Genomic DNA, 112,204 nt, shown 5'->3' on the forward strand with positions numbered 1-112,204 from the left:
TTCCGAGCGGTTTGTGGCGGACATGGTCAAGGCCTTGCAGCTGAATGCGATCAACGAGTTCAAGCGCTTCTACCGTTCGGTGGATGCGTTGTTGATCGATGACATTCAGTTCTTTGCCCGCAAAGAGCGTTCCCAGGAAGAGTTTTTCCACACTTTCAACGCCCTGCTTGAAGGTGGCCAGCAGGTCATTCTTACCAGTGACCGCTACCCAAAAGAAATCGAGGGCCTCGAAGAGCGACTCAAATCCCGTTTCGGTTGGGGCCTGACGGTCGCCGTCGAGCCGCCGGAGCTGGAAACCCGCGTGGCGATCCTGATGAAAAAGGCCGATCAGGCCAAAGTCGATCTGCCCCATGACGCGGCGTTCTTCATCGCCCAGCGTATCCGTTCCAACGTCCGTGAGCTGGAAGGCGCGCTCAAACGCGTGATCGCCCACTCGCACTTCATGGGCCGCGATATCACCATCGAGCTGATTCGTGAATCCCTGAAAGATCTGTTGGCACTGCAAGACAAACTGGTCTCTGTGGATAACATTCAGCGCACGGTCGCTGAGTACTACAAGATCAAGATCTCCGATTTGCTGTCTAAACGTCGTTCGCGCTCGGTAGCTCGTCCGCGTCAGGTCGCCATGGCTTTGTCCAAAGAACTGACCAACCACAGCCTGCCGGAAATCGGCGACGTGTTTGGCGGCCGAGACCACACGACTGTTTTACACGCGTGCCGCAAGATCAACGAACTTAAGGAATCCGACGCGGACATCCGCGAGGACTACAAGAACCTGCTGCGTACACTGACCACTTGATGAACACCAGCGCAGCTTATTAAGGCAAGGGACTAGACCATGCATTTCACCATTCAACGCGAAGCCCTGTTGAAACCCCTGCAACTGGTCGCAGGCGTCGTCGAGCGCCGACAGACCTTGCCGGTGCTCTCCAACGTGCTGCTGGTTGTCGAAGGCCAGCAACTGTCGCTGACCGGTACCGACCTGGAAGTCGAGCTGGTCGGTCGTGTGCAGCTCGAAGAGCCTGCGGATCCAGGTTCCATCACGGTGCCTGCGCGCAAGCTGATGGACATCTGCAAGAGCTTGCCGAACGATGCGCTGATCGACATCAAGGTAGACGAGCAGAAGCTCGTGGTGAAGGCCGGCCGTAGCCGCTTCACCCTGTCGACACTGCCGGCCAATGACTTCCCGACTGTGGAAGAAGGCCCAGGTTCGCTGACGTGCAGCCTTGAGCAAAGCAAACTGCGTCGTCTGATCGAACGCACCAGCTTCGCGATGGCCCAGCAGGATGTGCGTTACTACCTCAACGGCATGCTGCTGGAAGTCTCGGCTGGCATCATCCGCGCCGTGGCCACTGACGGTCACCGCCTGGCCATGTGCTCAATGCAGGCCGATATCGGTCAGCCGGATCGTCATCAGGTCATCGTTCCACGCAAAGGTATTCTCGAGCTGGCGCGCCTGCTGACCGAACCGGACGGCCTTGTCAGCATCGTGTTGGGTCAACACCACATCCGCGCCACCACTGGCGAATTCACCTTCACCTCGAAACTGGTCGACGGCAAATTCCCTGACTACGAGCGCGTCCTGCCTAAGGGCGGCGACAAACTGGTACTCGGTGATCGCCAGGCTCTGCGTGAAGCCTTCAGCCGTACTGCGATTCTGTCCAACGAGAAGTACCGCGGCATCCGTCTGCAACTGGCTAACGGCCAGCTGAAAATTCAGGCGAACAACCCGGAGCAGGAAGAAGCGGAAGAAGAAGTGGGCGTTGAATACAACGGCGGCAATCTGGAAATCGGCTTCAACGTGAGTTATCTGCTCGACGTGCTGGGCGTGATGACCACCGAGCAGGTTCGTCTGATCCTGTCCGACTCCAACAGCAGTGCGCTGGTGCAAGAGTCCGACAACGACGACTCGGCTTACGTTGTCATGCCGATGCGTCTGTAATCATGCTCAGCAGAAGCTAGATGTCCTTAAGTCGCGTCTCGGTCACCGCGGTGCGCAATCTGCACCCGGTGACCTTCTCCCCCTCCCCCCGAATCAACATTCTTTACGGCGCCAACGGCAGCGGCAAAACCAGTGTTCTGGAAGCCATTCACCTGCTGGGGCTTGCCCGTTCGTTTCGTAGCAGCCGTCTTCTGCCGGTCATTCAGTACGAGCAATTGGCGTGCACGGTGTTTGGCCAGGTTGAATTGGCCGAGGGCGGGCACAGCGCCTTGGGGATCTCCCGCGACCGCCAAGGGGAGTTTCAGATCCGCATCGACGGGCAGAACGCACGCAGCGCGGCGCAACTGGCGGAAATCCTGCCACTGCAGTTGATCAACCCTGATAGCTTCCGATTGCTGGAAGGCGCGCCGAAGATTCGTCGGCAGTTTCTCGACTGGGGCGTGTTCCACGTGGAACCACGATTCATGTCTACCTGGCAGCGCTTGCAGAAGGCCCTGCGCCAGAGAAACTCTTGGCTGCGGCATGGTACACTTGACGCCGTTTCGCAAGCGGTTTGGGACAGGGAACTGTGCCAGGCCAGCGCTGAAATTGATGAATACCGCCGCGCTTATATCAAAGCCTTGAAACCAGTCTTTGAACAGACCTTGAGCGAACTGGTTGAGCTCGAGGGCTTAACGCTCAGCTATTACCGAGGTTGGGACAAAGACCGCGAACTGAGTGCAGTGCTCAGTGGGTCCCTTCAGCGCGATCAGCAAATGGGTCATACCCAGGCAGGACCACAGCGTGCTGATTTGCGTCTTAGATTGGGCGCACACAATGCCGCGGACATCTTGTCCCGCGGTCAGCAGAAGCTGGTGGTCTGTGCTTTGCGGATTGCCCAAGGGCACTTGGTCAGCCAGGCCCGACGCGGCCAGTGTATTTATCTGGTGGATGACCTGCCGTCCGAACTGGACGAGCACCACCGTCGAGCGCTTTGCCGCTTGCTGGAAGACTTACGCTGCCAGGTGTTTATCACCTGTGTAGATCACGAATTATTGAGGGAAGGCTGGCAGACGGAAACGCCAGTCGCTTTGTTCCACGTGGAACAGGGCCGTATCACCCAGACCCACGACCATCGGGAGTGAAGGCATTGAGCGAAGAAAATACGTACGACTCAACGAGCATTAAAGTGCTGAAAGGCCTGGATGCCGTACGCAAACGTCCCGGTATGTACATTGGTGACACCGACGATGGCAGCGGTCTGCACCACATGGTGTTCGAAGTGGTCGATAACTCGATCGACGAAGCTCTCGCCGGCCACTGCGATGACATCAGCATCATCATCCACCCGGACGAATCCATCACCGTTCGCGACAACGGTCGTGGCATCCCGGTAGACGTGCACAAAGAGGAAGGCGTTTCGGCAGCCGAGGTCATCATGACCGTGCTGCACGCCGGCGGTAAGTTCGATGACAACTCCTACAAAGTATCCGGCGGCCTGCACGGTGTAGGTGTGTCGGTGGTGAACGCGCTCTCCGAAGAGCTTGTTCTCACGGTGCGCCGCAGCGGCAAGATCTGGGAACAGACCTACATTCACGGTGTTCCACAAGAACCGATGAAAATCGTCGGTGAGAGCGAAACCACCGGCACCCAGATTCACTTCAAACCGTCCGATCTGACCTTTAAGAACATCCACTTTAGCTGGGACATCCTGGCCAAACGGATTCGTGAACTGTCCTTCCTCAACTCCGGTGTTGGCATCGTCCTCAAGGACGAGCGTAGCGGTAAGGAAGAGCTGTTCAAGTACGAAGGCGGTCTGCGTGCGTTCGTTGAATACCTGAACACCAACAAGACGCCGGTCAACCAGGTGTTCCACTTCAACGTCCAGCGTGAAGACGGCATCGCCGTGGAAATCGCCCTGCAGTGGAACGACAGCTTCAACGAGAATCTGTTGTGCTTCACCAACAACATTCCGCAGCGCGATGGCGGTACTCACCTGGTGGGTTTCCGTTCCGCACTGACGCGTAACCTGAACACCTACATCGAAGCTGAAGGTCTGGCGAAGAAACACAAAGTCGCGACCACCGGTGACGATGCCCGTGAAGGCCTGACCGCGATCATCTCGGTAAAAGTACCGGATCCGAAGTTCAGCTCCCAGACCAAAGACAAGCTGGTTTCTTCCGAAGTGAAAACCGCGGTCGAACAGGAAATGGGCAAGTATTTCTCCGACTTCCTGTTGGAAAACCCGAACGAAGCCAAGCTGGTCGTCGGCAAGATGATCGATGCGGCTCGCGCTCGCGAAGCGGCGCGTAAAGCCCGTGAGATGACTCGTCGCAAAGGCGCGCTGGATATCGCCGGCCTGCCGGGCAAACTGGCTGACTGCCAGGAAAAAGACCCTGCCCTTTCCGAACTGTACCTCGTGGAAGGTGACTCTGCTGGCGGCTCCGCCAAGCAGGGACGTAACCGTAAAACCCAGGCCATCCTGCCGCTGAAAGGCAAGATCCTGAACGTCGAGAAGGCACGTTTCGACAAGATGATCTCTTCGCAAGAAGTGGGTACCTTGATCACCGCGCTTGGCTGCGGTATTGGCCGCGACGAGTACAACATCGCGAAGCTGCGTTACCACAACATCATCATCATGACCGATGCTGACGTCGACGGTTCGCACATCCGTACCCTGCTGCTGACCTTCTTCTTCCGTCAGTTGCCGGAGCTGATCGAGCGAGGCTACATCTACATCGCTCAGCCACCGCTGTACAAGGTCAAGAAGGGCAAGCAAGAGCAATACATCAAAGACGACGACGCCATGGAAGAGTACATGACGCAGTCGGCCCTGGAAGACGCGAGCCTGCACTTGAACGAGGAAGCACCGGGAATTTCCGGAGCAGCCCTTGAGCGTTTGGTGAATGACTTCCGTCTGGTGATGAAGACCCTCAAGCGTCTGTCGCGCCTGTACCCACAGGAACTGACCGAGCACTTCATCTACCTGCCGGCAGTGAGCATGGAACAACTGTCCGATCACGCAGCGATGCAGGATTGGCTGGCCCAGTACGAAGTTCGCCTGCGCACCGTCGAGAAGTCTGGCCTGATTTACAAAGCCAGCCTGCGTGAAGACCGTGAACGTAACGTCTGGTTGCCTGAGGTCGAACTGATCTCCCACGGCTTGTCGAACTACGTCACGTTCAACCGCGATTTCTTCGGCAGCAACGATTACAAGACTGTGGTTTCTCTGGGCGCTCAACTGAGCACCTTGCTAGACGACGGCGCGTACATCCAGCGTGGCGAGCGCAAGAAGCCGGTCACCGAGTTCAAGGAAGCCCTTGAATGGCTGATGACCGAAAGCACCAAGCGTCACACCATCCAGCGATACAAAGGTCTCGGTGAAATGAACCCGGATCAGCTGTGGGAAACCACCATGGACCCAAGCCAGCGCCGGATGCTCAAAGTGACCATCGAAGACGCCATTGGCGCAGACCAGATCTTCAACACCCTGATGGGTGATGCGGTCGAGCCTCGTCGTGACTTCATCGAAAGCAACGCCCTGGCGGTTTCTAACCTGGACTTCTGATTCAGCTTTAGGATCACAAAAAAGCTGCCAAATTTATCAATATGCTGCTTTTCGCCACGTTTGAAAAAAGGCCAACCCATGGGGGTTGGCCTTTTTTTTTGGGGAATCTAGCGGGAGCCGTCCTCGTCCAAAGTGCAGGGCGGGAAGGCTGTTCGTGTGTCCAAAATGCGGCGGGTCACTCATCTGCATCCTCCTCCAAGTACCCGTTGCCCTTTGGATTCGAGTAGTTGGTGCAGACTTATATTTTCGCGTATAGGCAACCTCACCTTCATTCCCAACGGACTCATTCAGGTCGTCACAGATGAAGTGATCGGGATGGGAAATCGAGAAGACGTTTCGGCTTCGAAGGACTACTTCAGAAAGCTACACAATCTCTTTGGGCATGGCGCGGACTCAGACCGATCCATATATTGGCTGCCGGCAGCACTGCGACTTTATGAAAACACTCGCTCACCCGGCTGCGCAACCGAAGTCGTTCGACATCCGGCGTTCGGCGCTTTAGGCGGTGGGCGTAGTAACTTGAGCGGTTGATTTCAAATACGTTGCATAGCCAGTCAACCGGCTCATGGACGCTCAGCTGATTGATCAGCGCGTACGCTCGTGATCTTCCGACATCAAGAGCGCGGTAGCCTTCTTTAATATCGATTTTTCCCGTTCAAGCCGGGTGATCCGGGCTTCCAGCTCCTGGATTTTCTGCTGTTCCGGTGTCAGCGCTTTGTCTGCGGGGTAACGCCTTTGCGCTCCTGCTGAACTTGGTCGACCCTACGGCGTAGTGCCGACTCGCCGACGCCGAGTGAACGGCTGGCTTCGATGTAGCTGTAGTTCTGCTTGAGCACGAGTTCGGCAGCCTCGCGTTTGAATTCAGCAGAAAAGGAACGGCGTTGGTTGGTCATCTGACACCTCGATCTGGCGAGCATTCTCGCCTAAATGGGTGTCCGGTTTCATTAGACCACTACAAAAGTCCTCCCCTTCACGATTTCTAAAAATAGAACACCCTTCAACTGTCATGGTCGCGGCACCAGACAGTTTGCTGCTCCCTGCCATCGCCGTACCGGTACACCGCCCGTGATGTTTTCTAATCTATGTGTTCATTAGGCACCGACGCTTCTGCTCTCGGTTATCCATAAAAAAAATAAAAGGCGCTTCAATTGAATCATGACGCAACGGTCGTCGTAACTGGGGTGACATCGGGCATTGGGCTGGCGTGTGCCAACAGGTTGATTGCGCAGGGATTCAAGGTCATTGGCATCGGACGGCGTACCGAACGATTGTCTGCCATGGCCGATGAATTCCGCGGACGCTTTTACTCGTTGAGCATTGACGTTCGTGACAACGCGTTGCTCAAGACTCGCCTTAAAGATCTTCCTGCTGACTTTGCACAGATCAGCAAACTCATCAACTGTGCTGGTTTAATCCAGGGCCAAGGCGCGCTGTTGGATGTTTCTGATGACGATGTGTCAACCATGCTGGATACCAATATTAAGGGCTTGATCAATGTCACGAGAGCGCTATTACCAACCCTTATAAAAAGCGGCTGTGGGCATGTGATCAACCTCACTTCCATTGGCGCTCATTATCACTATAAGGGCGGCCATGTTTATGCGGCATCCAAGGCATTTGTCGATCACTTTGGACGGTGTCTGCGCACGGAGTTGGTAGGCACTAAAGTACGGCTGACCAACATTGCGCCCGGCAAGACCCGCTCGGAGTTTGCGCTCGTTCAGTGTGCCGGTGACGCGGCCATGGCCGAGCGGGCGTATAGCACTCTGACGCCGCTTGAGCCAATGGATGTTGCAGAGTCGATCCTTTGGGCGCTGCAACAGCCGCCACACGTCAATATCAATCTTATTGAACTGATGCCTGCTGACCAGGAACTTTCGTACCGGTGACTCCATGAGCCAATCTCTCGCACGCTATTACGTTAGAAATAAACTTACCCACAAACTCATCAGCAAGCGCGTATTGTCACCCATATCGCTTTCCCAACTGCCGCCCTCTGATCTGGTCAAGGCACTTTGCATTGAAGAAGAAGTTGTAAAACTGTCGGCGGTATATGCCCGGTTTCGAAATTCGGACGATGAAGCCACCGGACTTCCGCGCTACATGCCGTTTTATCGTTTTATCCAGTCAAAGTTTCCCGGCTTTCAATGGGAAGTTCGGACCCATCAAAACAAGAAAACGCTAATTCTGGAAAAGCCGTATATCAATCAAAGCCGCCCGTCGCTGTTGAACTTGCTGCTGTGCGCGGTCAATGACAACACGGCGACGACGCCGGCTTTGAAAGTGCGTTACCCGGCGATGCGAGCGCTGCCGGACGAACTGGTGGTGGACCTGGAACAGGCTTTTGAACGTCTGTCATTCGCCCAGTCGGCGCCTCACTTTGTCGCGCGTTTCGCTGAGACCTTGGCCAAGGGACTTGCCGGAGAAACCGTCACGCTGGTTTCCCCAGTCTGTCCTGATTATGGCTACGAGAAAAAGAATGGCCGACTCCGCTACACCTTCGACTATTTGGGCGAAGGTATCGGGTTGGTCGCCGGACGTGTCGTCAAGACGCTGCCCGACTTACAGGCCGTGCTGCAAAAACACGGCATTGATGCACGGATCGCCATCGCCGCCGGGGATTTTGAAGGGTTCGACGCCCGTACGTTGAGCCGTCTCAAGGAAACACGTGAGGGCTTCGCCCACAAACTGCGAATCAGCCAGCAGAAGATCCTCGATGTCCTCGGGCACGATACTGAAACGATCATGATCGCTGAGGCGGCCGGCGGTGAGGACAGCTGGAATGCGTTGACCGTTGAGGCCCAGCAGCGCCTGGCAAACCGCGATAACGGCTGCATCGTCGACAACGATCTGGACTACGCCGCGATCTTGAACGCGAGGCTTGCGCTTTATCAGGCCTGGCATCAGCAGCGCAGCAATGATGAATTGATGCAGGTGCTGTATGCCCAGGGGGCGGAATACGCGGCGATTGGCAAAGTGTTTGCCAAGCAGTGGAAAAATCCCATTGTCATCGGCGCTGATCACAACCGCATGCAGCCATTCTATTGGCTGTACAGCACCATCCCCGTCCTTTACCTGACCAGGGTCTACTGATGAGTCCGGGTAACAGTGCACGTCACTGCACTCACTACTGTCAGTACGGGCCACGGGGCGATGTTCGGGCCGCCTATGCCCACCTGCCATTTCAGACGTTCTGGACGTGGCTGACGGGAAAGGGGCAGGCACTGAGCACCGAGGCATTGCAGCGTGAAATGAACAGAACCGGGGAACCCTACCTGGTGGCTCATCTGTGCTTTACATGGGTCGTGATGATCGCCCTGGTCATGCTCGGCCAGGTCGTTTTGGAGGGTGCTTTCGATACCGGTACCGCAGTCCTGCTAGTGCTAATGGCCTGGGGCTTGATGGTCAATCGCCTGCGCAGCATGCAAGCCACTTTTCACTACCTTACGCACGGCGCCGTACTCAAGGACAAGACACGCGCGCAGCGCTACGCCAGGTTTTTTCTGACCTCGCCGCTGCTGTACCAGGACTGGGAGCGCTATAACCAGAGCCATGTGCGCGAGCACCACAATATACGTGTGCTGTGTTCTGACGAAGACCCCGACCAACGCTTTATCCAGGCACAAGGGTTCTACCCGGGAATGTCCGAACTGGCGTACTGGTCGCGAGTCTGCTGCACACCGTTTCGTCCTGCGTACCTGCTGAGTCAATGGCGGGAGACATGGCTTGACTGCTTCGTCCGTCTTGACCGCCGTGAAACGCTGTTTCGCGGGTGCTTCTGGGGGTTGATGCTGGCGCTCTTGTGGGCTGCGGGCTGGCTCCCGGCGTTCGCCTTGATGTACGTGATCCCTCGCGCTGTGCTGTTTGAGCACTCCATGTGGCTGCAATTGTTTACCGAGCACCTCTGGTTTTATCAGCGCGACGCCGGGCGCAGCGAAAAAGACCGCTACGGGCGCCTGACATGGGGTCGCTTCCAGGGCCGCAAACCACCGGAGCGCGGCATCATCGCCCGTGTGATCTGGGGCTTGAAGTGTGTGTGCCTGGACTTGCCGGTACGTTTGTATGTGTACCCGCAAGACTTGCCCAACCACGACGCGCATCACCGTCGCCCCAACGTGCATTTCCGGCACATTGCCAACTACCGCGCCAGTATCGAGCAACAACCCTCGCCCTATGGCCCGTTCCTGGAAGTCTGGGGGTTTATGGCGGGGCTGTACCTGATTCGCGACCACTTGTGCCGCGGGGTGCATGAGCCTTTCGGACCTCTCGAAACCACGGTCTCTGACACTTTTAACTGCCCGTATCCCACGTCCACCTCTCAAGGAGCCTGACCATGCAAGACACGATTCAAGCGGCGAACCAACAGCTGCACAGCAGTGCCTACGCCTCTCTCAAAGCGTCACAACTGTTCTCCAATGAGGATATGGATTACATGGAGGCCGCCTGCCAGGTCATCCCGAAAACCATCATAGAAATCGGCGATGTGGGCGAAGAGAATTTTCTGGCGGTGGGACGCTTTATGGAAGATCAAAAAGGCCAGTTGCCCGTGTATCGAAATGCGCCGTATGGCGAACGGGTGGTGGAAATCCTCTCGTCAGGCAAGAGTCGTGAGTTTTTCAACGGCATCATGGAGGGCGAGTGTTTTATCCGTCGCTGCCAATCCAACTTGCTGGAGGCTGGCAACTACATCGGCAAGCACATTGATACCTACAGCAACCTAGAATATCGCTACTCCGTGGTCATTCAGTTCGGCAGGCAATACGAGGGCGGCGAGTTCTTCATCGAGCATGAAGGTAAGGAGTCGCAGTTTAAAACCGGCTATGCCGATGTGCTGATCAATCGCTGCGAAATCCCCCATGGGGTACGCAAGGTGGAAAGTGGCACACGTTCATCGTTGGTATTTTTCCTGAGCACCAGCCCACTGGACAAACCCAACCTCAATAACAAACAGATCTGACCGGCGTGTGCATCCGCCCGCACGGACGGATGCACCCCCGGCGAACCAAAGGAAACGTCCCATGACGCAAACCAATGTCGCCAGCTTTCAAGAATCAAAGAACCAGGATATGCAAGCCTACTTTCTGGGTCTCATTTCGGTCGCGGCTTTTGCGATGACCCTACCGGCTGCCAAGATTCTGGCGGGCGACCTAAGCGCCTTGCAGGTCGGTTTTTTCCGCTCGGTGCTGGCAGCGTTTGCGGCAATTCCCTTTTTGATTCTCGGCCGCGCCACGCTGCCTAATCGATCGCAAATCAAACGAATGCTGCTGACATCCACCGGCATCGTTTATGGGTTTCCGATCCTTACCGCACTGGGCATGCAATACGTCCCGGTCAGCCACGGCGGCGTGGTGCTCGCGGCACTGCCTCTGTCTACGGCAATCTTCGGCACGCTGATCACAGGGACCCGACCCTCCAAAACGTTCTGGCTGGTGTCGAGCCTGGGTTTCCTGGTGGTCATGACCTATACCGTGATCAACTCGAACGTCGAGGATATCTACATCGGTGACTTGGCGCTGCTGGGCGCCGTACTGCTGGCAGGCTTTGGCTACGCCCAGGGTGGCGCGCTGTCCAAGGAACTGCCGGGCTGGCAGGTTATGTGCTGGACTCTGGTCATCAGCCTGCCCGTACTGCTTCCGGTCAGCCTCTGGCTGTATGACGGCGAAACTATTGCCAACCTGTCTGTCCAAGGGGTCGCGGCCCTGCTCTTCCTGGCGCTGGTCAACTCGCTGCTGGGCTTCTTTTCATGGAACCGTGCCCTGGCCTTGGGGGGGATCCAACGCATCAGCCAGTTGCAGTTACTTCAGCCGTTCTTCACTTTTGCCTTTTCGATCTGGCTGATGGGAGAGCTCTGGAACTGGCTGACCCCGGCGGCATGTGTCGTGGTGATCGTGCTGGTCTGGTTGTCCAAACGCATCTGAACAGGGCCGTGCGCCGGGCAACCGGCGCGCGTTTTTTTCACTTCGCCGTACGTGATGCCTTTGGGGGGCTGTAGCCCGCCAGTAGCATCACCTCCCCCTGACGGAGATCATCCCATGACCGCCTCAAGCTTTTTTCGGCCCTTCTCCGCGTCGCAGGAAAGGGACGCCTTACCTTATGAAATCAACACCTGCTCGCAGATTCACCGGGCCAATGGCGCGGTCGAGCTGCTGGCAATCAAAGCTGGCGAGCGGGTGCTGGACATCGGCTGTGGTGATGGTTATTTGAGCCAACAACTCGTATGCCAAGGCGCCGAGGTGGTGGGTTTCGACTCCAGCCCCGAGAAGGTGAAAGCCGCACGTTCGCGCAGCCTTGAAGTGAAGTTGGGCAATGCCGAAGAACTCTATTTCCACCAGGAATTTGATGCGGTATTCAGCCATGTCGCCCTGCATTGGATGCGCCATGCCGATCACGTAGCCCATGGCGCTTTCATGGCACTCAAACCCGGCGGGCGTTTTGTCGGCGAATTTTCCGGTGCGAAGAATGCCATGTCGATCCGTCAAGCCATCCATGACGCGCTGGAGCGCAGATCAGTCGATGCGCGGGAGATTGACCCCTGGTATTTGCCCACAGCCCACGAGTACCAACAGGTGTTGGAGCTCGCGGGCTTCCACGTCACGTTCATCAGTTGGTTCGAGCGTCCAATGGTGCTGGATTACCCGGTCAGCGAATGGATAAAAAACTATGGCAGCCCCTACCTGGCCGCATTGCCGGTGGATGCCCGAGCGCAGTTTCTGGAGGAAGTCACGGAGGAACTGGTCAGCCACCGCCTGGACTCCAGCGGACATTGGCAGGTGGACTACACACGGCTGCGTTTCAGGGCTGAAAAAAGGTCTGACCCACGCGGTTTGACATGAAGAATACGGCTGATCTCATCCATCAGCAGGCATCCAGGACACTCTCTGCAGTCGAGACGGGGTTAACGATATGCCCATGAAAATCAATGGATTGGCCCTGAAGTCGTTTTACGCCGACGCTCAGGTATGGTCGGGCCAGGACGGAAAACCGTTGTACTGGATCGATGACATCAGCCTGGTGGTCAACGGGTTGGAAATCGTTGAGGATTCATCGATTCAACTGCTCCACGACGACGATGACGTGCAGATCCTCACGGGCAACATCTACTCCTATGAGGATCTGGGAGAGGTGGCAACCCTGGCGGATTACTTCAAGCGTTGGCAACAGAAACTCGAACCGGCGCAACGCACGCCTCATGATACCGGGCACTAACCAAGTCTTGAGAGTCAAGCGCCCTGTTCAATCTGGGTTGGGAGCGGCGTTTCGCAGTCCAGTTGAGCGTCGATGAAGCGCTTGAAGCGGATATCGTTGCAATGACTGACGTTGAGGCGAATGTACTGATCGTAATCGCGCGTGTTGCTGAACAAAGATCCCGGTGCCAAGAAAATCCGAGCATCGTGCGCCTGCTCGACCAGGCGGCGTAGGTCCACATGCCGGGGAAACCGCCCCCACAAGAACACCCCTTCCGCACCGGCATCATCAAACACCACGCCCTTCTTGCCCAGCCACTCCCGCGCACGGACACGCTCCTGCATCACCCGCTGGCGCAACGCATCCAGATGGTGTCGATAGCGGCCGGACTCCAAGGTGTAGGTCACTATCGTCTCGTCCAATGATGAACCACACAGCAAGTTGTACATTTTTTGCTCGATCAGGCGTTCGACAAACTTTGGCGGTGCCACCACATAGCCAAGGCGCAACGCGGGGCTAAGCACCTTGCTGAACCCGCTGATATAGAAGGTGCGATTCCATTCATCCAGACTGCTCAAGCGCAGTGTTTGCCTTTCACATAACGAACCGAAGATATCGTCCTCGACAATATGAAAGTCATACTTCTGCGCCAGCGAAAGAATCTTGAACCCTTTGGCCGGCGAGGTATTGCCGCCTGTAGGATTGTGGATCAAGGTCTGGGTAAGAAACAGCTTTGGCCGATACTTGATCAACATGGCCTCCATGGCATCCAGGTCCGGACCATCTGCCATGCGGGGGACTGTGATGATATTGAAATCCCGGTCTTTGATCAGCCGCAACTGGAGCAGCAAGTAGCTTGGGTCCTCGACCAACAGGTAATCGCCAGGCTCAAGCATGACACAGCGAATCAGCGAGAATGCATGGGTGGCCCCCACGGTAACCACAATCTGGCTACTGGAAGCGTTGATCTGTATTTCCCGCAGCTTCTGCGCAATTACCGATCGCAACTCCTGCCTTCCCGCAGCGGGAGCCGGGGTACTGCAAGACAGTGTGCTTCGAATCAGTCGTCCGGTCACTGATACTGGTACTGCATCCGCCAACCAAGCAGGTGGGAAATAACCTGAACTGACAGGAATATCGTATTGGCACGGGTCCAGCGCCCGGTAAAGAAACCCGGCGTGCAAACTGGACGGCGCGCTGATCTTATCCAAGTCTTTGGAAGCGCCCGAAAGAGCGGTCGCGAGAATGTAGTAGCCCGCACCAGGTCGGGACTCGATGACCTGTTGTGCAACTAGATCCTCGTAGGCACTGCTCACCGTGAAAATACTAACGCCTAATTGTTTGGAAAGCGCCCTGATTGACGGCAATCGGCTGCCCTGAATCCATTGAAAAGATTCAATCCGGCCGATGATTTCGCTTTGGATCTGGTCCACCAATAACATTTTGCTGTTGCGATCTATCTCGAACATCTCAATCCTTTACTGAAATAATCGCCATCAGTAGAAACTGGTCAACCTGAAGATGGTGATCGACTGTCTTCCTGAAAGCACTCGACGGTCCAGCAAAACTTAGGGTCTTTTAAGCGGAGTTTCCACCGTATGCCGCAGAGCTGGCAAAAGTTTTGGCCTGTTCTCGTATCGCTCGGCGCAGCGCCCGCCTTTTTTGAAATCGTGAATGAACGCCGTTTTAATCATATATTTTTCCGACTGCGGGTACTGAGTCGCACTGCGTATCACTGAAAGTAAACGGTAAATCTCGCTTGGACAGCTGGGCGACGTTGTTAGCGGCGCAGGCTCACTCCCCAGAATAGCTGCATACGCGCTCATGAGCTTCGACCTTCTTCCGAGGAAATCGATTTTCTGCAGCAGAAGAATTTAGATGCTGTCATCTGCAGTCTTAGCCTGACTCACCTCAAAAGACCTCTCTAGCCTTCTGTAGTGGTCAACTAATCCCAGCCGGCGGACTCACAAAAAAGATGATTTCTGCCAACGTTTGCTGAGCTACCGAATCATCTATTTTGTGAACCTACATCAGCGGACCTACCAGACGAAAAAGGCCAACACCTCGTGTTGGCCTTTTTTATCTCTTCAAAAAATGGTCGCAGAAGCGAAAACATCGCAAATCGCGCGCAAAAAAAACCGGCTATATCAGCCGGTTTTTTTGCGCCCTAAAAAACTTATGCACCATTTACCGAGTTTTAAAATATAAATAAATATGTATATAAATCATAAGGATATGATAAAAAAACGTTAGTTTTCGGTAAAACGGTACACAGGTTATCCACAGAATCTCAGACAGCCACTTGATCGGTAGCAGCCGGCGCTTGTGGGGCGGGTGGCAGCGAACCCATTTCACGCTGCATTTGCTCGTTCCAGGCCTGGACCCGATCATTCAACTCGGCAATGGCTCGCGGCCCGCTGCCCTTGACGTACATTGGCGCGCCGATGATTACGGTGATGACGCCCTGCTTCTTTGCCCAACCGGTTTTCGGCCAGAACTTGCCAGCATTGTGCGCAATCGGCAGCACCGGAAGCGCGGCGTTGACCGCCAAAGCGGTACCACCCCGAGAGAATTTTCCGATCGTCCCGTAAGGAATACGTGTCCCCTCTGGAAAGATCAGGACCCAGACGCCGTCTTTCAGCAGTTCATCACCCTTCTTCGCCACATGCTTGAGCGCCGCTTTCGGGTTGTCGCGGTCGATGGCGATTGGTCGCAGCATGGCCATCGCCCACCCAAAGAACGGAACGTAGAGCAATTCGCGCTTGAGCACCTGGCTCAACGGTTCGAAGTACGCCGAGAGAAAGAACGTCTCCCACGTGCTCTGGTGGTTCGACTGAATCACGCAGGGCTGGTCTGGCACGTTCTCCGCGCCCTTCACTTCGTAGCTGATACCGAGAAAGACTTTACTCAGCCACAGGGCGCAGCGGCACCAATACACGTTAATGAAGCGATATCGCGCCTTGAACGGCAGAAAAGGCGCGATAAAAAAGCTCAGGCTGCACCAAAGCAAAGAGCTGGTGCCCAGCAGCAGGTAAAAGAGGAAGGATCTGATGGCCTGCAATATCGACATGGCGACGTTTACCGTGCGGGCTCTGCCCGTCTATATAAAGCGCACTCCCGATCAATCCTTGGTCAGGAATCTCGAAAACGCTCTAATTGTGGATAAGTTCTGCGGCAATCGCCGCTAGATCGTCAAAAATCAAGGTGCCCGCCGGTAGGGTTTTGCCCAACGTCTTTTCGCCTTTCCCGGTCTTAACTAAAACTGGCTGAGAATCGACGGCTTTGGCGGCTTCCAGGTCACCGAGACTGTCGCCGACGAACCATAGATTCGTCAGCGATACGTTGTAATGAGCGGCGATGGTTTTCAACATCCCGGGATTTGGCTTGCGGCAATCGCAGCCTTCATCCGGCCCGTGCGGGCAATAGACGATCAGCCCGACCTCACCGCCCTGATCCGCCACCAACGAGCGCAAGCGCTCGTGCATGGCGTGCAGGGTGGCGATGTCGTAATAGCCGCGAGCGATGCCCGACTGGTTGGTGGCCACTGCTACCGTCCAGCCGGCCTTGCTCAACTGCGCGATGGCTTCGATCGCACCGGGGAGCGGAATCCACTCCTCCACCGACTTGATGTAAGCGTCGGAGTCATAATTGATCACCCCGTCCCGATCGAGAATCAGCAGTTTCAACAGCAACCCCTCAGCCCAGCAGCGAAATGTCAGCGACGCCGAGGAACAGCCCACGCAGACGTGCCAGCAACGCATAACGGTTGGCGCGGACCTTGGCATCTTCAGCGTTGACCATCACCGCTTCGAAGAACGCATCCACCGGCTCGCGCAAGGCAGCCAGGCGCGCCAGTGATTCGCTGTACTGACGCGCAGCGGCCATCGGCTGGACAGCCTGGTCAGCCTGCTGGATCGCCGAATACAGGGAGAACTCGTTGGCGTTGTCGAAGTACTTGGCTTCCACGACCGAAGGAACAGAGCCTTCTACCTTGCTCAGCAGGTTCGAAACGCGTTTGTTCACCGCGGCCAGGGCAGCGGCTTCCGGCAACTTGCGGAATGCCTCCACCGCTTGTACGCGCTGATCGAAGTCCAGCGCCGAACCCGGCTTCAGGGCACGCACCGACAGGTACGTCCCGACATCAACGCCTTCGTCTTCGTAACGGGCCCGCAGACGGTCGAAGATGAACTCCAGCACCGAGTCGTTCAGGCCAGCAACCTTGACCTTGGTACCGAACGCATTCACGGCGAAAGCCACGGCGTCGTTCAGGTCGAGGTCGAGTTTTTTGTCGATCAGGATTCGTAATACACCCAGCGCTGCACGGCGCAGGGCATACGGGTCTTTGCTACCGGTCGGCAGCATGCCGATGCCAAAAATGCCGACCAGCGTGTCGAGCTTGTCCGCGATAGCCACGGCCGCACCGGTCAGGGTGGTCGGCAGTTCCGCGCCGGCACCGCGTGGCATGTACTGCTCATTCAGCGCCAGTGCAACATCTTGCGGCTCGCCGTCGTTGAGGGCGTAGTAGTAACCGGCGACACCTTGCATCTCCGGGAATTCGCCGACCATTTCTGTCGCCAAGTCGCACTTGGACAGCAGGCCGGCGCGGGAAGCCCACGCGGCGTTGCCGCCAATGCGCTGAGCGATGAACGCGGCGAGTTTGGAAACGCGCTCGGCCTTGTCGTAGACGCTGCCGAGTTTTTCCTGGAACACCACGTTCTGCAGACGCAGGTTGAAGTCTTCGAGTTTCTGCTTCTTGTCTTGCTTGAAGAAGAACTCAGCGTCGGTCAGACGTGGACGAACCACTTTCTCGTTACCGGCGATGATTTGTTGCGGGTCTTTGCTCTCGATGTTGGCCACGGTAATGAAACGTGGCAGCAACTTGCCGTCGGCATCCAGCAGGCAGAAGTACTTCTGGTTGTCCTGCATGGTGGTGATCAGCGCTTCTTGCGGCACATCGAGAAAACGTTCCTCGAACGAGCACACCAGCGGCACCGGCCATTCAACCAGCGCGGTCACTTCGTCGAGCAGGGCGGGCGGAACGATTGCTGTCCCTTCCTGCATCGTTGCCAACTCTTCGACGCGCTTGCTGATCAGTTCGCGACGCTCATTGGCATCGGCCAATACGTAAGCGGCACGCAGGTCGGTCAGGTAGTTGGCCGGCGAGGTGATGCGCACGCTTTCGGGATGATGGAAGCGGTGACCACGGGAATCACGACCCGATTTCTGGGCGAGGAGGGTGCAGTCGATGACCTGGTCACCGAGCAGCATCACCAGCCACTGGGTCGGGCGAACGAACTCTTCCTTGCGAGCACCCCAGCGCATGCGCTTGGGGATCGGCAGGTCGTTCAGAGAATCTTCGACGATGGTCGGCAGCAGGCTCGCGGTCGGTTTGCCGGCGATGCTTTGGCTGTAGCGCAGTTTCGCGCCGCTCTGATCGATTTCGCTAAGGTCGACACCGCACTTCTTGGCGAAGCCCAGTGCTGCTTGAGTCGGATTGCCTTCGGCATCGAACGCGGCCTGACGTGGCGGGCCATCGAGGTTGATGCTGCGATCCGGCTGCTGAGTCGACAGCGAAGTGATCAGCACCGCCAGGCGACGTGGCGCGGCGTAGACGGTTTTGGTCTCGTAATTCAGGCCAGCGGCTTGCAGGCCCTTGTCGATACCGGCCAGGAATGCGTCAGCCAAGATGTTCAGGGCTTTGGGTGGCAGTTCTTCAGTGCCCAGTTCAACCAGAAAATCTTGAGCACTCATTGTGCAGCCTCCAGCTTAGCCAACACTTCATCACGCAGGTCCGGGGTCGCCATCGGGAAGCCCAGCTTGGCGCGAGCCAGCAGGTAGGCTTGCGCAACGGAACGCGCCAGGGTGCGCACTCGCAGAATGTATTGCTGACGCGCGGTCACCGAGATCGCCCGGCGCGCATCCAGCAGGTTGAAGGTATGGGAGGCCTTCAACACCATTTCGTAGCTCGGCAATGGCAACGGCTGGTCGAGTTCGATCAGGCGCTTGGCTTCACTTTCGTAGAAATCGAACAGTTCGAACAGCTTCTCGACGTTGGCGTGTTCGAAGTTGTAGGTCGACTGCTCCACTTCGTTCTGGTGGAACACATCGCCGTAGGTCACTTTGCCAAACGGACCGTCAGCCCAGACCAGGTCGTAGACCGAGTCCACGCCTTGCAGGTACATGGCCAGACGCTCCAGACCGTAAGTGATCTCGCCGGTCACCGGGTAGCACTCGATGCCGCCCGCTTGCTGGAAGTAGGTGAACTGCGTCACTTCCATGCCGTTAAGCCAGACTTCCCAGCCAAGACCCCAGGCGCCCAGCGTTGGCGATTCCCAGTTGTCTTCAACAAAGCGAATGTCGTGGACCAACGGGTCCAGACCGACGTGCTTGAGGGAGCCCAGGTACAGTTCCTGGAAGTTGTCCGGGTTCGGCTTCAGGACGACCTGGAATTGGTAGTAGTGCTGCAGACGGTTCGGGTTTTCGCCGTAGCGGCCGTCAGTCGGGCGACGACTGGGCTGCACATAAGCGGCGTTCCAGGTTTCCGGGCCAATGGCGCGCAGAAACGTGGCAGTGTGGAAAGTCCCGGCGCCTACTTCCATATCGTAGGGCTGAAGTACCACACAACCTTGCTCGGCCCAGTATTGCTGGAGGGCGAGGATCAAGTCTTGGAAGGTACGCACGGCTGGCGTAGGCTGGCTCACGAAATTCACCTGTTTCTTGGGCTGCGATTTAAAGAGCGGGAGTATACCCGATTCGTTCCTGCGCACGCCCCCTGGAGCCTTATGCCACGCTGCTTTTGGTGTTCCGAAGATCCGCTGTACATGGCTTATCACGATCAGGAGTGGGGTACGCCGCTACGCGATGCGCAGGGATTGTTCGAGTTGCTATTGCTCGAAGGGTTCCAGGCCGGCCTTTCCTGGATCACCGTGCTGCGTAAACGTGAACGTTATCGCGAGGTGCTGTTCGGCTTTGACGTACAACGCGTGGCGCAAATGAGCGACGCCGAAATCGATGAATTGATGCTCGATCCGGGCATCATTCGCAATCGCCTCAAACTCAACGCGGCCCGGCGCAATGCCCAGGCATGGCTGGCGCTGGAGGACCCGGTGGAGTTTCTTTGGTCCTTCGTCGGCGCCAAGCCTGTGATCAATCATTTCAAGGACCGCATCGAAGTGCCGGCCGTGACGCCGACCGCCGTGGAGATGAGCAAAGGCCTGAAAAAGGCCGGCTTCACCTTCGTCGGCCCGACTATTTGCTACGCGCTGATGCAGGCCTCGGGGATGGTCATGGACCACACCCAGGATTGCGATCGCTACGCGACGCTGGCGAACGGCGGTTAGAATAGCCGCCTCACGCACAGCACAAGATCAGGAGTGACCTGTGGATAAGTTTAAAGGCGCCTTGCTGGTAGGCGCTCTGCGGCTGTTTGCCTTGCTCCCGTGGCGGGCAGTGCAGGTGGTGGGCTCGGCCATCGGCTGGGTGATGTGGAAAACCCCCAACCGTTCCCGCGATGTGGTGCGGATCAATCTCGCCAAGTGCTTCCCCGAGATGGACCCGGCTGAACGGGAGCGTCTGGTCGGCCAGAGTCTGAAAGACATCGGCAAGTCCCTGACCGAAAGCGCCTGCGCCTGGATCTGGCCGGCCCAGCGCTCCATCGACCTGGTGCGTGAAGTTGAAGGTCTCGACGTATTGAAGGACGCCCTCGCCTCTGGCAAAGGTGTGGTCGGTATCACCAGCCACCTGGGCAACTGGGAGGTGCTGAACCACTTCTATTGCAACCAGTGCAAACCGATCATTTTCTATCGCCCGCCAAAGTTGAAGGCTGTGGATGATTTGCTGCGCAAGCAGCGGGTGCAATTGGGCAACCGGGTGGCCGCTTCCACCAGGGAAGGCATCCTCAGTGTCATCAAGGAAGTGCGCAAAGGGGGTGCAGTGGGCATTCCCGCTGACCCGGAACCGGCCGAGTCCGCCGGGATCTTCGTGCCGTTCTTCGCCACACAGGCGCTGACCAGCAAATTCGTACCGAATATGCTCGCGGGCGGCAAAGCGGTCGGGGTGTTTCTGCATGCGCTACGTCTGCCGGACGGTTCGGGTTACAAGGTGATCCTCGAAGCCGCGCCAGAAGCCATGTACAGCACCGATACCGAGACGTCCTGCGCGGCCATGAGCCAAGTGGTCGAGCGCTATGTGCGGGCGTATCCGAGCCAGTACATGTGGAGCATGAAGCGCTTCAAGAAGCGTCCACCGGGTGAAGAACGCTGGTATTGAGTTGATTGGCATGGTCTGTGGGTAACTTGGTGCAGGCTTATCCACAACCGTTCAATAAAGGGCGCAGAAGATGTCCGAACACCGTAAATCGTTTCGTATCAAGATCAGTCACGAAAGCTTTGGCGAATGCTTGGGCCAGACGCGTAACCTTTCGACCGCAGGCGTCTATGTCAAGCATCCAACTTTGGCGACGCTACCCAAGGGCGCGGTGGTTTACGGTCAAGTGCAGGACTTACCCACAGGCGCGCCGCGGGTGCGCATGGAAGTGGTGCTGGTGGATGCCGAGGGCATTGGCCTGCGATACCTCTGATCAGTGAGCCTGACGCTCAAGCTTCTTCAGAAAAACCGTCATTTCTTTTTCTGCCTGCTTGTCGCCATGGGCGCGAGCGGCTTCCAGGCCTTGTACCCAGGCCTGACGCGCGGCCGCAAAATCCGCCAGCCCCAGATGGGCCTTGCCCAATAACTTCCACGCTGCCGAATACTTCGGATCAAATTCGACGCAACGCTGGAAATGCTCGGCGGCCTTGGCGTTTTCCCCAAGATCCAGATAGCCCTTGCCGAGGCCGAAGCGCAGCAATGAGTTATCCACACCCTTGGCTAGCATCTTTTCCAGGGATTCGATCATCAGTGCTTCCCCTCAGTCAGTGATCGTTCCCACGCTCCGCGTGGGAATGCAGCCCGGACGCTCCGCGTCACATCCAAAGCCGAACGCGGAGCGTCCGTTGAGGCATTCCCACGCAGAGCGTGGGAACGATCAGTTAGAAGAAGCTCAGGCCCACATGGAACAACTTCTCCACATCCCGAATATGCTTTTTATCCACAAGGAACAGAATCACATGGTCACCCGCCGCGATTACCGTGTCGTCGTGGGCAATGATCACTTCTTCGTCGCGGATGATTGCGCCAATGGTGGTGCCCGGCGGCAAGCCAATGTTCTCAATGGACTTGCCGATGACCTTACTCGACTTCTCATCACCGTGGGCTATCGCCTCGATGGCTTCCGCCGCGCCCCGGCGCAATGAGTGCACGCTGACGATATCGCCACGGCGCACGTGGGCCAGCAAGGTGCCGATGGTGGCCAATTGCGGGCTGATGGCGATGTCGATGTCGCCGCCCTGGATCAGGTCGACGTAGGCCGGGTTGTTGATGATGGTCATCACCTTCTTCGCACCCAGGCGCTTGGCCAGTAGCGAGGACATGATGTTGGCTTCGTCGTCGTTGGTCAGGGCCAGGAAAAGGTCAGCGTCGGCGATGTTTTCCTCCATCAGCAAATCCCGATCCGATGCGCTGCCCTGCAACACCACGGTGCTGTCGAGGGTGTCCGAGAGATGACGGCAGCGCGCCGGGTTCATCTCGATGATCTTCACCTGGTAACGACTTTCGATGGCCTCGGCCAGACGCTCACCGATCTGTCCGCCACCGGCGATAACGATGCGCTTGTAGCTCTCATCGAGACGGCGCATTTCGCTCATCACCGCGCGAATATTCGCCTTCGCCGCGATGAAAAAGACTTCGTCATCCGCCTCGATCACCGTATCGCCCTGAGGCAGGATCGGCCGATCGCGACGGAAAATCGCTGCCACACGGGTTTCGACATTCGGCATGTGTTCACGCAGCTGGCGCAGTTGCTGACCCACCAGTGGGCCGCCGTAGTACGCCTTGACCGCCACCAATTGCGCCTTGCCTTCGGCGAAATCGATTACCTGCAAGGCGCCCGGATGATGGATCAGGCGCTTGATGTAATTGGTGACCACTTGCTCCGGGCTGATCAGCACGTCCACCGGAATCGCTTCGTTGTCGAACAGCTCGGAGCGAGTCAGGTACGCGGCTTCGCGCACCCGGGCGATCTTGGTCGGGGTGTGAAACAGGGTGTGGGCAACCTGGCAGGCAACCATGTTGGTTTCATCGCTGTTGGTCACCGCCACCAGCATGTCGGCGTCGTCCGCGCCGGCCTGACGCAGCACCGTCGGCAGTGAGCCGCGGCCTTGCACGGTGCGGATGTCCAGCCGATCACCGAGATCGCGCAGGCGCTCGCTGTCGGTGTCGACGACGGTGATGTCGTTGGCCTCACTGGCCAAATGTTCTGCCAGCGAACCGCCGACCTGCCCCGCACCGAGGATGATGATTTTCATCCAGTTACTCCCTTGAGTCCATTTAACCGCGCGCGGCGGCGATCTTGATCAGCTTGGCGTAGTAGAACCCGTCGTGGCCGCCTTCCTGGGCCAGCAACTGGCGACCATGAGGCTGCTTGATGCCGGCCGCAGTGGCGAGGTCCAGTTCACGGGCGCCCGGCGTACGAGCGAGGAACGCTTCGATGACTTCAGTGTTCTCGGTCGGTAGCGTGGAGCAGGTTGCATAAAGCAGAATGCCGCCGACTTCCAGCGTTAGCCACATGGCGTCGAGCAGTTCACCTTGAAGCACCGCCAGTGCGCCGATGTCATCGGGTTGGCGGGTCAGTTTGATGTCGGGATGGCGACGGATCACGCCGGTGGCCGAGCATGGCGCGTCCAGCAGAATGCGTTGGAACGGTTTGCCGTCCCACCAGGTGGCGGTGTCGCGGCCGTCGGCGGCGATCAGTTCGGCGCTGAGGCCCAGACGTGCGAGGTTTTCCCGCACTCGCACCAGACGTTTGGCTTCCAGGTCCACTGCCACGACGCCGGCGAGTGCCGGCTCGGCTTCAAGAATGTGACAGGTCTTGCCGCCCGGCGCGCAGCAAGCGTCCAGCACCCGTTGGCCTGGCGCCAGGTCGAGCAGGTCGGCGGCCAGTTGCGCCGCTTCATCCTGCACGCTGATCCAGCCTTCGGCGAAACCCGGCAGGCTGCGCACGTCGGCGGCGGCGTCGAGGATGATGCCGTCCTGACTGTAAACGCACGGCGTGGCGGCGATGCCGGCTTCGCTCAGCAACACGAGATAAGCATCACGGGTGTGATGGCGACGGTTGACTCGCAGAATCATCGGCGGGTGGGCGTTGTTCGCTGAACAAATGGCTTCCCACTGTTCAGGCCAGAAAGCCTTGAGGGATTTTTGCAGCCAGCGCGGATGGGCGGTGCGCACCACCGGGTCATGTTCCAGCTCGGCCAGTAGCGCTTCGCTTTCCCGCTGGGCGCGACGCAACACGGCGTTGAGCAAAGCTTTGGCCCACGGCTTTTTCAGCTTGTCGGCGCAACCCACGGTTTCACCGATGGCGGCGTGGGCCGGGACCCGGGTGTAGAGCAGTTGATAGAGACCGACCAGCAACAGCGCTTCGACATCGGCGTCGGCTGCCTTGAACGGCTTCTGCAGCAATTTGGCCGCCAGCGCGGACAAACGCGGCTGCCAGCGAGCGGTGCCAAACGCCAGGTCCTGGGTGAAGCCGCGGTCGCGGTCTTCGACCTTGTCCATCTGTGTCGGCAGGGAACTATTGAGTGAGGCTTTTCCGTTAAGAACAGCAGCCAGTGCCTTGGCGGCGGCCAGACGTGGATTCATTGAGCGTCCACCGCTTGACCAAGAACGGTGCCAACAGCGAATTTCTCACGACGGCTGTTGAACAAGTCGCTGAAGTTCAGCGCCTTGCCGCCCGGCAATTGCAGACGGGTCAGGCACAGGGCTTGCTCACCGCAGGCGACGATCAAACCGTCCTTGCTGGCACTGAGGATTTCACCCGGTGCGCCCTGCCCTTCAGCCAGGCTGGCGGCCAGCACCTTCAATGCTTCGCCATTCAGCGTGCTGTGGCAGATCGGCCAAGGATTGAAGGCACGAACGAGGCGTTCCAGCTCAACCGCCGGGCGACTCCAGTCGATACGCGCTTCATCTTTGTTCAATTTGTGCGCGTAGGTGGCAAGGCTGTCGTCCTGCACTTCACCTTCCTGCGTGCCCGCAGCGAGGCCGGCAATCGCCTGAATCACGGCCGGTGGGCCCATTTCGGCCAGACGGTCGTGGAGACTGCCGCCGGTGTCTTCACCGGTGATCGGTGTGGTGACCTTCAGCAGCATCGGCCCGGTGTCGAGGCCCAGTTCCATGCGCATCACAGTCACGCCGCTTTCGCTGTCGCCCGCTTCCACGGCGCGCTGGATCGGCGCCGCACCGCGCCAGCGTGGCAGCAAGGATGCGTGGCTGTTGATGCAGCCCAGGCGCGGAATATCCAGCACCACTTGCGGCAGGATCAGGCCGTAGGCGACCACCACCAGCAAATCCGGCTTGAGCGCGGCCAGTTCAGCCTGAGCGTCTTCGTTGCGCAGCGTCGGCGGTTGCAGCACCGCAATGGAGTTTTCCAGCGCCAGTTGCTTGACCGGGCTTGGCATCAGCTTTTGCCCACGACCCGCCGGACGGTCCGGTTGGGTGTAGACCGCGACGATCTCATAAGGGCTGTCGAGCAGGGCCTTGAGGTGATCGGCGGCGAATTCCGGGGTGCCGGCAAAGACGATGCGCAGTGGCTCAGTCATGGAAGCAATCTCTGAAAAGAAAAAGGCTTGCCGCAGCAAGCCTTTGAAAGGAGGGCATCAAGCGTTCTGGCGATGGAGCTTTTCCAGTTTCTTCTTGATTCGGTCGCGTTTGAGATTGGACAGGTAGTCAACGAACAATTTGCCGTTCAGGTGGTCGCATTCATGCTGGATGCACACGGCGAGCAGGCCTTCGGCGATCAGTTCGTAAGGTTGGCCGTCGCGGTCCAGGGCCTTGATTTTGACCTTCTGCGGGCGATCGACGTTTTCGTAGAAACCCGGCACAGAGAGGCAGCCTTCCTGATATTGCTCCATCTCGTCAGTCAGGGTTTCGAACTCGGGGTTAATGAACACCCGTGGTTCGCTGCGGTCTTCGGAGAGGTCCATCACGACGATACGTTTGTGCACGTTGACCTGGGTCGCGGCGAGACCGATGCCTGGCGCTTCATACATTGTTTCAAACATGTCATCGACCAACTGACGCACTTCGTCGTCCACTACGGCCACAGGTTTGGCGATAGTGCGCAGGCGCGAGTCGGGGAATTCGAGGATGTCTAAAATGGCCATAAGCTTAATTGCTGCACGTGTGAGGTAATGTCGGGTCGATGGCCTGGCGGGTCCGAAGATGCAGGCTACCGTTGTAAAACGTAGCTCCCTTCTTTGCAGTAGCAAGCCGGGAGCGAGCCACGAGGGCTCTGGCGTTTCACGCGAACGCACATAATAAAGGGATTCACCGCATGAGGAAATCACTACTCGCCTTGCTCCTTCTGGCCTCGGCCGGTTTGGCGCACGGGCAAGTGCAACTCAAGGAAGGTTTTCCACAGCAATACACCGTGGTATCGGGTGACACACTCTGGGACATATCGGGGAAATTCCTCCGTGAGCCGTGGAAATGGCCGGAGCTCTGGCAGGCCAATCCACAGATCGAAAACCCCAATCTCATCTACCCCGGCGACTCGCTTTCGCTGGTCTACGTCAATGGCCAGCCGCGCCTGACCCTTAACCGCGGCGCTTCCCGGGGCACCATCAAGCTTTCGCCACGCATCCGCAGCAGCCCGGTCGCCGACGCCATCCCGAGCATTGCGCTGAAGTCGATCAACAGCTTTCTGCTGAGCAACCGTATCGTCGACACGGTCGAGGACTTCGACAAGGCGCCTTATATCGTCGCCGGCGATGCCGAGCGCGTGCTCAGTGGCACCGGTGACCGAATCTTCGCTCGCGGCCATTTCGACCCGGTCCAGCCGGTTTACGGCATCTTTCGTCAGGGCAAGATCTACACCGACCCTGACAGTAAAGAGTTTTTGGGGATCAATGCCGACGAAATCGGCAGCGGTGAGATTGTGGCCACCGAAGGCGACGTCGCCACCCTGGCGCTGCAACGCACTACTCAAGAGGTCCGCCTCGGCGACCGCTTGTTCAGCGGTGAAGAGCGATCGATCAACTCGACATTCATGCCCAGTGCGCCAACAACCGAGATCAACGGGTTGATCATCGATGTGCCGCGTGGTGTCACGCAGATTGGCGCGCTGGATGTGGTCACGCTGAACAAGGGCCGGATCGATGGTCTCGCCGAAGGCAATGTGCTGGTGGTGATGAAAACCGGCGAGACCGTGCGTGACCGAATCACCGGTCAGCCACTGAAAATCCCGGATGAGCGCGCCGGTTTACTGATGGTTTTCCGCACCTACGACAAGCTCAGCTACGGGCTGGTGCTCAACGCATCACGCTCCCTGGCGGTCCTGGACAAGGTGCGAAATCCGTAGGCAGGCTGCACAAGTTACCAACAGAGTTATCCACAGCTTATTCCCGTTTGAACGGGGCTCATAACGATCAAGGATGATCCATGTCACTGCCTGCTTTTGCACCGGTTTCACCTGCGGAACTGGAAGCTCGTTTACGTTTGCATCGCTTGCCGGAGCTCGGCCCTGCGCGGTTCAAGAAATTGCTTGAGGCGTTCGGCTCGGCCTCCAAGGCTATCAGTGCGCCCGCCAGTGCCTGGCGTTCGCTGGGTTTGCCCCTCGCTTGCGCGCAGGCCAGGCGCTCAACGGAAATCCGTGATGGTGCGGGTCACGCATTGGCCTGGTTAGAGCGCCCGGGCCAGCATTTACTGATGTGGGACCAGCCTGACTACCCGGCGCTGCTGGCGGAAATCAGTGATGCGCCACCGCTGTTATTCGTTGCGGGCGATCCGGGCATTCTGGAAAAACCGCAGCTGGCGATGGTCGGTAGTCGTCGCGCTTCGCGGCCGGGCATGGATACTGCCGCTGCCTTTTCCCGCAGTTTGGCTGGCGCCGGTTTTGTCATTACCAGCGGTTTGGCGCTGGGCATTGATGCCGCCGCGCATCAAGCCGCTTTGGACGTGGGCGGGCGAACGGTCGGTGTACTTGGCACGGGACTTGAAAAGTTTTATCCACAGCGCAATCGACGGCTGGCGGACGCGATGATCGACTCGGGCAGCGCGGTGATTTCGGAGTTCCCGCTGGACGCCGGTCCCAGCGCCAGCAACTTCCCCCGGCGCAATCGAATTATCAGCGGTTTATCCCTCGGCGTGCTGGTGGTCGAGGCGAGTGTCGCCAGCGGGTCGTTGATCACCGCGAGGCTGGCGGCGGAACAAGGGCGCGAGGTGTATGCGATTCCGGGGTCGATCCACCACCCTGGTGCCAAGGGGTGTCATCAGCTGATTCGCGACGGCGCGGTGCTGGTGGAAACCATCGAGCATATCCTCGAAGCCTTGCGTGGCTGGCAACGGTTGCCGTTGTCCACAGAGACACCCTCGGCGGCGGCGACTCATCCCCTGCTGATGCTGCTTCACGCGGCGCCCCATACCAGTGAAGCATTGTCTGTCAGCAGCGGTTGGGCCTTGCCCAAAGTGCTGGCAGCGCTGACGGAACTGGAAATGGACGGCCGTGCGGTCTGTGAAAGCGGGCGCTGGTTTGCGCGGGTGAGCTAGGTTTTATAAGGAAGATCGGTAAACTGCGCAGAGCCTTATTCCGGAGCGTTTTTCATGGTCAACAGTTGGCGCGTGCAACAAGCCGCACGAGCAATTCGCGCAGGGGCGGTGATTGCCTATCCGACCGAAGCTGTCTGGGGCCTGGGTTGCGACCCGTGGGACGAAGAAGCGGTCTATCGTCTGCTGGCGATCAAGGGTCGGTCTGTGGATAAAGGCCTGATTCTCGTCGCCGACAACATTCGCCAGTTCGACTTCCTCTTCGAAGACTTCCCTGAACTGTGGATGGACCGCATGGCCAGCACCTGGCCGGGGCCGAATACCTGGCTGGTGCCGCATCAGAATCTGTTACCGCAGTGGATTACTGGTGTGCACGAGACAGTGGCGCTACGGGTCAGCGATCATCCGCAGGTGCGGGAGTTGTGCGCGTTGGTGGGGCCGCTGGTATCGACCTCGGCCAATCCACAGGGCCGGCCAGCGGCGCGGACCCGGATTCGTGTCGAGCAGTATTTCCGTGGGCAGGTGGATTACGTGTTGGGTGGGAATCTGGGTGGGCGCAAGAACCCGAGCGTGATCCGCGATCTGGCGACCGGCAAGGTTGTGCGCCCGGATTAGGACCGGTCATCGTTCTTCGCGGGCAAGCCTCGCTCCTACAGGTAGTACGCGATCCCCTGAAGGAGCGAGGCTTGCTCGCGAAGAGGCCCTCAAGGCAACAAAACAGTCGAGCCAGTCGTACGCCGCGCCGACAATTCGGTCTGCGCCTTCGCCGCTTCAGCCAATGGAAATTTCTGGCTGATGTCCACATTCAGCTTCCCGCTGATGATCATCTCGAACAGTTCATCCGCCATACGTTGCAGGTTTTCAGCGTTGTTGGCGTAGGTCGCCAGGGTCGGGCGGGTCACATACAGCGAACCCTTCGCCGAGAGAATCCCCAGGTTCACCCCGTCTACCGCACCGGACGCATTGCCGAAGCTCACCACCAGACCGCGAGGCGCCGTGCTATCGAGCGAAGTCAGCCAAGTGTCCTTGCCGACGCCGTCGTACACCACCGGGACTTTTTTGCCGTCAGTCAATTCCAGTACGCGTTGTGCGACATTTTCATGGCTGTAGTCGATGGTTGCCCAAGCACCATTGGCTTTGGCCAAAGCGGCTTTTTCCGGCGAGCTGACCGTGCCGATCAACTTCACACCCAAGGACTTCGCCCATTGGCAGGCCAGCGAGCCGACACCACCGGCCGCGGCGTGGAACAGGATGGTTTCGCCACCCTTGAGTTCATACGTCTGACGCAACAGGTACTGCACGGTCAGGCCCTTGAGCATCACCCCGGCGGCCTGTTCGAAGCTGATCGCGTCCGGCAGGTGCACCAGATTGGCCTCCGGCAAGACGTGAACGTCGCTGTAGGCGCCTAACGGACCGCTGCCGTAAGCCACGCGATCACCGACCTTGAACCGGGTGACTTCACTGCCCACCGCCTCGACCACGCCCGCACCTTCCGCGCCCACGCCCGACGGCAAGGCTGGCGGTGCATAGAGGCCGCTGCGGTAATAGGTGTCGATGAAATTCAGGCCGATGGCCTTGTTAGTCACGCGAACCTGCTGCGGGCCGGGCTCGGCGGGTTGGTAATCGACATACTCGAGCACTTCAGGGCCGCCATGGGCGCGGAACTGGATACGCTTAGCCATCAGAACTCTCCTTAGGTCTTAGCTTCTAGAGGTGTAACGCGAAGCTCCCTATCGGACTCCTATGCTTGATCTTCGTCAACTGCGGCAGGTCCATCTGCGATGTTATGCTACGCGCCCATTTGCGCCGGCCCCCGTTCCAATGGAGCGCCGCGTAGCTTTGCCCGATTCAAGGTGATGAAATGACGACCCGCACCGAGGCCGTAAAAGCCTACCTGCTCGACCTGCAAGACCGCATTTGCGCGGCCCTCGAAGCTGAAGATGGCGCCGCGCACTTTGTCGAAGACGCCTGGACCCGGCCTGCCGGCGGTGGCGGTCGCACCCGGGTGATCGAAAACGGCGCGGTCATCGAAAAGGGCGGCGTCAACTTTTCCCACGTCTTCGGCAGTGGTCTCCCACCGTCCGCCAGCGCCCACCGACCAGAACTGGCCGGCCGTGGCTTCGAAGCCCTGGGTGTGTCGCTGGTGATTCACCCGCACAACCCGTATGTGCCGACGTCCCACGCCAACGTGCGCTTTTTCATCGCTGAAAAAGAAGGCGAAGAACCGGTCTGGTGGTTCGGCGGTGGCTTTGACCTGACGCCTTACTACGGTAACGAAGAAGATTGCATGCACTGGCACCGCGTCGCCGAGCAGGCCTGCGCGCCGTTCGGTGCGGATGTTTACCCGCGTTACAAGGCCTGGTGCGACAGCTACTTCCACATCAAGCATCGCCACGAGCCGCGCGGCATCGGCGGGCTATTTTTCGATGACTTGAACGAGTGGGATTTCGACACCAGTTTCGCCTTCATGCGTGCCATCGGTGATGCGTTCATCGACGCCTACCTGCCGATCGTGCAGCGCCGCAAAAATGATGCGTTTACCGAGAAACAGCGTGAATTCCAGGAATTCCGCCGTGGGCGCTATGTCGAGTTCAATCTGGTCTACGACCGCGGCACGCTGTTCGGCCTGCAATCGGGCGGTCGTACCGAGTCGATCCTGATGTCCCTGCCACCGCAAGTACGCTGGGGCTACGACTGGAAAGTCGAGCCGGGCAGCGAAGAAGCACGGCTAACCGAGTACTTCCTGCAAGACCGCGATTGGTTGGCCAAGGCCTGAACGAGGAATTCTGATGGACCGTTACGTCGTATTCGGTAACCCGATTGGCCACAGCAAGTCGCCGCTGATCCACCGTCTGTTCGCCGAGCAGACCGCTCAAAAACTGGACTACAGCACGTTGCTGGCGCCCCTCGACGACTTTTCCGGCTGCGCCCAGGCATTTTTCCGCGAAGGGCGTGGGGCGAATGTGACGGTGCCGTTCAAGGAAGAGGCCTATCGTCTGGCGAACAGTCTGACGGCGCGGGCGCAACGCGCCGGTGCGGTGAACACGCTGAGTAAACTGGCCGATGGCAGTCTGTTAGGCGACAACACTGATGGCGCCGGACTGGTGCGGGACCTGACGGTCAACGCCGGTTTCAGCCTCAAGGGCAAACGCATCCTGCTGCTCGGTGCCGGAGGCGCGGTGCGCGGTGCGTTGGAGCCGTTGCTGGCCGAGCAACCCGCCTCGGTGGTCATCGCCAACCGCACGGTAGAAAAAGCCGAGCTGCTGGCGGAATTGTTCGCGGACCTGGGACCGGTGTCAGCCAGTAGTTTCGATTGGTTGAAGGAGTCGGTGGACCTGATCATCAACGCGACGTCCGCGAGTCTGTCAGGCGAAGTACCGCCGATTGCCTGCAGTTTGATCGAGCCGGGCAAAACGGTGTGCTACGACATGATGTACGGCAAGGAGCCGACCTCGTTCTGCCGTTGGGCCAGTGAACATGGCGCGGCCGTGTCGATGGATGGCTTGGGAATGCTGGCTGAACAGGCGGCGGAAGCCTTCTTCCTGTGGCGCGGCGTGCGCCCGGACACGGCAACGGTGTTGGCTGAATTGCGTCGGCAGTTGGCGCTTTAATCCTCAAACCGGATCGGGCATTTCTCTGCCCCTTCCAGCTTCCTCAATTCTTCCACCACCTGCGGCCGCGCTTGCCGCAATGTCAGGCTGCGATCCTGTTTCAGTAGCCGCCGCGCTTCCTGGTGCAGCATCTCTACACCCGAGTAGTCGATGAAGTTGATCTGTTGCGCCTCGATCACCACGCGCGCGCCGTGCATCCGTTGCAGGCGTACTTGCAGGTAATGGCTGGCGCCGAAAAAGATCGAACCACCGACCCGCAGAATGTCTTCATCCCCGTCGCGCCAATGTTGGACCCGCGGTTGTGAGGTGCGCTTGAGGTAGAAGAACAGCGAGGCCAGCACGCCGGCGTAGATCGCCGTCTGCAACTCCAGCAACAGCGTGGCGACACAGGTCAGCGCCATGACCAGGAACTCGGCGCGGCTGACCCGCAGCAACGCGCGAATGCCGCGATGATCCACCAGCCCCCAGGCGATCAACAGAATGCTGCCGGCCATGGCCGGGATTGGAATGTGCGCGATCAACGCCGCGCCGAAGAGGGCGAACAGTGCCACCCATAGCGCTGAGAACACGCCGGCCATCGGCGAGCAGGCACCTGCTTCATAACTCAGGCCCGAGCGGGTGAAGGAACCGGCCGACAGCGACCCGGAAAAAAACGCACCGACTATGTTCGATAAACCTTGGGCGCGGACTTCCTGATTGGCGTCGAGCAACTGCTGTGAGCGGGCCGACAAGGAACGGGCAATCGACAGACTGGTGACCAGCCCAAGCATGCCCACCGCCACCGCGCTGGGTAGCAAGCGCAGAATCAAGTCCAGATCCAGCGGCAGCGGGCTGAAGGGCGGTATCCGTCCGACAAATGCGCTGACCAACTTCACATGGCCGAACATCGATGGCCAGAACCAGACCAGCAATCCGCTCAGCGCCAGGGTGATCAATAGCGTCGGCCAGCGTCGCAAGAGCAGTTTCAACACCACGCCCACCACGACTGTCGCCAACCCCAGCATTAGCGAGGGTTTATCCACTTCGCCGAGGTGACTGAACAGCATCATCAAGCTGTTCAGCGCTGTTGCCTGGTTGGGCAAGTCCATACCCAGCAGATTCGGCAGTTGGCCGATGGCAATTACCACCGCCGCACCGAGGGTGAAACCCAGGACCACCGAGTGCGAGACGAAATTCACCAAGGCGCCGAAGCGCAGCAACCCGAGCAGCCACTGGAAAATACCGGCGAGAAGCGTCAGAAGCAGAATCAGGGTGACGTAGTCCTCTGACGCGGGGACGGCCAAAGGGCTGACGCTGGCATACAGGACAATAGAAATCGCCGCCGTAGGACCGCAGATCAAGTGCCACGAAGAACCCCAGAGACACGCGATCAGCACCGGGATGATGGCAGCGTACAGACCGTATTCAGGTGGGAGGCCGGCGATCAGCGCGTAGGCAACGGATTGCGGCAGCGCGAGAATGGCGCCGTTGAGACCGACGATCAGATCACGACCGACGCTGGCGCGGGTTTGCCGAGGCAACCAGCTGAGGAAGGGGAAGAGCGAATGGCGGCTTGGGAAGGCCATGGGTCCTCTCGGGTGGGGGTTTGCGCAAGGGTAGCAGGACGACGTGATCATTGTGGCGAGGGGATTTATCCCCGTTCGGCTGCGAGCAGTCGTTTATCGATTGCAGGCGATTGGGGCCGCTTCGCAGCCCAACGGGGATAAATCCCCTCGCCACAAGTTGGTGAACTGTACTGAAGGTCTGGGAAATTAGAGTTTGGCTTTCACCGCCGGCAACGCATCCTTCCCATCCACTGTCTTCACACCCTCCAGCCATTTATCCAGCACCGCCGGATTAGCCTTGATCCACGCCTTCGCCGCGTCCGCATTGCTGACCTTCTTGTTCACCACGTCGGCCATGATGCTGTTCTCCATCTCCTGGGTGAAGCTCAGGTTGGTGAGCAGCTTGCCGACGTTCGGGCAGGCCTGTGCATAACCTTTGCGGGTGAGCGTATGAACGCTGCCGGTGTCGCCGAAATACTTCTCGCCGCCCTTGAGGTAATGCATTTTCAGCTGCACGTTCATCGGGTGTGGGGTCCAGCCGAGGAAGGCAACGAATTTCTGTTTTTTCACCGCGCGAGACACTTCCGCCAGCATTGCCTGCTCGCTGGACTCGACCAGTTTCCACTGACCCATGTCGAAGTCGTTCTTCTTGATGATTTCTTGCAAGGAGATGTTGGCAGGAGCGCCGGAGCCGATCCCGTAGATCTTCTTGTCGAACTTGTCGGCATATTTGTTCAGGTCTGCAAAGTTATGCACACCCGCGTCCCAGACGTAATCCGGGACGGCGAGCGTGAATTCGGTGCCATCAAGGTTTTTCGCCAGTTGCGTGACGTCACCAGTGGCCACGAATTTGTCGTAGAAACCTTGCTGCGCCGGCATCCAGTTACCCAGAAACACATCGACCTGCCCATCCTTGAGCCCGCCAAAGGTAATCGGCACGGCAAGCGTGTCGACTTTGGCCTTGTAGCCCATGCCGTCCAGCAGAAACCCGGTGATGGCATTGGTCGCGGCAATGTCGCTCCAGCCAGGGTCGGCCATTTTTACCGTCTCGCAGCTTTGATCGGCATGTGCCGATGCACTGCCCAGAGCCAGAAGCCCAACGGTCACTGCTGTGGATAACCTACGCATGGCATTCCCCTTAACATTATTGGTTTTGGCAGGGTTGTGGATAACGTGCTTTACGCTCCAGATCGTCGAGGTCGATGTGGTTGCGCATGTACTGCTGACTGGCGTCCACCAGCGGCTGGTGATCCCAACTCTTCAGTTTGCCGATGGTCAATGCCTCGGCGACAAATCGCCGGCGGCGCTGGCTCGCAAGCACTTGTTGATGGATCGCCGGGATATCCCATTTGGCCCGTGCTTCGACGAGAAAATCTTCGAAAAGCGCGCGGTGTTGCGGTGATTGACTGAGTTCTGCCTGCTCGCGCGGGTCGTTGTGTACGTCAAAGAGTAGACAAGGGTCATCTTCGCTGTAGATGAATTTGTAGGCGCCACGGCGAATCATCATCAGCGGGCTGATAGTGCCTTCGGCCATGTATTCGCCGAAAACCTCGTCATGACCGCCCTGCCCTTGCAGGTGCGAGACCAGTGAGCGGCCGTCCAGCGGCAGCCCCGGTTCCAGAGAACCGCCCGCCAGTTCCACGAAGGTCGGCAACAGATCGGCAGTGGAAACCGCAGCGCTGACCCGGCCAGCGCCGAATTGCCCCGGCGCACTGATCAACAGCGGCACGCGGGCGGCCATTTCGTACCAGTGCATTTTGTACCAGAGTCCACGCTCGCCGAGCATGTCGCCATGGTCACCGGAGAACACAATGATGGTGTCATCGATCAGGCCGGTTTCCTCAAGTGTTTGCAGGAGTTTGCCGACGTTACTGTCGATATAGCTGCACGCACCGAAGTACGCACGGCGCGCATCGCGAATCTTATCCACAGGCAACGGTTTGTCCCACAGGTCGTAAACTTTGAGCAAACGCTGGGAGTGCGGATCGAGTTCGGACTGGGCCGGGGTCTCAGGCAATGGGATGTCGGCGTCGTCGTACATATCCCAGAAAGCCTTGGGAATGGTGTACGGGTCGTGTGGGTGAGTCATCGAAACGGTCAGGCAGAACGGCTGATCGCCCTCCTCACGAATGTGGTCGAACAAATACTGTTGGGCCTTGAACACTACCTCTTCGTCGAAATCCAGCTGATTGGTGCGTACACACGGCCCGGCTTGCAGCACCGAAGACATGTTGTGAAACCAGGTTGGACGCACGTCCGGCTCGTCCCAGTTCACAGACCAGCCGTAATCGGCCGGGTAGATGTCGCTGGTCAGGCGTTCTTCATAGCCGTGCAGCTGATCCGGTCCGCAGAAATGCATCTTGCCCGACAGTGCGGTGCGGTAGCCGAGTCGACGCAGGTAGTGGGCATACGTCGGTACATCGGCGGGGAAATCGGCCGCGTTGTCGTAGGCGCCGATCTTGCTCGGCAACTGACCGCTGACCAGGGTAAAACGCGACGGCGCGCACAGTGGGCTGTTGCAATAGGCGGCGTCGAACACCACGCCTTCGGCGGCGAGGCGGCTCAGATTTGGCAGTTTGATGGGCGAAGGGCCGTAGAACGGCAACATTGGCGCGGCCATCTGATCGGCCATGATGAAAAGAATATTCTTGCGCTTCATGGGATCGCGGCATTCCATAGTGAATATTTATGCGAGAGTGCTGCGATCGAGCATGTAGCCCAAGCATTTTGTGGTAAAGCCCATGCGCGGCAATGACTAGGATAAGCACAGCTTATGTATGACGCCCTTGGTGATTTGTCTCTGGATTTGCTTCGCGCCTTTGAAGCGGCGGCCCGTCAGCGTAGCTTCACCGCCGCTGCGGTGGAGCTTGGCACCACGCAACCGGCCATCAGCCAGCAGATCAAACGGTTGGAAGAACAACTCGGAACGCGGCTCTTCGATCGCATCTATCGCGGGATCGAGCTGACCGAGGCCGGAACGATTCTTTTTGAGCAAGTTCAGCTCGGATTGCAGAATATCGACGCAGGATTAAGCGCAATCAGCGCGCAGCACCAGCATGAAGTGTTGCAGGTCGCCACCGATTTTGCCTTCGCCGCGTATTGGCTCATGCCGCGCCTGCACCGCTTTCATGCCGCCAATCCTCAAGTGGACGTCAGCCTGGTCACCAGCGAACGCAGCCTTAACATGCTGCGCACCGATATCGATGTGGCGGTGTTGTTTGGTGATGGCCGATTCAAGCAGGGCGAAAGCCACTGGTTGTTCAGTGAAGAGGTGTTTCCGGTGTGCAGCCCGCTATTGCTGAAGGACCGCGCCCTGCCCTTGCCGGTCCAATCACTTCTGGAGTTCCCGTTGCTGCACCTTCGAGGCGAAAACAGCAGCAACTGGTTCGATTGGAGCGGCGTGTTTCGTGAGTTGGGGATTGCTTCGGCACCCGCGCCTGGGCAATTGCGCTTCGACAATTACACGTTGTTGATCCAGGCCGCCATTGGCGGTCAAGGCGTGGCGATTGGCTGGCGACACCTTGTGGATAACTTGCTGGCGCAGGGATTGTTGTGCCGACCGATTGCGCAAACGGTTATCTCCAGGCTCGGCTATTACGTGGTCCTGCCCCAGCGAAAACGGCGTGGCGCACTGATTCAACAGTTTGTGGACTGGCTGATGGATGAGCAGGCCAGCAGTGCGCAATCGCTGAACGGCCTGCCGCTGCCGTCTATCGCTATATAGCGTCGGTTGCAACGAAGGTCACGTGTTCGCCGACATGCAGGTTCAACTGCATCTCATCGGCAATTCCCACCGCCACCCGGTTCAACCGCTCAAGCGCTTCGGCGAGGCCCGTTTCCAGGCTGCTGCTGACGTGGCTGAAATGTTCAATGGTCAGCCCGGCCACGCCGCGCGGCGCATTCACCAGCGTCCAGTGCAAGGTGCTGCTTTGCAGGGCTTCGCGAATTTCTTCGGCGGCGTGGCGTTGAAGTTGATCTTCTATTTCTTCCGGATCGTCCAATACCTCGAAATCGCCCACCACAAACAACCGGGTAATCCCCGTGGCGTGCATGCCATCGATCAGAGCATCCACCGCCAGCACTTGCTCTACCGGGCCGGGGACGATGGATTTTTCCACGTGCTCGCTGTTCATCGGCAACCCTGGTGCATCCAGCAGACAGATCACCGCCGAACAACCGGCGACGCTCTGCTTGACCCGTTCGGCATCGAATAAATCGCCGGTCTTGGTCCGCAATCCCGGACGCGGCGCGAGCGCCGTCAGATCATCGAGAATCGCGATCACTTCATGTTGGCGCCGCAACATTTCTGCCATCAGCGCACTGCCCAGGCTACTCATGGCACCATAAAGCACCACTTTCACCACCGGTGTTTCGGCATTTTTCATGGCTGTGCTCCGTTCTTCCTACGTATATGGCGTGTGACCTGTGGTAAACAGCGCCAGTTCGACTCGGTTTCAGAGGGTTCTCAAATGCAGCGGATCAAGGGTTACCACGCGCATGTCTATTTCGACGCCAGCACCCTCCCACAGGCACGAGCCTTGTGTGAGCAGGCAGCGCAATTGTTTCCACTGAAGATGGGCCGCGTCCATGAACGCCCGGTGGGCCCGCACCCGGACTGGAGTTGCCAATTGGCATTCGAGCCGCAATACATCGGTGACGTGCTGCCCTGGCTTGCGCTCAACCGCAAGGGTTTGGTGGTGTTCCTGCACCCGGACACCGGCGACGATCTGCTCGACCACACCGAGCATGCCATCTGGATGGGCGCGATTCGGTCGCTGGATCTGTCTATTTTTTGATCAGAGTGTTTCTTCTGCTTCACCGGGCAAGTGCTCGTCCAGGTGCAGCCAGGGTAAACGGCTGTCCGTCCAGATATGCCTTTGGGCGGGTGCCTGCTCGGGATGATCGAGGGTGGCGACGGTCACGTCGACGCTGTCCGGGCTCAGGTGCGTGACCAGCGCCAGCTGCGCCCCACAGTTGCCGCAGAAATACCGTACGCAGGTTGTCGAAGAGTCGTACTGCGCGGGTATCCCTTTCACCCATTCAAAGGCTGATGCCGGCACGGTGATCCAGGTGGTCACGATGCCGCCACTGACCCGTCGGCAAATCGAACAATGACAGTGGGCGATGTCGTGCAAGGGCCCGCTGAATTGATAGCGCAGATGTCCGCAGTGGCAGCCGCCGGTATGAATGTCGGCCATGTTTTTTCCTCCTGCCCCCTATTCAGGGACTTTTAACCCGTCCGACGACCGGTTGCACATCTGGTCAATGCTTTCATCCGCGAAAGCTGGGTGAAAGCTTCCCCGATTAGGATCGCCCCCACTACCGGCAACAGACCGGTCGGCCAATGCCAGTGTTTTATCGCTCGCACAGCCCATTTAACAACAACAATGGTGATCCTGATGTCCTTTGCTACCCGCCACTTCGCTGTCACTCCGCCCATACGTCTCGTGCTTCCCGTTCTGCGCTGACCCACCCGGTTCGCCCATTCCCTAGCCGCGCTATGCCTGGAGTATTCCCATGCTGACTTTCCTTGGCTTTGCCATGGTCATCACGTTCATGTTCCTGATCATGACCAAGCGCCTCTCTGCGCTGATTGCTCTGATCATCATCCCGATCCTGTTCGCGCTGTTCGGTGGTTTTGCGCCGAAGATCGGCCCGATGATGCTCGAAGGCATCACCAAGCTTGCGCCGACCGGCGTGATGCTGATGTTCGCCATTCTGTACTTCGCCCTGATGATCGACTCCGGCCTGTTCGACCCGGCCGTGCGCAAGATCCTCAAACTGGTCAAGGGCGACCCGCTGAAAGTGTCGGTCGGCACCGCCGTACTGGCGCTCGTCGTCTCCCTTGATGGTGACGGCGCGACCACTTATATGATCTGCGTGGCTGCGATGCTGCCGCTCTACAGCCGCATAGGCATGAGCCCGCGGATCATGGCCGGTCTGATCATCCTCGCCGGTGGCGTGATGAACATGACCCCTTGGGGCGGCCCGACCGCCCGTGCGGCCAGTGCGCTGCATGTGGACCCGTCGGACATCTTCGTACCGATGATTCCGGCGATGGCGGCCGGAGTGGTGGCAATCCTCTTGATTGCCTACTTCTACGGCAAGCGTGAGCGTGCGCGTCTGGGTGAGTTGCACCTGGTGGGCGATGAAATCGACCACAGTGAAATCAGCGTTTCGCAATTCCCGGACGCCCGTCGTCCGAAGTTGATCTGGTTCAACGGCGCCCTGACCCTGGGCCTGATGTGCACCCTGGTTGCCGGCCTGTTACCGCTGCCGGTGCTGTTCATGGTGGCGTTCAGTATCGCGATGATCGTCAACTACCCATGCCTGCAACAACAGAAGGACCGCGTTGCGGCCCACGCCGGTAGCGTGCTGGCAGTGGTCGGGTTGATCTTTGCCGCGGGCATCTTCACCGGTATCCTGACGGGCACCGGCATGGTCGACGCGATGTCGAAAAGCCTGCTGGCGGTCATCCCGGATTTCCTCGGCCCGTATCTGGCCGTGATCACTGCGCTGGTGAGCATGCCGTTCACGTTCTTCATGTCGAACGATGCATTTTATTACGGCGTGTTACCGGTACTTGCGGAAGCCGCCAGTCATTACGGTATAACCGCGGTTGAAATGGCACGTGCCTCGATCGTCGGTCAGCCCGTCCACTTGTTGAGCCCGCTGGTACCATCGACCTACTTGTTGGTGGCCCTGGCCGGTATCGACTTCGGTGACCATCAGCGCTTCACCCTGAAATGGGCAGTGCTGGTGTGCATGTGCATACTGGTTGCCGCGTTGCTGATGGGGATTTTTCCGCTGTTCAGCACTCTATAAGCCCAAGACTCACCATGACGGGTCCAGGCTTTGCTGTTTGAAGCCTGGGCCCTTCGTGGTTTAACAATCGCTCAAAGGAATACACATGGAATGGCTGACCAACCCTGAAATCTGGGTTGCCTTCTTCACCCTGACCGCCCTGGAAATCGTCCTGGGTATCGATAACATCATCATGATTTCGATCCTGGTCAGCCGCATGCCCAAACACATGCAGCAGCGCACCCGGATTTTCGGCCTGGCGCTGGCCATGGTCACGCGGATCCTGTTGTTGCTGTCGATCACCTGGGTCATGCGCCTCACCGCCGACCTGTTCGACATGTTCGGCCAGGGTATTTCCGGGCGAGACCTGATCCTGTTCTTCGGTGGTCTGTTCCTGTTGTGGAAGAGCTCGCAAGAGATGTACCACGCACTGGAAGGCGAGGATGAGACCCACGAGGAACCGACCGCCAAGGGTGGCAGCTTCCTGTACACCATCATCCAGATTGCGATTATCGACATCGTGTTCTCCCTGGACTCAGTGATCACCGCCGTGGGTATGGTTTCCCATGTGCCGGTCATGGTCGCTGCGATCGTCGTCGCCGTACTGGTAATGATGCTGGCGGCTGGCACCATCAGCGAATTCATCGACAAGCACCCGTCGCTGAAAATGCTGGCGCTGTCGTTCCTGTTGCTGGTCGGTACCGTGTTGATTGCCGAGTCCTTCGAAGTGCATTTGCCAAAAGGCTACGTGTACTTCGCCATGGCGTTCTCGCTGGCAGTGGAAGCGATCAACATCAAGATGCGCACCGCAATGATGAAAAAGAAGAAGCAGCAGGACCCAGTGAAACTGCGCAAGGATGTTCCGGGTCAATAACCTGAATGCGCTCCGCTGACTACGTCAGTCAGTGAGTGCGCAAAACCTGTGGGAGCGAGCTTGCTCGCGATAGCGGCCTGTCAGTCAACATCAATGTTGAATGTGATGGCCTCATCGCGAGCAAGCTCGCTCCCACAGTTTTTTGCCCGACCCATAGGCATTTGGGCCAAAGGTTGACGCAAAGGGTTTAGCTGGTTAGCGTCCCCGGCTCGCAACAAACGACAATGACAAGGAATGCATATGTCTGGAAAACCGGCTGCACGTCTCACGGACCCCACCACCTGCCCACTTCCCGGGCATGGCACCAACCCGATCGCCAGCGGCTCACCCGATGTCTTTTTCAATGGCCTCGCCGCGGCGAGAGTCAGCGACAAATGCACCTGTGGTCAGGCCCTGAGCGGCGGATTCTCTTCAACGGTGTTCATCAACGGTTTGAACGCAACGACCGTAGATAGCACTGCAAACCATGGTGGCGTGGTGATCGGCGGCTCCGGCAACGTCATCATTGGCAGCACTCACACCCCCGCGCCATTCATTCCGCCCTTGCCGATCATCGGCCAGCCCTTGGTCGAATTCAAAGCCGTCAGCGCCGGCGATGGCGAACCGATTGCCGAACAAGATTACGAAATCGAAACCGCCGAAGGACGCATCGTCAAAGGCCAGACCAACGCTCAGGGCCTGACTCAGAGCGTCGTCACCCTACAGCCCGACCTCGCCGTCGTCCGCTGGATCGTCTGACCCTCAAGGAAGAATGAAATGACTGGACAATGCATGGCCCCAGACGACCTGGACATGAAAAAACTCTGGGACAGTACCTGCGAACTGCCCACCTGCAAACGCGAAACCACCCAGGGCGGCCCGAACCCGAAAACCCGTGTCGAAGTGCCGTTGCTGACGTGTAATTGCCTATGGCGCAGGTTTCAGAAAGAAGCCGAAGAATGGGTCGCACCGGGCGGCGTGTTGATTGCCGACCCGCAAGCACGTAACCGCAAGATCAACGCGGCCTATGCGCAGTTGTGGCTGGCGGATAACCGGTTTCAGTGGGCGGGTTTGGCGGCGTTTGCTTCGAAGCAGGTGGGGTGTGGGTTGATTCATGCCGCCACGCTAGACCAGAGAATCGAAGCGGAAAAAAAAGCATACAAGACGTTAAAAGACAGCCAGTCTAAGGATTTGTACGAACGCATAGTGGTCAACAAATTGCGTTCGGATCCTGAGCTTTGGAACCAGTGGGATCAGGCCAAGCAGCAGAATCCGGTTCCCTTGACGAGTGATCCACTGTCAGGTGACGCGATTGCATTTCTGCAAGAAGAGTTGCAATACGTTCACGAAATGCTGGCACTTGGAAACACGGCTCTTTTCCTAGATGTGTATCCACTACATCGGTTTTTCATGGTGCGAGGATTCAAGGAAATGGAGAAGTGTCTGCCTGACCGCAGCAGCCTAAAAAATGAAGTGCTTTGGCCCATTGCAGATAAAGTTGAATTCGGTGCGTTCCGGACAGAGGTATCCGACACCTTTAAGGCAATTGAGGCCGGAGACATTGCTACAAGCGTTGAGCTTATGGCTGCTCATGAGCAGCTAAACATTCTTCAGCCAGCCATGTATGACGTGACCCACTTTGCAAGACTTACGCAAGGCACTCAAGCCGGTGATGTTGTGTCCGTGGTCACTGGCTTATTCACTGGAATTTCTGAAGAAATTCAACTTACCCTAGCCAGTCAATGTAAGGCCCCCGACTATCGTCAAGTCACATTTGGTCGCAATCCACTCTCTGATTTGGCGGACAAAGATCAACGTATGGCTTTTGTTCTTCGAGCTGCAACGCAATTTGATCGTTTGCTTAAAGACTCCGTAACGCATACACAGTTGGAGCAATCGATAACAGAGATATCCCACGGCGGAGGCGTCAAATGAGGATGCTCTCAAAGCGTATTCGATTGTTAGTTGTTGGCACCGCTGCTGTTCTCTTTGCTTATGCGGCCTACTCAAATAGAAGCATAGATGTGCTTAGCGTTCACGTTGGTAAACCGTACGAGGAGGTGGTACGAGACTCAACGTTCTCCGTACACGCAAAGACAGCCGTCTACCCCAGTGAACCACCCCATCCAAGTTCAACCTGGATCAGCAGTCCTGTTGTCATCCGATTTGATGATCCTCAGCATGGCTTCACCTTGCCCCCAACCAAATTTGGTGCAGTGACGTACAACAAGAGCAAAGTTGCAACCATCACCACCTCTCCAATGCTCGAGACTTTAGCGTTTGAGGATCTCTTGCCCCTTCTAGACAAGACGCAGATCATGTTGAAAGCAGCGGGTTGGATGCCACGAGACGCCAGTAGTCATGCTTGGCTGGAAACGACAAATGAAGCTGACAGAACTGCGCTTCAGAGCAAATTGTTCGACCAGGTTGTTATCGTGATGCTCCTGATACCCCACAAATACAGTCTTGCGATTAACGTCAAATGCTACGCCCGCTGTAATGAGCGCGACCCGAAAACGGCAAAGTATCTGATCGATGTTAGCGTAGGTTCGGATTACTACAGCGAATGAAGAGTCGCTCCAGACGGCGGCGCCGATGTTTGCAAAGAGCAGCATTTTTTATACTGTTCATTTGCCTGACTTCCGTTCACTACCCGGTTGATTTTTTGAACGTTAGTATCGGGAAGCCATACAGAGAAGTTGTACGAGACTCGACATTCCCTGTTGAAGACGACACGGCAATTGATCCTGGTGATCCTCAGGACGCTAAAGATCCACCTCATCTGAGTTCAACCTGGATCAGCAATCCAGTTGTCATCCAATTTGATGATCCCGACTATGGCTTTACGCTGCCCGCTACCACGTTCGGTGCGATTGGGTGGTCCGAATTCAAAGCGATCACCCTAACTACATCGCCGATGCTGGAAACCTTGCCGAACGTAACCTACAGACAGCCTAGTATCTGATCGACATCGGGCTGAGCAGGGATCACTTCAGCAATTGAAATCTCCCCCGATTTTAGGACTGCTGCGCAGCCCAGCGGGAGCAAGCTCCCTCGCCACAGGGTGTGTGCTCGTGCACCTTTTTAACTGAGTGGCTGAGACCTTCGGGCTCCTTTTTCACCTCTGCAGAAACCCGTTTTTCATGACAGTTTTGTTTCAATCGCTTCTTTAGCTGTGCGATGCTGGCGCACAGACCGTTAGCCAACTACAGCTTAAGTACAGAACGTAGAAGAACGCGCGGCACCGTCAACTTGCCCCTTTGGGGCGCTACCACCACAGGGGGCCTGCATGCTCACCCTGCTCAATTTGTTATCTGCCGTGGCCTTGTTGATTTGGGGCACGCACATCGTCCGAACCGGCATCCTGCGGGTCTACGGTTCAAACTTGCGCCACGTGATCGGCCGGAACATGTCCAAGCGCTGGCTGGCGTTCATCTCGGGGATCGTCGTGACAGCGATGGTCCAGAGCAGCAATGCCACCGCCATGCTCGTCACCTCCTTTGTCGGTCAGGGCCTGATGGCGCTGACCCCGGCTCTGGCGACCATGCTCGGGGCCGATGTCGGTACCGCGCTGATGGCGCGAGTGCTGACCCTCGACCTGTCATGGCTGTCGCCGCTGCTGATCTTTCTTGGGGTGATTTTCTTCCTGTCGCGCAAACAGACCCGGGTCGGACAGATGGGCCGGGTCGGCATCGGCCTGGGGCTGATCATCCTGGCCCTGCAACTGATCGTCGAATCCGCCGCGCCGATTACGCAGGCACAAGGTGTGAAAGTAATTTTCGCCTCGCTGACCGGCGACATCCTGCTGGATGCCCTGGTCGGCGCGCTGTTTGCGATGGTTTCCTACTCCAGCCTGGCCGCCGTCCTGCTGACGGCGACCCTGGCCGGTGCCGCGGTGATCAGCTTGCCAGTTGCCATCGGCCTGGTGATCGGCGCCAACATCGGCAGCGGCATTCTTGCTTTCCTCAGCACCAGCATGCAGAACGCCGCCGGCCGCCAAGTGGCTTTGGGCAGCCTGCTCTATAAGCTGATTGGCCTGCTGCTGATCATTCCGGTGCTCGACCCGTTGGTGAACTGGATTGACAGTCTGGACTTCAGCCCTCAGGAAATGGTCATTGGCTTTCACCTGCTCTACAACACCGCGCGCTGCCTGATCTTGCTGCCAAGTGTTGGGCTGATGGCCAGGCTATGCGCGTGGCTGCTGCCGGAGCGGCCGGAAATCAACGGCACCGCCAAACCGCGGCATCTTGATCCGACGGCATTGGTCACGCCCAGCCTGGCGCTGGCCAATGCCGCCCGGGAAACCCTGCGCATCGGCGACCTGATCGACAACATGCTCGAGGCCATGCTCGACGTGCTGCGCGGCAACCAAACCGCCATCACCCAGGAAATGCGGCGCCTGACCGATGATGTGGAATCGCTCTACGGTGCGATCAAGCTCTATCTGGCGCAAATGCCCCGCGAGGACCTCAGCGAGCAGGACAGCCGGCGCTGGGCGGAAATCATCGAGTTGGCGATCAACCTTAAACTCGCCAGCGACCTCATCGAGCGCATGCTGCGCAAGGTTCAGCAGCAGAAAACCTCGCAGCGCCGGTCTTTTTCCGAGGTCGGCCTCGAAGAGTTGGCGGGACTGCACAGTCAGTTGATATCCAACCTGCGCCTAGGGTTGTCAGTGTTCCTCAGTGCCGACAAGGAAAGTGCCCGCCAGTTATTGCGTGAGAAACGTCGCTTTCGCGCACAGGAACGCCGCCTGGCCCATGCTCACGTCAGCCGATTGCAACGTAAGATCGTGCAGAGCATCGAGACCAGCTCGTTGCACCTGGAGTTGATTGCCGACATGAAGCGTCTGAGTTCGCTGTTCTGCAGCAGCGCCTATGTGGTGCTGGAAACTTCCGACACCGGCGCACTCATTGCCGATGATTTTGCTGACATCACGCATTCACCCTGAACGTCCACACTTGCCTGAAGTCTGTTGAACTTACGCTAGCCGTATGGAAACTCGTTATGCGTTGTCTGTTGTTCGCCTGTCTGTTGCTTGGCTCACTCCCTGCGTTTGCCCTGGATCGCTTTCAGGTCGAGGGCTATACGCTGCCCAACGGCCTGCAACTGCTGCTAAAACCCGGCACGGAGCGCGGACATGTGGCGATTCGCCTGGTGGTCGGCGTCGGCATTGATGATTTCAGTTGTGCCGACAAAGAGCTGCCGCACCTGCTTGAGCACTTGCTGTTCAGCGGCATCGACGCCACGGGCGAAGGCGGGCTGGAAGAGCGCATGCAGGCACTGGGCGGCGAGTGGAACGCCTACACCAGCAACGCCGACACGACGTTTGTCATCGAAGCCCCGGCGAAAAACCAGCGCAAGGTCCTCGACCTGCTGCTGGCACTGCTGACCCAAACCCGAATCGACGACAACGCGATCAACGCCGCCAAACAAGTGGTCGAACGCGAAGACGGCGGCCATTACTCGCACCTGCAACGCTGGCTGGATCGCCAGGATCTTGGCCACACCGCGAGTAATCAGCTGGCGGTGGAACTGGGCCTCAAATGCCCCGAGCGGGCTGAGGTCGATTACCTGACCCGCGAACAGCTGGAAAAGGTACGCAAGGCCTGGTACGCGCCGAACAACATGACCCTGATCGTGGTCGGCGACCTCGATCGATTGCTGCCGGCCTATCTGGAACGGTCTTATGGTGCGCTTGAAGCGGTCGACCCTACCGATCACCCGCCCCTGCCGGAAATCAAGGCCAGTGCTGCACATGAACGCACGCTGAGTCATGGTTTCGTTGGTGGTAGTGCCAAGTTGCACTGGCTGGTGCCGGAGCCAGTGCTGGAAGATCAGCACGACGAAACCTTCGACTTGCTCAAGGACTATCTGGACTGGGCGCTTTACCGCCAAATGCGCCTGGCCCATGGCTTGTCCTACGGGCCTTCGGCCGGGCGCGAGGTGTTTGGTGGCGTGGGTTTCATGAGCCTGAACGCCGATGTTGAGCGCGATGACGTGTCCAAGGCCGAACAGGTGCTGGAGGATCTGAAGGCCGGGATGCTCAGGGACGGTCTCAATGCCGACAGCTTCAACCGACTCAAACAGGCCGCCATCGCCCGCCAGGCCTGGGCCGTGCAAGGCAACAGCGCGTTGGCCGATTATTACTGGAGTGCCCTTGGGGATTACCAGGACGGCCGTTTCGCCAACCCGGCCAAGGAACTGCAAGGGGTGACGCTGGCGGAAGCGAACAAGGCCATGCGTGAATTGCTCATGCAGCCAGGCTACCTGCGGATCGAAAAGCCGTTGATGAGTGATGACCAATTGATGTGGGCGATTGCCGGTGTACTGGGGCTCATCGTATTGATGCTGCTGGGTTGGCGCTTGCATCGTAAGGCACCGCGAACCGAGTAGCAGCCTGCGTTCGGCAGCTGCTACACGGGTTTTGTGATCGGACCGCGGCCCCTCGCCACACCGCCCTCTCGGCGGTTACCCTGTCGAGGATCTTTCCCACGACTATTGCGAACCGCCGAATGCCGACTCTGACCCTATTCGTACAGCGCATCCTGGAATTGATGAAGCGCTATCCGGGGGTCATTGCGCTCGGTGGTTTCATTTCTGGGGTCGGCAGCTTCATTCTGGTGGATCGTCAGCAAGGTCTGGCGACGTGGATCACCACCATCATGCTGGTCAGCTGGATCTGGCTGATGCTGGAAAACAGCCTCACCAAGCTGTTCGCCAGGATCTTCAAGCGCGAAATACCCCAGCCTCTGCTGCGTTACGCCACGCAGATGATCCACCAGGAAAGCTTGTTCTTCGTCCTGCCGTTCTTTTTCATCACCACCACCTGGAACAGCGGCCAGTTGTTTTTCACCGGGTTGCTGGCTATCGCCGCGCTGATTTCCATCATCGATCCGCTCTACTACAAATGGCTGGCGCCTCGGCGCTGGGCGTTCCTGGCGCTGCACACGCTGACGTTGTTCGCTGCACTGCTGACCGCCCTGCCCGTCATCCTGCACCTGACCACCTCCCAGAGTTTCAAACTGGCCCTGGGCACCGCCGTGGTGTTGTCGTTCCCGAGCCTGGCGTCGATCTTCCCGATTCGTACTGTGCGCAACGCGCTGGCGATTCTGAGCATCACCGTGGGCATCGGCGGCGTTGGCTGGGTGCTGCGTTCATGGGTTCCGCCGGCGACGCTATGGCTGACTGATGTGGCGATCAGTACGCAAATGCAGGGCCGTATCCCCGGCGACAGCCTCGATGAGGTCACCGCCGACCAGATCCGTGGTACCGGCCTGTACGCTTACACCGCGATCAACGCCCCGCGTGGTCTGGAGGAGCGGATCTATCATGTGTGGCAGTTCAACGGCAAAGAGGTCGACCGCATCCCCCTGGACATCCATGGCGGGCGCAAGGAAGGCTACCGCGCCTGGACCCACAAGCAGAATTTCCCCGGCAACCCTGCGGGTAAGTGGCAGGTTCGGGTGCTGACCGAAGATGGCCAGGTCATCGGTGTGTTGCGTTTCGAGGTAAAGGACAAAAAGCCTGCGACTGCCGCAAAGTAACCCGTTCGTGCTATTACGTAGATCTGCGTAATAGCCGATAAAGCACGGAGCTTATGACCAGCAGCACAATGGCCGGCAGTGCCCAACTGGACACCTCTCACTCCCCTGCTCAGTTGCGGGTTACGGGTGACTGGACGCTTGCCCATTACGCCAATCTCAAGCACCTGAGCGAAACGCTCCACGGCCAATACGACGACAGCACTCACATCGACCTTAATGGCCTCGGCGCGCTCGATACCGCCGGCGCGTCGCTGCTGGTGGAGTTGCTCGGATCCGAGCGTCTGGGCCGATCCGCCGAACATCCCGATTGCACACTGTCCTCTGCCGACCGTGCCTTGTTGCAGACCGTCTATTGCTCGCTGACCGACTTCTGCGTGCCGATCAAGGAACCGCAAACCAGCGTCGGCATTCAACTGCTGACCCGCATCGGCCGCGCGGTCGACACGGTCTGGCAGGACACCCTGCAACTGCTGGGTTTCGTCGGCCTGATCCTGGAAACCATCGCCCGCGGTCTGTTTCGCCCCAAACGCTGGCGCATTACGCCGATGGTGGCGCACATCGAACAGACCGGCCTCGACGCCGCGCCCATCGTCGCCCTGCTGACCTTTTTGGTGGGCGCCGTGGTGGCGTTTCTCGGCGCGACGGTGCTGGCGAGTTTCGGCGCGAGTATTTTCACCGTGGACCTGGTGGCGTTCTCCTTCCTGCGCGAATTCGGTGTATTGCTGACTGCGATCTTGATGGCCGGCCGCACCGCCAGTGCGTTCACCGCGCAGATCGGCTCGATGAAAGCCAACGAAGAAATCGACGCTATTCGCACCTTGGGCCTCGACCCAATGGAGTTGCTGGTGGTGCCGCGAGTGTTGGCCCTGCTGGTCGCGCTGCCGATGCTGACCTTTCTGGCGATGCTCTCGGGGATTGTCGGCGGCGGTGTGGTTTGCGCGGTGTCGCTGGATATTTCGCCCGCGATGTTCCTGTCGCTGCTGCAATCGGACATCGGCGTTCAGCACTTCCTGGTCGGGATCGTCAAAGCGCCGATTTTCGCTTTTTTGATCGCCGCCATCGGCTGTCTTGAAGGCTTCAAAGTCAGCGGCAGCGCCGAGTCCGTCGGCGCGCACACCACGTCGAGCGTGGTGCAATCGATTTTCGTGGTGATCGTGCTCGACGCCGTGGCCGCGCTGTTTTTCATGGAGATGGGCTGGTGAGTCGTCTACCCCGAGCACCTTCCGAGGCGGTGATCGAAGTCCGCGGCTTGTGCAATCGCTTCGGCCGCCAGAGCGTGCATGAGAACCTCGACCTGGAGTTGTTCAAGGGCGAAATCCTCGCCGTGGTCGGCGGTTCCGGCAGCGGCAAATCAGTGCTGCTGCGCAGTATCGTCGGCTTGCGCCAGCCCAGCGAAGGGGTGGTGAAGGTCTTCGGTAAAAACCTGCCGACGCTGTCCGAACACGAGCGCTCGAAGGTCGAACGGCGCTTCGGCGTGCTGTTCCAGAAAGGCGCCCTGTTCTCTTCGCTGACGGTCACCGAGAACGTCGCCCTGCCCCTGATCGAGCATGCCGGTTTGAGCCGAGAGGACGCCGAACACCTGGCGGCGGTGAAACTGGCGTTGGCCGGGCTGCCGCTGTCGGCGGCCGACAAGTACCCCGCTTCACTGTCCGGCGGCATGATTAAGCGTGCGGCACTGGCCCGGGCGTTGGCGCTGGACCCGGACATCCTGTTTCTCGACGAACCCACCGCCGGCCTCGATCCGATTGGTGCGGCCGCGTTCGATCAATTAATTCTGACCCTGCGCGATGCGTTGGGCCTGAGTGTGTTTCTGGTCACCCACGACCTCGATACGCTCTACACCATCACCGACCGGGTGGCGGTGCTGGCGCAGAAGAAAGTGCTGGTGGCGGACGCCATCGACAAGGTGTCGGAAGCCGACGATGCGTGGATTCACGAATACTTCCATGGCCCTCGCGGCCGCGCGGCGCTGGCCGCCGCTCAACAGCTTAAGGAGGTCTGACATGGAAACCCGAGCCCATCATGTATTGATCGGCCTGTTCACCGTGATTGTGGTGGCGGGCGCCCTGCTCTTCGGTCTGTGGCTGGCCAAGTCCAGCGTCGACACCGAGTTCAAGGATTACGAAATCGTCTTCAACGAGGCCGTTAGCGGCCTGTCCAAGGGCAGCGCCGTGCAGTACAGCGGGATCATGGTCGGCGACGTGGTGACCCTGCGGCTGGACCCGAAAGACCCACGCCGGGTATTGGCGCGAATTCGCCTGGGCGGCGATACCCCGATCAAGGAAGACACCCAGGCTAAACTGGCGCTGACCGGGATCACCGGGACCTCGATCATCCAGCTCAGCGGCGGTACTCCGCAGAGTCCGACGCTCAAGGGCAAGGACGGTAATTTACCGACGATCATTGCCTCGCCCTCACCCATCGCTCGCTTGCTGAATGACAGCGGCGACCTGGTGGCCGGTGTGAACATGCTGATGCACAACGCCAATCAGGTGTTTTCTTCGGAGAACGCCGAGCGCATCCGCAAGACAATTGAGCATCTGGAGCAAACCACCGGCACCATCGCCGACCAACGCGGTGATATTCGCCAGGCCATGCAACAACTGAGCGCCATCGGTAAGCAGGCCACGGCCACCCTGGAACAGACCGCCGCGCTGATGCGCAATGCCAACGGCTTGCTCAACGATCAGGGCAAGCAGATGTTCGGCAGCGCCGAGCAGGCGATGAAATCGCTGGAACAGAGCAGCGCGACCATCAACACGTTGCTCACGACCCATCAGGATTCGCTCAACAGCGGCATGCAAGGCCTCAATGGCCTGGCCCCGGCGGTGCGTGAGCTGCGCGATACCCTGACATCGTTGCGGGCTATTTCCCAGCGCCTGGAAGCCAACCCCAGCGGTTACTTGCTGGGCAATGACAAGAACAAGGAGTTCACGCCATGAAGCTGACTCACCTCGCCCTCCTCGTCAGCTTCATTGGGGTCAGCGCCTGCTCGATCCTGCCCACGTCCGAGCCGTCCGATGTCTATCGGTTGCCTTCGGCCCAGAGCAGCGTATCGGCCAGCCACGGGTCGTCACAACGCTGGTCGCTGCGCCTGGCCAAGCCACAGGCCAGCGAGGCCTTGAACAGCCCGAAGATCGCCGTGATCCCTCAGGGTGATCTGATCAGCAGCTACAAGGCCTCGCGCTGGAGCGACCCGGCACCGGTGTTGCTGCGCAATCGCCTGTTGGACGGTTTCCAGCGTGATGGTCGGGTTTCATTGCTGAGCACCGACGACAGCAATTTCCAGGCAGATCTGGAGCTGGGTGGCAGTCTGCAGGCGTTCCAGACCGAGTACCAAGGCACGGCTGCAAGCGTGGTGGTGCGTCTGGATGCATTGCTGGTGCGCGGTTATGACCAGCGACTCCTCGCCAGCCGACGCTTTGAAGTGCGCCAGCCATTGAGCGATGTGAAGGTGCCGGCGGTGGTGACCGGGTTTGGCCAGGCCAGTGATCAACTGACGGCGCAGGTGGTGGCTTGGGCGGTTGAGCAAGGTCAGAAAGTTGCCCCGCCACAAAGGCCTTGAATACTTGCACACTTCCCACAGGGGTTCTTCGTTAACCAAAGAACCAGTAGCAAACCCCAATCGCGCCCAACACCCCGGCCAATTCGGCCAGCAACGCACACCCTACCGCATGCCGCGCCCGCTGGATCCCCACCGCGCCGAAGTACACCGCCAATACATAGAAGGTCGTTTCGGTACTGCCCTGAATCGTCGCCGCCACGAGCGCCGGGAAGCTGTCCACGCCAGACGTTTTCATGGTTTCGATCAGCATCGCCCGGGCGGCGCTGCCGGAGAACGGCTTGACCATGGCGGTCGGCAGCGCATCGACGAAGCGCGTGTCCCACCCCGCCCATTCCACCAGATGCCTAATTCCGTCCAGGCCAAAGTCCAGCGCTCCGGACGCCCGCAGCACGCCGACGGCACACAGCATCGCGACCAGATACGGCAGCAGGTTCTTGGCCACGTCGAAGCCCTCTTTGGCGCCTTCGACGAATGCTTCGTAGACCTTCACTTTACGTAACGCGCCGATCACCAGAAACAGCATGATCAACCCGAACAGCGTCAGGTTGCCGAGGATCGATGACAGGCCGGCCAGAGCGGTCGCCGAGAGCGTCGCCAGCAGCGCCATGAAGCCACCGAGGGCCAGGGCACCGGGAATCAAGTACGCGAGCACCACCGGGTCCCACAGGCGCAGACGCTGCATGAACGCCACCGACAGCAGGCCAACCAATGTCGAGCAACTGGTAGCGAGCAGGATGGGCAGGAACACCAAGGTCGGATCGGGCGCACCTTGCTGGGCGCGGTACATGAAGATCGTCACCGGCAGCAGGGTCAGGGAGGAGGCGTTGAGCACCAGGAACAGGATCTGCGCATTGCTGGCGATGGTGTCGCTGGGGTTGAGTTCTTGCAGCGACTTCATGGCTTTAAGGCCGATCGGCGTAGCGGCGTTGTCCAGGCCCAGACCATTCGCGGCAAAGTTCAGCGTGATCAGGCCGATGGCCGGGTGACCCGCCGGGACTTCGGGCATCAGGCGCAGAAACAATGGGCCGAGCGCCTTGGCCAGCCACTCGACGATCCCGGCCTTCTCGGCAATCCGCAGGAAGCCCAGCCAGAGGGTGAGGGTGCCGAACAGCAGGACCATCACCTCGACCGACAATTTGGCCATGGCGAAAATGCTTTCCACCATCGCCGCGAAGACCCCGGCGTTACCGCCGATCAGCCATTGCGCCAGTGCCGAAACGGCAGCCACGATGAAAAAGCTTAGCCACAGGCCATTGAGCATCAGTTAAATCCCCCGAAGAATGCGGCGAATGATAGCGGGGTCGCCAGAAACGACAAACCCCGGATTTCTCCGGGGTTGTATTGGCTCCTGTAGGAGCAAAGCTTGCTCGCGATCCAGGCGACGCGGTCTATCAGTTACACCGCGTTATCGTTCTTCGCTAAGCCATGCTCCTACAGGGATCTGCGTCAGTTGCTGGTGACTTCATCGGCCGGCAACTTTTCCTTGCTGCGCCAGTGCGGCAGGGAGTTCCAGTAGCGTTGGCCCTTGGCATCGTCGTACATGCCTTCCCAGCGGGAGATGACCAATACGGCCAAGGCATTGCCGATCACGTTCAGCGCGGTTCGCGCCATGTCCATGATGCGGTCGACACCCGCGATAAACGCCAGGCCTTCGAGTGGAATGCCGACGCTGCCCAGGGTGGCCAGCAACACCACAAAGGACACGCCCGGTACGCCGGCGATGCCTTTGGAGGTGACCATCAGGGTCAGCACCAGCAGCAATTGCTGACTGATGGACAGGTCGATGCCGTAGAGCTGGGCAATGAAGATTGCCGCAATGCTCTGGTACAGGGTCGAACCATCAAGGTTGAACGAGTAGCCGGTCGGGACCACGAAGCTGCAAATGGCTTTCGGCGCGCCGTAGGCTTCCATCTTCTCGATAACGCGCGGCAGCACGGTTTCGGAACTGGCGGTGGAGTAGGCCAGCACCAGCTCATCCTTGAAGATGCGCATCAGCTTGATCACCGAGAAGCCGAACAGGCGAGCGATCAGGCCCAGCACCACGAAGGCAAAGAAGGCGATGGCGAAGTAAACCAGGATCACCAGTTTGGCCAGCGGCAGCAGGGAGGCGAAACCGAAGTTGGCCACCGTCACCGCGATCAATGCGAAAACACCGATCGGGGCGTAGTTCATGATCATGTGGGTGACTTTGAACATGCTTTCCGACACGCCCTGGAACATCTTCACCAGCGGCTCGCGCAGGTCCGATTGCAGGCTCGACAGACCGAGGCCGAACAGTACGGAGAAGAAGATGATTGGCAGCATCTCTCCGCGGGCCATGGCCGCGAAGATGTTCGACGGGATCAGGTTGAGGAGGGTTTCGATGAACGCGTGTTCATGCTGAACCTCGGCGGCAGTGGCCTGGTACTTGGAAATATCCACGGTACCCAGGGTGCTCATGTCGATGCCGGTGCCCGGATGGAACACGTTGGCCAACACCAGACCGACCAAGATGGCGATGGTGGTGACGATCTCGAAGTAAAGGATGGTCTTGAGGCCGATACGCCCGAGCTTCTTCGCGTCACCAACGCCTGCAATACCGACGATCAACGAAGAGATCACGATCGGGATCACAATCATCTTGATCAGACGGATAAAGATATCGCCTGCTGGTTGCAGAACGTTGCTGACCCACCAGGCTTTTTCGGCACTGAAATGGTTGAGCAGCGCACCGATTGCAATCCCCAATACCAGACCGATGAGGATCTGCCAGGCGAGGCTAAGCTTTGCCTTCTTCATATCTTTACCCTTACTTGCGTTTGACTCAGGCAGATGCAAAAAGACTGGAACGCTTGTGGCGAAAAAGTCTTGTGCGTCTACCCCCGTATAAGGTGCCCCAGAACGCTTGTTATCGGCTCTCTGGCAGGCGAAAAAAGGCGCAACTATTCAGATGCAAGGACGCAACGTCTAATGCTGTAAACGCCTACCCTATGCCGAATCGGCATGAGCTTTTTTAACTGAAACTCGCGTCCCAACCGGTTCGAATACGACATTTCGGCAGTCATAAGTGCCGTGAACCGGCCATCACAGAGGAGGTAGGTTGTTTTTTAAGCGAGGGGGTTCGGGCAAAAAATTGGGAAAAAGCCTACGTTTAAACGCGAAACTTCTCTGTTTTTTAAGCGCAGCTTTCTCGATATACGGTCACAAAAGAAACGCCGCGAAATTGTTTTGCGAAGGATTGACAGAGGTGGAGCGGGGATGCGAGCAGAACGCTCTAGGACAACGGTTTGCACTGAGGAAGCTCTTCGCAAGTCCGTCTAGTCATGAGTGACCAGCGAACTTGCGTCGCAGCTTTTGCCTGACCCGGCCCTTGCGCAGGCACTCCCTGTACCCGTAGGTCACTCCGCCCCTGAAACAGGCAGAACGTCCCGACCCCTTGGTCATGCGTCTACCTTCTTCGGGTAGCGCAGTTGGAAAGAGGCCATCCTGCTTCTTTCATGTTACGAATTCAGTACCCGTGTGGATCTTTCTTGAGTTGTTCCATCAACAGCTCCTGCTTGCCCTGATCCGCCTTCTGCACCCACGCACCAGCTTATTGACCCGCGCCTGGCCGTCATTGGCCGCCATCGCCACGGCACAACCGCCCAGAAGCCGGGCGGCTGCCAGTGTCTTTAACGAAACGCTCATATTCAGCCTCGACCGCGACGGCCAAAGAAGAAGGAAGCAATAAACATCACCAGGAACACGACAAAGAGAATCTTGGCGATACCCGTGGCGGTGCCCGCGATACCACCGAAGCCCAATACCCCAGCGATGATGGCAATGATCAAGAACGTGATTGCCCAGCTCAACATGGTGATTCTCCTTACGCTTTTATTTAGAGAGGTGACTTGTGGTGCTTTTCCCGGCGCATCGAACGCGCCAAGTTCGTGTGTTTAGAACACCCAACGTTCCTGACGAGTCATCTCATCCACAGGCTGAGCCTGGTCGACGTCCATCATTCGCATCGGGGCGCTGTCAGCCTGGTTATTGCTGGCCGCACTGAAATGGGTTTGGGTCGGAGGCTGAATCGAGAGGCGTGGCACTTCTTGCTGCTGGCTTTGCTCCCAACGCTGAAACTGCTGGCCGCCGATCAAGGTAATTAATAGCGCCAGGACAGCAAACAGACCTTGCTGGATATGCAGTGGCGAGAAGCGCAATTGGGCGGCACGTTGGCGACTCATCCTGAAGCTCCTCCCACACGGTGGTGATCTTGTTGGGGCGACGTTTAGATGCCCTGGTTGAGCAAACTATTGCAGCCTGCATGCCAGCTTTTCATGATAATAAAATCGAATAAAATCAGATAGTTATGAATGATGTTGAATTCGGATCGGACGCATCCTGCACGATGGTCCTTTTGAGGTCGTGCGTAATGCACGATAGATTCGTAGGAGATATCAATATTTTTGAATTGCGAGGAGAGCATGGATGTCACAAGGGGACACCGGCAACTGACTGCGAACCGGCTATCTGATAAAAAAACAACAAAATCAGGCGATTAGCCGTAGGGTGAGGAGAGAGCTACGCTGCTGTAGCTGGAATCGACCAGAATCAACCATGCAACTTGCCCGATTTTTCCGGGACTAACTAAGATCATTCATTAAGGAGCGTAGGAAAATGGAATCTGCCACTGAGAGTCAAGGCCGCATTCTGCTGGTGGACGATGAGTCCGCCATCCTGCGTACATTCCGCTATTGCCTCGAAGATGAAGGCTACAGCGTCGCTACTGCCAACAGCGCCGCCCAGGCTGATGCACTGCTTCAGCGCCAGGTCTTCGACCTGTGCTTTCTAGACCTGCGCCTGGGTGAAGACAATGGCCTCGATGTACTGGCCCAAATGCGTATTCAGGCACCCTGGATGAGGGTGGTGATCGTCACCGCTCATTCGGCTGTGGACACTGCCGTGGATGCCATACAGGCCGGTGCCGCCGACTATCTGGTCAAACCTTGCAGCCCCGACCAATTGCGTCTGGCCACCGCCAAGCAGTTGGAAGTACGGCAACTGTCGGCACGTCTGGAAGCCCTTGAAGGCGAAGTGCGCAAACCCAAGGATGGCCTGGACTCACACAGCCCGGCGATGAAGGTAGTGCTCGAGACTGCCCGCCAAGTGGCCAGCACCGATGCCAATATTTTGATTCTCGGCGAGTCCGGCACCGGTAAAGGCGAACTGTCCCAAGCCATTCACGGCTGGAGCAAGCGTGCGAAGAAATCCTGCGTCACGATCAACTGCCCGTCCCTGACCGCCGAACTCATGGAAAGCGAGCTCTTCGGCCATAGCCGTGGCGCGTTCACCGGTGCCAGCGAAAGCACCTTGGGGCGAGTCAATCAGGCCGATGGCGGGACGTTGTTTCTTGACGAGATCGGCGATTTTCCCCTGACGTTGCAACCAAAATTGCTGCGTTTTATCCAGGACAAAGAGTACGAGCGCGTGGGCGATCCGGTGACCCGCCGCGCCGATGTGCGAATCCTCGCCGCCACTAACCTCAACCTCGAAGACATGGTGCGCGACGGCCGTTTTCGTGAAGACCTGCTCTACCGCCTGAACGTCATCACCTTGCACCTGCCGCCTCTTCGTGAGCGCAGGGAAGATATTCTGAATCTGGCCGATCGTTTTCTGGCCCGTTTCGTCAAGGAGTACGCGCGTCCGGCTCGTGGCTTCAGCGACGAAGCCCGCGAAGCGCTGCTCGGCTACCGCTGGCCGGGGAACATTCGGGAGCTGCGCAACGTTGTGGAGCGGGCAAGCATTATTTGTCCACAGGAGCGGGTCGAGATCAGCCACCTGGGCATGGCCGAAACCCCGATCAACAATGCACCACGCATCGGCGCTGCGCTGAGTCTGGATGAGTTGGAAAAAGCCCACATCGGAGCGGTCCTTGCCACCGCAGACACACTGGACCAGGCCGCCAAGACCCTGGGTATCGATGCCTCGACGTTGTATCGCAAACGCAAGCAGTACAACTTGTGAGCTGTCTGCGATGAAACTGGCGATGAAGTTGCGCACCCGGTTATTTCTGAGTATTTCTGCACTGATCACCGTGGCGCTGCTTGGACTGTTGCTTGGGCTGGTCAGCGTGATGCAGATGGCGGGCACCCAGGAAGCGCTGATTCGCAATAGTTTCGACACCCTCGACCTGGGGCTGAAACTGCGTCAGACCCTCGGCGATCAACTGATCATCATGCTCAGCGAAAAGCCAGATCCTGCGGCGTTTGAGGCGTCCAGGCAGCATTATGTTCAGTTGCTTGATGACGGCATTGCCCATACCCGGACGGGGTATGAGCTCCAGTACGGCTTCGAGCAGGCCAAGGCTGACTACCAGAGCTTTCTGCAAGCGTACGACTCGTCACGTGACTCGACGCACGTGTTGAGTGGCAACGAAGTACTCACAGAAAAATTCAATGCGCTGCGCAATGGTTTGATCGCCGAGCACAAGCGTGCGCTGGATAACATCAGTGCCACCGAACGGCAGGCTCGGGAAAGGGCGCTGCTGGTTGCCGGCCTGCTCGGGCTGGTGGGGCTGGCGGTGCTGATCATCGGCTTCATCACCGCCCACGCTATCGCTCGACGTTTTGGTGCACCGATCGAGGCCCTGGTCCAAGCGGCAGACAACATCGGCCAAGGCAATTTCGAAGTGACGCTGCCGATTTCCTCGGCAGTGGAAATGAACCAGCTGACCAAGCGCTTCGGGATCATGGCCGAGGCCTTGCGCGAGCATCAGGCCACCAATGTCCATGAGCTGCTCGCAGGCCAGCAACGTTTGCAGGCGGTGCTCGACAGCATCGACGATGGGTTGCTGATGATTGACCGCAATGGTCGTTTGGAACACCTCAACCCCGTGGCGCAGCGTCAGTTGGGTTGGGACACTGATCGTCTCGGTCAGGGTCTGGGTACGGCGCTTGAGCGCCCCGAACTCGATGATCAGCTGCAACTGGTGCTACGCGGCGGCACCTTGGAGCGGGCACCGGAAGACCTGAGTGTCGAGGTCGACGGTGAGTCGCGATTGCTGACCTTTAGCCTGACGCCGGTCAGCCACACACAGGGCCATATTCTCGGCGCCGTCATGGTGCTGCATGACGTTACCGAACAGCGTGCATTTGAACGCGTGCGCAGCGAATTCGTGCTGCGCGCCTCCCATGAATTGCGAACACCGGTCACCGGGATGCACATGGCGTTCGGCCTGTTCCGCGAGCGCGCGCACTTTGCCGAGGACTCGCGTGAAGCTGATCTGCTGGACACTGTGAACGAAGAGATGCAGCGCTTGATGCAGTTGATCAACGACCTGCTGAACTTCTCCCGCTATCAAAACGGATTACAGAAACTCACGTTGGCGCCGTGCGCCATCGAGGAGTTGCTGGACCAGGCCCGAGAACGTTTTGCCGGCCCTGCAGAAGAGAAGCGCATCGACCTGTCGGTGGAGGTGCAAGGGCCATTACCGCGGTTGCAGGCTGATCAGCCACAGCTGGACCGGGTGCTCGATAACCTGATCGACAACGCGTTGCGCCACACCGCCCCCGGCGGGCAAATACGTTTGCAGGCTCGACGCCATGGCGAGCGAGTCATTATCAGCGTCGAGGATAACGGCGAAGGCATTGCCTACGGCCAGCAGGGGCGGATTTTCGAACCCTTTGTACAGGTGGGTCGCAAAAAGGGCGGTGCCGGGCTAGGTCTGGCACTGTGCAAGGAAATCGTGCAGTTGCACGGCGGACGGATGGGTGTTTATTCGCGGCCAGGGCAGGGCACCCAGTTCTATATGGCGCTGTCGGTATAAGCCGCAGCAGCTCAGGCTTCGTCATCGAGACGTCGAGCGGCCAATCGGCGGCCACGGGTAATCAGCTCGATGAACTGCACCGCGCTTAACGCATGAGCGAAGAGCCAGCCCTGACCGAACTTCACGCCTTCACTGCTCAGAAACGCCGCCTGGGATTCATGTTCGATGCCTTCGGCAATGACTTTGAGTTGCAGGGCCTGGGCCATGTGAATGATGTGCGGTGCGACACCGCTACTCGCAGCGTCATGACCCAGCGCATCGATAAACGCCTTATCGATTTTCAGGCAGTCGACTGGCAGGGTTTGCAGATAGGCGAGGCTGCAATAGCCGGTGCCAAAGTCATCAATCAGCACCTGATGCCCCACATCCCGCAAGGCTTGCAGGTTTTCCCGAGCGACGACGACATCGATCAATCCCCGCTCGGTGACTTCAAAGGCAATTTGCTTGGCTGCGACGCGGTGCAAGGTCAGCAAGCGCGCCATCACCTGGCCAATACGCGGCACCATGACGTCGCAGGCCGCCAGATTGACCGAAATGTACAATTGTGGATTGGCCCGCAACAATTGACCCAGTTGCTCAAGCAGGCGCTGCAGGACGAAGTCGGTCATCTGGCGGATCTGACCGGTATTCTCTGCCATCGGAATGAACAGGTCGGGGCTGGTGAGGGTGCCGTCCGGCCTTCGCCAGCGCAACAAGGCTTCTGCTCCGACACAATTGCGACTGTCGAGGTCGAAGATCGGTTGGTACAACACCTGCAACTCGCCTCGCCGTATGGCGCCACTCAGTTCGGCGTCCAGCGACTGTCGCTGGCGCACCAACAGAAGCACCAGAAAGCCCACACACACCGCCAGCACCAGGCTGGCCGGTAGCAGCCACCACCAAACCGCAGGCACATTCATGCCGGTGCGCGGGCTGATCAGCACCAATTGGTATTCGGGATTGTTGGTTGGCATGCGGTAAATCAAGTGGGACTGCGTGACCTGTAGCGCGTCGCCGCTTTTCGGGGGCCAGGGTTCGGTCGGTGGCCAGACCTGTGAGAAACCCAGCACCGGAATCGCGCGCGTGCCGTGGTCGAGTACCACCAGCAGGCTGCTTCCCGGTAACAAGTCGACCATGTCAGTCAGATGCCCGCGAGACGTCGCAACACGAAAATTACCGCGTCCAAGCATCAGCGCGGCACGGTTTTCATCGGGTTCGGTAGTGGTGTTCAGCCAGTAACTGTAGGTCGGGCCTCTTATGTCCGGAGGCCTTATCATTGACAGCCCTTCCTGGCGGGGGCGGTTGGAGCAGATTCGCGAGGCATCCATATAGGCAGCTTCATAAACGAAGCGGTAGTTGAAGCTGACCTGCTGCAAGGTCGCGATCATTTCGTCATCGCAGCCTCGTAACGGCTGGGCTTCCAGGTCGTCGAGGCTTTCACGCAACTGCCCGAAAAGTTGCTCCAGGCGAGCAAGGAAGCGCTCGCCCTGGGCATTCATCTCTTCGCTTTCGCTCTTCTCGACTTGATGCATGGCCATGAACAGGCTGCCGGCCATCAGGAGTGTCGCGCTCAAGGCAGCAGCCAGTATCGCCAAAAACCAAGGGCGATAGAACCAACTACGTAATGTCTCTCGAGCAGCAGGCATAGGGTATATCCGAAGAATTACCAATGAGTTATAGCTGCTGGTTGGAAAAAAGCCCTGACCGTCGGGCGGGCGTCATTATTTTGTCTGATTCAAGACTTCTAGAAGCGCCGCGGTTTGCGCATCCGGTGTGCCATCGAAACGAGACGGTCGGAAATGCATCTGAAAGGCCGCAATCACATGACGCGTCGCCACATCCAGTTCGCCGGTTTGCGGCGTGGGATAACCCAGACGGGCCAGTTGTGCCTGAAACCAACTGATGGTTGGCGGCTGTAATTCGAACTGTGCTTGCTGGCGCGTTACGGCCTGCTCGTTTGGCCAGATACCCAGGCCTTCGGCAGCCAGACGCTTCCAAGGGAACAGCGGCCCCGGATCGAGCTTGCGCAGTGGGGCGATGTCGCTATGACCGATGATGCTGCGGGGATTGATGGTGTAACGCTTACTAATGTCCTTGAGCAGGACGATCAGGGACTGGACCTGGTCTTCGCTGTAGGGGTACCAAAGGCGCCCGGTAGGGGTGTCTTTAAAACCCGGGTTGACGATTTCAATGCCAATGGAGCTGGAGTTCAGCCAGGTCCGGCCTTGCCATTCGCTTTCCCCGGCGTGCCAGGCTCGGAGGTTTTCATCCATCAGCTTGTAGAGGGTGGCGCCCTTGTCGTCGCCAATCAGATAGTGGCTGCTGACGTCGCCATGGGTCAGTAGTTGCAGCGAGCGCTCCAGTGACGCGGAGGTGTAATGCACCACCACGAACTGAATGCGGCTGTCGTGATTGGCTGAAGGGTAACGTGTGTCGAACCGGGGGCCGCTGGCACAACCGACCAACAGAATCAGCGACACGATGAGGGCTAGGTATTTCATGGCAGAAGGCAACACACGCAAGTCAGTAATGCAACAGTGTAACGTACTGCCTTGCACTCAGACGGCCAGCGCGATGTTTTAAACAAGATGGAACAATTGACCGTCAGCCCAGTTCCACCCGGTTGCGGCCTGCATGTTTTGCCCGATACAGCGCCTGATCGGCTCTTTTCAGCACCAGATCGCTATGTTCGCCGGGTTTGAACCCAGTCAGCCCCATGGAAATGGTGATGGTCACCGGCTCACCCTTGAAGTGGAAAGGGCAGGCTTCGATCGACGCGCGCAGGTTTTCAAGCAGTTTCGCGCCGACAGCCGGTACTGTCGCGGGCATCAACAGGACGAACTCCTCACCACCAAACCGGGCAATGAAATCCGTCCCGCGCAGGCGCTTGCGGAGCACGCTGGCGATGATTTTCAACACTTTGTCGCCCGCCAGGTGACCATAGTTATCGTTGATACGTTTGAAATGGTCGAGGTCGAGCATTGCTAGCAACAGGGAGTTGCCCTGTTGTTGCCATTGGCTGATTTCCTGATCCAGTTGTTCGCTCCAGGCTGCCCGGTTAGGCAGGCCGGTCAGTGGATCGATCAAGGCTTTCTGGCGTTGCTCTTCGAGATGCTCGCGGTAGCCCAAGGCTTCCTGCTCCATGTGCGCAACGCGTTCGGCCAGACCATGAAGGCGCGCCGCGACTTCCTGCTCTCGCTCGTCACGCTGCCTCTGGTGCTGGTCCATGGTGCCGAGCAGGCCTTCCAGATGGTTTTCCAGGACGTGCTTGAGATCGTCCAGGTCGGCCGCGTCCTGCATGCTGTTCTGCAAGCCGTCGACCTGCTCGCGGATCTGGGTGTCCATCTCGCGTGCGGCAGAACGGTTGTCGGCATGGCCGTCGCTGGCGGCTTGCAAGTTGCTTTGGAACGACTCGAGGCGTTCGTTGAGCTGCTGCAGATAGGCTTCGAATTCGTGCTGGCCGCTGTCGGTGATGGCTAGCATCAAGGTTGCCAGATCATCGAGGATTGGCAGCAACTCGTACCAGTTCAGGCCATTTTTCAGTCGATCACGCAGGGTTTCGGCTTGCGGACGATGATGCTCGGGAAGCGTCAGGTCGTCGAGTAAGCCCAGTAGCGTGTCTTCGATGTGCTTGGCAACCGAGCTATAGGATGGTTCGGGTGAGTCCGGCAGGGCGTAGAAAATATCCGGCTCGGGTTGTTCAGGACCTGCGGCGGCCAACACCTGGGCCATGGTCGGGGGCAGCGGCAGGCTGTCGAGGTAGACCACCGGGGTTAATCCGTCGGGATTGAGTGCCGGTTGAGCCTGAGTTACTGGCTCGATAATCAAAGGAGCCAGTTTTTCTGGAGGTTCAACGCCCGGTTGCGGTTGCGTCTCTGGTATTTGATCGGGTGCTTGCTGCGGCTCGAGCACGGGCGGGATAAACGCTACAACGGCAGGAGAAGGCGCTGCTGTGGGCGATTGAGTCTCGATCGTCAGTCGCTCGGGTGCAGCAACGGGAGCGGCGACGTGTACGACCGTCCCTTGCAGCTTATCGACGTCTGGCGCGGGATCGACGTTTACCTGTGGTCTCTCCGCATGAGGCAGTGCCATCGATTCGGCATACTGCGGGGCGGGCGTCGAAATAGCGACGGGGGCGAGCTGTAATGCCGTTTCATCCGTTTCGCGACTACCAAACAGTCGCTGCAGCAAACCTGGGCGGCCGGGTTCCACCGGGTTTTCAAGCTGACCCAGGGCTTTGCCTTGCAGGCCACTCAGTTCGCTGAGCAGCAACGGAATTTCGCGCGCCTGCCCGACCCTTGTATCCAGATGCTTGGCGAAGTTCTTCAGCGGCCGGCTCACTTCCCGGGGCAGCGGTAATGTTTGCAGCTGCGAGACCAGTGCGGTCAGTGCGGCGCTGGTTTGATTGACCCGGGTTTCCCGGCGCTGTTCGGAGTCGAGTACGGCTTTTTCCAGTCGCGGAAGCAGGGCGGCCAGGCCGGCGTCCATGTCGTCGGTGCGCACAACTTCGCGCATTTCCTTCATGCATAGGTCAACAGCGCGGTCAGTGCCCTCGGCTGCCAGGGTGCTGCGCACCAGCCCGCGACGCAGCAGGTCGAGCCGGGCGTCCCATCGACGCTCGAGCTTTTCCTGTTGTTCGATGCTTTTGAGGTATTTCTCTTTCCAGCGCTGTGCTTCGTCGCTCATTCATGGGATCCGCGAGGGGCAGGACTCAACGCGGGCAATGCATCAGCCGTGAGCGAACCCGGCAGACGAATCTCTACCGCGACCGGCAGGTGATCGGAAATGGGTTGTGCCAGCACCTCGACCTTTTCAAGAGTCAGGGTCGGGCTCAGCAGAATATGGTCCAGGCAACGCTGCGGACGCCAGCTGGGAAAGGTCGCTTCCAGTTGCGGCGCGAGCAGGCCGAGGTCACGCAATGGAGAGTTTTGCAGCAGGTCACTGGCGTGGGTGTTCATGTCACCCATCAGCACCTGGTGTTTATAGCCGCCGATCAACTCGCGGATGTACGACAGCTGCATCGTGCGGGCGCGCGCGCCCAGCGCCAGGTGCATCATCACCACCACCAGCGCCTCCGGACCTTCGCCGAAGCGCACCAGAATTGCCCCGCGACCCTTGGGCCCCGGCAGCGGATGATCTTCAATCGCCCACGGGCGCAGGCGGCTGAGCACGCCATTGCTGTGCTGGCCGAGGCGACCGAGATTGCGATTGAGTTGTTGATACCAGTAGGGGAATGCACCGAGCTGGGCCAGGTGTTCGACCTGGTTGACGTAGCCTGATCGCAGGCTGCCGCCATCGGCCTCCTGCAAGGCGACCAGATCGAAGTCGCCCAACAGATTGCCGATCTTTTGCAGATTGTCGGCACGCCCGGTGTGCGGCAACAGATGCTGCCAGCCCCGGGTCAGGTAGTGCCGATAGCGCTCGGTACTGATGCCGACCTGGATATTGAAACTGAGCAAGCGCAGACGGCTGTCTGCGGGCAAGCCCGTCGATTCCAGATGATGCTCGTTGACCCGCGGATCATGCAGGCCAACGACGCGTTCAGTGCCCCAACGGCGCATGGCGGTCGACGCGCTTAGTTGGTAGCAGCCTTGGTTGCCGCTCGCTCTTTGTCGACCAGTTTGTCGGCCAGCTGCAGTGCTTGTTCGGCACCACCGGCAGAGCCCACGTCAAAGCGATACTTGCCGTTGACGATCATGGTTGGAACGCCGGTGATTTCATACTTCTTGGCCAGTTCGCGAGCCTTGATGATCTGGCCCTTGATGGCGAAGGAATCGAAGGTCGCCAGGAACTTGTCCTTGTCTACGCCTTGAGTCACCAGGAAGTCGGCCATTTCATTCTTGTCGACCAGCTTCTTGTGTTCTTTCTGAATGGCTTCGAACACTGCCGAGTGAACCTTGTGCTCCACGCCCATCGCTTCAAGGGTCAGGAACAGCTGGCCGTGTGCGTCCCACGGACCACCGAACATGGCTGGAATACGCACGAAATTCACATCGGAAGGCAGTTTCTCAACCCAAGGATTGATCACCGGCTCAAAGGCGTAGCAATGCGGGCAGCCGTACCAGAACAGCTCCACGACTTCGATTTTGCCAGGTACAGCCACCGGAACAGGGTTGGTCAGTTCGACGTAAGGTGCGGCGGGTGCTTCGGCGGCTTGGGCCGTCATGCCGAACAGGCTGGCAGCGACGAGTGCGGCGCTGATGATCAGATTACGCATGCTTTACTCCTGGACAATTTGGGTTGCCTCGCGCGACCTGTTTTCAGACAGGTCCTGGCGGGCTTGAGTTCTGTAGTGTAACGGCAGCGGCCACAAAAAAGGGCGGCCAAAGCCACCCTTTTTATGCTTGCATCGACGGATTAATCGAGCGTTAACGTTGCAGGAGATGTGCACCTCCCGCAACGCCCGATTCGCCGGCCTTAGTGCAGGCCTTGAATGTAGCTGGACACTGCTGCGATATCTTCGTCGCTCAGCTTTTTGGAGATGCTCTGCATCGGCTTGGTGTCGCCATCGTTGGTGCGGCCGGCTTCTTCCTTGCGGAAGTCAGTCAGTTGCTTGGCGATGTATTGAGCGTGCTGGCCGCCCAGGTGCGGGAAACCGGCAGCCGCGTTACCCTTGCCGTCCGGGGAGTGGCAACCGGTGCAGGCTGGTAGGCCCTTGGCCAGATCACCGCCGCGGAACAGTGCTTCACCGCGTGCCACGACTTTCGGGTCAGCGGCGCCAACACTGCCTTTCTGGCTGGCGAAGTAGGCGGAGATATCGGCCAGGTCCTGATCGCTCAGGTTGGTCAGCAGGCCGGTCATTTCCAGCACCGTGCGTTTGCCGGATTTGATGTCGACCAACTGCTTGTTCAGATAACGTTCGCCCTGGCCTGCCAGTTTCGGAAAGTTAGGCGCCATACTGTTGCCATCCGGGCCATGACAGGCGCCACATACTGCGGCTTTCGCCTGACCAGCAGTCGCATCACCTGCAGCATGGGCAATGCCGGAGATCCCCACGGTCAACAGCAGACTCACGATCAATTTGTTCATCAGCTAATCCAACTACGGCTAAGGGTTAAAGAGTTATGGGCCGGGATCACTCGCTCATCCACTGGATGATTGCTCGGTAATCCTCGGCACTGCAGTCCATGCACAAACCACGCGGCGGCATCGCCTTGAAACCCTGGGTTACGTGTTGCACCAGCGTCCCCATACCTTTCGCCAACCTCGGCGTCCAAGCTTCCTGATCGCCCTTTTTAGGCGCCATGGGTAGTTGGCCGGAATGACAAGCACCACAAACACGGTTGTACACAGCTTCCGGATCCTGTGTAGCCTGAGCGCTGTAAAGCGGCATCAAGACACCGGCAGCTAGCAGCCATTTCGTCATAAAACGACCTTTTCAGGGTTGAGAGCGTGCTGCGTTCTAGTGCGCAATCAAGGTCAATCGCTCTCGTGAACTTCATCCTACGCTGGGACAAAGCGCACACAAAATCTGCGGCATTATATACTGGCGTCACTGAAACGGAAACGACACTGCTCGCCGCGTCCATTCCCGGCGCCGCCCACATCGGAAATCCCATGCAACTCAAGAACCCCATCCTCGGTCTGTGCCAACAGTCCACCTTCATGCTCAGCGCCGCCAAAGTCGACCAATGTCCCGACGACGAAGGCTTTGAAGTGGCCTTCGCCGGGCGTTCCAACGCCGGCAAGTCCAGTGCTCTGAATACCCTGACGCACGCCAGCCTGGCGCGAACCTCGAAAACTCCGGGGCGCACACAGCTCTTGAACTTCTTCAAGCTAGACGATGATCGTCGTCTGGTCGACCTCCCGGGTTACGGTTACGCGAAAGTACCGATCCCGTTGAAGCTGCACTGGCAGCGTCACCTGGAAGCGTATCTGGGTGGTCGTGAGAGTTTGAAAGGTCTGATCTTGATGATGGACATCCGTCATCCAATGACCGACTTCGACTTGCTGATGCTCGACTGGGCCGTCGCCAGCGGCATGCCGATGCACATTTTGCTGACCAAAGCCGACAAGCTGACCTACGGCGCGGCGAAAAATGTCCTGCTCAAGGTTCAGACAGATATCCGCAAGGGTTGGGGTGATGCAATCAGCATCCAGCTATTTTCGGCGCCAAAGCGCATGGGGCTGGAAGACGCCTACACTGTACTGGCGGGCTGGATGGAACTGGCAGACAAGGGCGCCGAGCTTGCCGAGTAAGCTGTTCAAACAAAAGCAGCAGGCAAAAAAAACCCCGGACTTCTTATGGGGAGGGGGAAGTTCCGGGGTTCAAGTTCCGAACCGCTAGGGCGGGGTCCAGATATCTGCCAACACTTAACACAACATAGGAGCATCGAAGGGCTTCACCAGCCATTCAGTAACTCTGAGTGGCGAATCAGGAGATTAGTTCAGAATTTTTTAAAAAGCCTTTGGAATAGACCTGCGAATTTTCTGAACTAAGAGCCCTTTCGCCCTTTCTGCCGCGGCACTATGCCGCAGCGGAAAATGTCTTTTCAGACGGCTCAGTGAGCCTCATCCCAGTTATTTCCTACACCAACCTCGACCAAAAGCGGCACATCAAGCTTCGCTGCGTCGCTCATGTGCACGCGAATTTCATCACGGACCTGATCGACCAAATCTTCCCGCACTTCCAGAACCAATTCATCGTGCACTTGCAGAATGACTTTGGCATCGAGGCCTGACGCTGTCAGCCAGCTGTCCACCGCAATCATGGCTTTCTTGATGATGTCCGCCGCGGTGCCTTGCATCGGAGCGTTGATCGCTGTGCGTTCGGCACCCTTGCGCAGGGCCGGGTTTTTCGCGTTGATTTCCGGCAGGTATAAGCGACGACCAAAGATGGTTTCGACGAAACCTTGTTCGGCGGCCTGCGCGCGGGTGCGCTCCATGTATTCCAGTACGCCCGGGTATCGGGTGAAGTAACGGTCGATGTAGGCCTGGGATTGCTTGCGATCAACACCAATCTGCTTGGCCAGGCCAAACGCGCTCATGCCGTAGATCAAACCAAAGTTGATCGCCTTGGCACTGCGCCGTTGGTCGGTGGTGACGTCCGCCAGCTCAACCCCAAAGACTTCCGCTGCGGTGGCTTTGTGCACGTCCAGATCGTTGCGGAAGGCGTGCAGCAAACCTTCGTCCTTGGCCAGGTGAGCCATGATCCGCAGTTCGATCTGTGAATAGTCGGCGGCCAGCAGCTTATAGCCTTTTGGCGCGACGAAGGCCTGACGAATCCGACGACCTTCGGCGGTGCGGATTGGAATGTTTTGCAGGTTCGGATCGCTGGACGACAAACGCCCGGTCGCCGCTACGGCTTGGTGATAAGAGGTGTGAATCCGTCCGGTGCGCGGATTGATCTGCTCTGGCAGGCGATCGGTGTAGGTGCTTTTCAGCTTGCTCATCGAGCGGTACTGCATCAGCACTTTGGGCAGTGGGAAATCCTGTTCGGCCAGTTCCGCCAGCACGGCTTCAGCGGTGGACGCCTGGCCCTTGGCGGTTTTGCTGAGGATCGGCAGGCCGAGTTTTTCGTACAGGATCACGCCCAGTTGCTTCGGCGAGCCGAGGTTGAATTCTTCCCCGGCGATGGCGAACGCCTCACGCTCGAGGGCGACCATTTTCTCGCCCAGTTCCACGCTCTGAATGCCCAGCAGGTTGGCATCGACCAGCGCGCCTTGGCGTTCGATTCGTGCCAGCACTGGCACCAACGGCATTTCGATTTCACTCAGGACCTTGCTCAGGCTCGGGATGGCATTGAGCTTTTCCTGCAAGGTTTGATGGAGGCGCAGCGTCACGTCTGCGTCTTCGGCGGCGTAAGGCCCGGCCAGCTCCAGGGAGATCTGGTCAAAGGTCAGTTGCTTGGCGCCTTTGCCGGCGATGTCCTGAAAACTGGTGGTGGTGTGATTCAGGTACTTGAGCGCCAGGCTGTCCATGTCGTGACGGGTCGCGGTGGAGTCCAGCACGTAGGATTCAAGCATCGTGTCGAAAGCAATGCCTTGCACGGTGATGCCACAATTCTGATCGCCACCCATGGCGCAGTTGGCCAGGATGTTCATGTCGAATTTGGCGTGTTGGCCGACCTTAAGCTTGTTCGGGTCTTCCAGGATCGGTTTCAGTGCCCGCAGCACGGTGTCGCGATCCAGCTGATCCGGTACGCCCATGTAGGAATGGGTCAGCGGGATGTAGGCCGCTTCGTTGGCTTGTACAGCGAAAGACAGGCCCACCAGTTGCGCCTGCTGCGCATCGATGCCAGTGGTTTCGGTGTCGAAGGCAATCAGCTTGGCGTCGTTGAGCTTCTTCAGCCACAGGTCGAAGTCTGCCTGGGTGAGGATCGTTGTGTACTTGAGCTCAGTCTCCACGGCGGCTTCTTCAGCCACCGGAGCAGTCACTTCCTGGCCGGAACGCTTGGCATCGCGCTGGTTCTCTTCGAACCAGCTCTTGAATTCCAGCAGGGTATAGAGCTCGGCGAGCTTGTCGTGATCCGGCTTGCCCATTTGCAGGTCGTCGAGGCCGATATCCAGCGGCACGTCGATCTTGATGGTTGCCAGTTGATAGGAGAGGAACGCCATCGCCTTGTGTTCTTCCAGCTTGGCCGGCAGGGTCTTGGCCCCGCGAATCGGCAAGGTCGGGACGATGTCGAGCTGTGCATAGAGCTCGGTCAGACCACCGTTCACACCCACTAGCAGGCCAGAAGCGGTCTTTGGACCAATGCCCGGGACGCCCGGAATGTTGTCGGAAGAATCGCCCATGAGTGCCAGGTAATCGATGATCTGCTCGGGAGCGACGCCGAATTTCTCCTTCACGCCCTCAACGTCGAGCGCGCTACCGGTCATGGTATTGACCAAGGTAATGTGGCCGTCGACCAATTGCGCCATGTCCTTGTCGCCAGTGGAGATCACCACCGGGCGGTCGGCCGCCGCGCTGCTGCGGGCCAGGGTGCCGATCACGTCATCGGCTTCGACCCCTTCGACACACAACAGCGGGAAACCGAGGGCGATGACGCTCTGGTGCAGCGGTTCGATCTGCACGCGCATGTCATCGGGCATGCTCGGGCGATTGGCCTTGTATTCGGCGTACATGTCATCGCGAAATGTCCCACCCTTGGCGTCGAACACCACGGCGAACGGACTGCCCGGATACTGCTTGCGCAGGCTCTTGAGCATGTTCAACACACCCTTGACCGCACCGGTCGGCAAGCCTTTGGACGTGGTCAGCGGTGGGAGGGCGTGAAAGGCGCGGTACAGGTAAGAAGAACCGTCCACCAGGACGAGGGGGGCTTGGCTCATGAGCAGGATCAACCTTTTCGGCGGGTCCGGCGCTAGAATAGCGGGACCGTTGACGACAAAGGGGCAAGGTTATCATGCGCACACTAAATCGCTTGCTGCTGGCTGGCTTGTTTGCACTCGCACCATTGGCCGTCATGGCGGCGGACGATGCGCCCTCGTCGGACCCAGATGTCACCATTCGCACGGAAGGCGATAAAACCATCCAGGAATACCGCCAAAACGGTTTCCTGTACGCCATCAAGGTCACCCCGAAGGGCGCACCGCCTTACTTTCTGGTGCGTGCGGACGGAACGGATGCAAACTTCATCCGCTCGGATCAGCCGGATATGCTGATTCCTTCGTGGAAGATTTTTGAGTGGAAGTAGTTTCTTAATTTCAATCGGTGCTGCTAAAGCAGCGGCGCCCGTACTGGCAGTTCAAACATGTCTGTGTTCACCCCACTGGCTCGGCCCGAGCTGGAAACCTTTCTCGCCCCTTATGGGCTTGGCCGCCTGCTTGATTTCCAGGGGATTGCCGCCGGTAGCGAAAACACCAATTTCTTTATCAGCCTGGAGCAGGGCGAATTTGTCCTGACCCTGGTTGAGCGTGGTCCGGTTCAGGAGATGCCGTTCTTCATCGAGCTGCTCGACGTGCTGCACGACGCCGACCTGCCCGTGCCTTATGCATTGCGCACCACCGACGGCGTCGCCTTGCGCGAACTGGCCGGCAAACCTGCGCTGTTGCAGCCGCGTCTGGCCGGCAAGCACATTAAGGAAGCCAACGCGCAGCATTGCGCTCAGGTCGGCGGGTTGCTCGGGCATCTGCATTTGGCGACCCAAGGCAATATGATCAAGCGCAAGACCGATCGCGGCCTGGACTGGATGCTGGAGGAGGGCACGCAGTTGCTGTCGCACCTGAATGCCGAGCAGAGCGATCTGCTGCAACGGGCTCTGGACGAAATCACACAGCAGAAGACGAAAATTCTGGCGCTGCCCCGAGCCAACATCCATGCCGACCTGTTCCGCGATAACGCGATGTTCGAAGGCACTCATCTGACCGGGCTGATTGACTTCTACAACGCCTGTTCGGGGCCGATGCTCTACGACGTGGCGATTGCTTTGAACGACTGGTGTTCAGACGAAGACGGGTTGATCGTCGGACCACGAGCGCGGGCGTTACTCGGCGCTTATGCGGCGTTGCGGCCGTTTACCGCAGCCGAAGCCGAGTTGTGGCCGACCCTGTTGCGGGTGGCGTGTGTGCGGTTCTGGTTGTCGCGGTTGATCGCGGCGGAATCTTTCGCCGGGCAGGACGTGTTGATTCACGATCCGATGGAGTTTCAACAGCGTCTGGCGCAGCGTCAGAAGATCAGTACACAGTTACCTTTCGCCCTTTAAATTGTGGCGAGGGAGCAAGCTCCCTCGCCACAGGGTTATCGCAGTATTTAAAGCGACTCCAGGCACCCCGCCAAATCATTCCCCAACTTCTCCAGCACCTGCTCATACCCCTGAGCGGTTGCCGGCGTGTACCCGCCCAACGCGTCCAGTTCCGCGAGTTTCACCGGCAGACCCGCCACCAGGGTTTCCGCCAGGCGCGGACGCAACGGCGGCTCGCTGAACACACAGGTTTTGCCGACTTCCTGCAGTCGAGTGCGCATCGCCGCGACGTGCTGGGCTCCGGGTTGGACCTCGGCCGCGACGCTGAATACGCCGGCATGCTTGAGGCCGTAGGCGTCTTCAAAGTAGTCGAAGGCCTCGTGGAATACGAAATACGGTTTGCCTGCGATGCCGGCCAGGCGTGCCTTCAAGCGGAGATCCATCGCATCCAGACGCTCATCGAATGCCTTGAGGTTGCTCTGATAACGCGCCGCATTGGAAGGGTCGGCTGCACTTAGGTCAGCAGCCATTTTTGTGGCGATTACGCGAGCGTTGACCGGCGAAAGCCACAAGTGCGAATCCAGGCTACCTGGACGGTGGTCGTGATCATGTTCGTCGGCTTCTTCTGCATGGGAGAGGCTATCTTCGGCGAAATGTCGCAGTTTCAGACCCGGCAAGTCCTGCACGGCGACGCTGGGGAGCGTACGACTGTTCAGCACGCGAGGCAGGAAACCTTCCATGGCCGGGCCGATCCAGTAAACCAGATCCACCGACTGCACCTTCCGTACGTCGGATGGGCGCAAGGCATAGTTATGAGGCGATGCGCCGGGCGGCAGCAAGACTTCCGGAATCGCCACACCGTCCTGCACCGCAGCGGCGATCAGCTGTAGAGGCTTGATACTGGTGAGAACTTTGACTTCGGCGTAAGCCGAACCCATCAGCAGAAAACTTGCGGCAAATGCGACAAAGATAGAAAAAAGTCGGGACACGATGACCACTCGAAGAGGCGAGAACGGGTAACATAATAACGTCTCTCACAAAACTCGTCGCCGCTCATGCCTAAAACACCGATTGCCAGCCGTCCCCACGACCACTCTCATTGCGTCCACAGCGCATTGTCTGAGGCCGATAGTCTGTGCGCACGTCAAGGCCTGCGCCTGACCGCCTTGCGCCGACGGGTGCTGGAACTGGTATGGCAAAGCCACAAGCCGTTGGGTGCCTACGACATTCTCGCGGTGCTCAGCGAGCAGGACGGCCGCCGCGCGGCGCCGCCGACCGTGTACCGTGCGCTGGATTTCCTGCTGGAAAACGGCCTCGTACACCGCATCTCCTCGCTGAACGCTTTCGTCGGCTGCAATCACCCGGGACACGCCCACCAGGGCCAGTTCCTGATCTGCCGTGAGTGCCACGCCGCGATTGAACTTGAACAAAAATCCATCAGCGACGCGATTATCAGTAGCGCCAAGGATGTCGGGTTCGTCGTCGAAGGCCAGACCGTTGAAGTAGTCGGCCTCTGCTCGGGTTGCCAGGGGGTTTGATGAGCAATGCGCTGATCCGTCTCGAGCAGGTTGTCGTGACCTATGCCGGGCAAAACGTGCTGGACAACATTGAGCTGAGCGTCGAGCCCGGGCAGATCGTCACCCTGATCGGCCCCAATGGTGCCGGCAAGACGACCCTGGTTCGCGCCGTTCTCGGTCTGTTGAAACCGGACAGCGGCAGCGTGTGGCGCAAGCCGAAACTGCGGGTCGGTTACATGCCGCAAAAACTTCACGTCGACCCGACGCTGCCGCTGTCGGTGCTGCGCTTCTTGCGTCTGGTGCCGGGCGTAGACCGCGCCACGGCCTTGGCGGCACTCAAGGAAGTCGGCGCCGAACAGGTGATCGACAGCCCGGTGCAGAGTGTTTCCGGTGGCGAAATGCAGCGGGTGCTGCTGGCCCGGGCATTGCTGCGCGAGCCGCAATTGCTGGTGCTCGACGAACCTGTGCAAGGCGTCGACGTGGCCGGTCAGGCCGAGCTCTACAGCCTGATCACTCGCCTGCGAGATCGTCATGGCTGCGGCGTATTGATGGTGTCCCACGATTTGCACCTGGTGATGAGCACCACCGACCAGGTGGTCTGCCTCAACCGTCACGTCTGCTGCTCCGGGCACCCCGAGCAGGTCAGCGGCGATCCGGCTTTCGTCGAGCTGTTCGGAAAGAACGCACAAAGCCTGGCGATTTATCACCATCATCACGACCACGCCCATGACTTGCATGGTTCGGTGGTCAGCACGGCCCCGTCGGCTCCTACCCACGTTCACGGAGATGGCTGCAAGCATGGCTGATTTTCTGCTCTACGCCCTGCTTGCAGGTCTGGCCCTGGCGTTGGTCGCGGGCCCGCTGGGTTCATTCGTGGTCTGGCGGCGCATGGCCTATTTCGGCGACACCCTTTCCCATGCCGCGCTGCTCGGCGTGGCACTGGGCTTTCTGCTGGATGTCAGCCCGACCGTTGCTGTCACCGTAGGCTGTTTGCTGTTAGCCGTGCTGCTGGTGACCTTGCAACAGCGCCAACCGCTGGCGTCCGACACGCTTTTGGGAATTCTCGCACCGAGCACGCTCTCTCTGGGCTTGGTCGTACTAAGCTTCATGCACGAAGTGCGGATCGACCTGATGGCTTATCTGTTCGGCGACCTGCTGGCGATCAGTCCGACCGATCTGGCCTGGATACTCGGCGGCAGCATGGCCGTTCTGGCCTTGCTGGTGACGTTGTGGCGGCCATTGCTGGCGATCACGGTGCACGAAGAATTGGCCAGGGTTGAAGGTCTGCCGGTGGCGGCGTTGCGCTTGACCCTGATGTTGCTGATCGCTGTGGTAATCGCGGTGGCGATGAAAATCGTCGGTGTATTGCTGATTACCTCACTGCTGATCATCCCGGCGGCTGCGGCACAACGTCACGCCCGGTCACCGGAGCAGATGGCATTGGGCGCGAGCCTGCTGGGTATGCTCGCGGTCTGTGGCGGACTGTCGCTTTCATGGTTCAAAGACACCCCGGCGGGCCCATCGATCGTTGTGACGGCCGCCGCACTGTTTTTGCTGAGTTTTGTCCTGCCCCGTCGAGGGGTGTAGACTTGCTCGTTTTTTGGCGCAAATAGAGAGTCGCAGGAATGAAGCTGTTAGCCTCCCGTTATCTGCTCCTTGTGGCATTGTCGCTGCTACTGGGCGCTTGCCAAAGCATGCCACCGGCGGCCACCGAGGCTACCGGTGCACGGGCCACGGCCATCGCACAGCTGGAAAAAAACCTTGCCAGCAGCGAACTGGCGACTGCCGAAGATCAACTGGCGGCCTTGCAGGCGGAGTCGCCCAATGATCAAGCCCTTGAGCAATACCAGCGGCAACTGGCCGAAGCCTATCTGCGCCGCAGTCAGATCGTGCTGCAAAAAGGCGATGTGAATGCGGCTGCCACGGCGCTGAGCCGCGCACGGGCGTTGATGCCCAAGGCTCCGGCGCTGACGGGCGGGGTCAACAACGCCATCGTTAATGCCCGCAAAGCTGAACTGGATAGAGCCGAAGCGGCGCTCATGGCAGCCGAAGCCAAGCCACAGGCCAAAGTCATAGATCCGACGGCAGAAAGCACCACGGTTGCGTTGAACCTGACGGATATGACGAAACTTCGTCGCCAATTGGATGCGATCGCCGCTGATGTGGTGAATTACCAATGCGACGTGAGTATTCAGGCACCACGCACCCAGGACTACCCTTGGTTGGCCACGTTGCTGACCAAGCGCGTGAAGAAGCTCGATGCGGATTTTGATCTGAATCTGGAGAAGCAGATTCTGCGCAACATTCCTGCGCAGATGGTTCTGAGCCCGCGTAAGCCCTAAAAGCATCGCGGGCAAGCCATGCTCCTACAGGTTCGGTGTCGTTCGTTGATTATGTGAACGACTCAAAACCGTAGGAGCAAGGCTTGCCCGCGATGGCATCCTCTCTCTGAACAACGAACTTTAAGCCGGAATCGCCTTGGCTTTTGGTTCCCTGTCCCACACCCGATGCTGCCCAATCGCGGCAAAAAATGGTTTGATCAGGTTCGCATCAGTACCCACAATCAAGCCCGCATCAGTCTCCAGCTTCAACACATCCAGCAACTGTTTGGCCTCGCCATGCAGTGCAATCGCCTTCAAGTGCTTGTAAGCCTCCAGCAAATAATGCAACGCCACACCGTCGGTGCTTAACGCCTTGATCGACGCCGCGCCACCGGGCACAAATACCGCATCGAACGCCACCGAAGGCAAGCCTTCCATCGACGCATCGACCGGCAGTGTCTTGCCATCGGCGGTCGTCACAGGCGCAGACGTCGGGCCGAGCAGTTTGGCGTGCGCCCCTTCGACCTTCAGCGCTTTCTTCATTGCATCAATCGCTGCACCATCGACGCCGTTAGCTGCCAGGATTGCCACTTTGCGGGTTTTGATATCCGCCGGCAGCAAGTTGGCCTGACTCAGGGCCGGCGATCGATCCGGTGAGGTTTTGCGTACTTCGACCGTCCCGGCTTTGGGCGCTGGCAACCCTAGGTTCTGCGCCACGCGCTTAGCCAGTTCCAAATCGATGTTGGCCAGAATTTCATTCACCTGGCGCGCGCGGATGAACTCCCGCTCAACCTTGCCCAACTCGAAGCTGTAAGCCGAGATGATGTGCTCCTGCTCGTGCTTGCTCATGCTGTGGAAGAACAGCCGCGCCTGGGAGAAGTGGTCGCTGAACGACTCGCTGCGCTGACGGATCTTGTTGGCGTCGATGCGCTCTGGATAACTTTCAAAGCCGCCATCCTGTGCCGCCGGCGGTGTTTCTTTCGGCCAACCGCTATCAATGGAGTTCGGCTCGTAGGACGCGCGACCCTTGTCGATGGTGGTGCGATGCAGCGCATCCCGTTGACCATTGTGGAACGGTGCCACCGGGCGGTTGATCGGAATCTCGTGAAAGTTCGGCCCGCCAAGTCGGCTGAGCTGCGTATCGGTGTAGGAAAACAATCGACCTTGCAGCAATGGATCGTTGGAAAAATCGATCCCCGGCACGATATGCCCAGGGCAGAAGGCGACCTGTTCAGTTTCGGCGAAGAAGTTGTCGGGGTTGCGGTTGAGGGTCATTTTGCCCAGCGGGGTGATGGGTACCAGTTCTTCCGGGATCAGTTTGGTCGGGTCGAGGATATCGAAGTCGAATTTATGTTCGTTTTCCTCTTCGATGACCTGTACGCCAAGTTCCCACTCCGGGTAGTCGCCCATCTCGATCGACTCCCAGAGATCGCGACGGTGGTAATCGGTGTCTTTACCGGCGAGTTTCTGCGCTTCGTCCCACACCAGCGAACAGGTCCCGGCAGTGGGGCGCCAGTGGAATTTGACGAAGCGCGATTTACCTTCGGCATTGATCAGGCGGAAGGTGTGGACTCCGAAGCCTTGCATGCTGCGCAGGCTTTTCGGGATCGCACGGTCGGACATCGCCCAGATAACCATGTGCGCTGACTCGGGTTGCAGGGAGACGAAGTCCCAGAACGTGTCATGGGCCGAACCGCCAGTCGGTATCTCGTTGTGCGGTTCGGGTTTTACCGCATGCACGAAGTCGGGAAACTTGATCGCGTCCTGAATGAAGAACACCGGCATGTTGTTGCCCACCAAGTCGAAGTTGCCTTCGTCGGTGAAGAACTTCACGGCGAAACCTCGTACGTCCCGCACGGTATCGCCCGACCCGCGCGGGCCTTGTACCGTGGAAAAGCGCACGAAGACCGGGGTTTTCTTGCCTGGGTCTTGTAGGAACCCGGCCTTAGTCAGCACGGAATGGGTTTCATAGGTCTGGAAGTATCCGTGAGCACCCGTGCCACGGGCATGGACGATGCGCTCGGGAATGCGTTCATGGTCAAAGTGCGTGATCTTTTCACGCATGATGAAATCTTCCAGCAACGATGGCCCACGGGCGCCGACCTTCAACGTGTTCTGGTTATCCGAAACTTTCACGCCCTGGTTGGTACGCAGGGCCTGTTCAGTGGCGTCGGATCGAAATTTTTCCAGGCTGTCGAGCTTGGCATTAGTGTTGCCGCGATCCAGGGTATCGGTCCCGGCCAGTGCGCTTTTGGTTGCGGCAGGCTTTTTAATACTCATCAGTCGTAAACTCCTCATTGTGATTCCTGCCGTAGCCAGGACTCTTGAGCCATTCCCCAGGCACGGCACCGGGGGCGTTTTCGAGTTGCTTAATTAGTGACTGATAACCTTTTTAGCCGTTCCTTTTTTTTGACCTTTGATCGCGTTATTGCCAAATGGAAGGTTGAAAACGAAATAAATGCTAAGAACCTCTATACGGACAGGCTAAAATGCGCGCCCGGCTAACCGCTGATCCTTTTCCAACGCGCCCCACAAGGTTCGCTACGTGATCGAGTTTCAAAACGTCCACAAAACCTACCGCGTCGCCGGTGAGGATATTCCCGCGCTGCACCCGACCAGTCTGACGATTGAGAACGGTCAGGTCTTCGGCCTGATCGGCCATTCCGGTGCGGGAAAAAGCACCCTGCTGCGCCTGATCAATCGCCTGGAAGAGTCCAGTGGCGGCAAGATATTCGTCGACGGCGAAGAAGTCACCGCGCTTGACGCCAACAGCCTGCGGCGCTTTCGTCAGCAGGTCGGGATGATTTTCCAGCACTTCAACTTGCTGGCGTCCAAGACCGTGGCCGACAACGTCGCGCTGCCCCTGACCCTTGCCGGCGAACTGTCGCGCAGCGAAATCGACCAGCGTGTGGCCGAACTGCTGGCGCGAGTGGGTTTGTCCGACCACGCCAAAAAGTACCCGGCGCAGTTGTCTGGTGGCCAAAAGCAGCGTGTCGGCATCGCCCGCGCCCTGGCAACCAAGCCGAAAATCCTGCTCTGCGACGAAGCCACCAGCGCACTGGACCCGCAGACCACTGCGTCGGTCCTGCAATTGCTGGCCGAGATCAATCGCGAACTGAAGCTGACCATCGTGTTGATCACCCACGAGATGGACGTGATCCGCCGGGTCTGCGACCAAGTGGCGGTGATGGACGCGGGCGTGATCGTCGAGCAAGGTTCGGTGACCGAGGTGTTTTTGCATCCGAAGCACCCGACCACCAAGCGCTTCGTGCAGGAAGACGAGCAGATTGACGAAAGCGAACAGCGCGATGACTTCGTTCACGTGCCGGGTCGCATCGTGCGTCTGACCTTCCAGGGCGAAGCGACCTACGCGCCGTTGTTGGGAACCGTCGCTCGGGAAACGGGTGTGGACTACAGCATCCTGGCCGGTCGTATCGACCGCATCAAAGACATCCCCTACGGGCAATTGACCCTGGCGGTTACCGGCGGCGACATGGAAGCGGCGTTTGCCCGCTTCACCGCGGCTGACGTCCACATGGAGGTCCTGCGCTGATGGAAGTCCTGACAAGTTTCTTCGTCAATATCGACTGGTTTGAAATCTGGCTGGCCTCCGGCGACACCTTGCTGATGCTCTTCGGTTCGTTGTTGTTCACCGTTTTGCTCGGCCTGCCCCTGGGCGTGCTGTTGTTCCTCTGCAGCCCGCGTCAGTTGCTGGAAGCCAAAGGCGTCTACGCGATGCTGTCGCTGATGGTGAACATCCTGCGTTCGCTGCCGTTCATCATCCTGCTGATCGTGATGATCCCGTTCACCGTGTTGATCACCGGCACGTCCCTCGGGGTCGCCGGTGCCATTCCACCGCTGGTGATTGGCGCTACGCCATTCTTCGCGCGACTGGTGGAAACCGCCCTGCGTGAAGTGGATCGCGGCATCATCGAGGCCACCCAGGCCATGGGCGCCACGACACGGCAGATCATCACCAATGCCTTGCTGCCGGAAGCCCGCCCGGGCATCTTCGCAGCGATTACGGTGACAGCTATTACACTGGTGTCCTACACGGCGATGGCGGGTGTGGTCGGCGCGGGTGGTCTGGGCGACCTGGCGATCCGTTTCGGTTACCAGCGTTTCCAGCCTGATGTGATGGTCGTGACCGTGATGTTGCTGCTGGTGCTGGTTCAAGTGCTGCAAACCGTCGGCGACAAATTGGTTGTCCACTTCTCCAGAAAATAAAGAGTTCACGTAAATAAGTCATGAGCCGGCCATTCGCTGGCAGGCGCCAAATTCAGGCGCCGCAAGCGAGTACCCACAAGGAGTTAGCTGAATGAAAAAACTACTCGTCGCGTTCGCAGCCGTTGCAGCGTTCTCTGCTCAGGCCGATGAAACCCTGACCGTCGCAGCCACCCCGGTTCCGCACGCAGAAATCCTCGAGTTCGTTAAACCGGCCCTGGCCAAAGAAGGCGTGGACCTGAAGGTCAAAGTCTTCACCGACTACATCCAGCCGAATGTGCAGGTTGCCGAAAAACGTCTGGACGCCAACTTCTTCCAGCACCAGCCGTACCTCGATGAGTTCAACAAGGCCAAGAGCACCCATCTGGTTGCCGTTACCGGCGTGCACCTGGAACCGTTGGGCGCTTACTCCAGCAAGTACAAAGCACTGACCGAGCTGCCAGGTGGCGCCAACGTAGTGATCCCGAACGACGCCACCAACGGCGGCCGTGCGCTGTTGCTGCTGGCGAAGGCTGGCCTGATCAAGTTGAAGGACTCGAACAACATCCTCTCGAGCGTCAAGGACATCACCGAGAATGCCAAGGACCTGAAATTCCGTGAACTGGAAGCCGCGACCATTCCGCGCGTGCTGACCCAGGTCGATCTGGCGCTGATCAACACCAACTATGCACTGGAAGCCAAGCTTGATCCGGCCAAGGATGCATTGGTCATTGAAGGCAACGACTCGCCTTACGTGAACATCCTCGTTGCCCGTCCAGACGATAAGGACAGCGAAGCGATGAAGAAGCTGGTTGCCGCCCTGCACAGCCCGGAAGTGAAAGCCTTCATCCTTGAGAAGTACAAAGGCGCGGTATTGCCGGCGTTCTGATACAGCCCTCTACGCTGATCGTTCCCATGCTCCGCGTGGGAACGATCAGAAACAAAAAACCGCAGCCTGGTTGGGCTGCGGTTTTTTTTGGCCTGTCGACTTATTTGCGTTTGAGCATCACCGGCAATTGCGCCACCAGTTTCTGGTTGTTCAACGGTGCTCGGATGAACCCACGCTGCGTTCCGTCCGGCCCGATCACCGCCAGGTTGCCGCTGTGGTCGACGGTGTAGTTCGGCTTGCTGGTGTCCGCCGGAATGAACGGAATGCTGACCGCATTGGCGAGTTTTTGGATGTCCTCGACCGAAGATGCCGTCAGTCCTTTGAACTGCGGATCGAAGTAGCCCAGGTACTGCTTGAGCTGCTTGGGTGTGTCGCGATTCGGGTCGACGCTGACCAGAATGATCTGCAACTTATCCACCGCTTCCGGCGCCAGCTCGCTTTTGATCTGGCGCAACTGGGCGAGGGTGGTCGGGCAGATGTCCGGGCAAAAGGTGTAACCGAAGAACAGCAGCGACCACTTGTCTTTCAGCTCGTTGACCGCCACCGGCTTACCGTCCTGATCGGTCATCGTCACGTCCGGCAGATTGCGGCTTTGCGGCAACAGGATGATCCCGGCGTCGATCAACGCGGTCGGGTCGCCCTGGCCTTTGCCGGACAGTACTTTGTTGATGGTCAGGCCCAAGACCAGCGCGATCAGGGCGACGAGGATGAAGACAGTTTTCTGGGTTCGAGTCATAGGTTCAACAGTAAGTAGTGGTCTACGAGCAGCGCGATAAACAGCAGGAACAAGTAATAAATAGAGTACTTGAACGTGTTGATCGCCGCGTGCGGCCGAGTGCCACGGTACAGCACCACGGCCCATTGCAGAAACTTCGCGCCAAGTCCCAGCGCGCAAATCAGGTAGAGCACGCCGCTCATGTGGATCACGTAAGGCATCAGGCTCACAGCCAACAGCGCGAAGGTATACAGCAGGATGTGAACCTTGGTGTAGTGCTCGCCATGGGTCACCGGCAACATCGGAATGTCGGCCTTGGCGTATTCCTCTTTGCGGTGAATGGCCAGGGCCCAGAAGTGCGGCGGGGTCCAGGCGAAAATGATCAGCACTAACAGCAAGGGTTCGGCGCTGACGTGGCCGGTGGCGGCGGTCCAGCCGAGCAGGGGCGGGGCAGCACCGGCCAGTCCGCCGATGACGATGTTTTGCGGCGTCGCACGCTTCAGGAAACCGGTGTAGACCACCGCATAGCCGAGTAGCGAGGCCAGGGTCAGCCAAGCCGTCAATGGATTGGTGAAGGCCAGCAGTATGGCTTGCCCAAGCACCGCCAATACCAAGGCAAAAGTCAGCGCGGCCGCAGGTGACACTCGACCCTCTGCCAAGGGTCGTTTGTGCGTGCGGGCCATGACCGCATCGATCCGTCGGTCCACGACATGGTTGACCGCCGCCGCACCGCCGGCACACAAGGCGATCCCCAGATTGCCGAACACCAGCACCGTCCACGGCACCCCGGCGCGGGTCGCGAGAAACATCCCCACCAGCGATGTGATGAGCATCAGCACCACCACTTTCGGCTTGGTCAGCTCCAGGTAGTCACGCCAGATTGTCTGGCTGTGACGTTCGCCGATCAGAGTCGCCATGGCATCTCTCCTTTTATTGTTATGGGCCCGGCTGAGTGTTTACGCGGGCTGAAGCGCCAGCGCGCAGGGGTTTGCTGCTTGACCCGAACCAGACTGGTTCGCGCGTGATAATTGACCAGCACCAACGTCAGCAACAGTGCCGCGCCCCCCGCGTTGTGAGCGACGGCCACGGGCAGTGGCAGATGAAACAACACGTTGCTGATGCCCAACGTGATCTGCGCCGCGAGGGCGATCAGTACCAGCCCCGCCAGGCGCGTCATGCCGACGACTTTCAGTTGCCAGGCCAGGCCCAGCAACCCCAGAGTCACGAGCAATGCGCCGATACGGTGAGTCAGGTGAATCGCGGTGCGGGCATCGCTGTCCAGCTGCCCGCCGAGGTAATTGGGGCCGATGTGTTGAGTCAGGTGAAAGCCGTTGGCGAAGTCAGCCGGCGGCAACCATTGCCCGTGGCAGGTCGGAAAGTCGATGCAGGCCACCGCCGCGTAGTTGGAACTGACCCAACCACCCAGGGCGATTTGTCCGATCACCAGCAGCAAACCGGCAGTCGCCCAGTACTGTAAACGCCGTGGTACGGTCAGCGCCGGCAGCACGCCGGACAGTCTCAACGTCAACAAAAACAGCAGGCTCAACGTCGCAAAACCACCGAGTAAATGCCCGGTGACCACCTGCGGCCAGAGCTTGAGCGTCACCGTCCACATGCCGAACGCTGCTTGGGCAATCACCACTGCCAGAAGAAATAACGGCAATTTCACCGGTTGTCCCGGATGACGACGATGACCCCAGGCACGACCGGCCAACACTGAGATCAGCACCCCAAGGGTGCCGGCGAAATAGCGGTGGACCATCTCGTTCCAGCCCTTGTGGGCTTCCACTGGTGCATCGGGGAAATGCAGTTCGGCATGGGCCAGTTGGGCTTCGCTTTTCGGCACGCTGATAAAGCCGTAGCAACCCGGCCAGTCCGGGCAACCGAGTCCGGCGTGGGTCAGGCGGGTGTAGGCGCCGAGCAGCACCACAATCAGTGCCAGCAAGGTGGCAAACAGCGCGAGGCGAAATCCAGGTTTGGCCATGACGATGCCCTTATCCGATGTTCGACAGTTTCAGCAGGTGACGCAGATCGTTGAGCAGGTCCTTGCCCTTGACGGTCGGGTCGTAGCGCAGCACCAGGTTGCCGTGGGGGTCGATGATCCACAGCTGCGGTACGGCCTGGTCACCCGTGGTCTTGCTGAAGGTGGTCAGGTCCATGGGATAACGCTGCAGCTGTGGATACTCGCGGGTGAGCTTGGCTTCGTACTCGCTGTTTAGCGGTTGCGCGGCGGCCAGTGCGTGACTGGCGCGGGATGCATCGCGGGCGAGGCCGATCTGCACCTGGCGCGCCAGGTACACCAGTTGCTGGCAGTCCACCGAGCAGTCCCTAGGCGCCGTCACCAGCATCTGCCAGCGCTGTTCTTGCGCCTGCACGCCAAGGTCCGCACGGGTCTGGCCATTGCCGATCAGTTCGCCGTGGTAACTGCGACCCTCCGGCACCCAGAACTGCAATTTGTACATGCCGGTGGCGAGGATCATCGGACCGATCACCCCAAGCAGAATCAGCAGCAGCTGCAAACGACCTTTTCGCCGACTTGCCGGCGTCTTCGCTTCAGACATGCTGGGTGGATTCATGGCCGCTCCCATGGTGTTTCTCCTTTGCGTTGTGCCAGCCGAGGTAAAGATAAAGGCCGAACAGGGCGATCGACATTGCGAACCACTGCACGGCATAAGCCAGGTGTTTTTCCGGCCCCATGGCCACCACGGGCCAATCGGCCTGGTAGGACGCGGGGCCGCTTTTTGCGCGTAATTCGTAGGCGAAACCTTCACGGTTGAGCGCCGTCCAGAGTCTGGCCGGTTCGACTGCCGTGACCAGTTGCGGCCAGGTGGTGGTGTTTGGGTCGGCGTGGAGCTGGAAGGTCGCGCCGGGGGAAACGTAGACCCAGGCATCGAGACTCAATGCCTGAGTGGGCGTGGTGAATTGCGGCGGATTGCGCCGGTCCGGCCACGGCAGCCAGCCGCGATTGACCAACAGCCAGAGCCCGGTCGCCTGATCCTGAAACGGTTGCAGCAGCTCGACGCCGACCTTGCCGTCACGCTGACGGTTATCCAGCAACAGGCTGTGCGCGGCATCGAACTGGCCGTGCAGGCGCACGCGGCGGAAGACGGGATCCTCGGTGTGTTGCAGCTCGGTGCTGGCCATCGGTTCAGCCGCCCGGCGCTCGGTGTGGCTTTGCAGCAGCGCGCTTTTCTCCGCGCCCCGGCTCAGTTGCCAGAACCCGAGTGACACCAGCATGGGCAGCAACAACGCGACCACCACGGTTGGCACGATGCCCGGCCGAAAGCGCTTCATGGCGTCGCCAGAAAGTCGCTAGTCGCGATAGCTATACTCAAGTGCATCGCCTTTCCCCCGGAGTCTCACCATGCTCAAAGCAGCCATCGTCCTGATGCTGATTGCCACGGTTGTCAGCCTGTTCAGCGGCCTGTTTTTTCTGGTCAAGGACGACAGCAGCTCGAACCGCCTCGTCATTGCCTTGAGTGTTCGTGTTGCGCTGGCCGCCATCACCGTCGGCTTGATCGCCTGGGGTTTTTTCAGCGGCCAGTTGGTCTCTACTGCGCCTTGGTAAAGCCTCAGAGCACGTAGACGAAAACGAACAGACCGATCCACACCACGTCCACGAAGTGCCAGTACCAACTCGCCGCCTCGAAACCGAACTGGTGCTCGTTGTCGAAGTGACCGCGCATGACCCGCATCAGCATTACGAACAGGATGATGGTGCCGATGGTCACGTGGGCGCCGTGGAAACCGGTGAGCATGAAGAACGTTGCGCCGTAGATACCCGAACCCAGGGTCAGGCCCAGTTCCTTGTAGGCGTGGATGTACTCTTCGGCCTGGAAGCCGAGAAACGCGCAACCGAGCAATACCGTCAACGCCAGCCAGATTTTCAGCGCGCCGCGATGGCCCTTTTTCAAAGCGTGGTGGGCAATGGTCACGGTGACGCTGGAACTGACCAGCAGCACGGTATTGAGCAGCGGCAGGCCCCACGGGCTGATAACGTCTTTGGGCGCCGGAAAGAGTTTCGGGTCTGGGTTATTCAGTAATGGCCAGGTGAATTCGAACGTCGGCCACAACATGTGGGCGAGGCCTTTGGCACCTTCACCGCCCAGAGCCGGCCCGGAAACGTGACGCACATAAAACAGGGCGCCGAAGAACGCGATGAAAAACATCACCTCCGAGAAGATGAACCAGCTCATGCCCCAGCGAAACGAGCGATCCATCTGCGCGCTGTACAACCCTTGGCGACTTTCCTTGATCACCGTACCGAACCAGCCGAACAGCATGTACGCCAGCAGCAGGCTGCCGACGAAAAAGATCAACGGGCCGTGGGATTCCGGCCGCGCAGCCTTCAGGTCGTTGAACCAGGTGGCCAGGCCCAACACCGTGACGAACATGCCGACGGTGGCGATGATCGGCCATTTGCTTTGGGCCGGTACGTAATAGTGTTCATGAGTTGCCATTTATTGTTCTCCTTATCGGGCACGCTCAACCGCCAGTATTTACGGCCACCGGTGGATGTCGGGCGGTGATATCGAACAGCGTGTAGGACAGCGTCAGGTGCTTCACATCCTTGGGCATGTCGCGATCAACGATGAAACGTACCGGCATCTCGATCCGTTGACCGGGCTGCAGCACTTGCTGGGTAAAGCAAAAACATTCGGTCTTGTGGAAGTACGCCGCTGCATTGCTGGGTGCGATGCTCGGAACCGCCTGGGCGCTCATCGGGCGATCGGTCGGGTTGTGGGCGATGAAAATCATCTCGTTCACCGCCCCCGGGTTGGCCGTCAGCTCGTCACCTTTGGGATAGAAACCCCAGGACATGTCGGCGGCGTTGGTCGTCAGAAACTGCACACGAACCTGCCGTGAAGTGTCGACCTTTTGTTCGCCCTCGTACTGCCCGCCGGTCTTGCCATTGATGCCGAACGCCTTGCACATCACGTCGTAGATCGGCACCAGGGCAAATCCGAATGCAAACATCGCCACCACCACCATCAGCAGGCGCGTAACCAGCTTCTTCATCGAAATCGAATCAGCCATGATGGTGGGCCTCAAGGGCTACAGCGTTCATTTCACTTCCGGCGGCGTGGTGAAGGTGTGATACGGCGCCGGTGACGGAATGCTCCATTCCAGGCCTTCCGCTCCATCCCACGGCTTGGCCGGTGCCGGCTCGCCGCCGCGGATGGTTTTGATCACGATGAACAGGAAGAAGAGCTGCGTGGCGCCGAACATGAACGCGCCGATCGACGACACCATGTTGAAGTCGGCGAATTGCAGGTTGTAGTCCGGAATTCGCCGTGGCATGCCCGCCAGCCCCACGAAGTGCATCGGGAAGAACGCCATGTTCATGCCGATGAACGATAGCCAGAAGTGCAGCTTGCCAAGGGTTTCGTCGTACATGTGGCCGGTCCATTTCGGCAGCCAGTAGTAAGCCGAAGCGAAGATCCCGAAGATCGCCCCCGGCACTAGTACGTAGTGGAAGTGCGCGACCACAAAATACGTATCCTGGTATTGGAAGTCCGCCGGAGCGATGGCCAGCATCAACCCGGAGAAACCACCGATCGAGAACAGGATCACGAACGCCACGGCGAACAGCATCGGTGTCTCGAAGGTCAGCGAGCCTTGCCACATGGTGCTGGCCCAGTTGAACACCTTGACCCCGGTGGGCACCGCGATCAGCAGCGTGGCGTACATGAAGAACAACTCACCCACCAGCGGAATGCCGACCACGAACATATGGTGCGCCCAGACGATGAACGACAGGAACGCAATGCTCGCCGTGGCGTAGACCATCGAGGTGTAGCCGAACAGCGGCTTTCGCGAGAAGGTCGGAATGATCGAGCTGACGGCACCGAAGGCCGGCAGGATCATGATGTACACCTCGGGGTGACCGAAGAACCAGAACACATGCTGGAACAGCACCGGGTCACCACCACCGGCGGCACTGAAGAAGCTGGTGCCGAAGTGGATGTCCATCAGCATCATCGTCACGCAGCCGGCCAGCACCGGCATCACCGCGATCAGCAGGAACGCGGTGATCAGCCAGGTCCAGACAAACAGCGGCATTTTCATCAACGTCATGCCGGGGGCGCGCAGGTTGAGGATGGTCGCGATCACGTTGATCGCGCCCATGATCGAACTGATCCCCATCAAGTGGATGGCGAAGATAAAGAACGTCACGCTTTCCGGCGCGTAGGTCGTCGAGAGCGGGGCGTAGAAGGTCCAGCCGAAGTTCGGTCCGCCGCCGGGGGTGAACAGGGTCGACACCAGCAGAATGAACGCCGCCGGCAACAGCCAGAAGCTGAAGTTGTTCATCCGCGGCAGGGCCATGTCCGGCGCGCCGATCATCAGCGGGATCATCCAGTTGGCGAGGCCGACGAAGGCCGGCATCACCGCACCGAAGACCATCACCAGACCGTGCATGGTGGTCATCTGGTTGAAGAATTCCGGCTGGACGATCTGCAAACCTGGCTGGAACAGCTCGGCGCGAATCACCATCGCGAACGAGCCGCCCAGCAAGAACATGGAGAACGCGAACCACAGGTACAGTGTGCCGATGTCCTTGTGGTTGGTGGTCAGCACCCAGCGCATCAGGCCTTTGGCGGGACCGTGGGCGTGGGCGGTGCCGGTATGAACATGGTCATCGACTACAGCAGTCATGTCCTGTCTCCTGCAAACAGATGGGCTGGGCAGGCCGGGGCGCGATGCCCCGACCGGTTCCTTACGTGCGCAATAGACCGGGTCATTTGCTTTCCGCCTGTTTCAGCTCCAGCACTTCTTTAGGCGTGACCATGTCGCCCTTGTTGTTGCCCCAGGCGTTACGTTCGTAGGTCACGACCGCTGCGATATCGACTTCCGAGAGCTGCTTGCCGAACGCCGCCATGGAGGTGCTGGGCTTGCCGTGGAAGACGATGTTCAAGTGATCCTTGATCGGTCCGATGGCGATTTTCGAGCCTTTGAGTGCCGGGAACATCGGTGGCAAGCCCTGACCTTCGGCCTGGTGACAGGCTACGCAGGTGGTGTGATAGACCTTGTCGCCGCGCTCTTTGAGCTCATCGAGCGTCCATTCCTTGCTGGTCAGTTCTTTGAGCTGCATGGCTTCAGCCTTGCGCTCGCCCAGCCATTTTTCGTAATCGGCCTTTTCCTTGACCTCGACCACGATCGGCATGAAGCCGTGATCCTTGCCGCACAATTCGGCGCATTGACCGCGGTAGATGCCGGGCTTGTCGACGCGGGTCCAGGCTTCGTTGACGAACCCCGGAATCGCATCACGCTTGACCGCAAAGGCCGGCACCCACCAGGAGTGGATGACGTCGGCGGAAGTCACCAGGAAGCGCACCTTGGCGCCGATCGGCAGCACCAAAGGCTTATCGACCTCAAGCAAGTAGTGCTCGCTCTTGGCCTCCTTGTTGTGGATCTGATCAGCAGGAGTGGTCAGGTTGCTGAAGAACTCAACGTCCTGGCCCAGGTATTTGTAGTGCCACTTCCACTGATAGCCGGTGACCTGGATATCAATATCCGGCTCACTGGCGTCGTACATCTTGATCAGGGTTGCGGTTGCGGGAACCGCCATGGCCACCAGGATCAGGAAGGGCACGATGGTCCAGAGAATTTCGACGGTGGTGCTTTCATGAAATTTTGCGGCCACCTGCCCGGTCGAGCGGCGGTGGAGAATCATCGACCAGAACATGGCGCCGAAGACGATGATGCCGATCACTACACAGATCCAGAAAATGGTCATGTGCAGGTCAAATACTGCGTGACTGATTTCAGTCGCTCCCGGCGCCATATTCACAGTCCAGGCCGCTTGTGCCTGACTGAAAATCGACCACAACAGGAGGCCCATCCAGACGTGTGGATGTCGCATCATTGCGGGTTCCCCTTATCGTTCTTTTTATCCCGCCGGCTTTCACCTGCGGCAAGGGAGCGGCATTTTCAGACTACGAACTTGAATCGCCGGGCCTTGCTGCGTGTGCAGTCGGGCGTCATCAGCTAGCTCCATTCCCACCCGAGTATAGACAGCGACTGCCACCTCGCAACGTGATGGCGTAAATGATCTGAAACAGCTGGGACTTGCGTTCTGGGTCACGAATGGAGAAGGATGCAGACGAGTGGTGGTAAACCGATATAACTTTGATGTCTCAAGGATGAAATAATTATGACAAATGCGTCTTCGCATTTTTCGTATGCCAGCTAAGTTACGTCTTCCTTATTTCATTGCCTTTGTTTCCTGGAGTTTTCATGAACACCGCCGCATTGCGCGAGCAGATCCAAAAAGCCCAACAACACGAGGCCGAGACTGGCCTGCTGACTCGTCAACTGGAAACTCAACTGCCACACCTTCACTCCGCCATCCAATTGCCGGAGGTCGACGCCAACGGCGTGATGACGCGTTTTGTGGCCGCGTACATAGAGCAAGTGCCAGACCTGCTGGAGGCCGCCAATGAAGTCGCCAGGGAAGCGGGTATCGAATCACAGATCAAACCGGTGCTGAAAATCGCCGAGCAGTTCTTCCTCCAGCCGCCGGCGATCATGACCGGGCATATCGGCCTGGACAGCCTGCTGGACGAAGCCTATCTGGCGCATCGGTTGGTCGAAGAGGTCAATGACCTGTACATCAAGCATTTTGGCCAGCCGCTGATCCCCTTGGACATGACTGTTGCCAACCTGATTGCTCACCAACTGATCGGAGAAGAGTTCGCCAATCAATTGGATGAGGCGGTGCATCACGCTGTGGACGAGATGCTTAATGAAGAGAGCTTCGCGCTGGAATCAGTAGAAGCCTACCGCGAGAAACTCAACAGCCCGGACACCGGCGCTGCATGGAAGCGCTGGCCGTGCCTGTCGCGCCAGCTGGGCGTAGGCCTGGAGCTGGAGCAGCCCGCGGCTTGACTCGTTGCCGCATAAAAAAATCGCAGCCTATTGGCTGCGATTTTTTTTATGCGGCTGCGGAACCGACGCCCGTCGTGGTTCGCAAGCGCCCCTCCAACCTGCGTTTCAACCCCCGCGCTTCAATCAACAGCTTCGAACCCTTCGCCGCATTGGCCCGACCCCATTCCTCCAGCAACTCCAGACACGAGTGATCGATGTAGCTCAAGTGATTGAGCGGCACATGCACCGTCGCGCCCGGTGGAATTGTTCCCAGCACTTGAGTCAGCGCCGGGACTTTGAGGAAAGTGGCTGCACCCATCAACCGCAGTTCCATTTCACCGTCCTTTGGCAGGTCGATCAGGCTGATCTTCAGCCGCGAAGCCTTCCAGGCCAGTTTGGCCAGGGTCAGCCCGAAACCGATCAGCACGCCGGTCAGCAGGTCGGTGAAGATGATTGCCAGAGCGGTCGCCGCATAAGTAAACATTGGCATCCGGCCATATCGGCCGAGGCCGCGAAAGGCCTTGAGGTCGACCAGTTTGAACCCGGTGTAAACCAACACACCCGCCAGGCTCGCCACCGGAATGCTTTGCAGCACGCTGGACAGCAGCAACACGAAAGCCAGCAGCCACAGACCATGGAACACCGCCGACAGTCGCGTGGTGGCGCCGGCCTGGACGTTGGCCGAACTGCGCACGATCACGCCGGTCATCGGCAGCGCGCCGAGTAAACCGCAGAGCATGTTGCCGACGCCTTGAGCTGACAGTTCCCGATCGAAGTCCGAACGCTGGCCGCTGTGCATGCGGTCCACCGCAGCTGCCGAGAGCAGGGTTTCGGCGCTGGCGATAAACGCGACGGCAAATGCCGCAATCAGCAAGGTCGGGTCAGCCAGATTGAGCAAGTCGGCGGGTTTCAGCCAGTCGATAGCTTCCGCCAGGTTGGCCGGGACCTCCACTCGCTTGACCTGTAAGGCGAGTACCAGGCTGGCGACAGTCGCCAGGCCTACGCCAAGAAGTGCGCCGGGAATGAAGCGCAGGGAATGGGGGCGGAATTTCTCCCACAGCCACATCACCGCAATCGTCGACAGCCCGAGCAAACCGGCTTGCCAGCCCAAGGAGGGCAAGGCTTGGACAACCGCAGCCGGGAAGGCTGCCAGATTATCCAGCCCCGAGGGCTTGGGCACGGCGTCGAGCATCACATGCACCTGTGACAACACGATCAACACGCCAATCCCGGCGAGCATTCCGTACACAACCGCAGGCGCCGTGACCCGAAACCAGCAGCCCAGCTTCAAGCGTCCGGCCACCAATTGCAGAAAGCCGGCCAGCAGCAGGATGGGCCCGAGCATGGCGATACCATGCTGGCGCACCAGTTCGAACACCAGAACAGCCAAACCGGCTGCTGGGCCGCTGACTTGCAATGGCGAACCGGCAATCCAGCCCACCACCAAGCCACCGATGATCCCGGTGATCAACCCTTTGGACGGCGGCAGCCCCGAGGCGATGGCGATGCCCATGCACAAGGGCAGGGCGACGAGAAACACAACCACGGACGCCAGCAGCTCCCGTGGCAGTACAGCTTTAAGTTGAGCAGCACGCATGGTGACTCTCCCGAAGTTTTCTTCAGGCGTGGCGAAGCCAGGCTGCTTGATCAGCAGCCTCGGCTAAACCACACAGGGATAAGGTGTCCTGTCTCGCAAATACTGTTCCTTTTTGACAGTCACTCGTCGAAAAGGAACGTATTTGTGAGAAAGGACACTAGAAGCGCGCTTTGGGCGTCGCCACCGGAATCGGATGGCTGCCATCGAGCGGCAGGAAACACCCCTTGTCCGCGTCGTAAGCTTTGATTTCGCTGGTTTCGATGTTGTAGATCCAACCATGTATAAACAGCTGACCATTGGCTATGCGCGAGGCGACCGACGGGTGCGTGCGCAAATGCTGCAGCTGGGCGATCACATTCTCCTCGGTGAGGACGTGCATGCTTTCGTTTTCGTCAGCGCAATCGCAGTTTTCCTGGACCATGGTTTTTGCCACTTCGGCATGACGCAACCAGGCTTTGACCGTGGGCATTTTTTCCAGGCTTTGCGGGTTGAGCACTGCGCGCATGGCGCCACAGTCAGAGTGCCCGCAGATGATGATGTGCTGCACGCCGAGGGCCAATACTGCGTATTCGATTGCCGTGGAAACACCGCCGTTCATTTGCCCATAAGGCGGCACTACGTTGCCGACGTTACGGGTCACGAACAGGTCGCCGGGGGCGCTTTGGGTGATCAGCTCAGGAACGATGCGCGAATCGGCGCAGGCGATGAACATCGCTCTGGGGCTCTGGGCCGTGGCAAGTTTTTTGAAGAGTTCTTCCTGCTGTGGAAAAACTTCGTGATGAAAATGCAAAAAGCCGTCAACGATATGCTTCAGTGCTGCATCGGCGGTTTCCGCCTCGGGTTGGGCTGAAGCCGACGCAGCCAACGGCTGTTTATCCTTGTCACTCATGATTCATCCTCTTTGGCGGAGTCAGGGAATTTTCCCGTTTTGTCCGGTGTGAAGCCAGTGGCTGTTTAAAAAACATCCAGGTCGAAAGTCTCGCCCCGTCAGTCACTCGATGAACAAGGTAGCCGTTGAAACTTAACTCAAACTGAATAAAAGGCTCTAGGACGTGTGTTCCAGGTCACAAAAAGCGTGACCGGCCTAAAGACCAGGCAGGTTCCCCACTACTCAACCATAGGCCAATTGTCCTCAAATCAACGACATTTGGCGACCCGGCGGACAGAAGGCTTCGCAGTCTAGATTGAAACCTTCGCGACGATTCAGCCCAAGGCGTTTGATGGTTTTGGCAAATCGTTGCGCCAACAGGTCAGCAAACGGCCCTTCACCACGCATTCTTGCGCCAAACCGACTGTCGTAGAGCTCACCACCACGGCTTTGACGAATAAGGCTCAACACATGAGCGGCACGCTGAGGGTAGTGAGCGGCGAGCCATTCTTCGAACAGCGGCGCAACTTCCAGCGGCAGGCGCAGCATCATGTAGGCCGCACTTTGTGCTCCAGCGGCATGAGCCTCGGTGAGCAGGCTTTCGAGTTCGCAGTCGTTGATCATAGGAATCATCGGCGAGCACAGGACTCCCACCGCAATTCCCGCTTCACGCAGCACGCGGATCGCCCGTAAACGGGCCTTGGGTGCAGCGGCACGCGGTTCGAGGATGCGTTTGAGCTCATCGTCCAGGGTAGTGAGGCTGATCATCACCGCCACCAGCCTTTGCTCGGCAAGTTCGACCAGCAGGTCCAGGTCCCGGAGAATCAGCGAGCCCTTGGTAATGATGGTCACGGGATGGCGATAGCGCAGCAGCACTTCGAGGGTTTTGCGGGTGATTTTGTGTTCGCGTTCGATCGGCTGATAAGGGTCCGTGTTGGAGCCCAGATTGATCGGCGCGCATTGATAGCCACGCTTGGACAGCTGTTCTTCCAGCACATCGGCGGCGTTGGTCTTGGCGATCAGTTTGGTTTCGAAATCCAGCCCTGGCGACATGTCCCAATAGGCGTGGCTGGGCCGCGCGTAGCAATAGATGCAGCCGTGCTCGCAGCCGCGATAGGGATTGATCGAACGATCGAAGGGTAAGTCCGGCGAATTGTTGCGAGTGATGATGGTTTTAGCCGTTTCGATGCGCACCTCGGTGCCTTGGGTGATCGGCACTTCCTGATACCAGCCGTCATCCTCGGCCACCGAGCGATTCGGCGCGAAGCGGTTGTGCGGGTTGGTGGCGGTGCCGCGACCGCGAGGGGGGAGTGAAATCGTCATATGAGGACCTGCTGGCTGTATAAATACACAGTATGGGAGGCAGCAGGATTTGCCTAGCACCGTTCGGCTTATTTACCCATGGCAACGTAGCGGGTGCCTACACACCTGTCAGTCATGACAGTAGATAGCTTTTTGAATTGAAAGACTCCACGGGCTACTTTTCAGCATTAAATATTCCGAAGTGTGCAATCTTGAGAAACAGATCATAGGTGGCGTAACTATTAACTTGATTAGTACTCTCTGGTTCGCACGAAGTTGTCGTGTATCAAATATTAAAAGGATTTAATAATGTCGTTTTATAATCAGCGTGGTATTTTTCTGCAACTGGCCGCCCCTTCTATCGTCAGCCCTAAAGAAGTTCGGGTTTCCATGCAATTTGCACTAAAGGAAGAGGGTTACGACGCACCAAACCAAGCGATCACTTGCTCGCTGGTAGACTCCTCTACCCGTGAGGTCATATCCACTGATGGCGGCTTGACCTTCACCATGGGTGCTGCACGCACCGATGTGGACGGCGATGGTGACATTGACGCGCAAGACAAGGCAGTTCTTCTGGCGCTGGCGAACGCTTATTCGAAGATTGTTAATCCTTGATTGCGATTGAACGCATGTAATAGGTAATGCTTGCACAAGAGTAAGTTTTAACGGCGTGTTCATAAAACGGCACAGAAGTTCTGTGCCGTTTGTTTTGCGTTATTGAATGTTCCCTGGTCGACATTCATGACTTTTTTCCGACAATGACCGCTCAGAACTGATAGGCCAACACACGGGGGTTATCGCGACGAAAGCAATCACGCGTCGTTCGATTCACGATTCTTTGACGGCCGTCTCACAGGTCTTTGACCGTTCAGGGCTGATGCTGTGCGTCATCATCCACTCCTTAACACACGGTCGTCTGAGCATGTCCTTACTGCGATTTTTACCTGCGACGTTCCTGTTGTCGCTGGCCGCACTTTTGAATCAAACGCTGGCCTTCGCCGACGACAGTGCCTTGCCCCGACCCGCGGAGTGGGCTCAATCGGTCGAGGTGCAATACAACCTCTTCCAAATATCCCCGATGCTCTATCGCAGTGCATTGCCCGACCGAGGCGCGGTGCCGTTATTGGAAAAACTCAAGGTCGGGACGGTGATCACTTTCCTACCCGAGTCGGATTCAAGCTGGTTGTCCACACCAGGTATCGCACAGGTACAGCTGCCCTACCGCACCAACCATGTGGATGACGCGGATGTACTCAAGGCCCTTCGTGCGATCCAGACTGCCGAAGCCGTGGGGCCGGTGCTGATGCACTGCAAACATGGTTCGGACCGCACTGGCCTGATGGCGGCCATGTACCGGGTCGTGGTGCAGGGCTGGAGCAAGGAAGACGCCCTGAGCGAAATGACCCAGGGTGGTTTTGGTGACAGCACTCATTTCAAGGACGGAGTCCGTTACATGATGCAGGCTGATGTCGACAAGCTTCGCACCGCGCTGGCCAACGGCGATTGCAGCACGAGTCCGTTCGCCAGTTGCTCGATGAAGAGTTGGTTCAAATCGGCCCACGTCGAGTAAACCGCTGCGTCAGCGGGCGACGGCCTCTGACGAAAGCGCGAAAAGATCTTCGGCGATCGGCCGTTCAAGAAACACTTCCAGGGCGGTCAGCAAGGAGCGCGAATCGCCCGGAGAAAAAAACACCTCGCGAAAGGCCCGCCCTGTTTGCGCATTGAAGACCCAGTCTTGGCGGAATCGCTTGAAAGCTTCGCTAGCCAGTACGCCTGACCACGTGTAGGCGTAAACGGAGGCTGCGTAACCGGTCACCATGTAGTCAAAGCTGTTTGCGAACCGGCAGTAGGACGGCAATTGCCAGTGGGGAACCTCCCGCTGTACGTCTTCAAAAACCTGCTGAACGCTACGTCCATCGCCCTGGCAACGGTGCAATTCGAAGTCGAACAAGGCGCCCGTCAGCCACTGCGCGGTTTGCCAGCTGTTCTGGGTTTGAAGGGCGGTCAACGCCACTTCGACTCGCCCCTCGGTCAAGCGCTCACCGGTCTGATGATGGGCGGCCAGCCACAGCAGAAACTCCTGTGACAGGCACCACCGTTCGAACAACTGCCCGGTGAACTCTGCTGTATCGCGTCCCAGTTCAGAAATTCCGGAAAGGGTGTAGTGAGGCGAACGCGTCAAAATATGCTGCAAGCAATGACCAAACTCATGGAACAGCACACGCAGGTCCAAGTGCGCGAGGAGGCAAGGATGATCGGCGTTTCCAGATGTGAAGTTGCCGTGAAGAACGGCAATGGGCAGCGTCAATTGACCTTCGGCGCCTACCCGTCGGTTGCGGCGCGTGGCGGTCCAGGCATAGTCCGGTGCCTCCTCTCGGTGGAAAGGATCAAGGTAAACCTGTCCGATCACCTGCCCATGCTCGCTGATTTCAAACAGACGCACGCTGTCATGCCAGCGGCTGAATGTTTTCTGCTCGACGATCTGTATGCCGAACATGCGCTCGCTGAACAGGCACAGTCGGCGCAACGTTCCGTTCAGTGGAAAATAGACCCGCAAGTTTTTCAGGGCGCCACCGAGGCGGTGCTGACGTAATTGTTCGGCAAGAAACTCGCGATCCCACGGTTGCATCTCAGCAATGCCCTGTTCGAGCGCAAACGCCTCGAGTTCCTGTGCGTCCTTCGCCATATCCGGCGTTGCCAACGTTATTTGCCGCCGCAGGAATCCGCTGACTTGCGCGGTTGATTCCGCCATTTGCTTCGCCAGGGTGAGTTGTGCGAAATCTTCATACCCGAGCAATCCGGCTTTTTTGTGACGCTGGGACAACAGCAACTCCAGTACGGGGCCATTATCAAATTGCCCGGCGTGCGGGCCTTGATCGGACGCTCGCGTGGTGTACGCAAAAAAGTATTCTTCGCGCAGCGCTCGATTTTCGGCATACGTCATGACCCGATTGTAGGTGTCCTGCCCCAGACGGATCAGCCAGCCCTCATGCCCTGCCTGTTGCGCGTTGAGCGCCAGACGGTCCTTTGTTGCCTGGGATAAACCGTTGAGTTGCGTGACGTCATCAATGCGTTTGCTCCAGGCTGCAGTGGCGTCTTCCAAATGGCTTTGAAACAGGCTTTCGAGCAGGCTGATGTGCAGATTCAGGCGAGCAAGTTGCTGCTGTTGCTCGGAGGGCAAGTGGATTCCCGACAAGTGGAACCTGCGCAGAATCTTGGTCAGCACCGCTTTGCGAGAATCATCGAAACTCTGGGCAATCTGGCTTTGCGCTAGACATTGGTACGCTCGGAACAGCGTTTGATTGCTCATCTTTTCAGTGTTGTACCGTGCCACGGCATCGACACACGTCGCGCTTGCCAAGGCCCAGGCGTTGCCGTTGTGTTCCACCATGCCCAGGGTTTCGATGACGCCCATGGCCTCATCCAGACGCGCGTCGGTTTCATCGACCGCAACCACCAGGTCATCCCAGGTCGGGAATGCGGATTGGGAGGCGATGATTTCGACAATGGCCTGACGGTTGTCAGCAATGATGGTGTCGATGGCCGGCACAAGATGCTCGGCGCGGACGGTCGACCAGGGTGGCAGATCCCAGGCCTGCAAAAGCGGATTGGTGTTGGGCATGGCGTCTTCCTTGGCAGAGGCTGGTTTCGGTCAGCCTATAAAGGAAGCGCAGGGCAAAGGTGGTAGATAGATACCACCTTCCAATCTGTTCAGGAGTGGAAGGTGGTGTTGACTCAGTGTTGCTCGTCAGGCTTTTTCTTCAGCTTCGGGTTCGGGAAAAACTGCACGGCCTGAACCTTGGCGTCCGGCACCTTCAGCGCCGAGGTGTTGACCCGCGTGCCCAATTCCTTGGGCACGGACAGGCCTTGTTCATTCAGCGTGTCCGAATAACCGCAGGCCACGCACTCGCGGTGCGGGACTTCGTCTTCGTTCCACATCATCAACTTGTCCGGCTCGCTGCAGGCCGGGCAGACCGCCCCGGCGATAAAGCGTCTTTTGGTAATCACAGGCCCCTCACTCATGCTGCTGCAACCTCACTCAGGCCGCTATGGCGCAAGAGTGCGTCAATCGACGGCGGGCGTCCCCGGAAGTCGATGAACAGCACCATCGGCTCCTGGGAACCACCGCGCGCCAGGATCGCTTCACGGAATGCGCGACCGGTATCGGCGTTGAGGACGCCGTCTTCTTCGAACTTCGAGAAGGCATCGGCCGACAGCACTTCAGCCCATTTGTAGCTGTAGTAACCCGCCGCGTAACCGCCGGCGAAGATGTGGGCGAAGCTGTTAGGGAAACGGTTGTAGGCCGGTGGACGCATGACAGAGACCTCGTCACGCACACCTTCGAGTACTTGCAGCACGCTACGACCGTCGCCGTGAGTTGCATGTAATTCGAAGTCGAACAACGAGAATTCCAATTGGCGAACCATCATCAGGCCGGACTGGAAGTTTTTCGCCGCGAGCATTTTGCCCAACAGATCTTGAGGCAACGGTTCGCCGGTTTCGTAGTGACCGGAAATCAGCGCCAGGCCTTCCGGCTCCCAGCACCAGTTTTCCATGAACTGGCTTGGCAACTCGACCGCGTCCCAGGCCACACCGTTGATGCCGGACACGCCCGCGTGTTCGACGCGGGTCAGCAGGTGATGCAGGCCATGGCCGAATTCGTGGAACAGGGTGGTGACTTCGTCGTGGGTCAGCAGGGCTGGCTTGCCGCTGTCGGCCGGGGTGAAGTTGCACACCAGGTTCGCCACCGGGCTCTGCAGTACGCCTTCAGCCGTGCGGCGATGGTCGCGGGCGCCGTCCATCCAGGCACCGCCGCGCTTGTTGGCGCGGGCGTAGAGGTCGAAGAAGAAGCGACCGATGTGCTGGCCGTTTTCCTTGATTTCGAACAGGCGAACATCCGGGTGCCAAGTGTCGAAGCCTTTCTGCTCGGCGATTTCTATGCCGTACAGTCGCTGGACGATAGTAAACAGACCGCCCAGCACTTTGTCGATCGGGAAGTAAGCGCGAAGGGTTTCCTGGGCGACGCTGTAGCGCTGCTCGCGAAGCTTTTCACCGTAGAAACCGCTGTCCCAGCTTTGCAGATCCGGGCAGCCCTGGTCGGCGGCATAGGCTTTGAGCTGTTCCAGATCCTGGGCGGCGAACGGCTTGCTGCGCTTGGCCAGATCGCGCAGGAAACTGAGTACCTGATCGCTGGATTCGGCCATTTTGGTCGCCAGGCTCAGCTCCGAGAAGCTGGCGAAACCCAACAGTCTGGCCAGCTCCTGACGCAGGTCGAGGATTTGTTCCATGACCGGGCTGTTATCGTTCTGACCGGCATTCGGGCCTTGGTCCGACGCACGGGTGCAATAGGCGGCGTAGACTTCTTCGCGCAGGGCGCGGTTGTGAGCGTAGGTCATCACCGCGTAGTAGCTCGGGAATTCCAGGGTGATCAGCCAGCCATCCAGGTCTTTGGTTTGGGCGGCGGCGGCCATTTGCGCCTTGGCCGAATCGGTCAGGCCAGCGAGGGCGGCTTCTTCGGTGACGTGTTTGGTCCAGGCCTGAGTGGCGTCGAGCAGTTGGTTGGAGAAGCGGCTGCCCAGCTCCGACAATTTGCTCTGCACTTCGGCGTAACGCTTCTGTTCGGCTTCCGGCAGGTCGATACCCGACAGACGGAAGTCACGCAGTGAGTGTTCCAGGATAGTTTTCTGCGCCACGTCGAAACCGGCAGCTTCGGGACTGTTGACCAGTGCTTCGAATGCTTCGAACAACTCGCGGTTCTGCCCCAGTTCGGTGGAATAGGCGCTCAAGGCTGGCAGGCAGGATTCGTAGGCTTCGCGCAGTTCGGCGCTGTTGCACACGGCATTCAGGTGGCTGACCGGGCTCCAGGCCGCGCCCAGTCGATCATTCAGCTCGTCCATCGCCAGCACCAGGCCGGCCCAGGTCGGTTGTTTGCCCTGGGTCTTGAGGATCTCGATAATGGCGGCGCGGTTGTCAGCCAGGATCTGTTCGATGGCCGGTTGCACGTGTTCGGCACGGATCGCCGAGAACGGCGGCAGGTCGTAGGACTGCAAAAGAGGGTTGTTCACGCTCACGGTTGGCACCTTGGCTGGAAGAAACATGCATGAAGAAACATAGCCCCATCATAATTACAATCGACGACAACCGCAGCTATCAGCAAAAGAGAGAGCCTATCGTGACCCTTCGCAAGTATCAGAACCACACGCCGCTGCTCGGCAAAGGCGCCTTTGTCGACGGTTCGGCGGTGGTGATCGGCGACGTTGAAATCGGCGAAGACAGCTCGGTCTGGCCGCTGACAGTGATTCGTGGCGACATGCACCGCATCCGTGTTGGCGCGCGCACCAGCGTGCAGGACGGTTGTGTGCTGCACATCACCCATGCCGGGCCGTTCAATCCCGATGGCTTTGCGTTGCTGATTGGCGACGATGTGACCATCGCGCATAAAGTGATGCTCCACGGCTGCACCGTGGGCAATCGGATTCTGATCGGCATGGGCAGCATCGTCATGGACGGTGCGGTGGTCGACGACGATGTCATCATTGGCGCTGGCAGCCTGGTGCCGCCGGGCAAACGCCTGGACAGCGGCTTCCTTTATGTGGGCAGCCCGGTGAAGCAGATCCGGCCGCTGACTGACAAGGAAAAAGCCTTTTTCACCTACAGCGCGGCGAATTACGTGAAGCTCAAGAATTTGCATCTGGCCGAAGGCTACGACCCGCTCTGACCCTGCGCCCTTATTCAGGATTCAACATGCATCACCCAACCATATTGTTTGACCTCGATGGCACCTTGACCGACCCGCGCGAGGGCATCACCCGTTCGATCCAGTTCGCCCTGAGCAAACTGGGCATCGATGAGCCCGACCTGACCAAGCTCGAACACTTCATCGGCCCGCCACTGTTGCAGGCGTTCATGCAGTTCTACGACTTCGACGAACCCAAGGCCTGGAAGGCGGTGAACTTCTATCGCGAACGCTTCAAAGTCACCGGCCTGTACGAGAATCGTGTATTTGATGGCGTCACGCCGCTGCTGGAGACACTCAGCGGACAAGGGCGACAGCTGTATATCGCCACGTCCAAGCCATGGGTTTTCGCGCGGGAAATTGCCCGGCACTTTGACTTCGCCAAGCACTTCAAAGTGATCTATGGCAGCGAACTGGACGGGACTCGTACCAACAAAGTCGAGTTGATCGCCCACTTGATGGCCGAAGAAAACCTGGACCCGGCTAACACCCTGATGATCGGCGACCGTAAGCACGATTTGATCGGTGCGCGCAGCAACGGGCTGGATGCGGCGGCGGTGGGTTACGGCTTTGGCAGTCGGGAAGAGTTGAGCGCTGAAGCACCGGTGTATCACTTCGAGACGCTGGAAGAGATGCATCAGGCGTTTTTGCAGCATTAGTTGAACCGCATCGCGAGCAGCCAGCTCCCACAGTGGGAGCGAGCTTGCTCGCGATGAGGCCCGCTCAGCCAGCAGGACTTTTTGATTCCGCCAACGCTTTCAACGTCGCCTTGCGTTCATCAACCGGTAAGGCGCCGAGCTTCTCGACTGCCGCATAAAACTTCACCCAATCCCCTCCCGCCTGTCTGAACAACGCCGCAAACGCCGGCACCCATTGGTCGTACAGCCCAAACGGCAACAGCCGGGCATTGTTCATTGGCGCATTGATCCATGCGTCATAGCGTTTGTCCCCGGCCCACTGGCTATCGCGTAGCTGCCGGTATTCACTCCGCAAGCGCTCGAACTCGGCGGCTTTACGCTGGCGCATAGGGTCGGCGGCCAAGGGCAGGGTGTACAGCCGTTCAAGTCGCGTGCGGGTCTCCAGAACCAATTGAATGAACTGGTCCCGTTGCTGCACCTGCGCGCCGTTGTCTGGCGCCAGGTCGCGGAATGCACGCCATTGGCGGGTGCCTTCCTGTTCGACGAAGGTGGCAAAAGACTCATTGAATTCGGTGTCGTCTTTCACATAAAAGCGTTGATGCGCCAGTTCATGGAAGATCAGCGTGGCCAATCGTTCGTCGCCCCAGCTCATCATCGAACTGATGATCGGATCGTTGAACCAGCCGAGCGTCGAATAAGCCTCGACGCCACCGATCGACACGTCCATACCTTGCAGTCGTTGCAATGCTGCCTCACCGCGAGCTGCGCTCTGACTGTAATAGCCGCGATAGGCGACGCAACCGGCGATCGGGAAGCAATGGTTCTGCGGCGTCAGAGAAAACTCCGGCGTGGCGAAGACATTCCAGACTACGAACGGCCGGCCAATGTCGGCGTACAAACGGTAACTCTGGTTATCCGGCAGATGCAGCTGTTGGCTGGCGAACGTGCGGGCTTTTTGCGATTGAGTCAGGTGCGCACGCAATAGCTGATCGCGACCGGGATTGGCAATCACTGTGGAAACTGGCTCCCGTGCCCGCATCAATTGCAGCTGACCACTGGCCAATTGGCCGTAATAGCTGACGCCGGCGCAACCGTTGAGCAACAAAAACAACACACCCGGAAACAAAATGCGTAAAACGCGATCAAGTAATCCAAGGCTTGGAAGCGGCCTGATCAAAATGAATCATCCCTGGAGAGTCTGCCCACAAGACTATCCCGCCTGACTGGAGCTCCGCTATGCGCACGTTGATGCTGACAGGAAGCCTGCTGATGCTGGCAGGTTGTGCTGGATTCGGATTACCCCCCCATGATCCGGCTCAAGCGTGGATCGACCTGGATTCGAAGCAGGAAGACTCCGCGCTGCAAGCGCTGGAAGTCGATGACAAGGCTTCCACCGACAAGCGCTATTTCGAGGTTCAGCCGGGTAGCCATGAGCTGACGGTTCGTTATCAATTCCCGGTCGCGCCAACCAACATCGGCCCCGACGCCGAGCCACTATGGCGTGACTGCCAGCTGAACGTGAAATTCAAGGACTTCAATGCTGGCGAGCGGTATCAGCTGCAGGCGGGGAATATCGGTTTTCGGCCGTGGGCCAAACTTTACGATCAGCAGCGAAAAGTGATTGGCCAAGGCGTACCGGCAGGCTGCCAACGCATCTGATCAGCGCTATGCTGAATGACCAATCCTTGGGACATTCATCATGCGCAGGTTAATGCTGTTACTGACCGCAAGCGTAGTTGCTGGCTGCACAAGTCCGTTGCCGGCAGTCAATCCGCAGATGGCGTGGGTCGACTTTTCTACGCCATTCCCCAACGATAAGTTGCTGATGGCGGAGCGACTGGACAATCAGCGAATGCGCGATGGGCGTTTTTTCCAGGTCACGCCGGGCAGCCATGAGCTGGTTGTCAGATTCGACTTTGAAGTGCCCGGTGGTGGAGGCATGGGCATGATGAGCGACCCCACGGAACGGTTGTGCTACCTGACCATCAACTACGATCATTTCGAAGCCGGCCAGCGTTATGTGCTGGAAGGCCGTTCGATAGCATTCACCCCTGGCGCCCGGTTGTACAACGCCAAGCGGGAGATCGTCGCTGAAGATCGGGAGTCTTTTTGCGTCCCGTGAGGTGAATCAGCGGTCGTTCTTCTGGTAGATGATTTTCTTGGTGCCGCTTTCGCAACTGCCGACGACCATGTTCTGATCGTGTACTTCGTCATTGGTGACGATCTCCAGGGTGTAGGACGAGACGTTATTGGCCTGGATCTTGGCTTCAATCTCGGCCTTGAGTTCTTCACAGGATTTCGGTGCCGCCAAGGCCGATGTGGCCAGCGTGCAACAGATAACCGCCAAGGCAAAACGTTTCATGGTTGAAGCTCCGTTGAGGCAGCGCGCACGGTAATGCGTTTTAGCTGCTGTCATTCATTCGACCACAATCTCGCCAGCCAGGTTTTGTTCCAGCGCATAAAAGATCGCAGCCTGTTGAAGGCCGCGATCTTTTATGGGGTAGAGAGACAGGCCAATATCAGTTGACCAACGTCGCATCCAGACTGATTTTCGCGTTCAACACTTTGGACACCGGACAACCTTCTTTGGCCTTGTTGCTCAGTTCCTCGAACTGCGCTTGTGTCGCCCCAGGGATTTTAGCTTTGAGGATCAATTTCACCGCCGTGATCGCAAAGCCGCCTTCAACCTGATCCAAAGTGACTTCGGCGTTGGTATCAATGCTGTCAGCCTTGAGACCTGCATCGCCGAGAATCATCGAAAACGCCATAGAGAAGCAGCCCGCGTGCGCCGCGCCGATCAACTCTTCCGGATTGGTGCCCTTGCCGCCTTCGAAACGCGCCTTGAAACCGTAGGGCGCTTCTCTGAGTACACCGGTTTCCGTGGAAATCGAGCCGATGCCGGTTTTCAGGTCACCTTCCCAATGAGCCGATGCTTTCTTTGTAATAGCCATATCTGCCTCCTCAAGATCCGGCGTGAAGCGTCACGCCTTCGTGGTTTTCGGTTGCTAGGGTTCTGAGGATAGACGGTGGTGCAAAGTTCACCTGATCTGAATAGTCCTACCGTTTTCGTAGGAATTTTCGTCCTGGCTATTGAAACTCGGGTATATGCCCTCATTGCATGAAACACGCTTATAGATTCGGCAGGTTCTCGTTTGCGAGAAAAAACCTGCGTACTCAATGGAGAAGCAGGTTTATGAAACGACTGTCCGATATCAAATTTTCGACCCTCGATCTGGTGCCCGTGAGGGAAAACGGCAGCGCAGCCCAGTCGCTGCGCAACTCTCTGGACCTGGCGCAGCACGTCGAAAAATTCGGCTACAACCGCTTCTGGGTTGCCGAACACCACAACATGGACGGCATTGCCAGTTCCGCAACCTCGGTACTGCTGGGCTACCTGGCCGGCGGCACTTCGACTATTCGTGTCGGTTCTGGTGGCGTGATGCTGCCCAACCACGCGCCACTGGTGATCGCCGAGCAGTTCGGCACCCTCGAAAGCCTTTATCCGGGGCGGATAGATCTGGGACTGGGGCGCGCACCCGGTTCTGATCAGATGACCGCTCGCGCGCTGCGCCGTGAACGCTCCGGCAGCGCCGACGAATTCCCTGAAGACGTGGCCGAACTGATGCGCTACCTCGGTCCGCGCACCCCGGACCAGCGGATCATCGCAATGCCGGGTACCGGCACTCATGTCCCGGTCTGGCTGCTGGGCTCCAGTCTGTTCAGTGCACAACTGGCCGGTGAACGCGGTTTGCCCTACGCCTTTGCTTCACATTTCGCACCGCGTTTCATGCATGAGGCCATTCGCGTCTACCGCAATCACTTCAAGCCTTCAGCAGTGCTGGATAAGCCCTACGTGATGCTCGGTGTTCCGTTGGTGGCTGCTGACACCGACGAGCAGGCGGATTATCTGGCGACTTCGGTCTACCAGCGGATTCTCGCTTTGATGCGTGGTCAGAGCCTGGTGCAACGTCCGCCAGTGAAAACCATGGACGGTCTATGGCTGCCTCATGAGAAAGAAGCAGTCGGCGATTTCCTTGGCCTGGCGATGGTCGGTAGCCCGAAGAAAATCCGCGCCAAACTGGAAGTACTGATCGAGCAGACCCAGGCGGACGAGCTGATTTTCACCTGCGACCTGTACGAACATGCCGATCGTGTGCACTCCTATGAGCTGCTGGCGCAGATCATGAAGGGCTGACTTTCAAATAACGAGCACAAAAAAGCCGACGTCATTGCGTTGGCTTTTTCATTTTGGAGGGAGGTCAGCCCTGCTTGTAGACGATTTGCTTGGTGCCTTTTTCACAGGTGCCGACGACTTTCCCGTCAGCAGCAGTGCCTTTATCTACGATTTCCAGTGAATAGTTGGAAATACGTTTGGCATCCAGCTTCGCGGCGATATCAGCTTTCAGCTCTTCGCATGGCTTGCCGTGAGCAAAGGCTGTTCCTGCAAGACTTAACAAACCTATCGCCAAAATAAAACTCTTCATCGGTCGCATTCCCTGGTCGGATCAATAGGGGCACCCAGCGATCCGCCGGATGTACTGATGTAACGTTTTGCCATTCCCTATGGCGCTCGGCCAGCGTGCAAGTTCAGAAGCCTAGCGCAAACTCAACTGGTGGCAATCCTGAACCCGACTTTGAGCGTCACCTGGAAATGTGCAGCCTTGCCGTCCTTGATGTGCCCGCGGGTTTCGGTCACTTCAAACCATTCCAGGTGCTTGATGCTTTTATTGGCTTCGGCCAGAGCGTTGTTGATGGCGTCTTCAATGCTGCTGGTGGACGAGCCAACCAGTTCGACTTTCTTGTAGGTGTGATGATCAGTCATGGCGTTCTCCTCAGGGTGTGAAATACAGCCTAGCAGTGATTTTTCGTATTACTTCTGTCGGCCAGTCCGACGCAGAAGTTCAGATTTACTGCACTTTCTGGAACCCCTGAAGTCCCAACCAACACACGCAACTCAATCAATGCAGGAGAGCCACCATGGCCAACACCTCTTTACGTAAAGCCTCATTGCAAAGCATGGAAGCCGAGATCGAGAGTCTGCTGAAATCTTTGGAAAATTTGAAAGACGACGCCTCGGACGAGTCGCGTAAAACCCTTAAAGCGTTGAAAAGCAACGCCGAAAACGCGCTGAAGCATTCGCGCCACCTGCTCAGCGATGCGTACGAAGAAGTCAAAGTCAAAACCCGTGAAACCGGCATTGCCACGCGGGACTACGCCCAGGAACACCCTTGGACTACAGCGGGTGTTGCCGTCGGTGCATTGGGTCTGCTCGCGGCTTATCTGCTGTGCAAACGCGGTGACTAATCCGTCTGGCGCAGCTCGTTTTTGAGCCACTGCGCCAGTTGCCGAGCGCGCCCGTCCGCGGCGCGCTGGGGTAGCCACAACGCCAGTTGCGCCGGGGTTTCACTGAAGCCCCAAGGCGCAACCAGGCGACCGGCCTTCAAGTCCTCGGCCACCAGCGGTTCAGGAGCAATCGCCACACCCAACCCGGCCACAGCGGCCTCCAGCAAATAATACAAATGCTCGAAACCCTGACCGTACTTCAACGCCTTGGCGTCGAGGCCACTTTGTTGTGCCCAGCTCGGCCAGGCCTGCGGGCGTGAGGTGGTGTGCAGTAATGGCTCGTTCAGCAGCGCTGTGGGCGGTGCGTCTCGCAGGCGTTCGTGGCCCGCGAATCTCGGGCTCATGACCGGGCCGATGCGTTCGCTCGCCAACTCATAGACCTGCATGTCCGCTGGCCACGGTGGCTCGGCAAACACCAGCAAGGCGTCCAGCCCCGGACGACGGGGATCGAGATCACCCTCGCCGGCCGACAGGTGCAAACGCAAGTCTGGTAGATCGGTATTCAACCGTCCCAACCTGGGGATAAACCAGCGTGCCAGCAAGCTGCCTGAGCAACCCAATACGAACGGCGCATCGGCGGTACTTTGGGTCAGCTCTGCACACACGGTCCGCAAGCGCTCGAACGCCTCACCACTGGCATCGCGCAAACGAATGCCGGCATCTGTGAGTTTCAGGCCGCGTCCATCCTTGATAAACAGGCTCACGCCGAGGTGCTCTTCCAGCACCTTGAGCTGACGGCTGACCGCACCATGGGTGACGTGCAGCTGTTCGGCGGCCTTGCTGACGCTGTTCAAGCGGGCAGTCGCTTCGAAGGCCCGAAGGGCGTTCAGAGGAGGAAGATCATGGCTCATTGGATTTGTGAGTTTTCCTGACAGGTTGCGGCGATCTTATCGGTTTTCAGTCTGCGGCGTCAGGGGTAGAGTTAAGCCCACTCTCTCTTCAAAAGCATCATCCCACGCATTCAACCGGAGCGACCCATGACCCAGACTAATCTGCGCAACGGCCCCGACGCCAACGGCCTGTTTGGCGCGTTCGGCGGCCGTTACGTCGCCGAAACCCTGATGCCGTTGGTCCTCGACCTGGCCCGTGAGTACGAATTGGCCAAGGATGATCCTGCATTCAAAGAAGAATTGGCCTACTTCCAGCGCGACTATGTGGGTCGTCCAAGCCCGCTGTACTTTGCCGAACGTCTGACAGAGTTCTGTGGCGGCGCGAAGATTTACCTCAAGCGCGAAGAGCTGAACCACACCGGCGCGCACAAGATCAACAACTGCATCGGCCAGATCCTGCTGGCGCGGCGCATGGGCAAAAAACGCATCATCGCCGAGACCGGCGCTGGCATGCACGGCGTGGCGACTGCCACCGTGGCTGCACGTTTTGGCCTTGATTGCGTGATCTACATGGGCACCACTGACATCGAACGTCAGCAAGCCAACGTATTTCGCATGAAGCTGCTGGGCGCCGAAGTGATCCCGGTCGTGGCCGGTACCGGCACCCTGAAAGATGCGATGAACGAAGCCCTGCGTGACTGGGTGACCAACGTCGACAGCACCTTTTACCTGATTGGCACTGTGGCCGGTCCGCACCCTTATCCTGCGATGGTCCGCGACTTCCAGGCCGTCATCGGCAAAGAAACCCGTACCCAACTGCAAGCCCAGGAAGGTCGTCTGCCGGACAGCCTAGTGGCGTGCATCGGTGGTGGTTCCAACGCCATGGGCCTGTTCCACCCGTTCCTCGACGACAAAAGCGTCGAGATCATTGGCGTTGAAGCCGCCGGGTACGGCATCGAAACCGGCAAGCACGCAGCCAGCCTGAACGGCGGCGTACCGGGCGTGCTGCACGGTAACCGGACCTTCTTGCTGCAGGACGACGATGGCCAGATCATCGACGCTCACTCCATCTCCGCCGGCCTCGACTACCCAGGTATCGGACCGGAACACGCCTGGTTGCACGACATCGGCCGCGTGCAGTACACCTCGGTGACCGACGACGAAGCCCTCGACGCATTCCACAAATGCTGCCGCCTGGAAGGGATTATTCCTGCACTGGAAAGCGCCCATGCCCTGGCCGAAGTGTTCAAGCGCGCTCCGACCCTGCCCAAAGATCACCTGATGGTGGTCAACCTGTCCGGCCGTGGCGACAAAGACATGCAGACCGTGATGCACCACATGGAACACTCTCAGCAAGAGCAATCCAAGCAGGAGAAACACTGATGAGCCGCCTGCAAACGCGTTTTGCCGAACTCAAGGAACAGAATCGTGCCGCCCTGGTGACCTTCGTTACCGCTGGCGACCCGAGCTATGACACCTCTCTGGCGATCCTCAAAGGCTTGCCTGGCGCGGGTGCCGACGTGATCGAGTTGGGCATGCCCTTCACCGATCCAATGGCCGACGGCCCGGCAATCCAGTTGGCCAACATCCGCGCCCTCGGCGCCAAGCAGAACCTGGCGAAAACCCTGCAAATGGTTCGCGAGTTCCGTGAAGGCAACAGCGAGACGCCGCTGGTATTGATGGGCTACTTCAACCCGATTCACATGTACGGCGTGCCGCGTTTCATTGCCGACGCCAAAGAGGCGGGTGTTGATGGTCTGATCGTGGTCGACCTGCCGCCCGAACATAACGGCGAACTGTGCGATCCAGCTCAGGCAGCAGGTCTGGACTTCATCCGTTTGACGACACCGACGACCGATGATGTGCGCCTGCCGACTGTTCTGAACGGCAGCTCTGGTTTCGTTTACTACGTGTCTGTTGCCGGTGTGACCGGTGCGGGCGCCGCGACTCTGGAGCATGTTGAAGAAGCGGTTGCCCGTTTGCGTCGCCACACCGATTTGCCGATCAGCATCGGATTCGGCATTCGTACGCCAGAGCAAGCAGCGTCCATCGCTCGCCTCGCGGACGGTGTGGTGGTGGGTTCGGCGTTGATCGATCACATCGCCAATGCCTCGACGCCGGACCAGGCTGTCGATGGCGTGTTGAGTCTTTGCGCGGCGCTGGCCGATGGCGTGCGTAAAGCCCGCGTCAGCTGAAGGCAAAGTTCCTGATACAGAGGAATTAGAGCCTCGCGGCACAGACTAAACAGCAAGACCGAGGGCTTCAGGACTACGTTCTAAAGCCCTTTTTGCTGTTGAATAGCCTGTAGGCGCTGAAGGCTTCGCGGATCAGTCGCGAAGCCTGTTGTTTACGGCAACTCCAACCCGCCCGACGCCTTGTGCAACTTCCTCAAATGCGCGCCGACCTGCTTCAGGTTGGCTTCGTTGGCGGCCATCTCGGCCGCACGGCTCGGTTCGAGCAGCGCTCTCACCTCTTTGTCCAGATCGCCTGTCAGCGCCTGAAGCTGCTTCTGCCGCAGGCTGCTTTCCGACTCCAGACGCTGCCACTCACTCGGCTGCGGCAATCCATAACCCCCGGTGCCAAGCAGCTCCGCCGGACGGCTGAGGAATCCGCTGTTGGCAAGAATTTGCTGCAAGGTCGCGTTGGCTTTGTCCATGCCGCCGTTTTTCAATTCCCGAGCGCCCAGATAGCGCTGCTTAACTTCGTCCTGGGCCAGCACCAATTGTTGGCGGAAGGCGGCCTGCTCCAACAACAGCAATGCTGCGCTGGTGCGCAAATCGGCTTGGTCGATCCATTGTCGACGCTCTTCAGCTTTCAAGGCGAGCCAGTCTTCGACCTTTTCCTGCTTGATCGGCAAGTGCTTCTTCAGCACTTCGAACATCGCTTGATAACGATCGCGGAAGGAGTCGAAACGATAGCCCAGACGCAACGCTTCGCGGGGATCATCCAGCACGCTGGTGTCCGCCAGCCCGCGGCCCTTGAGTACTTCCAGCATACCGTTGGGCATGATGCTGTCCAACCCGACCAGTTTTGTATTGTTAGTACTGCTACGCAGTAACTTCAGGCCCTCTACCGCGCAGTTATTGGACAGGAAGAAGTAGTTGCCGTCGTAACTCCAGTGCATTTCGGCGGCGTGTTCCACCACGTCTTCGATCTCGCTGCGCGACAGGTTCAGCGGCACCGAGGCCAGGCTGCGCAATTCGGTCTTGGTGTATTCGTCGATCACTTGGGCCAGCGGCAGGACAAACAGGCGCGACGGGTATTTGCCCACCAGTCCGTCCCAACTCGATAGCTGTAAATCACCGACGAAGGCGCGGTAGGACAACACCAGATGCTGATCCAGATCGAGCCGGCAATCCGGACCACGTGGCCGGCCGGGTGCACAGATCACCAACCGCAACATGCTGTGGCCCCAGCGGCTGACCCAGTTCTGGTTGGCTTCAGCCAGCAGATAGTCGACGGCGTAAACCCGCTCCGGATCAACCTTGCCCAGTGGCGTTTTGCCGAAATCGTTGCCGGCATTGAGGAAGGAGAAGGTTTTGCCACACGCGTCTTTAGCGGTGGGCGCCCAGCCGAAATGGTCTTTGTAGTAGCGGTACAGCGCAGGGCGACGGCAGGCATAGCTCGGGTCCAGGAGGAAATACTCCATGTTGACCGCGACAAATTCCTTGGGGCTGCTCGTTTCGTAAATGTCCGGGCTACGGGCAATTTGCCGGTTATGTTGTTCGCGCTCGCCGCGGCGGCCAACGTACTGCGGCCAGC

109 protein-coding genes and 2 pseudogenes (2 of these 111 only partly in view) are annotated in these 112,204 nt (G+C 58.4%); 57 read left to right on the plus strand and 54 right to left on the minus strand.

Going from position 1 to position 112,204, the window contains the following annotated elements:
• The 4 genes in view from dnaA to gyrB are tightly spaced (at most 39 nt apart) and all read left to right on the plus strand, a layout consistent with a single transcriptional unit that may run on beyond the window.
• A protein-coding gene (gene dnaA, locus ACYZTR_RS00995; protein WP_461975704.1) for a chromosomal replication initiator protein DnaA crosses the window boundary here: on the plus strand, positions 1 to 799 show its 3' portion. Its footprint begins 722 nt before the window's first position; only the last 799 of its 1,521 coding nucleotides appear in the window; its start codon lies off the left edge, out of view; it ends in the stop codon at positions 797 to 799.
• A 39-nt stretch (positions 800 to 838) separates the two neighbouring features.
• Positions 839 to 1,942, plus strand: coding sequence for a DNA polymerase III subunit beta (gene dnaN, locus ACYZTR_RS01000; protein ID WP_461967456.1), 1,104 nt, complete (start codon positions 839 to 841; stop codon positions 1,940 to 1,942).
• A gap of 20 nt (positions 1,943 to 1,962) precedes the next feature.
• Positions 1,963 to 3,066 carry a DNA replication/repair protein RecF gene (recF, locus tag ACYZTR_RS01005; protein ID WP_461975706.1) on the plus strand — a complete coding sequence of 368 codons (1,104 nt, stop codon included), beginning with the start codon at positions 1,963 to 1,965 and terminating at the stop codon, positions 3,064 to 3,066.
• A 5-nt stretch (positions 3,067 to 3,071) separates the two neighbouring features.
• Entirely contained in the window at positions 3,072 to 5,489 is a 2,418-nt protein-coding gene (gyrB, locus tag ACYZTR_RS01010; RefSeq protein WP_461975708.1) for a DNA topoisomerase (ATP-hydrolyzing) subunit B, read from the plus strand.
• Between the two features lie 573 nt (positions 5,490 to 6,062).
• Here gyrB and ACYZTR_RS01015 read toward each other — a convergent pair.
• Positions 6,063 to 6,382, minus strand: a pseudogene (locus ACYZTR_RS01015) (transposase); the annotation flags it as partial.
• Between the two features lie 255 nt (positions 6,383 to 6,637).
• On the opposite strand from ACYZTR_RS01015, the gene ACYZTR_RS01020 reads away from it, so the two are divergent.
• From ACYZTR_RS01020 to ACYZTR_RS01050, 7 genes are all read left to right on the plus strand, one after another.
• On the plus strand, positions 6,638 to 7,378 hold the full coding sequence (locus ACYZTR_RS01020) for an SDR family NAD(P)-dependent oxidoreductase (protein WP_461975710.1): 741 nt from the start codon (positions 6,638 to 6,640) through the stop codon (positions 7,376 to 7,378).
• Between the two features lie 4 nt (positions 7,379 to 7,382).
• Positions 7,383 to 8,582 carry a hypothetical protein gene (locus tag ACYZTR_RS01025; protein ID WP_461975712.1) on the plus strand — a complete coding sequence of 400 codons (1,200 nt, stop codon included), beginning with the start codon at positions 7,383 to 7,385 and terminating at the stop codon, positions 8,580 to 8,582.
• Complete coding sequence (locus ACYZTR_RS01030; RefSeq protein WP_461975714.1) at positions 8,582 to 9,820, plus strand: hypothetical protein; 1,239 nt, start codon at positions 8,582 to 8,584, stop codon at positions 9,818 to 9,820. Before ACYZTR_RS01025 ends, ACYZTR_RS01030 begins: the two co-directional genes overlap by 1 nt.
• A 2-nt stretch (positions 9,821 to 9,822) precedes the next feature.
• On the plus strand, positions 9,823 to 10,446 hold the full coding sequence (locus tag ACYZTR_RS01035; RefSeq protein WP_461975715.1) for a 2OG-Fe(II) oxygenase: 624 nt from the start codon (positions 9,823 to 9,825) through the stop codon (positions 10,444 to 10,446).
• Between the two features lie 61 nt (positions 10,447 to 10,507).
• Positions 10,508 to 11,407, plus strand: coding sequence for a DMT family transporter (locus ACYZTR_RS01040; RefSeq protein ID WP_461975717.1), 900 nt, complete (start codon positions 10,508 to 10,510; stop codon positions 11,405 to 11,407).
• Positions 11,408 to 11,521: 114 nt separating this feature from the next.
• Positions 11,522 to 12,322 (plus strand): class I SAM-dependent methyltransferase, encoded by an 801-nt coding sequence (locus ACYZTR_RS01045; RefSeq protein ID WP_461975719.1) that lies wholly within the window; start codon positions 11,522 to 11,524, stop codon positions 12,320 to 12,322.
• A gap of 76 nt (positions 12,323 to 12,398) precedes the next feature.
• The gene (locus ACYZTR_RS01050; RefSeq protein ID WP_461975721.1) at positions 12,399 to 12,695 is read left to right on the plus strand and encodes a hypothetical protein; all 297 of its coding nucleotides are present in this window, start codon (positions 12,399 to 12,401) and stop codon (positions 12,693 to 12,695) included.
• A gap of 14 nt (positions 12,696 to 12,709) precedes the next feature.
• On the opposite strand, the gene ACYZTR_RS01055 is transcribed toward ACYZTR_RS01050, so the two are convergent.
• The 5 genes from ACYZTR_RS01055 to glyQ all read right to left on the minus strand — a co-directional run bounded on the left by ACYZTR_RS01055 (position 12,710) and on the right by glyQ (position 19,375).
• Complete coding sequence (locus ACYZTR_RS01055; protein WP_461975723.1) at positions 12,710 to 14,143, minus strand: aminotransferase-like domain-containing protein; 1,434 nt, start codon at positions 14,141 to 14,143, stop codon at positions 12,710 to 12,712.
• An 821-nt stretch (positions 14,144 to 14,964) separates the two neighbouring features.
• Positions 14,965 to 15,744 carry a lysophospholipid acyltransferase family protein gene (locus ACYZTR_RS01060; RefSeq protein ID WP_461975725.1) on the minus strand — a complete coding sequence of 260 codons (780 nt, stop codon included), beginning with the start codon at positions 15,742 to 15,744 and terminating at the stop codon, positions 14,965 to 14,967.
• Positions 15,745 to 15,826: 82 nt separating this feature from the next.
• Positions 15,827 to 16,366 carry a D-glycero-beta-D-manno-heptose 1,7-bisphosphate 7-phosphatase gene (gene gmhB, locus ACYZTR_RS01065; protein ID WP_461975727.1) on the minus strand — a complete coding sequence of 180 codons (540 nt, stop codon included), beginning with the start codon at positions 16,364 to 16,366 and terminating at the stop codon, positions 15,827 to 15,829.
• 4 nt (positions 16,367 to 16,370) lie between these two features.
• Positions 16,371 to 18,425, minus strand: coding sequence for a glycine--tRNA ligase subunit beta (gene glyS, locus ACYZTR_RS01070; RefSeq protein ID WP_461975729.1), 2,055 nt, complete (start codon positions 18,423 to 18,425; stop codon positions 16,371 to 16,373).
• Positions 18,422 to 19,375: a glycine--tRNA ligase subunit alpha gene (gene glyQ, locus ACYZTR_RS01075; RefSeq protein ID WP_003213601.1), complete on the minus strand. Its 954-nt coding sequence runs from the start codon at positions 19,373 to 19,375 to the stop codon at positions 18,422 to 18,424. Before glyQ ends, glyS begins: the two co-directional genes overlap by 4 nt.
• Positions 19,376 to 19,456: 81 nt before the next feature.
• Between glyQ and tag the strand changes: the two genes are divergently transcribed.
• The 3 genes from tag (at position 19,457) to ACYZTR_RS01090 (ending at position 21,252) form a co-directional block, all read left to right on the plus strand.
• Positions 19,457 to 20,014: a DNA-3-methyladenine glycosylase I gene (gene tag / locus ACYZTR_RS01080; RefSeq protein ID WP_461975733.1), complete on the plus strand. Its 558-nt coding sequence runs from the start codon at positions 19,457 to 19,459 to the stop codon at positions 20,012 to 20,014.
• A 40-nt stretch (positions 20,015 to 20,054) separates the two neighbouring features.
• Positions 20,055 to 20,942 (plus strand): lysophospholipid acyltransferase, encoded by an 888-nt coding sequence (locus tag ACYZTR_RS01085; RefSeq protein ID WP_461975735.1) that lies wholly within the window; start codon positions 20,055 to 20,057, stop codon positions 20,940 to 20,942.
• Positions 20,943 to 21,012: 70 nt separating this feature from the next.
• Positions 21,013 to 21,252: a PilZ domain-containing protein gene (locus ACYZTR_RS01090; protein WP_461975737.1), complete on the plus strand. Its 240-nt coding sequence runs from the start codon at positions 21,013 to 21,015 to the stop codon at positions 21,250 to 21,252.
• Here ACYZTR_RS01090 and ACYZTR_RS01095 read toward each other — a convergent pair whose 3' ends face one another.
• The 5 genes from ACYZTR_RS01095 to def all read right to left on the minus strand — a co-directional run bounded on the left by ACYZTR_RS01095 (position 21,253) and on the right by def (position 25,927).
• Entirely contained in the window at positions 21,253 to 21,570 is a 318-nt protein-coding gene (locus ACYZTR_RS01095; RefSeq protein ID WP_461979917.1) for a tetratricopeptide repeat protein, read from the minus strand.
• A gap of 130 nt (positions 21,571 to 21,700) precedes the next feature.
• Positions 21,701 to 23,074, minus strand: coding sequence for a Trk system potassium transporter TrkA (gene trkA / locus ACYZTR_RS01100; RefSeq protein WP_461975739.1), 1,374 nt, complete (start codon positions 23,072 to 23,074; stop codon positions 21,701 to 21,703).
• Positions 23,075 to 23,096: 22 nt separating this feature from the next.
• Positions 23,097 to 24,407 carry a 16S rRNA (cytosine(967)-C(5))-methyltransferase RsmB gene (rsmB, locus tag ACYZTR_RS01105; RefSeq protein ID WP_461975741.1) on the minus strand — a complete coding sequence of 437 codons (1,311 nt, stop codon included), beginning with the start codon at positions 24,405 to 24,407 and terminating at the stop codon, positions 23,097 to 23,099.
• Positions 24,404 to 25,363 (minus strand): methionyl-tRNA formyltransferase, encoded by a 960-nt coding sequence (fmt, locus tag ACYZTR_RS01110; protein ID WP_461975743.1) that lies wholly within the window; start codon positions 25,361 to 25,363, stop codon positions 24,404 to 24,406. The genes rsmB and fmt overlap by 4 nt, the downstream gene beginning before the upstream one ends.
• Before the next feature lie 57 nt (positions 25,364 to 25,420).
• Positions 25,421 to 25,927: a peptide deformylase gene (def, locus tag ACYZTR_RS01115; protein ID WP_046056612.1), complete on the minus strand. Its 507-nt coding sequence runs from the start codon at positions 25,925 to 25,927 to the stop codon at positions 25,421 to 25,423.
• A 170-nt stretch (positions 25,928 to 26,097) separates the two neighbouring features.
• Here def and ACYZTR_RS01120 point away from each other — a divergent pair, with 170 nt between their 5' ends.
• The 3 genes from ACYZTR_RS01120 (at position 26,098) to ACYZTR_RS01130 (ending at position 28,922) form a co-directional block, all read left to right on the plus strand.
• Complete coding sequence (locus tag ACYZTR_RS01120; protein ID WP_461975745.1) at positions 26,098 to 27,123, plus strand: LysM peptidoglycan-binding domain-containing protein; 1,026 nt, start codon at positions 26,098 to 26,100, stop codon at positions 27,121 to 27,123.
• A gap of 80 nt (positions 27,124 to 27,203) precedes the next feature.
• A complete protein-coding gene (dprA, locus tag ACYZTR_RS01125) occupies positions 27,204 to 28,310 on the plus strand; it encodes a DNA-processing protein DprA (RefSeq protein WP_461975747.1) in 1,107 nt (368 codons plus the stop codon).
• A gap of 54 nt (positions 28,311 to 28,364) precedes the next feature.
• Positions 28,365 to 28,922, plus strand: coding sequence for an L-threonylcarbamoyladenylate synthase (locus ACYZTR_RS01130; protein WP_461975749.1), 558 nt, complete (start codon positions 28,365 to 28,367; stop codon positions 28,920 to 28,922).
• 89 nt (positions 28,923 to 29,011) lie between these two features.
• Here the strand turns inward: ACYZTR_RS01130 and ACYZTR_RS01135 are convergent, their stop codons facing one another.
• Positions 29,012 to 29,989, minus strand: a complete 978-nt coding sequence (locus ACYZTR_RS01135) for an NADPH:quinone reductase (protein WP_461975751.1) — start codon at positions 29,987 to 29,989, stop codon at positions 29,012 to 29,014.
• Between the two features lie 179 nt (positions 29,990 to 30,168).
• On the opposite strand from ACYZTR_RS01135, the gene hemF reads away from it, so the two are divergent.
• Complete coding sequence (gene hemF / locus ACYZTR_RS01140; protein ID WP_461975753.1) at positions 30,169 to 31,083, plus strand: oxygen-dependent coproporphyrinogen oxidase; 915 nt, start codon at positions 30,169 to 30,171, stop codon at positions 31,081 to 31,083.
• A gap of 13 nt (positions 31,084 to 31,096) precedes the next feature.
• Positions 31,097 to 31,918, plus strand: a complete 822-nt coding sequence (gene aroE, locus ACYZTR_RS01145) for a shikimate dehydrogenase (RefSeq protein WP_461975755.1) — start codon at positions 31,097 to 31,099, stop codon at positions 31,916 to 31,918.
• Here aroE and ACYZTR_RS01150 read toward each other — a convergent pair.
• The 3 genes from ACYZTR_RS01150 to betC form a co-directional block, all read right to left on the minus strand.
• Entirely contained in the window at positions 31,915 to 33,483 is a 1,569-nt protein-coding gene (locus ACYZTR_RS01150) for a SulP family inorganic anion transporter (protein WP_461975757.1), read from the minus strand. The two genes, aroE and ACYZTR_RS01150, sit on opposite strands and share 4 nt — an antisense overlap.
• 186 nt (positions 33,484 to 33,669) lie before the next feature.
• The gene (choX, locus tag ACYZTR_RS01155; protein ID WP_461975759.1) at positions 33,670 to 34,590 is read right to left on the minus strand and encodes a choline ABC transporter substrate-binding protein; all 921 of its coding nucleotides are present in this window, start codon (positions 34,588 to 34,590) and stop codon (positions 33,670 to 33,672) included.
• A gap of 16 nt (positions 34,591 to 34,606) precedes the next feature.
• The gene (betC, locus tag ACYZTR_RS01160) at positions 34,607 to 36,121 is read right to left on the minus strand and encodes a choline-sulfatase (RefSeq protein WP_461975761.1); all 1,515 of its coding nucleotides are present in this window, start codon (positions 36,119 to 36,121) and stop codon (positions 34,607 to 34,609) included.
• A gap of 114 nt (positions 36,122 to 36,235) precedes the next feature.
• Between betC and ACYZTR_RS01165 the strand changes: the two genes are divergently transcribed.
• On the plus strand, positions 36,236 to 37,186 hold the full coding sequence (locus ACYZTR_RS01165; protein ID WP_461975763.1) for a choline sulfate utilization transcriptional regulator: 951 nt from the start codon (positions 36,236 to 36,238) through the stop codon (positions 37,184 to 37,186).
• Here the strand turns inward: ACYZTR_RS01165 and ACYZTR_RS01170 are convergent.
• A complete protein-coding gene (locus tag ACYZTR_RS01170; protein ID WP_461975765.1) occupies positions 37,179 to 37,847 on the minus strand; it encodes an NAD(P)-dependent oxidoreductase in 669 nt (222 codons plus the stop codon). The two genes, ACYZTR_RS01165 and ACYZTR_RS01170, sit on opposite strands and share 8 nt — an antisense overlap.
• 84 nt (positions 37,848 to 37,931) lie before the next feature.
• Here ACYZTR_RS01170 and ACYZTR_RS01175 point away from each other — a divergent pair, with 84 nt between their 5' ends.
• On the plus strand, positions 37,932 to 38,258 hold the full coding sequence (locus ACYZTR_RS01175) for a DOPA 4,5-dioxygenase family protein (RefSeq protein ID WP_461975767.1): 327 nt from the start codon (positions 37,932 to 37,934) through the stop codon (positions 38,256 to 38,258).
• Here ACYZTR_RS01175 and ACYZTR_RS01180 read toward each other — a convergent pair whose 3' ends face one another.
• The gene (locus ACYZTR_RS01180) at positions 38,259 to 38,660 is read right to left on the minus strand and encodes a GFA family protein (RefSeq protein WP_461975769.1); all 402 of its coding nucleotides are present in this window, start codon (positions 38,658 to 38,660) and stop codon (positions 38,259 to 38,261) included. It lies immediately after the preceding gene.
• Between the two features lie 319 nt (positions 38,661 to 38,979).
• On the opposite strand from ACYZTR_RS01180, the gene ACYZTR_RS01185 reads away from it, so the two are divergent.
• The 12 genes from ACYZTR_RS01185 to ACYZTR_RS01240 all read left to right on the plus strand — a co-directional run bounded on the left by ACYZTR_RS01185 (position 38,980) and on the right by ACYZTR_RS01240 (position 52,228).
• Positions 38,980 to 40,287, plus strand: coding sequence for a CitMHS family transporter (locus tag ACYZTR_RS01185; RefSeq protein ID WP_461975771.1), 1,308 nt, complete (start codon positions 38,980 to 38,982; stop codon positions 40,285 to 40,287).
• A gap of 85 nt (positions 40,288 to 40,372) precedes the next feature.
• Positions 40,373 to 41,140 carry a TerC family protein gene (locus tag ACYZTR_RS01190; protein WP_461975773.1) on the plus strand — a complete coding sequence of 256 codons (768 nt, stop codon included), beginning with the start codon at positions 40,373 to 40,375 and terminating at the stop codon, positions 41,138 to 41,140.
• 240 nt (positions 41,141 to 41,380) lie between these two features.
• Positions 41,381 to 41,878: a PAAR domain-containing protein gene (locus ACYZTR_RS01195; protein ID WP_461975775.1), complete on the plus strand. Its 498-nt coding sequence runs from the start codon at positions 41,381 to 41,383 to the stop codon at positions 41,876 to 41,878.
• 18 nt (positions 41,879 to 41,896) lie between these two features.
• Positions 41,897 to 43,054 (plus strand): DUF2515 family protein, encoded by a 1,158-nt coding sequence (locus tag ACYZTR_RS01200; RefSeq protein WP_461975777.1) that lies wholly within the window; start codon positions 41,897 to 41,899, stop codon positions 43,052 to 43,054.
• Positions 43,051 to 43,689 carry a hypothetical protein gene (locus tag ACYZTR_RS01205; RefSeq protein ID WP_461975779.1) on the plus strand — a complete coding sequence of 213 codons (639 nt, stop codon included), beginning with the start codon at positions 43,051 to 43,053 and terminating at the stop codon, positions 43,687 to 43,689. Before ACYZTR_RS01200 ends, ACYZTR_RS01205 begins: the two co-directional genes overlap by 4 nt.
• Positions 43,690 to 44,408: 719 nt before the next feature.
• Positions 44,409 to 46,067, plus strand: a complete 1,659-nt coding sequence (locus tag ACYZTR_RS01210) for a Na/Pi cotransporter family protein (protein WP_461975781.1) — start codon at positions 44,409 to 44,411, stop codon at positions 46,065 to 46,067.
• Between the two features lie 56 nt (positions 46,068 to 46,123).
• Positions 46,124 to 47,512: a M16 family metallopeptidase gene (locus ACYZTR_RS01215; protein ID WP_461975783.1), complete on the plus strand. Its 1,389-nt coding sequence runs from the start codon at positions 46,124 to 46,126 to the stop codon at positions 47,510 to 47,512.
• A 119-nt stretch (positions 47,513 to 47,631) separates the two neighbouring features.
• Positions 47,632 to 48,663, plus strand: a complete 1,032-nt coding sequence (locus tag ACYZTR_RS01220; protein ID WP_461975785.1) for a DUF5924 family protein — start codon at positions 47,632 to 47,634, stop codon at positions 48,661 to 48,663.
• A 53-nt stretch (positions 48,664 to 48,716) separates the two neighbouring features.
• Positions 48,717 to 49,865 (plus strand): ABC transporter permease, encoded by a 1,149-nt coding sequence (locus tag ACYZTR_RS01225; RefSeq protein ID WP_461975787.1) that lies wholly within the window; start codon positions 48,717 to 48,719, stop codon positions 49,863 to 49,865.
• The gene (locus ACYZTR_RS01230) at positions 49,862 to 50,665 is read left to right on the plus strand and encodes an ABC transporter ATP-binding protein (RefSeq protein WP_461975789.1); all 804 of its coding nucleotides are present in this window, start codon (positions 49,862 to 49,864) and stop codon (positions 50,663 to 50,665) included. Before ACYZTR_RS01225 ends, ACYZTR_RS01230 begins: the two co-directional genes overlap by 4 nt.
• 1 nt (position 50,666) lies before the next feature.
• A complete protein-coding gene (locus ACYZTR_RS01235; protein WP_461975791.1) occupies positions 50,667 to 51,605 on the plus strand; it encodes an MlaD family protein in 939 nt (312 codons plus the stop codon).
• Positions 51,602 to 52,228: an ABC-type transport auxiliary lipoprotein family protein gene (locus tag ACYZTR_RS01240; protein ID WP_461975793.1), complete on the plus strand. Its 627-nt coding sequence runs from the start codon at positions 51,602 to 51,604 to the stop codon at positions 52,226 to 52,228. Before ACYZTR_RS01235 ends, ACYZTR_RS01240 begins: the two co-directional genes overlap by 4 nt.
• A 31-nt stretch (positions 52,229 to 52,259) precedes the next feature.
• On the opposite strand, the gene ACYZTR_RS01245 is transcribed toward ACYZTR_RS01240, so the two are convergent.
• The 5 genes and pseudogenes from ACYZTR_RS01245 to ACYZTR_RS01265 form a co-directional block, all read right to left on the minus strand.
• Positions 52,260 to 53,489, minus strand: a complete 1,230-nt coding sequence (locus ACYZTR_RS01245) for a nucleoside recognition domain-containing protein (RefSeq protein ID WP_461975795.1) — start codon at positions 53,487 to 53,489, stop codon at positions 52,260 to 52,262.
• Between the two features lie 185 nt (positions 53,490 to 53,674).
• Complete coding sequence (gene gltP, locus ACYZTR_RS01250; protein WP_461975797.1) at positions 53,675 to 55,006, minus strand: glutamate/aspartate:proton symporter GltP; 1,332 nt, start codon at positions 55,004 to 55,006, stop codon at positions 53,675 to 53,677.
• A 786-nt stretch (positions 55,007 to 55,792) separates the two neighbouring features.
• Positions 55,793 to 55,894 (minus strand): annotated as a pseudogene (locus tag ACYZTR_RS01255) (inhibitor of vertebrate lysozyme family protein); the annotation flags it as partial.
• Between the two features lie 2 nt (positions 55,895 to 55,896).
• Positions 55,897 to 56,061 carry a DUF1328 domain-containing protein gene (locus tag ACYZTR_RS01260; protein WP_282379648.1) on the minus strand — a complete coding sequence of 55 codons (165 nt, stop codon included), beginning with the start codon at positions 56,059 to 56,061 and terminating at the stop codon, positions 55,897 to 55,899.
• An 81-nt stretch (positions 56,062 to 56,142) separates the two neighbouring features.
• A complete protein-coding gene (locus ACYZTR_RS01265) occupies positions 56,143 to 56,430 on the minus strand; it encodes a hypothetical protein (protein ID WP_461975799.1) in 288 nt (95 codons plus the stop codon).
• Between the two features lie 433 nt (positions 56,431 to 56,863).
• Between ACYZTR_RS01265 and algB the strand changes: the two genes are divergently transcribed.
• Both algB and ACYZTR_RS01275 read left to right on the plus strand, forming a co-directional pair.
• Positions 56,864 to 58,210: a sigma-54-dependent response regulator transcription factor AlgB gene (algB, locus tag ACYZTR_RS01270; protein WP_461975801.1), complete on the plus strand. Its 1,347-nt coding sequence runs from the start codon at positions 56,864 to 56,866 to the stop codon at positions 58,208 to 58,210.
• 10 nt (positions 58,211 to 58,220) lie between these two features.
• Positions 58,221 to 60,011 (plus strand): KinB sensor domain-containing domain, encoded by a 1,791-nt coding sequence (locus ACYZTR_RS01275; protein WP_461975803.1) that lies wholly within the window; start codon positions 58,221 to 58,223, stop codon positions 60,009 to 60,011.
• 11 nt (positions 60,012 to 60,022) lie between these two features.
• Here ACYZTR_RS01275 and ACYZTR_RS01280 read toward each other — a convergent pair whose 3' ends face one another.
• The 7 genes from ACYZTR_RS01280 to ACYZTR_RS01310 all read right to left on the minus strand — a co-directional run bounded on the left by ACYZTR_RS01280 (position 60,023) and on the right by ACYZTR_RS01310 (position 67,356).
• Positions 60,023 to 61,636 carry an EAL domain-containing protein gene (locus tag ACYZTR_RS01280; protein WP_461975805.1) on the minus strand — a complete coding sequence of 538 codons (1,614 nt, stop codon included), beginning with the start codon at positions 61,634 to 61,636 and terminating at the stop codon, positions 60,023 to 60,025.
• 75 nt (positions 61,637 to 61,711) lie between these two features.
• The gene (locus tag ACYZTR_RS01285; RefSeq protein ID WP_461975807.1) at positions 61,712 to 62,491 is read right to left on the minus strand and encodes an N-acetylmuramoyl-L-alanine amidase; all 780 of its coding nucleotides are present in this window, start codon (positions 62,489 to 62,491) and stop codon (positions 61,712 to 61,714) included.
• A gap of 103 nt (positions 62,492 to 62,594) precedes the next feature.
• Complete coding sequence (locus tag ACYZTR_RS01290) at positions 62,595 to 64,676, minus strand: diguanylate cyclase (protein ID WP_461975809.1); 2,082 nt, start codon at positions 64,674 to 64,676, stop codon at positions 62,595 to 62,597.
• Positions 64,673 to 65,551, minus strand: a complete 879-nt coding sequence (locus ACYZTR_RS01295) for an endonuclease/exonuclease/phosphatase family protein (protein WP_461975811.1) — start codon at positions 65,549 to 65,551, stop codon at positions 64,673 to 64,675. Before ACYZTR_RS01295 ends, ACYZTR_RS01290 begins: the two co-directional genes overlap by 4 nt.
• 14 nt (positions 65,552 to 65,565) lie before the next feature.
• Complete coding sequence (locus tag ACYZTR_RS01300) at positions 65,566 to 66,207, minus strand: thiol:disulfide interchange protein DsbA/DsbL (protein WP_461975813.1); 642 nt, start codon at positions 66,205 to 66,207, stop codon at positions 65,566 to 65,568.
• 200 nt (positions 66,208 to 66,407) lie between these two features.
• Positions 66,408 to 67,019, minus strand: coding sequence for a c-type cytochrome (locus ACYZTR_RS01305; RefSeq protein WP_461975815.1), 612 nt, complete (start codon positions 67,017 to 67,019; stop codon positions 66,408 to 66,410).
• A gap of 46 nt (positions 67,020 to 67,065) precedes the next feature.
• Positions 67,066 to 67,356, minus strand: coding sequence for a c-type cytochrome (locus tag ACYZTR_RS01310; RefSeq protein ID WP_449644419.1), 291 nt, complete (start codon positions 67,354 to 67,356; stop codon positions 67,066 to 67,068).
• A gap of 191 nt (positions 67,357 to 67,547) precedes the next feature.
• Here ACYZTR_RS01310 and yihA point away from each other — a divergent pair, with 191 nt between their 5' ends.
• Positions 67,548 to 68,189: a ribosome biogenesis GTP-binding protein YihA/YsxC gene (yihA, locus tag ACYZTR_RS01315; protein WP_008156006.1), complete on the plus strand. Its 642-nt coding sequence runs from the start codon at positions 67,548 to 67,550 to the stop codon at positions 68,187 to 68,189.
• A gap of 302 nt (positions 68,190 to 68,491) precedes the next feature.
• On the opposite strand, the gene polA is transcribed toward yihA, so the two are convergent.
• Positions 68,492 to 71,263 (minus strand): DNA polymerase I, encoded by a 2,772-nt coding sequence (gene polA / locus ACYZTR_RS01320; RefSeq protein WP_461975818.1) that lies wholly within the window; start codon positions 71,261 to 71,263, stop codon positions 68,492 to 68,494.
• Between the two features lie 74 nt (positions 71,264 to 71,337).
• Between polA and ACYZTR_RS01325 the strand changes: the two genes are divergently transcribed.
• On the plus strand, positions 71,338 to 71,628 hold the full coding sequence (locus tag ACYZTR_RS01325; RefSeq protein ID WP_461975820.1) for a DUF2782 domain-containing protein: 291 nt from the start codon (positions 71,338 to 71,340) through the stop codon (positions 71,626 to 71,628).
• A 57-nt stretch (positions 71,629 to 71,685) separates the two neighbouring features.
• Complete coding sequence (locus ACYZTR_RS01330) at positions 71,686 to 72,636, plus strand: homoserine kinase (protein ID WP_461975822.1); 951 nt, start codon at positions 71,686 to 71,688, stop codon at positions 72,634 to 72,636.
• Positions 72,637 to 72,683: 47 nt separating this feature from the next.
• On the opposite strand, the gene ACYZTR_RS01335 is transcribed toward ACYZTR_RS01330, so the two are convergent.
• Entirely contained in the window at positions 72,684 to 73,604 is a 921-nt protein-coding gene (locus ACYZTR_RS01335; protein WP_461975824.1) for a zinc ABC transporter substrate-binding protein, read from the minus strand.
• 66 nt (positions 73,605 to 73,670) lie between these two features.
• Between ACYZTR_RS01335 and zur the strand changes: the two genes are divergently transcribed.
• Genes zur through ACYZTR_RS01355 form a run of 4 tightly spaced genes read left to right on the plus strand, consistent with a single transcriptional unit; the run spans position 73,671 to position 76,474 of the window.
• Positions 73,671 to 74,153 (plus strand): zinc uptake transcriptional repressor Zur, encoded by a 483-nt coding sequence (gene zur / locus ACYZTR_RS01340; protein WP_461975826.1) that lies wholly within the window; start codon positions 73,671 to 73,673, stop codon positions 74,151 to 74,153.
• Complete coding sequence (gene znuC, locus ACYZTR_RS01345) at positions 74,153 to 74,938, plus strand: zinc ABC transporter ATP-binding protein ZnuC (protein WP_461975828.1); 786 nt, start codon at positions 74,153 to 74,155, stop codon at positions 74,936 to 74,938. Before zur ends, znuC begins: the two co-directional genes overlap by 1 nt.
• Positions 74,931 to 75,719, plus strand: a complete 789-nt coding sequence (gene znuB / locus ACYZTR_RS01350) for a zinc ABC transporter permease subunit ZnuB (RefSeq protein WP_461975830.1) — start codon at positions 74,931 to 74,933, stop codon at positions 75,717 to 75,719. Before znuC ends, znuB begins: the two co-directional genes overlap by 8 nt.
• Before the next feature lie 38 nt (positions 75,720 to 75,757).
• A complete protein-coding gene (locus tag ACYZTR_RS01355; protein WP_461975832.1) occupies positions 75,758 to 76,474 on the plus strand; it encodes a PA5502 family lipoprotein in 717 nt (238 codons plus the stop codon).
• Between the two features lie 120 nt (positions 76,475 to 76,594).
• Here ACYZTR_RS01355 and katE read toward each other — a convergent pair whose 3' ends face one another.
• On the minus strand, positions 76,595 to 78,733 hold the full coding sequence (katE, locus tag ACYZTR_RS01360; RefSeq protein ID WP_461975834.1) for a catalase HPII: 2,139 nt from the start codon (positions 78,731 to 78,733) through the stop codon (positions 76,595 to 76,597).
• A gap of 265 nt (positions 78,734 to 78,998) precedes the next feature.
• On the opposite strand from katE, the gene ACYZTR_RS01365 reads away from it, so the two are divergent.
• The 3 genes from ACYZTR_RS01365 (at position 78,999) to ACYZTR_RS01375 (ending at position 81,545) form a co-directional block, all read left to right on the plus strand.
• The gene (locus ACYZTR_RS01365) at positions 78,999 to 80,006 is read left to right on the plus strand and encodes a methionine ABC transporter ATP-binding protein (RefSeq protein ID WP_461975836.1); all 1,008 of its coding nucleotides are present in this window, start codon (positions 78,999 to 79,001) and stop codon (positions 80,004 to 80,006) included.
• Positions 80,006 to 80,680: a methionine ABC transporter permease gene (locus ACYZTR_RS01370; RefSeq protein ID WP_461975838.1), complete on the plus strand. Its 675-nt coding sequence runs from the start codon at positions 80,006 to 80,008 to the stop codon at positions 80,678 to 80,680. The genes ACYZTR_RS01365 and ACYZTR_RS01370 overlap by 1 nt, the downstream gene beginning before the upstream one ends.
• Before the next feature lie 91 nt (positions 80,681 to 80,771).
• Positions 80,772 to 81,545 carry a MetQ/NlpA family ABC transporter substrate-binding protein gene (locus ACYZTR_RS01375; protein ID WP_461975840.1) on the plus strand — a complete coding sequence of 258 codons (774 nt, stop codon included), beginning with the start codon at positions 80,772 to 80,774 and terminating at the stop codon, positions 81,543 to 81,545.
• 100 nt (positions 81,546 to 81,645) lie between these two features.
• Here the strand turns inward: ACYZTR_RS01375 and ACYZTR_RS01380 are convergent, their stop codons facing one another.
• From ACYZTR_RS01380 to ACYZTR_RS01400, 5 genes are read right to left on the minus strand one after another with little or no spacing between them, the layout of a single operon-like run.
• Positions 81,646 to 82,281 carry an SCO family protein gene (locus tag ACYZTR_RS01380; RefSeq protein WP_461975842.1) on the minus strand — a complete coding sequence of 212 codons (636 nt, stop codon included), beginning with the start codon at positions 82,279 to 82,281 and terminating at the stop codon, positions 81,646 to 81,648.
• On the minus strand, positions 82,278 to 83,177 hold the full coding sequence (cyoE, locus tag ACYZTR_RS01385; RefSeq protein ID WP_461975844.1) for a heme o synthase: 900 nt from the start codon (positions 83,175 to 83,177) through the stop codon (positions 82,278 to 82,280). Before cyoE ends, ACYZTR_RS01380 begins: the two co-directional genes overlap by 4 nt.
• Entirely contained in the window at positions 83,165 to 84,244 is a 1,080-nt protein-coding gene (locus tag ACYZTR_RS01390; RefSeq protein WP_461975845.1) for a COX15/CtaA family protein, read from the minus strand. The genes cyoE and ACYZTR_RS01390 overlap by 13 nt, the downstream gene beginning before the upstream one ends.
• Positions 84,245 to 84,254: 10 nt before the next feature.
• Positions 84,255 to 84,848, minus strand: a complete 594-nt coding sequence (locus ACYZTR_RS01395) for a hypothetical protein (RefSeq protein ID WP_461975847.1) — start codon at positions 84,846 to 84,848, stop codon at positions 84,255 to 84,257.
• Positions 84,814 to 85,554, minus strand: a complete 741-nt coding sequence (locus ACYZTR_RS01400; RefSeq protein ID WP_461975849.1) for an SURF1 family protein — start codon at positions 85,552 to 85,554, stop codon at positions 84,814 to 84,816. The genes ACYZTR_RS01395 and ACYZTR_RS01400 overlap by 35 nt, the downstream gene beginning before the upstream one ends.
• A gap of 70 nt (positions 85,555 to 85,624) precedes the next feature.
• Between ACYZTR_RS01400 and ACYZTR_RS01405 the strand changes: the two genes are divergently transcribed.
• Positions 85,625 to 85,828 (plus strand): twin transmembrane helix small protein, encoded by a 204-nt coding sequence (locus ACYZTR_RS01405; protein WP_094469789.1) that lies wholly within the window; start codon positions 85,625 to 85,627, stop codon positions 85,826 to 85,828.
• A 4-nt stretch (positions 85,829 to 85,832) separates the two neighbouring features.
• On the opposite strand, the gene ACYZTR_RS01410 is transcribed toward ACYZTR_RS01405, so the two are convergent.
• The 4 genes from ACYZTR_RS01410 to coxB form a co-directional block, all read right to left on the minus strand.
• The gene (locus ACYZTR_RS01410) at positions 85,833 to 86,720 is read right to left on the minus strand and encodes a cytochrome c oxidase subunit 3 (RefSeq protein ID WP_461975852.1); all 888 of its coding nucleotides are present in this window, start codon (positions 86,718 to 86,720) and stop codon (positions 85,833 to 85,835) included.
• 25 nt (positions 86,721 to 86,745) lie between these two features.
• The gene (locus ACYZTR_RS01415) at positions 86,746 to 87,297 is read right to left on the minus strand and encodes a cytochrome c oxidase assembly protein (RefSeq protein WP_461975854.1); all 552 of its coding nucleotides are present in this window, start codon (positions 87,295 to 87,297) and stop codon (positions 86,746 to 86,748) included.
• A gap of 27 nt (positions 87,298 to 87,324) precedes the next feature.
• Positions 87,325 to 88,917, minus strand: coding sequence for a cytochrome c oxidase subunit I (gene ctaD / locus ACYZTR_RS01420; RefSeq protein ID WP_461975856.1), 1,593 nt, complete (start codon positions 88,915 to 88,917; stop codon positions 87,325 to 87,327).
• A gap of 82 nt (positions 88,918 to 88,999) precedes the next feature.
• Positions 89,000 to 90,127, minus strand: coding sequence for a cytochrome c oxidase subunit II (gene coxB, locus ACYZTR_RS01425; RefSeq protein ID WP_461975858.1), 1,128 nt, complete (start codon positions 90,125 to 90,127; stop codon positions 89,000 to 89,002).
• Between the two features lie 371 nt (positions 90,128 to 90,498).
• Here coxB and ACYZTR_RS01430 point away from each other — a divergent pair, with 371 nt between their 5' ends.
• Positions 90,499 to 91,149, plus strand: coding sequence for a hypothetical protein (locus ACYZTR_RS01430; protein ID WP_461975860.1), 651 nt, complete (start codon positions 90,499 to 90,501; stop codon positions 91,147 to 91,149).
• Positions 91,150 to 91,195: 46 nt separating this feature from the next.
• Here the strand turns inward: ACYZTR_RS01430 and ACYZTR_RS01435 are convergent, their stop codons facing one another.
• The 3 genes from ACYZTR_RS01435 to ACYZTR_RS01445 all read right to left on the minus strand — a co-directional run bounded on the left by ACYZTR_RS01435 (position 91,196) and on the right by ACYZTR_RS01445 (position 94,916).
• The gene (locus tag ACYZTR_RS01435) at positions 91,196 to 92,725 is read right to left on the minus strand and encodes a SulP family inorganic anion transporter (RefSeq protein WP_461975862.1); all 1,530 of its coding nucleotides are present in this window, start codon (positions 92,723 to 92,725) and stop codon (positions 91,196 to 91,198) included.
• A gap of 157 nt (positions 92,726 to 92,882) precedes the next feature.
• Positions 92,883 to 93,614 carry a carbonic anhydrase gene (locus ACYZTR_RS01440; protein WP_461975863.1) on the minus strand — a complete coding sequence of 244 codons (732 nt, stop codon included), beginning with the start codon at positions 93,612 to 93,614 and terminating at the stop codon, positions 92,883 to 92,885.
• 243 nt (positions 93,615 to 93,857) lie between these two features.
• Positions 93,858 to 94,916: a PA0069 family radical SAM protein gene (locus tag ACYZTR_RS01445; protein WP_461975865.1), complete on the minus strand. Its 1,059-nt coding sequence runs from the start codon at positions 94,914 to 94,916 to the stop codon at positions 93,858 to 93,860.
• A gap of 288 nt (positions 94,917 to 95,204) precedes the next feature.
• Between ACYZTR_RS01445 and ACYZTR_RS01450 the strand changes: the two genes are divergently transcribed.
• Together ACYZTR_RS01450 and ACYZTR_RS01455 are read left to right on the plus strand one after the other, a co-directional pair.
• Entirely contained in the window at positions 95,205 to 95,510 is a 306-nt protein-coding gene (locus ACYZTR_RS01450) for a hypothetical protein (protein ID WP_461975867.1), read from the plus strand.
• Between the two features lie 307 nt (positions 95,511 to 95,817).
• Positions 95,818 to 96,465 carry a phosphatase domain-containing protein gene (locus tag ACYZTR_RS01455; protein ID WP_461975869.1) on the plus strand — a complete coding sequence of 216 codons (648 nt, stop codon included), beginning with the start codon at positions 95,818 to 95,820 and terminating at the stop codon, positions 96,463 to 96,465.
• A 9-nt stretch (positions 96,466 to 96,474) separates the two neighbouring features.
• On the opposite strand, the gene ACYZTR_RS01460 is transcribed toward ACYZTR_RS01455, so the two are convergent.
• The 3 genes from ACYZTR_RS01460 to prlC all read right to left on the minus strand — a co-directional run bounded on the left by ACYZTR_RS01460 (position 96,475) and on the right by prlC (position 100,993).
• A complete protein-coding gene (locus tag ACYZTR_RS01460; RefSeq protein WP_461975871.1) occupies positions 96,475 to 98,517 on the minus strand; it encodes a M3 family metallopeptidase in 2,043 nt (680 codons plus the stop codon).
• A 113-nt stretch (positions 98,518 to 98,630) separates the two neighbouring features.
• Positions 98,631 to 98,918: a YheV family putative zinc ribbon protein gene (locus ACYZTR_RS01465; protein WP_059403677.1), complete on the minus strand. Its 288-nt coding sequence runs from the start codon at positions 98,916 to 98,918 to the stop codon at positions 98,631 to 98,633.
• Positions 98,915 to 100,993 carry an oligopeptidase A gene (prlC, locus tag ACYZTR_RS01470; protein ID WP_461975873.1) on the minus strand — a complete coding sequence of 693 codons (2,079 nt, stop codon included), beginning with the start codon at positions 100,991 to 100,993 and terminating at the stop codon, positions 98,915 to 98,917. The genes ACYZTR_RS01465 and prlC overlap by 4 nt, the downstream gene beginning before the upstream one ends.
• Before the next feature lie 74 nt (positions 100,994 to 101,067).
• Between prlC and ACYZTR_RS01475 the strand changes: the two genes are divergently transcribed.
• Both ACYZTR_RS01475 and ACYZTR_RS01480 read left to right on the plus strand, forming a co-directional pair.
• Positions 101,068 to 101,613, plus strand: coding sequence for a gamma carbonic anhydrase family protein (locus ACYZTR_RS01475; protein WP_461975875.1), 546 nt, complete (start codon positions 101,068 to 101,070; stop codon positions 101,611 to 101,613).
• 26 nt (positions 101,614 to 101,639) lie between these two features.
• Positions 101,640 to 102,290, plus strand: coding sequence for an HAD family hydrolase (locus tag ACYZTR_RS01480; RefSeq protein ID WP_461975877.1), 651 nt, complete (start codon positions 101,640 to 101,642; stop codon positions 102,288 to 102,290).
• A 64-nt stretch (positions 102,291 to 102,354) separates the two neighbouring features.
• On the opposite strand, the gene ACYZTR_RS01485 is transcribed toward ACYZTR_RS01480, so the two are convergent.
• Entirely contained in the window at positions 102,355 to 103,446 is a 1,092-nt protein-coding gene (locus ACYZTR_RS01485; RefSeq protein WP_461975879.1) for an aminopeptidase, read from the minus strand.
• A gap of 59 nt (positions 103,447 to 103,505) precedes the next feature.
• Between ACYZTR_RS01485 and ACYZTR_RS01490 the strand changes: the two genes are divergently transcribed.
• Positions 103,506 to 103,928, plus strand: a complete 423-nt coding sequence (locus ACYZTR_RS01490; RefSeq protein ID WP_461975881.1) for a PA0061/PA0062 family lipoprotein — start codon at positions 103,506 to 103,508, stop codon at positions 103,926 to 103,928.
• 40 nt (positions 103,929 to 103,968) lie between these two features.
• Complete coding sequence (locus ACYZTR_RS01495; protein WP_461975883.1) at positions 103,969 to 104,391, plus strand: PA0061/PA0062 family lipoprotein; 423 nt, start codon at positions 103,969 to 103,971, stop codon at positions 104,389 to 104,391.
• Positions 104,392 to 104,397: 6 nt separating this feature from the next.
• Here ACYZTR_RS01495 and ACYZTR_RS01500 read toward each other — a convergent pair whose 3' ends face one another.
• Both ACYZTR_RS01500 and ACYZTR_RS01505 read right to left on the minus strand, forming a co-directional pair.
• A complete protein-coding gene (locus ACYZTR_RS01500) occupies positions 104,398 to 104,631 on the minus strand; it encodes a DUF1161 domain-containing protein (protein WP_461975884.1) in 234 nt (77 codons plus the stop codon).
• A gap of 157 nt (positions 104,632 to 104,788) precedes the next feature.
• Positions 104,789 to 105,220, minus strand: coding sequence for an OsmC family protein (locus ACYZTR_RS01505; protein WP_449644383.1), 432 nt, complete (start codon positions 105,218 to 105,220; stop codon positions 104,789 to 104,791).
• Between the two features lie 242 nt (positions 105,221 to 105,462).
• On the opposite strand from ACYZTR_RS01505, the gene ACYZTR_RS01510 reads away from it, so the two are divergent.
• Positions 105,463 to 106,464, plus strand: a complete 1,002-nt coding sequence (locus tag ACYZTR_RS01510) for an LLM class flavin-dependent oxidoreductase (RefSeq protein WP_461975887.1) — start codon at positions 105,463 to 105,465, stop codon at positions 106,462 to 106,464.
• 64 nt (positions 106,465 to 106,528) lie between these two features.
• Here ACYZTR_RS01510 and ACYZTR_RS01515 read toward each other — a convergent pair whose 3' ends face one another.
• Complete coding sequence (locus ACYZTR_RS01515) at positions 106,529 to 106,753, minus strand: DUF1161 domain-containing protein (protein ID WP_461975889.1); 225 nt, start codon at positions 106,751 to 106,753, stop codon at positions 106,529 to 106,531.
• A 122-nt stretch (positions 106,754 to 106,875) separates the two neighbouring features.
• The gene (locus tag ACYZTR_RS01520; RefSeq protein ID WP_282383060.1) at positions 106,876 to 107,091 is read right to left on the minus strand and encodes a dodecin; all 216 of its coding nucleotides are present in this window, start codon (positions 107,089 to 107,091) and stop codon (positions 106,876 to 106,878) included.
• Positions 107,092 to 107,246: 155 nt separating this feature from the next.
• Between ACYZTR_RS01520 and ACYZTR_RS01525 the strand changes: the two genes are divergently transcribed.
• Entirely contained in the window at positions 107,247 to 107,573 is a 327-nt protein-coding gene (locus ACYZTR_RS01525) for an ElaB/YgaM/YqjD family protein (protein ID WP_054047930.1), read from the plus strand.
• Here ACYZTR_RS01525 and ACYZTR_RS01530 read toward each other — a convergent pair.
• Entirely contained in the window at positions 107,570 to 108,463 is an 894-nt protein-coding gene (locus tag ACYZTR_RS01530; protein ID WP_461975891.1) for a LysR family transcriptional regulator, read from the minus strand. The genes ACYZTR_RS01525 and ACYZTR_RS01530 overlap by 4 nt on opposite strands.
• A 126-nt stretch (positions 108,464 to 108,589) precedes the next feature.
• Here ACYZTR_RS01530 and trpB point away from each other — a divergent pair, with 126 nt between their 5' ends.
• Both trpB and trpA read left to right on the plus strand, forming a co-directional pair.
• Positions 108,590 to 109,825 carry a tryptophan synthase subunit beta gene (gene trpB / locus ACYZTR_RS01535; RefSeq protein ID WP_461975893.1) on the plus strand — a complete coding sequence of 412 codons (1,236 nt, stop codon included), beginning with the start codon at positions 108,590 to 108,592 and terminating at the stop codon, positions 109,823 to 109,825.
• Positions 109,825 to 110,637 (plus strand): tryptophan synthase subunit alpha, encoded by an 813-nt coding sequence (trpA, locus tag ACYZTR_RS01540; protein WP_461975895.1) that lies wholly within the window; start codon positions 109,825 to 109,827, stop codon positions 110,635 to 110,637. Before trpB ends, trpA begins: the two co-directional genes overlap by 1 nt.
• 152 nt (positions 110,638 to 110,789) lie before the next feature.
• Here trpA and ACYZTR_RS01545 read toward each other — a convergent pair whose 3' ends face one another.
• Positions 110,790 to 112,204, minus strand: partial view of a DUF7844 domain-containing protein gene (locus tag ACYZTR_RS01545; protein WP_461975897.1) — the 3' portion only. The gene runs 547 nt beyond the window's last position; 1,415 of the gene's 1,962 nt are visible here — the last part of the coding sequence; its start codon lies off the right edge, out of view; its stop codon occupies positions 110,790 to 110,792.

The organism is Pseudomonas sp. Hz4, from assembly GCF_054898165.1.

Bases quoted from the DNA above. Each gene is read 5' to 3' on its own strand.
- ACYZTR_RS01405 (WP_094469789.1), top strand. From the start codon at position 85,625: ATGCTCAAAGCAGCCATCGTCCTGATGCTGATTGCCACGGTTGTCAGC.
- ACYZTR_RS01120 (WP_461975745.1), top strand. From the start codon at position 26,098: ATGAGGAAATCACTACTCGCCTTGCTCCTTCTGGCCTCGGCCGGTTTG.
- ACYZTR_RS01290 (WP_461975809.1), bottom strand. From the start codon at position 64,676: ATGAGCGACGAAGCACAGCGCTGGAAAGAGAAATACCTCAAAAGCATC.
- polA (WP_461975818.1), bottom strand. From the start codon at position 71,263: ATGAGCCAAGCCCCCCTCGTCCTGGTGGACGGTTCTTCTTACCTGTAC.
- ACYZTR_RS01500 (WP_461975884.1), bottom strand. From the start codon at position 104,631: ATGAAACGTTTTGCCTTGGCGGTTATCTGTTGCACGCTGGCCACATCG.
- ACYZTR_RS01400 (WP_461975849.1), bottom strand. From the start codon at position 85,554: ATGAAGCGCTTTCGGCCGGGCATCGTGCCAACCGTGGTGGTCGCGTTG.
- ACYZTR_RS01395 (WP_461975847.1), bottom strand. From the start codon at position 84,848: ATGGGAGCGGCCATGAATCCACCCAGCATGTCTGAAGCGAAGACGCCG.
- ACYZTR_RS01295 (WP_461975811.1), bottom strand. From the start codon at position 65,551: ATGCGCCGTTGGGGCACTGAACGCGTCGTTGGCCTGCATGATCCGCGG.
- ACYZTR_RS01190 (WP_461975773.1), top strand. From the start codon at position 40,373: ATGGAATGGCTGACCAACCCTGAAATCTGGGTTGCCTTCTTCACCCTG.
- ACYZTR_RS01260 (WP_282379648.1), bottom strand. From the start codon at position 56,061: ATGTTGAGCTGGGCAATCACGTTCTTGATCATTGCCATCATCGCTGGG.
- gltP (WP_461975797.1), bottom strand. From the start codon at position 55,006: ATGAAGAAGGCAAAGCTTAGCCTCGCCTGGCAGATCCTCATCGGTCTG.
- ACYZTR_RS01205 (WP_461975779.1), top strand. From the start codon at position 43,051: ATGAGGATGCTCTCAAAGCGTATTCGATTGTTAGTTGTTGGCACCGCT.
- ACYZTR_RS01430 (WP_461975860.1), top strand. From the start codon at position 90,499: ATGAACACCGCCGCATTGCGCGAGCAGATCCAAAAAGCCCAACAACAC.
- rsmB (WP_461975741.1), bottom strand. From the start codon at position 24,407: ATGAATCCACGTCTGGCCGCCGCCAAGGCACTGGCTGCTGTTCTTAAC.
- ACYZTR_RS01275 (WP_461975803.1), top strand. From the start codon at position 58,221: ATGAAACTGGCGATGAAGTTGCGCACCCGGTTATTTCTGAGTATTTCT.
- trkA (WP_461975739.1), bottom strand. From the start codon at position 23,074: ATGAAAATCATCATCCTCGGTGCGGGGCAGGTCGGCGGTTCGCTGGCA.
- ACYZTR_RS01415 (WP_461975854.1), bottom strand. From the start codon at position 87,297: ATGGCTGATTCGATTTCGATGAAGAAGCTGGTTACGCGCCTGCTGATG.
- ACYZTR_RS01510 (WP_461975887.1), top strand. From the start codon at position 105,463: ATGAAACGACTGTCCGATATCAAATTTTCGACCCTCGATCTGGTGCCC.
- ACYZTR_RS01050 (WP_461975721.1), top strand. From the start codon at position 12,399: ATGAAAATCAATGGATTGGCCCTGAAGTCGTTTTACGCCGACGCTCAG.
- ACYZTR_RS01435 (WP_461975862.1), bottom strand. From the start codon at position 92,725: ATGCGTGCTGCTCAACTTAAAGCTGTACTGCCACGGGAGCTGCTGGCG.
- ctaD (WP_461975856.1), bottom strand. From the start codon at position 88,917: ATGACTGCTGTAGTCGATGACCATGTTCATACCGGCACCGCCCACGCC.
- ACYZTR_RS01025 (WP_461975712.1), top strand. From the start codon at position 7,383: ATGAGCCAATCTCTCGCACGCTATTACGTTAGAAATAAACTTACCCAC.
- ACYZTR_RS01040 (WP_461975717.1), top strand. From the start codon at position 10,508: ATGACGCAAACCAATGTCGCCAGCTTTCAAGAATCAAAGAACCAGGAT.
- ACYZTR_RS01530 (WP_461975891.1), bottom strand. From the start codon at position 108,463: ATGAGCCATGATCTTCCTCCTCTGAACGCCCTTCGGGCCTTCGAAGCG.
- ACYZTR_RS01245 (WP_461975795.1), bottom strand. From the start codon at position 53,489: ATGCTCAATGGCCTGTGGCTAAGCTTTTTCATCGTGGCTGCCGTTTCG.
- ACYZTR_RS01355 (WP_461975832.1), top strand. From the start codon at position 75,758: ATGAAGCTGTTAGCCTCCCGTTATCTGCTCCTTGTGGCATTGTCGCTG.
- cyoE (WP_461975844.1), bottom strand. From the start codon at position 83,177: ATGGCGACTCTGATCGGCGAACGTCACAGCCAGACAATCTGGCGTGAC.
- tag (WP_461975733.1), top strand. From the start codon at position 19,457: ATGCCACGCTGCTTTTGGTGTTCCGAAGATCCGCTGTACATGGCTTAT.
- dnaN (WP_461967456.1), top strand. From the start codon at position 839: ATGCATTTCACCATTCAACGCGAAGCCCTGTTGAAACCCCTGCAACTG.
- ACYZTR_RS01030 (WP_461975714.1), top strand. From the start codon at position 8,582: ATGAGTCCGGGTAACAGTGCACGTCACTGCACTCACTACTGTCAGTAC.
- betC (WP_461975761.1), bottom strand. From the start codon at position 36,121: ATGAAGCGCAAGAATATTCTTTTCATCATGGCCGATCAGATGGCCGCG.
- trpB (WP_461975893.1), top strand. From the start codon at position 108,590: ATGACCCAGACTAATCTGCGCAACGGCCCCGACGCCAACGGCCTGTTT.
- ACYZTR_RS01060 (WP_461975725.1), bottom strand. From the start codon at position 15,744: ATGTCGATATTGCAGGCCATCAGATCCTTCCTCTTTTACCTGCTGCTG.
- ACYZTR_RS01515 (WP_461975889.1), bottom strand. From the start codon at position 106,753: ATGAAGAGTTTTATTTTGGCGATAGGTTTGTTAAGTCTTGCAGGAACA.
- ACYZTR_RS01325 (WP_461975820.1), top strand. From the start codon at position 71,338: ATGCGCACACTAAATCGCTTGCTGCTGGCTGGCTTGTTTGCACTCGCA.
- glyS (WP_461975729.1), bottom strand. From the start codon at position 18,425: ATGAGTGCTCAAGATTTTCTGGTTGAACTGGGCACTGAAGAACTGCCA.
- ACYZTR_RS01150 (WP_461975757.1), bottom strand. From the start codon at position 33,483: ATGGCCTTCCCAAGCCGCCATTCGCTCTTCCCCTTCCTCAGCTGGTTG.
- ACYZTR_RS01330 (WP_461975822.1), top strand. From the start codon at position 71,686: ATGTCTGTGTTCACCCCACTGGCTCGGCCCGAGCTGGAAACCTTTCTC.
- ACYZTR_RS01035 (WP_461975715.1), top strand. From the start codon at position 9,823: ATGCAAGACACGATTCAAGCGGCGAACCAACAGCTGCACAGCAGTGCC.
- ACYZTR_RS01170 (WP_461975765.1), bottom strand. From the start codon at position 37,847: ATGAAAAATGCCGAAACACCGGTGGTGAAAGTGGTGCTTTATGGTGCC.
- ACYZTR_RS01165 (WP_461975763.1), top strand. From the start codon at position 36,236: ATGTATGACGCCCTTGGTGATTTGTCTCTGGATTTGCTTCGCGCCTTT.
- yihA (WP_008156006.1), top strand. From the start codon at position 67,548: ATGCAACTCAAGAACCCCATCCTCGGTCTGTGCCAACAGTCCACCTTC.
- recF (WP_461975706.1), top strand. From the start codon at position 1,963: ATGTCCTTAAGTCGCGTCTCGGTCACCGCGGTGCGCAATCTGCACCCG.
- ACYZTR_RS01195 (WP_461975775.1), top strand. From the start codon at position 41,381: ATGTCTGGAAAACCGGCTGCACGTCTCACGGACCCCACCACCTGCCCA.
- ACYZTR_RS01445 (WP_461975865.1), bottom strand. From the start codon at position 94,916: ATGACGATTTCACTCCCCCCTCGCGGTCGCGGCACCGCCACCAACCCG.
- znuC (WP_461975828.1), top strand. From the start codon at position 74,153: ATGAGCAATGCGCTGATCCGTCTCGAGCAGGTTGTCGTGACCTATGCC.
- ACYZTR_RS01210 (WP_461975781.1), top strand. From the start codon at position 44,409: ATGCTCACCCTGCTCAATTTGTTATCTGCCGTGGCCTTGTTGATTTGG.
- def (WP_046056612.1), bottom strand. From the start codon at position 25,927: ATGGCCATTTTAGACATCCTCGAATTCCCCGACTCGCGCCTGCGCACT.
- ACYZTR_RS01440 (WP_461975863.1), bottom strand. From the start codon at position 93,614: ATGAGTGACAAGGATAAACAGCCGTTGGCTGCGTCGGCTTCAGCCCAA.
- ACYZTR_RS01280 (WP_461975805.1), bottom strand. From the start codon at position 61,636: ATGCCTGCTGCTCGAGAGACATTACGTAGTTGGTTCTATCGCCCTTGG.
- coxB (WP_461975858.1), bottom strand. From the start codon at position 90,127: ATGATGCGACATCCACACGTCTGGATGGGCCTCCTGTTGTGGTCGATT.
- hemF (WP_461975753.1), top strand. From the start codon at position 30,169: ATGACGACCCGCACCGAGGCCGTAAAAGCCTACCTGCTCGACCTGCAA.
- ACYZTR_RS01300 (WP_461975813.1), bottom strand. From the start codon at position 66,207: ATGCGTAATCTGATCATCAGCGCCGCACTCGTCGCTGCCAGCCTGTTC.
- aroE (WP_461975755.1), top strand. From the start codon at position 31,097: ATGGACCGTTACGTCGTATTCGGTAACCCGATTGGCCACAGCAAGTCG.
- ACYZTR_RS01240 (WP_461975793.1), top strand. From the start codon at position 51,602: ATGAAGCTGACTCACCTCGCCCTCCTCGTCAGCTTCATTGGGGTCAGC.
- ACYZTR_RS01380 (WP_461975842.1), bottom strand. From the start codon at position 82,281: ATGACTCGAACCCAGAAAACTGTCTTCATCCTCGTCGCCCTGATCGCG.
- ACYZTR_RS01185 (WP_461975771.1), top strand. From the start codon at position 38,980: ATGCTGACTTTCCTTGGCTTTGCCATGGTCATCACGTTCATGTTCCTG.
- ACYZTR_RS01215 (WP_461975783.1), top strand. From the start codon at position 46,124: ATGCGTTGTCTGTTGTTCGCCTGTCTGTTGCTTGGCTCACTCCCTGCG.
- ACYZTR_RS01265 (WP_461975799.1), bottom strand. From the start codon at position 56,430: ATGAGTCGCCAACGTGCCGCCCAATTGCGCTTCTCGCCACTGCATATC.
- dprA (WP_461975747.1), top strand. From the start codon at position 27,204: ATGTCACTGCCTGCTTTTGCACCGGTTTCACCTGCGGAACTGGAAGCT.
- ACYZTR_RS01375 (WP_461975840.1), top strand. From the start codon at position 80,772: ATGAAAAAACTACTCGTCGCGTTCGCAGCCGTTGCAGCGTTCTCTGCT.
- ACYZTR_RS01310 (WP_449644419.1), bottom strand. From the start codon at position 67,356: ATGACGAAATGGCTGCTAGCTGCCGGTGTCTTGATGCCGCTTTACAGC.
- ACYZTR_RS01390 (WP_461975845.1), bottom strand. From the start codon at position 84,244: ATGGCCAAACCTGGATTTCGCCTCGCGCTGTTTGCCACCTTGCTGGCA.
- ACYZTR_RS01130 (WP_461975749.1), top strand. From the start codon at position 28,365: ATGGTCAACAGTTGGCGCGTGCAACAAGCCGCACGAGCAATTCGCGCA.
- ACYZTR_RS01285 (WP_461975807.1), bottom strand. From the start codon at position 62,491: ATGAAATACCTAGCCCTCATCGTGTCGCTGATTCTGTTGGTCGGTTGT.
- ACYZTR_RS01180 (WP_461975769.1), bottom strand. From the start codon at position 38,660: ATGGCCGACATTCATACCGGCGGCTGCCACTGCGGACATCTGCGCTAT.
- ACYZTR_RS01450 (WP_461975867.1), top strand. From the start codon at position 95,205: ATGTCGTTTTATAATCAGCGTGGTATTTTTCTGCAACTGGCCGCCCCT.
- ACYZTR_RS01460 (WP_461975871.1), bottom strand. From the start codon at position 98,517: ATGCCCAACACCAATCCGCTTTTGCAGGCCTGGGATCTGCCACCCTGG.
- algB (WP_461975801.1), top strand. From the start codon at position 56,864: ATGGAATCTGCCACTGAGAGTCAAGGCCGCATTCTGCTGGTGGACGAT.
- ACYZTR_RS01495 (WP_461975883.1), top strand. From the start codon at position 103,969: ATGCGCAGGTTAATGCTGTTACTGACCGCAAGCGTAGTTGCTGGCTGC.
- fmt (WP_461975743.1), bottom strand. From the start codon at position 25,363: ATGACTGAGCCACTGCGCATCGTCTTTGCCGGCACCCCGGAATTCGCC.
- ACYZTR_RS01090 (WP_461975737.1), top strand. From the start codon at position 21,013: ATGTCCGAACACCGTAAATCGTTTCGTATCAAGATCAGTCACGAAAGC.
- zur (WP_461975826.1), top strand. From the start codon at position 73,671: ATGCCTAAAACACCGATTGCCAGCCGTCCCCACGACCACTCTCATTGC.
- ACYZTR_RS01370 (WP_461975838.1), top strand. From the start codon at position 80,006: ATGGAAGTCCTGACAAGTTTCTTCGTCAATATCGACTGGTTTGAAATC.
- katE (WP_461975834.1), bottom strand. From the start codon at position 78,733: ATGAGTATTAAAAAGCCTGCCGCAACCAAAAGCGCACTGGCCGGGACC.
- ACYZTR_RS01465 (WP_059403677.1), bottom strand. From the start codon at position 98,918: ATGAGTGAGGGGCCTGTGATTACCAAAAGACGCTTTATCGCCGGGGCG.
- ACYZTR_RS01220 (WP_461975785.1), top strand. From the start codon at position 47,632: ATGCCGACTCTGACCCTATTCGTACAGCGCATCCTGGAATTGATGAAG.
- ACYZTR_RS01505 (WP_449644383.1), bottom strand. From the start codon at position 105,220: ATGGCTATTACAAAGAAAGCATCGGCTCATTGGGAAGGTGACCTGAAA.
- ACYZTR_RS01525 (WP_054047930.1), top strand. From the start codon at position 107,247: ATGGCCAACACCTCTTTACGTAAAGCCTCATTGCAAAGCATGGAAGCC.
- trpA (WP_461975895.1), top strand. From the start codon at position 109,825: ATGAGCCGCCTGCAAACGCGTTTTGCCGAACTCAAGGAACAGAATCGT.
- ACYZTR_RS01305 (WP_461975815.1), bottom strand. From the start codon at position 67,019: ATGAACAAATTGATCGTGAGTCTGCTGTTGACCGTGGGGATCTCCGGC.
- ACYZTR_RS01490 (WP_461975881.1), top strand. From the start codon at position 103,506: ATGCGCACGTTGATGCTGACAGGAAGCCTGCTGATGCTGGCAGGTTGT.
- ACYZTR_RS01135 (WP_461975751.1), bottom strand. From the start codon at position 29,989: ATGGCTAAGCGTATCCAGTTCCGCGCCCATGGCGGCCCTGAAGTGCTC.
- znuB (WP_461975830.1), top strand. From the start codon at position 74,931: ATGGCTGATTTTCTGCTCTACGCCCTGCTTGCAGGTCTGGCCCTGGCG.
- prlC (WP_461975873.1), bottom strand. From the start codon at position 100,993: ATGTTTCTTCCAGCCAAGGTGCCAACCGTGAGCGTGAACAACCCTCTT.
- ACYZTR_RS01480 (WP_461975877.1), top strand. From the start codon at position 101,640: ATGCATCACCCAACCATATTGTTTGACCTCGATGGCACCTTGACCGAC.
- ACYZTR_RS01045 (WP_461975719.1), top strand. From the start codon at position 11,522: ATGACCGCCTCAAGCTTTTTTCGGCCCTTCTCCGCGTCGCAGGAAAGG.
- ACYZTR_RS01520 (WP_282383060.1), bottom strand. From the start codon at position 107,091: ATGACTGATCATCACACCTACAAGAAAGTCGAACTGGTTGGCTCGTCC.
- ACYZTR_RS01235 (WP_461975791.1), top strand. From the start codon at position 50,667: ATGGAAACCCGAGCCCATCATGTATTGATCGGCCTGTTCACCGTGATT.
- ACYZTR_RS01410 (WP_461975852.1), bottom strand. From the start codon at position 86,720: ATGGCAACTCATGAACACTATTACGTACCGGCCCAAAGCAAATGGCCG.
- choX (WP_461975759.1), bottom strand. From the start codon at position 34,590: ATGCGTAGGTTATCCACAGCAGTGACCGTTGGGCTTCTGGCTCTGGGC.
- ACYZTR_RS01455 (WP_461975869.1), top strand. From the start codon at position 95,818: ATGTCCTTACTGCGATTTTTACCTGCGACGTTCCTGTTGTCGCTGGCC.
- ACYZTR_RS01225 (WP_461975787.1), top strand. From the start codon at position 48,717: ATGACCAGCAGCACAATGGCCGGCAGTGCCCAACTGGACACCTCTCAC.
- ACYZTR_RS01055 (WP_461975723.1), bottom strand. From the start codon at position 14,143: ATGTTCGAGATAGATCGCAACAGCAAAATGTTATTGGTGGACCAGATC.
- ACYZTR_RS01200 (WP_461975777.1), top strand. From the start codon at position 41,897: ATGACTGGACAATGCATGGCCCCAGACGACCTGGACATGAAAAAACTC.
- ACYZTR_RS01175 (WP_461975767.1), top strand. From the start codon at position 37,932: ATGCAGCGGATCAAGGGTTACCACGCGCATGTCTATTTCGACGCCAGC.